The sequence below is a fragment of the Methanofollis tationis genome, from assembly GCF_013377755.1.
Classification (GTDB): Archaea; Halobacteriota; Methanomicrobia; order Methanomicrobiales; family Methanofollaceae; genus Methanofollis; species Methanofollis tationis.
This window is the reverse complement of the sequence record NZ_JABXWR010000001.1, coordinates 1,611,976-1,724,120: the sequence shown is the minus strand read 5'-3', so window position 1 is coordinate 1,724,120 and position 112,145 is coordinate 1,611,976. Positions and strand designations below refer to the sequence as shown.

The following is a 112,145-nucleotide window of genomic DNA, read 5'->3' as shown; positions in this document are numbered from 1 at the left end:
CGTGTGGGCCGTATAGACGCCGGGGAGAGAGATCCCTTCCACCGCCGGCACTGCCGGCACCGAACCGGTCGCGATCACGACGGCCTCTGCCTCGACCTCTTCACCGTCGATGAAGACCTGCCGGCCGTCGAGCCGCGCCGTACTCCCGTAGAGGATCTCGACGCCGGCGTTTTTCGTCTCCTGATCGAGCACGACCCTGATCTTCTCCTGGACGCGGTCCATGCCCACCAGGAGGGCCGGGAAATGGACCTCAGGGGCGCCGTCCAGGATGCCGGCGGCGGCGAACTCGCGGTTCCGCTGCAGGTGCCGGGCGGCATCGTTGAGGGCGCAGACCGCCATGCACCCATAGTTCAGGCATTGACCGCCAATCGCCCCTTTTTCGACGAGCAGGACCTCACGTCCGGCATTGCCGAGCCTGACGGCCGCGAACCTTCCTGCGGGGCCTCCGCCGATGACGAGGATCATGGACAATCTAGAAGACCTCGACGCCTTCGTCCATCGGCATGGTGAGGATCTCGCCGGTGTAGGCATTCACCTCGACGATCTTGTCCCGCGCCTCGATCTCCCAGACCGGGACATAGATGAGGGTCAGTTCGGCCGTGATGTTCTTTCTGTCAGGCTTGAGCGTTTCCTCCTGGTAATAGATCGTGTCGCCCTCCTCGCGCTTGATACGCACGCGCTGGGTGAGGTTCTCGACCATTGCGGCGACCACCTGCGCTTCTGCGTCCTCTTTTCGAATCTTCGGCGTGAGCACCTCGCAGTTCTCGGGCATGCCGGTGTCGACGGCCTCGGAGACCTTCATGTCCATCGTGGTGCCGTTGATGGCGTTCAGCCCACCCCACCGGTCGGCTTCGAAGGAAACCCGATGGTTCACCACCGTCTGGGATCCGGTGCTGGTGCAGTGGTAACACCAGTACGGAACGAACCTGCACCGCACCGACCCTCGCTTCCCTGAGATGATCGAGGCATTCTTCTCGCTGATCTGCACCGGGAGATGGAGGATGGCGATCCCTTTTCCCACTCCAGGCCGGGGAACCGCCCCGGCCGGTTGCGCCACCGGTCCGCTGTCGAGTGCGATCCTGCGCCCGAAGATACCGGCAACCGCCGCTTCACCGGCATATCTGGCGATCTCCTCCTCGCCCCAGACGGTGCAGTTCGGTGCCCTCGCACCGGTGAAGGTCACCAGCACCTTTCTGCACTCCTGGACTCCATCCTCTCGTTTAAGACGGAATTTTCTCGTGTCAAAGCGGTCGATCACATCGGGATTGTCCGATATGAGCACCACAATACCGTCATCGTCGCTGACACCCGAGAGATCAAATGGCTCGTCGGCGCATTCGACCTCGTATCCCGCGGCTTTCAGGATCGTCTTCACAAGATCCTGCGCCCGCTCCCTCAGAACGCCTTCCATCTCTTTTTATATCGGCGTGAGGTATAGAACAATTTTGCTATCTGCACCAGCAGACCGGCCCGGAGGCTGCAGAGGGCGGTGCGGGCGAGGTGACGGAAAACCATGCGTAGCCTTCAGGTTGACGTCTGCACACCGCGCCGACCAGCATGGAATGATTTTTCTCTTTCTGTAGCAAGAGTATGGTGTGAATCACCCCCTGAAATTTCTCAACCACCTGATCGAAGAGGAGGCGATGCAGGTGACCTATGACCCTTCAGAGAACGAGGGAAAGGTCATTTACAATCTCTCTCTTGTGGATGCAGACGATCTGGATGCTGTTGTTGCAATCATGAAGGAGACCTACAGGGCAGGCATCAGCCCGAGCGGTCTGGTCCAGATCTTTCAAACCGGAGAAAAGGCCGGGGGTTACGCCGTTCCGAAGGGAAAGGCAGGGATATGCACCATCTGCTCGATCACCCTTGACGGCGTGATGATCAGAAGAGGCGCCCCCCTCCATCCGATCGGCGGGGGCGTTGTGCAGATCGAGAACGGAACTCCAAGGCGCTTCACCGATATGGTGCTCTATGATGCTACGACCATCGACCCTCTCGAACTGCTGGTGTCCCAGGAGATCACCAACGTCTCAGGGGTTATTGCGACAGGACAGGGAAACGTCCTCGCCAACCTCAGGGAGTGCCACATGGAGGCCGAGTCCACCGTTGCGGCCGTCATTGAAGACCTGGAGCGGAGCATGATCGCCGGCGTCCTTGAGATTGGACCGCCGAACGCCCCCATCCTCGGCTTCACCTGTTCACCCCAATATTTCGGCATCGCAATACTCGGCGGGACCAACGTGATGGCAGCGGTAAAAGAAGGCGGGTACCATGTCGAGATCAACTCGCTCAAGGGCCTGATCGACGTCTCCAGCCTCGAACCGATCCATCACTTCTGATCCCGGGCCCCGCCATAGCCCCGGATCAGGGACCAGTACCGGGAAAAAAAACGGTAAAACCCTTCAGACTCTGAGTACAGGGCGATTGGTATCTCCCCCTCCGAGCCCATCACCACCATTACCTTTGAGCCGTCTACAAAAACTATTCCTGCCCGCTCATTGCTCCCCATCTCCTTAGACCAGATCGAAGGGACGATGGTGCTGATCTGGATGCCGGGAAGAACCGTTTCCCCCGGTTTATTGGTGATCACATCCACCCTGACCCTGCCCGCTGCCAGGGACAGGGGTTCGCTGAGGTCCCCGATGAGATTCCAGCTCCCCAGCACCTCGACCCGATCAGTCGCCTGAGCGATGAGGTCCCTGATCCTGCTGATGATGTTTGCATCGCCGGTGATGGTCCAGACCAGCTCCTGGCCGCCCCCTTCGGGTGTCTTTCTCCGGTCGTAGAGTTCCTGGAGCGACTCTTTTGCATACGACGCCTTCTCGCTGATCCCTCGCATGAGGGAGTTGACTGCCTCCTCCGGCGGAATGGCAGAGAAGCGTTTCGGGGTGGTATGGGAGACGGTAACCAGATTCCTCTGGATGAGTCGGTCGAGGACAGGGTATGCCGATGCGCGGGGCACGCCTGAAAGCTCGTGGATTTCGGTCGCCGTCGCTCGGGTGACCTGGAGGAGGGCGACATAGACGAGCGCCTCATATTTTGTAAGTCCAAGCATTTTAAGGGCTTCTGCAATCGTGCCCGAGGATTCCGGAGAGGGGTGCATCACATAACTATTAATAGGATCTGCAGATAAATGTTGTTACAACAATAACAACACGGTGAACCCACATGGATATCAGGAAATTACTCTTTCTCAGTCTTTTTATGGCTGTGCTCACCGTCCCTGCTCTGGCCGGGGTGGAGTCTCTCTACGGCAGCCCGGATCTGTCTGCAACGGTCTCAGGCACCAATGAGTTCGCTCCTGGCGACGAGGTCACGCTCCAGGTGATCGTCTCGAACACCGGCCTGAACACGGTCATCCAGGTAACATCGTCCACAATATCCCCGCCAGACGCCCCGAACCTGGCTAAACTCGTCCAGGCAGGGCTTTCTGCAGGAAGCGCCCCCATCACGATCAAATCCGAGCCCCAGCAGATCGGCGATATCGCCGGCGGGGCGAGCAAGACGGTGAATTTTGTTGTGAAGATCGACAGGAATGCACCGGCAGGCTCCTATGACCTCCCGCTCAGCCTCACCTACACCTATGCGGACTGGACCGACTCCGAGAGTGGCACCCTCATCAGGACCGGTTATCTCAAAAAGACCGAGACGATCAACATCCCGGTGAAGGTGACCTCCGATGTGAACCTCGAGGTCGTATCCACCTCTACGGAGTACCTCAACGTCGGCACCGAGGGCTACCTCCACCTCACGCTCAGCAACACCGGCCACGAACAGGCGACGAAGGCCGTCGCAACGCTTGTGCGGGACAGTTCCAGCCCCCTGATCCCGACCGACGGGAGCGTCTATATCGGCGACTTCAACCCCGGAGATGTCGCCACGGTCACCTTCAAGGTCTCGGCCTCAAGCAATGCCGGAGCCCAGACCTATCCCATCGGCGTCTATGTGGAGTATAAAAAGAGCAACGGCGAGACCTCAAAATCAGATACTGAAACCGTAGGCGTACCGGTCGGCGGCAAGATCGAATTCGCCGTCGTCTCGGAGGCGCCGGTCGTCCGTCCGGGTGAGAAAGCCACCCTGGAGGTCACCTACAAGAACACCGGCGCCGCAATGGCGTATAATGCTCAGTCCAGGATCAGCTCAGTCGATCCCTTCACCTCCAGCGACGACACGGCGTACCTCGGCGACCTCGCTCCTGGCGAGACGGCGGTCGCCCGCTACTATGTGACCGTCGACGCAGGGGCGACGATCAAGCAGTATGGCCTCGACACCGAGATCAGGTACCGCGACGCCCTTGACAACAGCCAGATCTCCGACACGATGAAATTACCTGTCTCGGTGGAAAAAACCGGTTCAGCCACAGATATCTTCTCGAACCCGATCGTAATCCTCCTCATCGCCGCCGTCCTGATCGGGGCAGGGTATTATATCTTCAAAAAGCGCAAAGCCGAGTAATGTTTCACTGGAACGGACCACTGCCAGAGCCCCACATCCGCACTCTTGCCGATATGAACGGTGTTCTGGCAGCACCCCATAACGGGCCCGACGATCCCGACCGCCCCCTCTATTTTATGTATCGGGACCTTGCCCTGAATGAAGAAGACCGTTTGTGGCTTTCTGCCCGGTCACTGCGGTATGATATGACCGTGATCCCGCCGGGCGTCATCGGCCCCGAGTTCGTCAAGACAAAAGGCCACTATCACCCTGAAAACCCCGCCGGCGTCAGATATCCCGAGGTCTATGAGGTCATAGAAGGAGAAGCGCATTTTCTGCTCCAGAGGCCCGACGCCTCTGATGTCGTGCTGGTGAAGGCCGGGGCCGGAGATGTCGTCGTGATCCCGCCGGGGTTCGGCCATGTGACGATCAACCCGGGAAAAGTCGACCTGGTGATGGCAAATCTGGTCTCGACCGCCTTTTCAAGTGACTACGCCCCCTATGCGGCGATGGGCGGGGCCGCATGTTATGAGATGGCCGACGGCACGTTTGTCAAAAACCCGCGGTATCCAGGCACCGCCGCGGTGCGGCTGGCGGCGCCCCTGCCGGTGCCGGCCTTCTGCACGGCGCCGGGCACGCCTATCTACAGCCTTGTCGGAAGAGAGCGATGTCTCCGCTTCCTCAACCGTCCTGAAGAGTATATCGAGGCGTTTAGTGAGTGCCTCAGAGATGTGGGGGAGAACTGCGTTTGTGCTCCGAGGCCCTGACCCTTCGGAGCACCCGCTCTTCTATCTCGTTCCCTGCCTTCCAGCCTGAACGCTCCAGCGACTGCAGGGCAGCATCTATCTCGGGGTAGGTGAGGCCCAGTTCACCCTCGTCGGTCTGCCCTGCCCAGAGCCCGGCCGAAGGTGGTTTTTCGAGGATACGTTGCACGATCCCCATCGCCCGCCCCACCGCAAAGATCTCGGTCTTGTAGAGGTGAAGGATCGGCTGGATGTCTGCAGCGCTGTCGCCGTGTTTCGTGCAGTACCCAAGCATGTACTCGGTCCGGTTCGACGTGCCGCAGACGAGCCGCCCTTCCCGGTTTGCGATCGCATACAGGATCGCCATACGCGTTCTGGCCATCAGGTTGCCGGCGAGGTACGGCGTATCGGTGAGCCCGGAATAGCCTCGGTAGGCCTGGAGCACCGGCTCGATCGAGAGTTCCCGGTACTCGATCCCGATCGAACGGCAGAGTGCCTGTGCGTCTTCGAGATCCTCCAATACGGTCACCGCACTCGGGAGGCAGACGCCGACGACCCGTTCGGGTCCGACGGCCCGCGCCGCAAATGCGGCGGCGACGGCGGAGTCTATCCCGCCGCTGACCCCGACGACGATGCCGCTCGCCCCTGCACTCCAGACTGCATGGCGGATCATCTGATCCACCGCTTCCATCTCACATCCGATTGCTCTCTCCATTGCAACGGGCTCCTTCGTCTGCCACCTCTGGTGTACAGGCGTTAAGATTTTTTCCTATGTATGTGCTCTGGATCCCCGGCACCTCAGTTTTGAGGGCGGAGAAGACCGGCTCATTCGCCCCGCGCCTCCCTGACCAGACTGCAGGAGCGGCAGGTCTCGCCGCAGGGCTCCCCGCACTCCGGGCAGACGCTCAGCCGCGAAGGGGTGTCCCCGCAGATAGCGGGCAGGTGCTCGCCGAGATTTTTGAGGGCGTATTTTGTGGCCGGGTGGCGGTACGCGTAGTCGTTGAGCAGGTTCCGCACGTCGGCTCTGAGGGCGTTATGGGCGTACGGGCACCCCCTCTCAGTAAACCCGCCGAAACGAAGGATGGCATAGAGCGCCACCTCCCGCTCGGGGACGGCGGCGAAGGGTTTGATCCGCGGCACGACGCCCGGCACCGGCGCCGACGTCCTGACCATGCGTTCGGCGTCCCCCCGCAGGGCGTTCATCAGCACCGACTGGGCCTCGTCGTCGAGGTTCATGCCCATGGCGAGTCTGGTGGCGCCGAGGCTGCGCGCCGCCGTGTTGAGGCAGTGGCGCCGGATCACCCCGCAGTAGGTGCAGGATAGGGCGTCGCCCCGCCTCTGCACGATCCGGTCGGTGGTGGTGCCGACGATCTCCTCGAAGGAGACGCAGTGCCAGGCTACACCGCACTCCTCCGCAATCCGGCGAGCCGCAGCGGTATCCCGGTATCCCGCGATCCCTTCGTCCACGGTGAGAGCGATGATTGAGAGGTCACGGCGCTTCCCGAAGGTCTTTGTGAGGAAGTGAAGGAGGGCGCTCGAATCCTTCCCTCCCGAGAGGGCAACGGCGATCACGTCGCCCGATGCGATCATCCGCCTCTGTCTGATCTCCCGTTTCGCTTTCGCCTCAATGTCGGCGATGAAATGCTCGCGGCAGAGATGGAGCCCGGAATAGCGCTGCCAGATGATCGCCTCACGTCTACACTTTGAGCACTGCATCGCATCAACCCGGTCATACATTTATCCGTTTGCCTGATATAACCTGTAGTATTTATGCCACTTTCACCGGACTATATCAGGTTACTCCACAAATACGACCTCCGCATCCTTCAGACCCTTGAGCGGATGATGCAGCGTTACGAATGGGTGCCGCTCGACGTCCTGAAAGGGGCGACGAGGCTCTCAGACTCAGAACTCGAGTACCGGTTGCAGCGGTTGATCGAGTGGGACATGGTCAGATACGATGCCGTGCCGTACCAGGGCTATGCCCTGATCTTTCCGGGCTACGATGCGATCGCCCTCCATACGCTCAGCCAGCGGGGGACGGTTTCTGCCCTTGGTTCACTTATCGGGGTAGGTAAAGAGTCCGAAGTCTATGCCGGCCTCGGTCTGGGGCCCGTGGTGCTGAAGTTTCACCATATCGGCCAGCAATCGTTCCAGGCGGCCAGAAAAGACCGCGGCTATATGCCCGAAGCCGGGCACTGCCCCTGGATCTTCGCCTCGGCCCGCTCTGCCGAGCAGGAGTATCTGGCCCTGCAGCGCCTCTCTCCCGATGTCTCGGTCCCGGTGCCGATCGATCGGTCCCGCCATGTGCTCGTGATGTCCGAGGTGCCGGGCGCAAACCTCAACCGCTGCGTGCTCGAGGACCCGGCCGGGGTGCTCGACGAGGTCCTCCAGAACGTGCGGCTGGCGTACCGGAAGGATATCATCCACGGCGATCTCTCTGAGTTCAATATCATGGTGGGCGAGGAGGGCGTATGGATCATCGACTGGCCGCAGTGGATCTGGCGTTCGCACCCGAACGCCGATGCGATCCTCCAGCGCGATATTGAGAATGTGCTCAGGTATTTTAAGAGGAAATACCGGATAGACTATCCCACCGTGGAGGCGGTGGGTGTGGTGGTCGGTTGAAGGTCTTCGGAATCGATATCATCAGAGGGTCGGTGCGGTCGCGGACCCGCCGTCCGGTCTATGCGCTGGTCGTCATCGAGGACGGCGAGGTCATCTCCACCGCGCAGGTGACGGCGTACAGGCTCTCCCGGATGATCGCCGCTGAAGAGCCCGAACTCCTTGCCACCGATTCGGTGCAGGAACTCGCTCCTGACCAGCACGACCTCATCTCGTTCATGCAGACCCTGCCGACCGGGACCGTGCTGGTCCAGGTGACCGGCGGGGAACGGAAAGAAACCCTCCAGAAGGTGGCAGCGCGCTACAACATCCAGGTGGAGCGGACCGACCCCTTTGCCGAGGCCGGGGCAGCGGCCAGGATCGCCTACCTCGGGGGCGGGGCGGCGGTGATCGCCTTCGAGAAGACGACTGAGATCACGGTTTCACGCCACCGTTCGCCTGGCAAAGGGGGGTGGAGCCAGAACCGCTATGTCAGGAAGATGCACGGAGCGGTGCGGGAGCGGGCCCGCGAGGTGGAGGGGCACCTGGTGGCGGCCGGTCTCCGCTACGAAAAGAGCGAGCGCCTTGCCTTCGGCGGGTTCTCCCGCGTACACTTCAGGGTCTATGCCTCCCGCGATGCGATCCCGGTGCGCGCCTCGGCCGCGGCGGACGTGCAGGTGCGCATCGAGGGACGGAGACTCGACCGGATCAGGTACGAGCCCCTGACGAAAAGGCCCAGGTACCTGATCGTGGGCATCGACCCCGGGACGACGACCGGGATCGGGGCGGTGGACCTGGACGGCGAGGTGGTAGAACTCTTTTCTTCCAGACAGATGGGGACGGCCGAGGTGATCGAGCATATCACCGGCATCGGAAAACCCCTGATCATCGCATCCGACGTGCAGCCGATGCCTGACGCGGTGGAGAAGGTGCGGCGGGCCTTCAATGCGATCGCCTATGTACCCCCACAGGACCGGTCGGTGGAGGGGAAACTGGAACTGACGGCCGGGACCGGGTATGCGAACCCCCATGAACGAGACGCCGTCTCCGCCGCTCTCGACGCCTACCGCTCTCTGAAAAACAAGTTCCAGAACATTGCAAAACGGGTGCCGCCGGGCATCGACCTCGACGAGGTGCGGGCCGGGGTGCTGCGGGGACGGTCGATCGAGGCGGTGCTGGCCGATCTCTCGGGCAGGCAGAAGCCCGCGCCCGCACCCCACGAGTCGCCGCAACCCCAGCCGACGCCGCCTGCACAGGCCGACGACCGCCTTGTCCAGCTCGAACGGCAGGTCCGCCGCCTGCAGGCGTTCGTGCAGGAGCTTGAAGAGGGGATCGCCGGGAAGGACCGGGAGATCGCGAGCCTGAAACGGCAGATCAGGTACGAACGTTCCGAACGGGGAAAAACACTCCAGCGGGACACCGATATTGCCACGCGGGAGGCGATCATCGCGAACCTCAGGACGCTCCTGCGGAAAGAGGAGAAAAGAAACAAGAGCCTCAGGAAACGGATCGAGCGGATGCGGCGGGTTGAGGAATTACAGATCGGCGAGGGGCAGGTCGCTGTGAAGGCGATTGCGTCCCTCACCCACGACGCCGTCCGCAGCCTGGCCGCCGACCTCGGTCTTGTCGAGGGTGACGTGATCGCGGTTGCGACGACCGGCGGCTGGGGGCGCAGCGTGGTGCGGGAGATCGCCGATGCGAAGGCGGCGGCGGTGGTCGTTCCGGGCAAGAGCCTGGAGGGACAGGACCCGCACCTGATCGCCGCGGCGCTTGCGGCCTCCCTGCCCCTGGTTCCGGCCGGGGCGATCGGGCTGCGGCTCTCGGGAAAGATCGGGACCGCCGACGAGGAGGGGTTCGCCGCTGCCCTCGCCGCATGGGGGGAGCGGGTCGAGGAGCATGAGCGGGAGAAGAGGGCGGCGATGTTAAACCAGGTCTTCAAGGAGTACAGGAGCGAGCGGGAGAAGGAGGTGCGGCGGCATGGATGAACGGGCGCTGATCCGCTCGCTCGTGCCGGTCCTCGGTGCGGCGGCGACGGCCGACGACTGTGCGACAATCCAGCACGGCGGGGAGTGGCTTGTCCTCTCCACCGATATGCTCCACGAGACGACCGATTTTCCGGCCGGGATGACAGATCGGGAGATCGGCTGGATGGCGGCGGCGGTGACGATCTCGGATATTGCGGCGATGGGGGCGCGGCCCGTCGCCCTGCTCCTTGCGACCGGCCTCGACCGCCCCGAACGCCTGGCCGGGATCACGGCAGGGGCACTCGAATGCTGCCGGTTCTATGGCTGCGACCTTGCCGGGGGCGACACCGACGCCCACACCGAACTGACAATCGTCTCCACCGGCCTCGGGACCGCGGTGCGGCCGGTCAGGCGGAGCGGGGCCCGACCCGGGGATCTGATCTGCGTCACCGGCTACCTGGGCGGGGCGCAGGCGGCCCTATCCGGCTACGATCGGTTCTGGGAGCGACTGATCGCACCGCGGCCGCGGGTCGCCGCGGGCCTCGCCCTCAATGAGGCAGGGGCGACGGCGATGATGGACATCTCTGACGGCCTGGCCCTGACGCTCCACGATATGCTGGCGGTGAACGGGTGCGGGTTTGCCGTGGAGACAGCCCGTCTCCCCCTGCCCGAGGGCGTCCCTGAGGGTGAGGGCAGGGAGTTCGCGCTCTATGGCGGCGGCGACTTCGAGCTCCTCTTTACGGTCCCGCCCGAGCATTTCCCGGTGACCGGGGTGGATGCGACGGCGATCGGCCTGGTCGTGGATGAGCAGGACGTCACGGCGGACGGCGCCCCGCTGCCGGCTCGCGGGTATATGCACCTGTGGAAGGAGTAAGAGCACTCCTGCCTGTGCACACTCTTTTTTCTCTGCGGGCGCACCACCGATCAGCATGGTCCCCCTTCCCAGGAACGAGATCCTTGTCCTCTTCGTCGCTGTCATGGCCGGTATCGCCGCCGGAAATTATGTCGGGAGCCTGTACAGGAGCAGCGTGCTTGCCGTCATCACCTCGGCGGCGGTGATCGTCGCCGTCGGGGCCGCAGGGGAGTACCTGCTCAGGCAGTTCTGCAGGCCCACAGGAGAGGAGGAGTGACCGGCGCACCTGCCAGGGAGAGAAAAAGAGGGTGAGCAGCCCCTGCTCCTGGACCTGCCGCCTCACTTCCCGGAAGAGTTCTGGGGGAGGAACGGGATCAGGGAAGTGGCGAGTTTTGCGATGTCCATCGACTGGAGGACCACCCTGCCCGGACCGGTGAGGGTGGTCAGGAAGAGCCCTTCGCCGCCGAAAAAGACCGTCTTCACGCCTCCTGCAAGCTGGATGGAGTAGTCCACCGTGGCCTCGAAGCCGACGACGAGCCCGGTCTCCACCTTCACGACCTCCCCCGCGGCCAGGTCCATCTCGATGGTGTCACCGCAGCAGTGGAGGAAGGCAGTCCCCAAACCCGAAAGGCGCTGGAGGATGAAACCCTCGCCGCCGAAAAAGCCCGAGCGGATCTTTTTGGTTACGGCGATGTCGAGGTGCACGCCCTCTTCTGCGCAGAGGAAGGCGTCTTTCTGGGCGATGAACTCCCTGCCGGTGACGTCGACCGGGAAGATCCGGCCCGGGACGTTCCCGGCGAAGGAGACGAAACCGCTCCCCCCCTGCGGCGTGAACTCGGTCAGAAACAGGCTCTCATTTGTGAGCGCCCGTTTCAGGCCGCCAAGCAGTCCGCCCTTGAGGTGGGAGTCCATCTGCATGTTCCCGCTCATGTTCACCATGGCGCCGGCCTCGGCATTGACCCGCTCGCCCTGCACAAGGGTGAGTTTCACCATCTGCAGGTTGTCACCGATGATCTCGTATTTCATGGTCAGTTCCCGGGGAATATTCGATGCCAGGAGGATATCACCCTTCCCCTTTTGATCGGGTGGGAGGAGGCCAGGGAAAAAAGCCAGATAAACCATATTATTGCACTTTTTGAATCCAGCATGCATGTAAAAAATACAAATCAGATATATTTGTAAACTAATAGATACGATTTGTTGATATATCATATCTCAGAGAATTTCGAACAACCCCACCTCACCCAAAGTACTTTATAGTCCCGGATCGACCTTTTTCCCATGAGCACGTTTACCAATTTCGCGATCCACCACGAATATGCCAGCCTTGCAGCTCTGGGTGATCGGCTGGGTGAGGTCAGCGGTCTGATCGACTGGGATGCCTTCCGCCCTCTCCTTGCTGACCTCTACACCAACGCCGAGGGGCGAGGCGGCCGTCCGAACTATGACGTCGTTCTGATGATCCGGCTGCTGGTGCTTCAGCAGTGGTATGGCCTGTCTGACCCCGAACTGGAGCGTCAGGCGACCGACCGGATCTCGTTCCGTCACTTCCTGGGATATCCGGAAACCATTCCGGATCGGTCGACGGTCTGGCTGTTCCGGGAACGCTTGGCGCAAACCGGGAAGGATACCGCGATCTGGGATGAGTTCCAGCGGCAACTCGAAGTACAAGGGCTCGCCATCAAACGCGGTGTCATGCAGGACGCGACGTTCATCACCGCCGATCCCGGGCATGCTCCTGCCGGCACGCCCCGGGGAGATCAGGCAGAGACGCGGCGCAGCCGCGACGGCACCTGGGCCAAGAAGGGCTCGAAGTCACAGTTCGGGTACAAACTTCACATCCTGCTCGACAAGGACAGTCAGCTGATCCGCCGGATTGAGACCACCACGGCGTCACTCCATGACAGCAGGATCGATCTCTCCCGGGAAGGTGAGACGGTCTATCGCGATAAAGGCTATTTTGGGGTGAAACCGCAGGCATCTATGGACAAGACCATGCACCGGGCCGTTCGCAACCATCCCCTCTCCATCAAGGAGAACCGGCGGAACAAGGCCATCAGCAGAACACGATCGCTGGTGGAACGACCGTTTGCCGTGATCAAGCGGGTGTTCCATGCAGGCCACCTCATGGTCACGACGGTTGCCAGAGTGCACGTCAAGAACATCTTCTCCTGCATGAATTTCAACTTCAGGCAACTTCTTACCCTCAAAGCGCAAGCTGCCGAGCGATAGCTCTCGAGAAAATCCAAAAAACCCTCTAAATGCAGGGGTTCAGGAAGGAAACGGCTGAACAGCGAGGGGAAGAGGGCAGTCGGGAGCGAGTATCTGATGGCAGGGAGGAGTTAATCGCAATTCTCCTCAATCATAATTTTCTGAACGTACTCCCATCAGGTGTTCTCCATGAAAACAAACACACGGTTTTATTCTCTGGTGCTCTGCACCCTGATCGCCCTCCTTGCCGTCCCGGGTATATCAGGAGCGACGATTGAGGCCGCACCGCTCAACCCTGCCTTCCTGGAATACCTCGAAGGGCAGGAGGCGGCGGCAGAAGGCGCCATGCAGACCTGCAGTATTGCCCCGTCCCCTGAAGAATTCCGCTATCCCCTGACCGGTCTTTGCCCGGCACCTGCAACACCGGTCTGGTCGGTTCAGTCCATCGATTCTGTCGGGTCGAGCGCCCTCCCCGCATCCTTCGACTTAAGGGACGAGGGGAGGGTCACGCCGGTGCAGGACCAGGGGAAGAGCGGGAGCTGCTGGGCGTTCGCCACCTATGCCTCCCTTGAATCGGCGCTGCTCACCAGCACCGGCACTGCATGGGACTTCTCCGAGAGCAACATGAAGAACCTCTGCTCAAACCTCTACGGCGGCTTCGATCGTGGTCCAGGAGACGGCGGTCAGGCCTTCATGTCCACCGCCTACCTCACACGCTGGTCCGGGCCGGTGAACGAGACCGACGACCCCTATCTCCTGCCTGTGCCATCAAACGACTCGCCGACCGATCTTTCGCCGGGGGTCCACGTCCAGAATATCACGTTCCTCCCGCCGCGGGATGGGCCGCTCGACAACGGCCCGATGAAGGAGACGATCCGCGAGGAGGGGGCCCTCTGGGTGGGGTTCATTATCAACTGGTCCTGTTTTGCCGACAACTACCTGACCTACTACCGCCCCGGCGACGGCGCGTATCAGAGCGACGGCGGCCATGCCGTCGCCCTCGTCGGCTGGGACGACAACTACCCGGCGGAGAATTTCAGCGTCACGCCGCCCGGCGACGGTGCCTTCATCGCCAAAAACTCCTGGGGCGAGGGGGTCGGCGACGGCGGCTACTTCTATATCTCATATTACCAGCCAGAACCCGGCAGGTTCTGGGACAGGAACTCCACCTTTGTCGGGGACCGGCGCGACTTCTGTTCAGTTCTCTTCACCGGGGAGGCCGCGGATTCCCTGGAACACATCTACCAGTACGACCCCCTGGGCTGGACAGAGAATGTCGGCGCAACCGGCTCCACCACCATCTATGGTGCGAATGTCTTCACGGCCGGAGACTACGAGGACCTGCGGGCAGCAGGTTTCTACACCCGTGAACCCGGCACCGACTACACCGTTTCCGTCTTGCGCTCCATCAACACCCCGACGGGCACCACACCTGTCACCGTTGCGCAGGTCTCCGGCACCGCCACCCTCCCGGGCTACCACACCGTCCCGCTCCCCGACCCGGTCTTCCTCTCGCCGGGCCAGACCTTCTCGGTGGTCCTGGAGATCACTGCCCTGACCGACACCTACCCCCTCGTCGTGGAGATGCCAATCGCGGGGTATTCCTCCAATGCCACCGCATCGCCCGGAGAGAGTTATGTGAGTGTCGACGGCGAGATATGGACTGACCTGACCACGATCTTCCCTGACACCAACGCCTGCATCAAGGCGTTCACCACCGACGCCATCGTGGTGCCGCGGGACTACCCCACCATCCAGGCGGCGATCAACGCCGCCGATGGCGGCGAGACGATTGTCGTGGAGAACGGCACCTATGATGAGCACCTGAACATCACATCATCGGTCACGATCGTCGGCATTGGCATGCCGGTCGTGAATGCCGCCGGGAGCGGGTCGGCGATCACGGTCACCGCCGACGGCGTCCACCTTTCCGGCATCGCTGTAACGGGCGCGAGTCAGGTCTTCCAACCGGACGCCTACAACGCAGGCATCCTGGTCCTGGGGGACGGCGCCCTCATCGAGAACTGCTCATCATACCAGAATGGTGCATGCGGCGTCTTTGTATCTGGTGCCGGGGGTGCGGTCATCCAGGGCAACGAGATCTCTGAGAACCTCTATGGCATGATCCTCTGGAACTCGTCCAGGACCGTCGTTGCTGGCAACAGAGTCCATAACAACAGCCGCCTTGGCATCGAGCTCGACGAGACCGACAGCGCCATACTGGAGGGCAACACTGTCCAGGAGAGCGACGGACAGGGGATCAGTCTCTATTATACCGCCAATACTACGATGCAGGGCAACATAATGGGAGAGAACGCCTGGAACTTCGTTTATTATGGCGACGACCCGGCGCCCAAAAACAGCATCGATACCTCCAACATCGTCGAGGGGCGCCCGATCGTCTACCTTGAGGGAATCTCAGGGATGACGATCAATCCCTCCAGCAATGCGGGTGCGGTCTGCTGCGTCGGTTGTGACTCGATGAAGATTGAGGGCCTCGCCCTTCAGGAGACCGGGTGCGGCATCAGTCTCCTCTCGACGCAGGAGAGTAGCATCGAGGGGTGCACCATCTCCGGCGCCTATGACGGGATACACCTCTCCAACGCCAGCGGGATCGCCATCGAGGGCTGTTCAATCACCGCATCGAGGACAGACGAGTGGCTGATCAATATCGAGAGGGCAGAGAACTGCAGCCTCGTCGGCACCACGCTGACCGGCCTCGGCGGGTCCAGCATGGGGCTGTACAACGTCTCAGGAGCTGAAATCACCGGAAACACCATCAATTTCACCTCTTCCGGCGGCCCTCTGAGGACGGGGGAGATCAGTTCGCTCACCAACAGCACGGTCAGAGAAAACCTGCTGGATCTCTCCGGGATGGATTTCTCTGTGGATGGCCTCAGAGGCAATCTGATCTACCGCAATACCATCGTCCTTCCGGCACCGGGCCCGGCATCTCTCTCCTCTGCCCTGCCCCTCCCGGAGAGAGAGCACAGTTATGCCCTCACCAGGCCATTCTCCGGTCTCTCTGACGGGGTTGTTCAGGTTTCAAGCGTCTCTTGTGCGTCCGCAGCAGCCTTCCAGACCGGGAACACCTGGCACTCACCCGATCCGATCGCCTACTGGTACCGCGGGACCGGACAGACAAACTTCACCGGAAACCACTGGAGCGCGTATGGAGGCATCGATGCGGACGGCGACGGTATCGGCGATACGCCGTTTGTAATCGCGGCGAATGAAACCGATCGCTACCCGCTGATGGAGCGCTTCGAGGCCTACCCGGCCACACCGCCCTCAGATGGCGGCGACTCCTCTTCAGACGGTGGCCTCGCCGCCTCAGGCAACCTGAACCCCGGTGAGACCACATCCCTGCACTTTACCGGATCGGCGGTGACCGGGGTCAGCGTCACGGCAGGGCAGCGGATCGACGGGATCATGGTGACCATTGCCCCGGCATCCTCCGGGCCTGCCGGACTGGAGGCGCCAGTCTACCAGTATCTCGTCGCAAACCTCACCTACACCACCGACGATGCAATCGCAGGGGCAGCATTCACCTTCGAGGTATCGACGGCCTGGCTGGAGGAGCAGGGGCTTTCACCCGGCGATATCAGCCTCTGGCGCTACCGCGACGGGGCATGGGCAGCGCTTCCGACCGAGGTGCTCAGGGAGGAGAACGGCCGGGTGTACTTCCGTGCGACCTCGCCCGGGTTCTCGTACTTCGCGGTGGCCGGCGGCCGGACCATGACGGTGGAGCCGGTCGGGACGGTTGCGTCAGAGGAGCCCGGCGATGCAGGAACGTTCAGGAATGTAACGGCACCAGGGAGCGCGATCTCAGGCACACCGGTTTCGACGACCGCCGAACCAGGAACACCGACCGAAACGACGCCGCAAAAGAGCCCGGTCTGGTGGGGAGCGGCGCTTGCGGCGGTCGGAGTGATGGCGCTCGGCCTGAAGGGGAGGCGCTGAGCCCCTTCATCTCATTTTTCAGGCTTCACGCTCTCGATTTTTATACTGCAAAAAGCGAGTGGACCCGGCGGGAATTGAACCCGCGGCCTCATCGTTGCGAACGATGCGATCTTCCCCTGATCTACGAGCCCGCGACCGGCACAATGCCTGATCCTGCCTGATAATGTTGCCCCCGTTCCTTTATATCCCTTCCTGATGGCGACATCAGGGCGGTGCAGGTTGATGGGGAGCGCGGTGTACACGCGCGCACGGACGATAAAAAAAGAGATCAGAGAATGATCTCGATATCGAGTTTCTCTGCGAGTTCCTTGTACCGGTTCCTGATGGTGACCTCGGTCACCCCGGCGACCTCTGCGACCTCGCGCTGGGTCCGCCGCTCCCCCGAGAGGATCGAGGAGATGTAGATAGCGGCGGCCGCAACACCGGTCGGCCCCCTGCCGCTCGTCAGCTCGCGCTCGCCGGCCTGACGCAGGATCTCTACGGCGCGGCTCTGCACCTCACCTTTCAGGGTGAGGCCCGAGCAGAACCGCGGCACGTAGTCGATCGGAGAGGTCGGCAGGAGTTTCAAGCCAAGTTCACGCGAGATAAACCGGTAGGTACGCCCGATCTCTTTTCTGGAAACCCTGGACACCTCGGCGATCTCGTCGAGGGTGCGGGGCACCGAGCACTGCCGGCATGCGGCGTAGAGGGCGGCGGCGGCGACCCCTTCAATGGACCTGCCCCTGATGAGGTTCTTGTCCACGGCGTCGCGGTAGATCACCGCGGCGGTCTCCCGCACGTTCCTTGGAAGACCGAGGGCCGAGGCCATCCGGTCCAGTTCGGAGAGGGCGAAGGCGAGGTTCCGCTCGGTGGCGTTCGAGACGCGGATCCGTCTCTGCCACTTGCGCAGACGGTAGAGTTGCGCCCGGTTCTTCGACGAGATGGCGCGGCCGTAACTGTCCCGGTTGCGCCAGTCGATCATCGTCGAGAGACCCTTGTCATGGATCGTAAAGGTCATCGGAGCCCCGACACGGGAGCGCTTCACCCGCTGGTCGTGGTCGAAGGCACGCCACTCAGGGCCGCGGTCGATGAACTCCTCGTCGATGACCAACCCGCAGCTCTTGCACACGAGTTCGGCCCGTTCATAATCATGGACGAGCTGGCGGCTGCCGCACTCGGGGCATACATTTTCCGTCGCCTCCTCGCGCTTCTTTACCTGCTCCGTGACCGCGGTACGCGACCTTTTTTTGAGGGCCTCGCGCTCGCTCTGAAGCATTTTCAGTTTTTCGATTTCTGCCATTTCCCGTCACCTTTTGTATAGAGTTTCTCTCCCAGGCGCCCGCTGCAGCCCCCTCTGCAGGAGACTGCAGCATATGGCGAGGATACATTCCCGAAGATATCCACAACCTTTCCAACTGGCTTGAGGCGCCTATCGAGCACGTCACCATAGAGGCGGGGCAACTGCGCAGCGTCGCATCTGAGGATCAGCGTATGAGAACCGCAAATTTTAATAATGGGCCCCACCAGTTTCAATAGAATACCCCATAAGAACTCCCCCTCAGGTGGAGTGATATTTATAAATGGGATTTATCAATATTTAAAGATATCGATAAACTATAAATACAGATTATCTCGCGAGTAAATCCGAAACAATTTTCAGGGATAGCGATCTCGTAACTTCTTCCTCTGTTAGCCCTGCCCCGCGTGCTACTGCCACTTTTGCCTCACGACCGAGAAGGTCCGAGGGCGCATGGGCATCCGAGTCCACCACAATCATGCAGCCCGCCTCCCGCGCCGCCACCGCTACATAGCCGTTCGTCCGGTTATGCCCATTTCGCGAGGTGATCTCAAGAGCGACCCGGTTCTTCGCGGCGAGGCGTGCATCCTCAGGGGTGATGAAACCCGGATGAGCGAGGATGTCCACATCGGCACACGAGCAGGCGGCATGGTTTGTACCCGGGGCGACCGGCTCCACCGGCGACTCGCCATGCACGACGACAATGTCTGCCCCCTCATCGCGTGCATAGGCTGCGAGTTCGGCGATCTCCTCCGGGGGGACATGGGTGATCTCCACCCCGCTGAGGAGACGGACGCCATAACGCGCGGCGCTCTTCTTCAGGCATGCGGTGGCGGCGATTACCTGCGCGATATTCGTGCAGTCGACGTGATCGGCGATGGCAACGATCTCGTAGCCGAGCACGCTGAGGCGGCGGACCAGCTCGATGGGGAGGAGTTCGCCGTCGCTCATCGTGGTATGGGTGTGCAGGTCGTAGAGCCCGCTCATCGCTTCACCTCAATGGCCTGCGCCACCTTCCGTATGACATCGCCCTTCGGTTCAGTGCAGGTCACCGCCACCCGCCCCTCACGTTTGTGCCAGTGTGCCGGGTGGTGTTTCTCCTCGACCCGGTAGGGATAGCCGCATTTTTTCAGCGCTGCTTCGAGTTCCATGAGGGTGAGGCTCTTTACGGCTCGGCCCCGGGGGACGCGCCGCCCCTCAGCCCGCTTCAGCCCGGCCTGAAAATAGCAGGGATAGAGGATGCACAGACGTTCCATTGTTCATTAGGTAGATGGTGAATCTATATAGCCGTCTCCCTCATACCCATCTGTATGCACCACATCGACGTCAGGATCGAGAAGGATGTGTACGCGGCGAACGACCGTCTCGCCGCTGCCAACGCTGCCCACTTGAAGGAACACGGGGTCAGGGCGTTCGACCTCCTCGGTGCGATCGGATCGGGGAAGACGGCCCTGATCGAGCAACTTGTGCCTCTCCTCGCCGCCCGCGGCCTTGCAGCCGGGGCGATCGCCGGCGACGTCTATGGCGACGACGATTTCAAGCGGATAGTGGCCCTGGGCATCCCGGCCGTCAACGCCAATACCGGGACCGAGTGCCACCTCGACGCCCACCTCGTCGAGCACGCAATCGACCACCTGCCTCTCGACAAAATCGACGTGCTCTTCATTGAGAATGTCGGCAACATGGTCTGCCCGACCGACTTTGCCCTCGGGGCCGAGAAACGGATCGTCATCGTCTCCTCGACTGAGGGCGACGACGTGGTGAACAAGCACCCGATGATGTTCCGCGGCGGTTCGATCGGCGTCATCAACAAGACCGACCTCGCCCCGCTGGTTGGCTGCAATATGGACCGAATGGAGGCGGACATGCGGCGGTACAATCCAGAGATGAAGATCTTCAGGACAAATATGAAGACAGGCGAGGGCGTTGCCGCCCTTCTCGACGCCATTCTTGAGTGATCGGATTTAAATCCGATGAGCAAGAATATATATAGCACTCTGGTAGGGATTATCGGTCTCACAGAAAGAACACCTGAGGTGATACTATACAGTGGCAAGGTAGATCAGTCCGGCGCCTGACCGGCGGAAGGAACCACCTGGCGTGCGGCAAGAAGCGCTTTGAGCGCGGCCGCGCACCGGCGGAGACGCATGTAGGCGAGAACAGGAACCGGCTTATGCGGGTTCACGGCGGAAACGTGAAGGTACGGGCGCTGCGTGCGAATGTCGCCGCAGTCTCGAGCCCCGCGACCGGCGAAACAAAGAAGGTCACCATCCAGACCGTAGAGGCAAACCCGGCAAACATCAACTATGTGCGCCGGAACCTCCTCACCCGCGGTGCGATCATCAGGACCGAGATCGGGCGCGCACGGATCACAAGCCGCCCCGGACAGGACGGCGTCGTCAACGCCGTCCTGATCGAATAACCCTTTTTTTGTTCCGCTGCTTTTATGGCCGGATATAGGCGTAGCCCTCGGCCTGCCGCCGCACGATCTCCCCGACACCAGAGGGCACCACCCGGACCGCCCGCGGAAAATCATCCCGCGTAAATCCAAGCGCCCGCAGACTGTTGGCACAGACCGCAAACTGCACCCCCTGCTCCGCATATTCACGAAACCGGGCGGTGTACTGTCCGGTGAGAAGAAAGACCTTCACCCCCTCGCTGTTCGCCACCACTTCGACGACAACGGACCCGCCGAGGTCATCGAGAAGGTTCCCGAGATTCGCAAAGACAAGAGGAGCCTTTGCAGGCTCGTCAAGGTGAAAAATTGCCCGGTAACTCTCCATCTGTTGATCCTCCCCCATTGACCGGATCAGGCCGCCACGAGGGCCCGCAGGCCAACAGTCCCCCTCTCTTCTCCAGACCCATATGGAACTTTCGCCCGGCGCCGCCTGGCAAGACGATCCCTGCATGGACGATCAGCAGAGATTATCTGATCCTGTTGCCCATACCTGTATGATGCGCAGAGTATACTACCGGTTTCCCAGCCGTTTCGATCTGAACTTCACCATCGGTGAGCCGTTCGCACGGGCAATCGGGCGGATCGCCGCCCTTCACCGCACTCATACCAACCAGCGACGCGACGCCAACCTTTACAAGCACGATATTCTTCTCGAGATCGCCGACGATCGGACACGCTTTCTCCCGGTGGACCTCCTGCCGCGCCTTGCCGACGAGGTGACCGAGTCTGCGGATTTCAGGATCTCGATCCACGAGACGCTCCTGCAGGCCGAGGGGCGTCGCCCAATCTCAGAGATCGTCTTTCTGGTCAGGATCGTCGATCGGGGGGCGCAGTCGGAAGTCTTTGTCGTCAAGGAAGGAACAGCCGGTTCGATGGACGCACTCGGCCTGAAAGATCTCCTGAAGGGTGCCTGCGAGTGAGCCTGAAGGTCACGGTCGCCGCCCCCTTCAAACAGATGCACCGGGGCGATCTCGACAAAAACCAGTTCGTTTTTTTCCTTGCTCTGGACAGAAAATGGATGAATGTCGATCAGGCGCATACGGTCTTACGTCTTGCCGCGTCTGCGGGGCTTGTAAGGATTGACGGGGGGAAAATATCGCCGCTCTTCGATGTCTCCTCGGTCTCGATCCCCCTCGGTTTCAGGCCGGGAGAAGAGATTTTCGCCGCCCCAAACCCCTGTAGCGATCTCGTGGCGCGGATCGCCAGGGAAACCGGGCAGAAGGAACAGGAGGTGGTTGCCGCGATGAACCGGGCGATCGAGGAGTTTGATGGGAACCTGAGAGTGGAAGCTGCTGCTGTGCTGCTGGCGCGGACATACGGGGTCGGGTGGTCCGACCTCCTGCCTGCACTCCGCGAGAATCTTCTCAGGGAAAAATAGGATATTTTTTAGTTTTGTGCTGCTTCGGCCTTGCCGAGGAGTTCGTCCATGGACTTTTCGCCATAGGCTGCGACGACCGCGTTGATCTGGACGAAGTCTTGCGTGATCTCGTTACCGCGAATAGTCTTTCTCCTCCGCTCACCCTCATGCTCAGGGTGGAAGCCGAACCCCTTCGAGAGAAGGATTCTCCTGCGGCCTGCACCCGGCAGGTCTTTGCGTGCGGCAATCCCGGTCCGGTCAGATCCCCCGGTAATCTGAAGGCTGTATCCGGCAAGGCCGAGAGGCGCGCCCTCGACCTTGTCCCCGATCTTCTTTCCGACGAATGCTGATGCTGCCGCCCCGCTTGCCTCAATATTGTAGGCGCGGCCAGCTTTTCTGTCAGATACGACAACTTTGAAATCGACCATTATCTCTGGCTCCTTCTCGACCTGATGCTATCAGACGTGTCTATAAAATTGGGTACTCGTATATTAAATACTACTTGCCCCAGAAGGGCTCGTCCTTCCTCCGCATCGCGGTGTACTCCTCAAGCACCTCGCGCATGCCGGGCTTCAGACTCCCGAGCATCTCCTTTTCCAGCACTTTTACGTGGTGTTCCGGGATATCTGCAAAGAGTTCGTCATTCTCACTGATCTGCCGCCCGATCGTCGGGCCATCGATGGAAACTGCAACTTCCGCTCCGGCCTCCGCTTCAGAGACGTTTTCTCCCCGGACCTGAATATTCTTCAGCTGCCCGATCCGTTTGCCGTCGCGGCGCACCAGATAAACGCCGTTCCTCAACTTGCCGCCGAGCACCCTGACACCGACGACCGCCGGATTGCTCTGGCGAAAGACACATCCCTCGAGGATGGATATTTTCGCCGGCAACACGATGTGCTCGAAGCGCTGGGCCTCGATCCGGCGCTGCTGCTCCTTGACCCATTCGGTGTAGTCTTCGATGAGCCGATAGATGATGTCGCCCGAGAAGAGCGTGACCTTGTTCGAGGGGTCTTTGAGGATCTCGACGGCGTCAGGAAGAATCGGCGTATTGAATGCGAGAAGAACAGCGTGGAATGGATCCTTCACGGTCCCGACCTCGATCAGGTCGTGGCGCGAGACCGGACCAACCTCGGCTTTCCTGATCCCGATCTCATGATCTTCGAGTTCCTTTGCAAGGGCTTCAAGGGCACCGATGGTGTCGGCTTTAATGAAGATTCCCTCATCGGCAAGATTGACATGGATCTCCTCGACCTCGCGGCGCACCTCCTCGTTGATGGCGTCGCGCCCTGCCGGGTCAGGAATGACCCTGAGGGGAGAGCCTGCGATCACGCCCTCGAGGTGGGGAGCAGAGACTTTGATCCCGGCAGCGGCCGTGACGGACTTCACCCGTTCGAACTTCTCTTCGACAAGGATCTCAGACATCGGCCTCGGTTTGAGGAGTGAGCGCACCTTCGGGTTGAGCACCCCTTCAGCAGTAGCGACGGCGATCTCGTCGCCGACCCCGATCACGCCGTCGTACAGGATCACGTCGAGGGTCATGCCAAGCCCACGCTCCTCCTTCACCTCGAGCACCGTGCCCACGCCGGGACCGTCGACCGATACCGCAAGGGCATCGGTCATATAGCGCTGGGCGAGACCGATGAGCATCATCAGGAGGTCGGGCACCCCTTCGCCGGTGATCCCCGAGACCGGGACGATGGCGATGTTTCGGGCGAAGTCGCTCACCCGGTCGAAGCGTTCGCAGTTGAATCCCATCTCAGAGAGTTTGCCGATCAACTCGTAGGTTCTGGTCTCGAAGACCTGCTTCACCCGGTCGCCCTGGGTCGCAAATGTGGTCTTGAAGGGTGCGTTCTGGTTTACCCGCCAGCCGTGGATACGGTCAATCTTGGTGGCGGCGACAACGAAGGGCGTGCGGTAGGTGCGGAGGATCTCAAGCGCCTCGATGGTCTGGGGCTGGAAGCCCTCGTTGATGTCGACAACCAGGATTGCCATGTCCGCAAGGGCGCCGCCGCGTGCCCTGAGTGTCGTGAAGGCCTGGTGGCCCGGGGTGTCGATGAAGAGAAGGCCGGGAACATTGATCTGGAGATTCTTGAGGGCTCCGCTCATCCGTGCAATGGCATCGAGCGGGACGAGCGTCGCCCCGATGTGCTGGGTGATCGCCCCGGCCTCGCCGGAAACGACCGAGGAGCCCCTGATCCAGTCGAGGAGGGAGGTCTTCCCGTGGTCGACATGGCCGAGCACACAGACGATCGGCGTCCTGATCTTCGAACCTTCACTCTCTTTCTCTGCCTTTTTCTTCTTTGCCATCTCCCGCGCCCCCTTATCTCCGGGCCCCGATTCCGGGAAATCCCGTGTATGTGCTGATCTATTAGGGTATCCACCCCTATTAATGCTCTCCCGTGCCCGCGCGGGGCTGTCAGAGGGGGCATCAGGGGCCTGATTTCGCCTGCGTGTCCCCGGTTCATCCGATAGGTTAATCTGTGGAATCATACAACATTTTAAGAGTATTTTGCCGGGGTGGGGTAGTTGGTCATCCTAGGGGACTGTGGATCCCCCGACCCGGGTTCGAGTCTCGGCCCCGGCCCTCTTTCTTTTTGAACATTCTGTTGAATCCGATCGCTCTGTTCTTTGCCCTGGTATCACCAGATTGTCTGGTCTGGCGTGAGTATTCAGTGCCTCAACGCTTCCATCATCCGTTTCGCCTGGAAAAAAATGGGCAGGGCCAGGATCTGCGCCCCTGCAGCGAAGCCAATAACAAGCGGAATTGAGATCTCGTAGGCCCATCCGAGAACGACACTGCCCAGAAACCATCCTGCACCATAGATCGTGTTGAAGATCCCATAGGCCAGAGCGCGCTTTGAGATATGGGTGTAATCGGCGATCGCCGCACGCATTACGGTCTCCTGGATGCCCATTGAGGCCCCCCAGAGGGTGGCACCGGCGAGCGTCCATAAAGGAGAGAGACTGAAGGCGAGAAAGGGAACGGCGATGCCGAGCACCGGGACGGCGGCGAGCACAGAGAGACCGACGCGGTCGTAGGCCCGCCCTGCGGCGAGGGCGACCACGGCGTCGACACCCATCGCAACAGCATAGTACAGGGGGATCTGTGCCTCAGAGACGATGCCGGTCGTCGCGAAGTGGTAGGCAACGAGCGGAAAGGCGACAAAGCCAGCCATAGTGAGGGCGGTGAAGATCCCGTAAGGGACGAGCGCCCGGGTGGGCGGGGCCTGCGGCGCCGGTCTGGTTGCAGTCTCGATCGCCGCCGGTGCCGGTGCCCTGCTCCTGGTGAGGGTAAGGGCGATCATCATCATGGCGAAGGGAATGAGCAGGAGGGCAAATCCGACCCTGTAATCACCACGCAGAAAAAATGCGGCCGAGATGATGACAGGACCGATGACCGCACCGATCTGATCGAGGGCTTCGTGGATGCCAAAACCCCAGCCCCGTCCGACGCCTGCCGTCACATTTGAGAGGATCGCATCCTTCGCCGGTGCCCGGATCCCCTTTCCCATCCGTTCAATCATAAACAGGAGGGCGGCCACCTCCCATGAACCGGCAAGGGCAAGGAGGGGGACGGCGATCAGCATGCCATAGCCAAGGAACGTGAACGTCCAGTAGCGGCGCGTGGCGTCGGCAAGGCGACCTGAAACAAGGCGGAGAGCGTATCCGATAAATTCCCCCAGCCCGGCCACAGTCCCGACAACGAGCGCCGATCCCCCGAGGGCAAATAGATAGGGACCACTGACGCTCCTCGCTCCTTCATAGATGATATCGCCGCAGAGACTCACGGCGCCAAAGAGCAGGATGATCAGATATGCCGCCCTCCGATCGAAGGGCGCGGGCGGAGTGGTCTGTACCATGGTCGTTAGAGGGGAATTCTGCCGGTCTTGCATAATAAATACGTCTGCTGATCGCGACCGCGGCCCCTGCCACCGATAAAAAAAGGAGTTATGCCGCCGGGATCTCGGCGGCGTTCACTGCGTGCGGGTGGGAGTAGCGGTACATTACGGCGAGCACGGCCGGCATCACCAGGATCGCGCCCACAAGCGAGAACCCGACGGTGATCACCGTCACGATCCCGAAGTTCGAGATGATGTTGAAGGCAGAGAGGGTCAGCGCCGAGAACCCGAAGACCGTCGTCATGCCGGATACGGTAATAGCCATCCCGATCTTCTGGACAGCCGTCTGGATCGCCTCATAGATGCCAAGACCGCGCGCAAGTTCCTCCTCGCACCGCTCCATGATCAGGATCGTGTACTCCGAGGCGACGCCGACGGTCATCGACCCGAGGGTGGCGGTCATGGGAGTGTAATCCAGACCGAGCAGGTACATAATCGCCCCGTTCCACCCGACGATCATGACAATCGGGATTAAGGGGGTGACGGCGTTGAACTTCCGGTAGACGAGCAGGAGGAACCCGAGGATCAGGACGAAGCCGGCGATCACCATCGTCGTCTTCGAGTTGGTGATGTCGTCTATGAGGGCGGCGAACATCTCGGTGCTCCCGGTCACCCGCACCGTCGTCCCGGGTGGGGCCGGATACCAGGCCGCCTCTTTTACCAGGTTTTCGATCATGGAGCGTGCGGTGTCCATCTCCATGTCCACCGTAGAGAACAGGATCACCGCCTCCATATTTCCGTTGAGGTATCTGGACTTTGTCTCATCCGGGATCGTAGAGAGGACATCCCTCACGCCTGCTTCAGTATCGGGGATCACGCCGTAGTTGTACTGTTTGATCAGGGTTACGATGCTGCTCGCCCCGGTGATCTTGTCGTTTCGTTCCAGTTCGTAGGTGGCGAATCCGTCGATCCACTGGAGGGTGTCGGCGCTGAGGACATCATCTCCGGTCACCATGACCGGGATCGAGGTGGTGGAACCCATCGTCCGGGTAACCTTCTGCATATCAAGAAGGGCCGGCATGTCAGAGGGGACAAAGGTGTCCTGGTCGGCGTTGACCGGAACATAGGCGTCCATCTGGAAACCGACCAGGGCGACGAGGCCGAAGACCAGGAGAACCGGAACCGGGTTTTTCGCGATCGTGAGGGCAACGCTGCCCAGGGCGCGGTTGTAATGTTCGGTCAGGGAGCCGCGGGAACCTTTTTTGTGGAAATATTCAGTTTCGCACCCTTTCCAGTAGAGTTCGCAGGCTTCCACGTCGTCGAGTATTTCGGTCTTCTCCTTCACGCGGTATTTCGTGATGATCCCGAAGACCGGGACGATGATCAGGGCCGAAAGATAACAGCAGACCACCCCGATGACGCAGGTGACCCCGAAGTCGGCGATCATCGGGATTGGGGCGAAAAACATGGCGATAAACCCGAGCGAGGTCGCAAGCATGGCGATCAGAACGGACGGCCCGGAATTGGCGACGGTCGCCCGCACGGCGTCGGGAATGGTGCCGTGCTGCATCTCCTCGTCAAACCGGGTATGGAACTGGATCGCATAGTCGATCCCGATCCCGATGAGCACCGGGAAGGCCCCGATGACGGTCATGGAGATCGGGATCCCGAAGAGCCCCATCAGCCCGAAGGTCAGGATCACCCCGACGGCAACGATCACGACAGGGAGGAGGCGGTACCTGACATGGGAGAAGAGGGTGGAGACGGCAAGGAGCATCAGGAGCATCGCTGCCATGATGAGGATGCCCATTGAAGACCCCATCTCCTGCCTCATCTCCTGTGAGAATGCAGGCGTGCCCGACACGGTGACGGTGAGGCCGGGCGGGGGGCTGGAGATGCGGATGATCGTCCTGATGTTGTCCAGCACCTGCTGCTGGACGCTGCTCTGGATGCCCGGTTCCAGGGTGACGCCCGTAATGGTCATCATCGAGGACGGAAGATACCGTTCAAGCGTCGCCGCAGGGATCGCGCTCTTGATCGCACTCACCTCGGCGATGGAGGCGGGCAGGACGCCGCCGTTGATCTGCTTCATCATATCGGTGATGCCCGAGGCCGAGTCGATATACCGCTCCCGCCTGATCGTCTCTTCAAGCCGGTCGATATAGTTCAGGACAGCAGGATCGGTGACGTCGTCGCATTCGAAGATGAGCATGATGGCGTCTGAGCCGTAGGTGTCTTTGTAGTGGGAGAGCAGTGCGCCTCTTGGTGTGTCTTTGTTGATATAGGTGTCGTCCCCGGTCTCCATCGTCACCATAGAGAGGCCAAAGAGGGCGATGAGAAATACAGCCATAGCTACGCCGAACACGACGGCGGTATGTGCGTTGATAGCGTCTGCAAGGCGTTCGTAGGGTGTTTTCATGGAAATCTCCTGACGATATGAAGCATTTGTGTGATCCCCGTGATCACGGGGACCTCTGATCGGGAAGATAATCGGCGATGATCACCCCGGTGATCGCCCGCGCCACATCTTCCGGCCTCCTGCCGGCGACAGGAACGCCATAGGCGATCGCTGTCCTGATCATCTCTTCCTGATCGGTAATGACACATTCCTCTCGCGACGTGCAGGTCCCCTGCAGCCTGGCAAGCATCTCAGACGCAAGGGCTCTGAGGGTGTCGCCACCGGTGTCCTCGGCCATGCTGAGACGATGGAGCAGTTCGATGCCCAGAGCCAGAGATCCTGGCGGCCAGAATCCGGATTCGTCCCAGATAGCGCATGTCTCAAGAGGTATGGCCGATAGCGGATACATTGCCGCACGCGGCTGGCAGACACCTGTCCCGGCGGATTGCTCTGTGCAGAGTATTAATCCTTCTATCTCTGTTCCCGAATAGGTCATTCGCCTCAGCCTGTGAAGATCAGATCTGAGGGCCTTTCATATATGGTTGGTGCAACTCACAGGAGGATTAATCGTTGGTTTCATGGGATAAGGCCGCGAGAATCCCGAGATGACGGATCATTCTGCCAGATGGCATACCAGACCCGCCTGCTTCTGTACAGAGAAGAGGTGGCGCCCTGCCAGCAGCGAGGACGACAGAATCATGACAGAAAGGATCCCCCTGCACCTTCTGCAGCGTCAGGTGATTGCGCAGAAAACGGTTGACGCGGTTCTCCAGAGCGACATTCCGGGGATCCTCTGTGCCGATCTCATCTCGGCGCCGCCGCCAGATAAATGTGGTGCAACCATATAGAGTTGCGGCCGGTAGAATTATCGACGCCGTCTTCCCATGATGAACGATGACAGAAGATATCGTCCCCCTGCTCAAGAACCTCGGGCTCAATGAGTACGAGGCGAAGGTGTATTCCACTCTTGTCGGCCTGAGAAAGGCCACCGCCCGGGACATCCACGAGATCAGCGGGGTGCCGAGAGGGAGGATTTACGAGATCCTGCACGACCTGGCACAGCGGGGTTTTATCGGCGTTGAAGAAGGGTCACCGACCTGCTATTACCTGCTCGACCCCGATGAGGTGATCGATCACCTGAAAGAGGGGTATCTCTGCACCCTTGAGAAGACGCGACGGGCGATCAGGGAGATTTCGTTCGCGCTTCCAAGGCCGCCTCCCTCGGTATATATGCTGAGGAGTGACTGGGCGATCGATAACCATGTGAGATCCCTGTTAAAGAGAGCGAAAAAACAGGTGCTTCTTGTCTGTCGCGACAGACAGTTCCTGAAACGCTATTTAAAAGAGTTGAAAGCAGCCGAGAAGAGAGTGGACCTCTGCATCCTCGTTCGCAATCCCGATGACTTTGAAGGGCTGGATATCCCGTTTGTTCAGGCAAAGGGATTTGTTGCCGAACTGCTGGACGATGCTGCGAATAGCCACCCTCAATTTGACGGAACGGTCGTATTCGTCGATTACGGCGAGTTTTTTATCACCTCTCTCGGCGGTCCAGAAACCCTGGCGATGACCGGATCAGATGCCCCCATGATGCGATACCTGCAGCATTCGCTGATGGCGAGCCTGGACCGCTGAAGCGTGTTCGGATACTTTTATCTTCAACACCTTCCAAAGGCAGCACCATCACATAAGGGGGGAAACAGCAGTATGGAAGACGGACCAAGAGGCGCTATTCTCCAGCGCGACCGGGAGACCTATGCGATTGTGCCGAGGACGCCGGCCGGCATCGTCGCACCCGAAGACCTGGAGAACATCGCCAGGGTGGCGCGACGCTACGAGATCCCGGTGATCAAGATCACCTCAGGGCAGCGGATGGCCCTTGTCGGGATCAAGGCAGAAGATGTCGAGAAGATCTGGAACGAGATCGGGATGACGGTCGGTGAGGCGACCGCACCATGCGTCCATTATGTGCAGGCGTGCCCGGGCACGGCGGTCTGCAAGTACGGCGTGCAGGATTCGCTCGGTCTCGGGCTCGAGCTTGAAAAGGTGTATCAGGATCTGAACCTCCCGGCGAAACTGAAGATGGGGGTCTCGGGCTGCCCGAGGTGCTGCGGCGAGAGTTATGTGCGGGACATCGGGGTGCTCGGGACGGCAAAGGGCTGGACCGTGACCTTCGGCGGGAACTCGGGGGGGCGGCCCCGCATCGGCGACGTGATCGCAAAAGACCTCGCAAAAGAAGACGTGATCGCTCTTGTTAAACTTCTTCTCGATTATTATATTGAGAACGGAAAGCCCGGGGAGCGGACGGCGAGGCTGGTCGATCGGGTCGGGATCGACGCGGTAAAGACTGCTGTCCGTAGTTAGTCGGTGAGAGTAACGGGCGGTTCCAGCCCTCACCTCTCTCGTTACGCGGAGCCTTATTTATATGCCGCGTCTAATAGTTCCCTGATGAGGGACGGTGACGACGACAGCACCCTCGCCCCGGGACAGGACCTGGACTTTGTCGATGAACTCTCCGAGTATCTCGACGTTCTCAGCAGCCCGACCCGTCTGCGCATCCTGAAGATCATCGAGCGCCGACCCAGGGACGCGAAGGAGATCTCCCGCGCCGTAGGAACGAGTTACGAGAACACGAAAAAACACCTCAACAGACTTCTTCTTGCCGGTCTTATCAGGAAAGAGGCAGGCAGTTCGGCCGAGACGGTGACCGGCGTTCACCCGGTCTGGAAATACTCCCTTGTTCAGGGAGGCCTTGAGATGGTGATCCAGAACCTCGGGATCTTCGGGAACCTCGGGATCGCCGCGGACGGGTCAGGCGTTTCCCTCAGGCTGCGCGAGATGAAAGACCGTCTTTCCTCAGCTTTTTTCGGAGGGACGCCCATCATCCTCGTGGTGGGCGGCGAGGAGGACGGCCGCGCCGTTCCCCTCAGGTATGAGCAGTACGCCGTCGGCAGGGCCGATGCCGCCGGCAGCCCTGCGGAAGACGAAACGATCGCGCTCGCCCCCTCATATGCGGCGGTAAGCCGCGTCTCACGCCCTCACTGTCTGCTGAAGCGCCTCGGCGGCGTCTGGCATGTCAGGGACGCCGGGAGCACCGGCGGCACGATGGTGAACACGGTGCCGCTGAGAAAGAACGAGATGCGCCCTCTCCAGGACGGCGACCTGATCGATCTTGCCCGCGGGCCGCAGGGGGCGCGCCTCCTCTTCTCTGTGCCGCCGCCCGAGTCCGGGGAGGATGGATTGAATGAGACGTAGCGCGCTCTTCGGGTCGTTCGCCGCGGTCATCCTCGCGGTCGCCCTCATAGCCGTGCCGGCGGCAGCGGCGCAGGGTCAGGAGATGAAGGACGCTCACGGCATGACGAATAAGAGCGTCCCTGCATATGGGAACGACCGGGCGGCATGGCAGACCCCGATCACGCTCCCGGAGACGGTGGCCGTCGATGATCCCCCTGTGACAACGACGATCGCCGCTGCATCAGAGACCACGGCGATCCCGGAGGCGGCGAGCACACCGTCGGTCACGGAGCAGGCCCGCTTCATGGGACCGAATGGCACCGGGATGCAGGGGGGCAGCGGCGACCGGACCGATCTGATCGTGCTCGCTTTCATCGCCGTCGCCGTGGTCGTCGCCGCCCTGTACGGCTATTTCCACCTTTCCGCCAGGCGTGCGTCCATCGATCTCGACCATACCGTCATCTTCGGAGGAGAAGAACCGCGTTCCGGCGACGGCGGATTCCCTCCGGCCCTTTCAGCACGCTACACCGGAATCGTCCCCGTCGGGAGCGGCGGGACCGCCCGTGTGTTTCTGGCGACGAGGGTAAGAGACGGGCAGACCGTCGCCGTCAAGGTGCCGCTCAGGACGGATGAGGCGACCGGGCGATCGTTTCTGAAAGAGATCGGCATCTGGCGGGGGCTCGCCCACCAGAACATCGTCAGGGTATGTGCGGTGAACATCCTTCCTTCCCCGTACGTGGAGATGGAGTACTTCGACCGCTCGCTCAAAGACCTCGAAAAACCGCTTTCGCCTGAGAGGGCCTGCAGTATCGTCGCCGGGATCGCCGAAGGGCTCGCCTACGCCCATGAAAAGGGTGTGATACACCGCGATCTCAAGCCGGGAAACATCCTGCTCGCCCCGGACGGCACCCCGAAGATCGTCGACTGGGGGCTCGGCCGGGTGCTTGCTGACGGCGACGAGACGACCGCTCCCGGGTTCTCTCTCCATTATGCCGCCCCGGAACAACTTGCTCCGGCCCGCTACGGCCCTGCCGGCGCAGGGACCGATCTCTTCCAGCTCGGCGTGGTGCTGTACGAACTCCTGACCGGGGCGTTCCCGTATAATGGGGTCGGCCCGGGGGAGTATGCGGCGGCCGTCCTCAGCGACGATCCGATCCCGCCCTCGGCCGTCGAACCTGCCCTTGCACCCTTTGATCAGATCGTCCTCCGCTGCCTGGAGAAGGATCCCGCAACGCGCTATGCTTCGGCAGAGGCGTTTCTCGCCGACCTCCGGACGATCGAATGCTGAACCTCCGGGTTATCCTCTGGAACCCGGATCATGACCGTTTCTTATCTTCTCCCATGCGGACGTTCTGATCAGACCGCCCGGCAGGACGCCGGGGCGGCAGTGAGGAAAGAACAATATGAAAAAGAATTATGTCTCTATCGGGGCCGCCTGTCTTCTCTGCCTGGCCCTTGTGGCGGCGGTCCCGGCCGCCGCCCTTGGAGGATGGGAGAATGCAGGCGGGCAGCAGGCGACCTCTCGGTCAGGGTGCACCGAAAACCCGCAGGGAGAACTCTGCCGCGGGCCGGCGGCCTGGGCCTGCCAGCACGGCGCCGCCGCAGGGGCCTGCGCATGCAACCGGACCTGCGATCAGATCCATAACCGAACCTGCCAGGCATAACCTGCCCACAGGCCCAAAACACCATTTTTCATCTCAGGCGCGTCCGGGGAAAGTTCAATATCTCCGACCTGCCATTCTCCACCATGACCGAACCCAGACCATTCCTGGTCGGCGGGGAGTGGCGGCGGAGCGACACGGTAGAAGAGGTCCGTTTTCCCTACGACCACTCGCCTGTCGACACCTTCTGCCTCGCCGGGGCGACCGACCTCGAGGACGCTGTCCGCTCTGCGCAGGAGGGCTTCGGACGGACACGGCGGCTTCCTGCCCACGAACGCATCAGGATTCTCAAAAGATTCGCCTGGTTGATCGAGGAGCGAAAAGAGGACCTTTCACGGCTCATCACCCTTGAGGCCGGAAAGACGTCGGCCCTCGCCCGCGCCGAGGTGGACCGGGCGAAAGAGACGATCCTCCTTTCAGCCGAAGAGGCAGGGCGGATCTACGGCGAGATCCTCCCCCTCGACCTGACTCCCGCGGCCGGGGGCCGGACCGGCTACCTCCGCCGGTTCCCGATCGGCACGGTGCTGGCGATCACCCCGTTCAACTTTCCTTTCAACCTTGCCTGCCACAAGATCGGCCCGGCCGTGGCGGCGGGAAACGCCGTCATTCTGAAGCCGGCCACAAAGACCCCACTCTCAAGCCTCCTCCTCGGATCGCTTCTGATTGAGGCCGGGTATCCTGCAGAGGCGGTATCGGTTCTCCCCTGCACCCCGGACCTTGCCGAATGGCTGGTGCGGGACGAGCGGATCGCCTACCTCTCGTTCACCGGGAGTCCTGGCGTCGGCTGGCGGCTCAAAGAGATCGCCGGGCGAAAACGGGTCGGGCTGGAGCTCGGCGGCAATGCGGCGGCGATCGTCCATGCCGATGCCGACCTCCCCTATGCGGCCGAACGGATCGTCCAGGGCGGCTTCTCCAACGCCGGGCAGGTCTGCATCTCGGTCCAGCGGGTCTTCATCCACCGGGATGTCTATGACGACTGCCTTGCGATGATCCTCGAGCGCACCGGCGCCCTTGCGGTGGGCGACCCCCGCGATTCCCGGACCGATATCGGGCCGATGATCTCCGAGGCGGCGGCTGCAGAGGCAGAGGAAAAGGTGCGGGAGGCGGTCTTCGAGGGGGCAAGCGTCCTTGCCGGCGGAAAGCGCGAAGGGACGCTCTTTTTGCCGACGGTGCTTGCCGACACCGTCCCGACGATGCGGGTGAACGCCACCGAAGTCTTCGCCCCGGTGATCACGGTGACACCGTACGACACCTTCGAGGAGGCACTCGCCATGGCAAACGATTCGGTCTTCGGTCTTCAGACCGGCATCTTCACCGATGGCTTCGACCGGGTCTTCACCGCCTTTGAGGAATGCGAGGCCGGGGCGCTGATGGTGAACGACGTCCCGACGTTCAGGGCTGACGCCATGCCCTACGGCGGGGCAAAAGCCTCCGGCCTCGGGAGGGAGGGGCCACGGTATGCGATCGAGGAGATGACGACGATGCGGCTGATGGTCCTGAACCGCCGGCGGCCAGATCCTTCAGGGCGCTGAACGGCCATGGACAGACCGGGCATGATCCTCTGCCGCGCTTCTGGCGTCGGCAGAGCACCGGTACCTGCCCCGGGGAATATGGATCTCGAAGCGTGCGCCTTTCCCGAACTCTCCGTTTTCCCTGATGCCAAGGCCGGTGATCGCCAGGATCTCTTTTGAGAGGAACATCCCGAGGCCGCTGTTCCTCCCGAACCCACGCGTGAAGATCCGCTCCTTGTCCTCAGGCCTCACCCCGACGCCGTTGTCCTCCCAGAGGATCATCGCCCCGTCGTCGCTCTGACGCCATTCGACCCTGATCTCGGTCGCCTTCTCACCATGACGCTCGGTATTGTCGAAAAGGTTATAGAAGACCTTCTCAAAGAGGGGATCGGCGTAGACCTCAAGACCGCCGACCCCGGAGGTGATCCTGACACCGCACAGGCCAAGGTGGCCGATCGCCCGCTGCACATCGCACCACTGCGGCTCGCGCACCCCGAGGTCCTGATAGTCGCGGGTGAACTCGATCAAATCTTTGATATTCAGGGCAGAGCGCTTCACCTGGTGGAGGTAGGTGAGCACCGGCAGCCCTTCGGCCTCCTCCCCGGCGATCTCGAGGTAGCCGAGGAGGACGGTGAGCTGGTTGAGGATGTCGTGGCGGGTGACCGAACTCATGATCTGGAGTTTTTCATTGATCAGGTTGAGCGACTCGGAAAAGTGCTTGAGTTCTGCGGCATGGTATTCGAGTTCTTTCTCCAGGACCGTCCGCTCGGTGATATCGGTGAGCACCAGGAGGACGGCGTCTTCGTTCTGGTAGGTGAGGGGAGCCGCCCGGAGTATGACCGGCATTTCAGGGCCCTGACCGGCGATCATGATCTCAACGGGGGCGGCCTTTCTTCCTCCAATGGCGTCCCGGACATGCTCCCTGAAAGTCGCACGTGATTCCGGCATCACAATCGAGGAGATCGCCTCCCCGACAAGGCCCCCCGTTTCGCACCCGAGCGCCTCTTCAGCCGCAGGGTTTGCAAAAACGATCCTGCCGTCCCTCGTATGGACAAGGATGTACTCGGGCATGCCGGCGATCAGCTCCCGGTTCAGTCTCTCCTGCTCCCGCGCCCCGGCGCTGGCGCGTTTCTGGTCGGTGACGTCCCGCAGCGAGAGGGCGATGGCTTTTTTCCCGTGGAACTCGATGATCCTGCCGTGGGACTCGACCGTCCGCACCTCACCGGTGGCGGTCATTGCGGCGTATTCTGCCGGAAAACGGTCGGTGCCTTCGCGAACGGTCTGCAGGTCCCTGAGGACGTCCTCGACCGAGTCCTGATGAATGAAATCCAGCACGTTCCTCCCAATGGCATCAGCGCGACTCCTGAAGCTGGCCATCTCGCAGGCGACGCCATTCAGGTACAGCACCGTCCCCTCCATGTCGATGATGACGACGCTGTCCCTGAGGGCGTCGAGGAGAGTGGAGAAAGAGCGTTCCTGTTCCCTGAGGATCTGCTCGGTCCGGTGCCTCTCGGTGATGTCGACGGCGGTCACGATGATGGTGGGGCTGCCGGCAATCAGGGTAATATCTGCGCAGATGTCGAGGATACGTTCGCTGCCGTCTTTCCTCAGGACGCGCATGAGAGAGCGCTCAGGCTGGATCTCGCCCAGGAGTCTTTTCCCGGCGCGGGCCCGCACTGCGGCCCGCTCTTCAGGGTGGACGAAACCCCACACATCCATGGAGGTCAGCTCCTCCAGTGAATACCCGGATATCTCTTCGGCAGCCGGATTTGCATAGATGATCCGGTCTCCCCTGTGCATCCAGATGCCGACCGCAGTCTTATCGGTGATCGCCCTGAATATCCCCTCGCGCTCTTCAAGGGCGCAGGTGAAGCGGTGCCGCTCGACCGCCACTTCGATCTTGTGGGCGAGGTCGGCAAACTGGGCGCGGGGATCGCCGCCTTTCTGGACATAGAAGTCGGCACCGCCGTTCATCGCCGCAACGGCGACCTCTTCCCGCCCTCTGCCGGTAAAGAGAATGAAGGGGGTGGTGTTGCCCTGCCCCCTGAGTCTGCCGAGGAACTCGATCCCGTCCTGACCTTCCATCTCGTAGTCCGAAACGATGGCGTCGAAGGAACGAACCCTGAACATATCGAGCGCTTCGGCTGCGGATGAGGCCGTCGTAACGGCAAACTCGCCGTAGCGTTCGAGATAGAGTTTGATGAGATCAAGCATTGCAGGCTCGTCATCAACACAGAGCAGAGAGATCATGCTGGCCAGGGGTGAGACGCGTGTATTTACTTTTTTTATGATCTGAGCGTGGATTAATATTGCCTTTTCTTTTAGCAATTGTAAAAAAACAGATAATTTCATCCAGATGCCTCTGCAGAGGTGGCACACCGCCTCATATCTCCAGATACGCTCTCGCCGGTCGATCCCTCCCGTCACATGGAGATCCGTCATCGCAGGGTATTTTCTCTGCAGGCGTCTGAAGATGGATCGTATGGTCTGTCCGTTCTGCAATCCCCACCCCGACTGCATCGTCACAAAAAACGCTCTGGCATACGCACGCTTTGACGCCTTCCCGGTCACGCAGGGACATATCCTGATCATCCCGTTCCGCCACGTCTCCTCATTTTTCGATGCCACCGATGAGGAGAGGGCAGCGCTCTTCGATCTCGTCGCCCGCTGCCGCACCATCATTGAGGAGCGCTACCGTCCAGACGGCTGGAACATCGGGGTGAACGTCGGCGTTGCCGCCGGGCAGACGGTGATGCACCTGCACCTGCACCTCATCCCACGCTATGACGGGGACGTCCCTGACCCCAGGGGAGGGGTGCGCGGGGTGATCCCTGAGAGAAGAGTGTACTGATGGGGATCAGGAGATCTGTGAGATCTGCGAAGCGATCTGGCCCTCCGGAAACAGGGTGATGGACATCATGGATGAAGTCACCGCCATCTGCTGGCACGAGAGAAGAATCATATCAAGGCAGTACACCACCCTTCGCACACAGGAGACCTGAGATGAGAGTCGTCGCATTCAACGGGAGCCCGAGGAAGGACGGGAACACCGCCCGCCTCCTTGCAGAAGTGCTCGCGGAACTTGAGAAGGAAGGCATCGAGACCGAATTCGTCCAGATCGGCGGGAAAAAGGTTCACGGCTGCACCGCCTGCGCCAAATGCTTCGAGAACCGGGATGGAAAATGCGTCATCGACAACGACTTTGTCAATGACTGCATTGCGAAGATGGTCGCGGCAGATGGGATTATCATCGGATCACCGACCTACTTCGCGGACGTCAGCACCGAGACGAAGGCCCTCATCGACCGGGCAGGTTTTGTCTCGATTGCCAACGGCGGCATGTTCGCCCGCAAGGCCGGTGCGGCCGTCGTCGCCGTTCGTCGCGCCGGTGCGGTCCACGCCTTCGACACCATCAACCACCTCTTCGGGATCTCGCAGATGTTCACGGTCGGATCCTCGTACTGGAACCTCGGCGTCGGACTTGAAGCCGGCGATGTGGAGAAGGACGAGGAGGGGCTTTTGACGATGCGGAACCTCGGGGGGAACATGGCCTGGCTCCTGAAGCGGATCCGCCCCTGAAAGACATCCCCTGAACCGGCAAACAGAACGGGCGGCACTTCTAAGGACGGGGCCCATCTTCCGGCAATGTTCATCCTCCCCTTATTTCTGCTGGAACGGCCCTGAGCGCCGGCTCCACCGGATGCCGGATCGTGACGATACCCTGATAGCCATCAACACAGACCTGCTCGCCGTCCCTGATCACCCCGGTTGCACGGGGTATGCCGGTGACACAGGGGATGCCATACTCCCGTGCGATGATCGCACCGTGGATGAGCATCCCACCGCGGCGTTCGACCACGGCCGCACACAGCGGGATCACAAACGTCATCCCAGGCTCGATCGCGTCGCAGACCAGAACGTCGCCGCTTTTTACCCTGAAAAGGTCGGCGCTCGCTCTGATAACGCATGCCGGGCCGCATGCCGCCCCACGCGAGGCAGGCTGACCGGTGATCTGACGGGCCTGCACACCAGATTCTGCGGCGTCCGCCGTTCTCACTGCCGGGCGGCCAGGCACATATCCTCGCTCCCGGAGGGCACGGGCAACCTCTTCGGCTGGGGTATCGTCGTCTGTTTCGATTCCTCGGCTATGAAGCCTTTTTCTTCCCTCAGCAACAGCGCGCCGCACCTCACCGACAATCCGATCCAGGGCATGGTTATCGTTGTCCCGCAATTCATAGCTCCGCCGGGCAAGGGCGAGCAGTTCCTCTGCATCAGCCCGCCCTTCCACCGAAACATGGGAGAGAAAACGCTCACGCAGGTCAACGCTCCGCTCATCACCATGACGCTCGCTGCGGTGCCCGGACGCCATCTCCCGGATCACCCCAATGATCCCCCTCCGCACCTCCTCGTCGTCACCCAGCGCACCCCCATAACGGGTGAGAAATCGACTGAACCGTGTATTCAGGGGATCTTCAGGCGTGTTTAGGACGATGCCATTCAGGGCTGCAGGGTTCAGACGCACCTCAGCCGCCATCTCAGTCAGATCCCGGTTTCGTTCCAGACTGATGAGGCGGCCCCCGACCAGGAGATCAACGAACTCATAGGGATCGGCGGGGTGGACGGTGTCGTTGTAGAAGGTTCCAAAAAGGCGGACGCCGTGTGCAAAGGGGATGAAATAGGTAAGATAGATCTTTTCCCACTCCCTCTGCCTCTCCTGCCGGCCCTGGATCGCCGCCGCAAGCGCTTGATCGTCCATGGCCAGGAGAACGGTTTCGGCAAGGCGCTGCCCCTCCTCGATCATCCCGGGGAGCCATCTGCCCTCGATCTCCTGCTGCAATGCACGCAGTCGCAAGCGACTCCGTTTGAGGCCGAGATAATACTGCCTCCTGTCGGTCCGCTCCCTCGCCGTCACGGGACGGGCCTGCAGAACCACGATGCCGTTTTCCGTCTTCGTCCACTCGATATCCTGCGGGGCTCCGAAGATCTCCTCGGCGGTGTGTCCGATCTCCAGGAGCGATCTGATATCTCTGTCAGTGAGGGGAGGACGCCCCGCACGATCCGGGGTCGTCTGCCTCACCGCAACCCCGGCGAGCACCGGGACGACCATCTCACCCCTCTCTGAGGGGGGCTGATGGGAGACCGCCTGTCCGGTGCGGCGATCGATCACCCAGCGGTCCGGCTCCACCGCCCCATCGACAAGACCCTGGTTCAGGCCCCATACTGCCTCTATGATCGTTTCATCCTCATCGAGCGGGTTTACCGTAAAGAGGATCCCGGATGATTCTCCCACGACGATCTCCTGCAGGACAACTGCCATTGCGCTCGATGCCGGCTCCAGACCTATCTCCTGCCGGTAGAGGAGGGCCGCATCGGACCAGAGCGAGGTCCATACGAGCCTGATGTGGTCGATGATCACCTCCACTCCCCCTATGTTCACAAAAGATTCGTGAATGCCTGCAAACGAAGCAGCCACCGAGTCCTCGGCAACCGAGGACGATCGGACGACGATCGGTCTCTCCCCGAAACGCGATCCGATGGCAGCGGCAAGGTGGTCATGGAGTCCGGGCGGCAGCGGGGTTCTGGAAAACAGGGTGCGAATCCTGAGCGCAGCGTCCCACACCTCCTCCCACCGCATATCACGGAAATCCTTGCGTGCAAGTTCAAGTATGATCCGACCCCTGATTCCAGTTTCGTCAATATAGGAACTGTAGGCGTCAGTGGTGACGCAGATGCCTGGAGGCACCCGGATGCCGGAGCGCATGAGACGGCCGAGATTCAACGCCTTCCCCCCGCAGAGGGAAAGGGCATCGGAAGGCAGATCCTCAAGCGGGGCCAGATATTCATTCATCCATCGCCACCTCACTGACATTCTGGAACCGCCGGACCAGGACGTATCTCCTGATCCTCACTTCATAGAGGACGGTCGTTGGCGAATGGACGAAATCGACGAGATATGGGTGAATTTGCAGAAATTCCCTCTCTGATTCTTTCCGGCCTCCCTCTTCCACCGCCCGTGCAACACCGAGGACGGTGACAGCAGTGGCTTCTCCAAAGTCACGCGGATTACCACGCCTGTTGTCAATGAGCAGGGCCACATGCCGATTTTTCTGGAGATTCTCATGTTTCCTGGTGAACTGTGAGGTGCAGAACAGGAGCCGCTTCAGGTCAACCGACGGGGCGATCGCAATCAGGTTTGTATAGGGCTCTTCTCCGTCCAATGTGGCCAGTACTGCAAGGGACTGTGTCGACAGCAGTCTGCCGATCGCGCTGAGTGCTCTATCAGGGTCCATCTCATCCCTCCATGCACCTGCCCATGTCGGCCGAGGATAAAAGGGTGTTCTGCCTCACCTCTATCTGATCCCGGATATTTCTGCAAAAACCCCAGAGGCGGATTCAGATTCGTTTTCGAGGTTCCGGGGGAGATGTGAGTGCTGGCCAAGGAGGATTGGATGGCGGGGGGTCTGATCAGATGAACCGAAATCTGCTCCGACGGCAAGGTTAATTGCCAGGAAAAAGCTGCAGGGGTCATTCTCAGTCCTCAATCGGGTACTGGATCTCGGTCATAGGGTTTCCTGCCGCGATCTCCGTCGGGTCGTTGAGGTAGGTCTCTCGTTCAGGGCAGGTCTGGCGGAGGCCATGGGCATCGAGATACTCCATGACCTGCCGGTGGGCGAGGGGGAGAATCTCGTACGGCCACCGATACAGCACCGAGAGGATCCTCCAACCGGGCAGCACGCGCACTCCGACGACCGGATCCCTGACCGTCACCGCCACCCGTACAAAGCACTTAGAAGATCCCAAACCAGACCGTGTACGAGACGATGAATCACGATGAACAGGTCGATCAGACCTTTGTGGACCTATACGGAACAGATACCAAGGCCGCTGCCCGTGCACTCCGGACAGAAGTCGCTGTGACAGATCCTGCAGGTTCCGGACGTATTTTATGTAACAAGGCGGCGGCATTTAGCCATATAAAGATTTTTCAGCGGCCTTTGATAAACATTCATCTTTGTGAGTCCTGCCACAGGCATAATCCCTAATGCCAGACATAACTAACCCATCAGTGTGACACCGGCCTTCTCCCCACACTTCACCACAGAGCGCCTTGACTTCCATCCAGCGGATACGCCCCTGCACCCCCCTATCTTCGTCCTCGTCAGGGGCGGGGACGTCCTCTGCAGACCGGACGATTCGCCCCTGCTCTCCCACATCCCGGACAGTTCGCCCTCTGAGTTCACACTCTTCATCGGCAGCCTCGAAGGCCGCCCGATCTGTGCCGCCAGCGTTAAGACTGTCCCGGCGGGCCTCAGGCCGGTCCCGCTCCGCGACCTCTTCGGGACTGTCGGAGATGAGGAACTTGGCATTGTCGGGCGGGCCGTCCAGTATGTGGACTTCGACCGCACCCACCGCTACTGCGGGCAGTGCGGGGCGGCGACCCTGAGGAAAAAGGACGAGATCGCCCGGGTCTGCCCGTCCTGCGGCCTCGTCGCCTACCCGCGCCTCTCCCCGGCCGTGATCGTCAGGGTCACCGACAAAGAGCGTATCCTCCTCGCCCGCTCCCCACACTTTCCGGCCGGCCGCTATTCCGTCGTCGCCGGTTTCGTCGAACCGGGCGAGAATGTCGAGCACGCCGCACGGAGAGAGGTGATGGAGGAGACCGGGATCGCCATTGCCAATCTCAGGTATTTCGGGAGCCAGCCCTGGCCCTTCCCCCACTCCCTGATGATCGGGTTTACCGCAGATTACGGCGGCGGCGAGGCCGTCCCGGACAGACAGGAGATCGAGGACGCCGGATGGTTCAACGCCGACGCCCTCCCCGACCTCCCGGGACCGGCATCGATCGCGCGGGCGCTGATCGAGGACTGGCTTGCAGGGCAGTGAAAATAGTATAACCGATGAGACCAATTTGATCGTGGAGATCACCCCTCAACTCATATTTTATGGTGCACCAGAATGAGCGATTCAGTAGTTGATAGCATCCTTGCGGCGCGGTACCTCCGCAAGGGCGAGAAAACATTTGACGATATCTGCCGGCGCGTTGCTGCGGCGCTTGCGCAGAACGAGAGCGAGCGCGAGGAATATTATGAGGCGATGCACTCCCTCCGCTTCCTCCCCAACTCCCCCACCCTGATGAATGCCGGGACCGAGATCGGCCAGCTCTCGGCCTGTTTCACCCTGTACGTCGGCGACTCGATCCCTGAGATCTTCCACGCCCTCGAATGGGGCGCCCTGATCCACAAGAGCGGCGGCGGCACCGGCTACAACTTCTCGCGGATCCGCCCGGAGGGGGCACCGGTCCAGTCCACTGACGGCGTCGCATCCGGCCCCATCTCGTTCATGAAGGTCTTCAACGCCGCCACCGACGTGATCAAACAGGGCGGACGGCGGCGCGGGGCGAACATGGGGATCCTGAACGTCTGGCACCCTGACATCCTGCGGTTCATCCACGCCAAGAACGTCGAGGGCGAACTCTCGAACTTCAACATCTCGGTGATGGTCAACGACCGCTTCATGGAGTTCGTCGAGGCCGGGCAGCTCCAGAAGGTCTGGACCACCCACCCCCATACGGGCGAGGAGATCACCGTCGGCGCCATCTGGAACGGCATCGTCGACGGCATCTGGAAGAATGGTGAGCCCGGCGTTCTCTTTTACGACGAGATCAACCGGAAGAACCCGACCCCGCAGCTGGGGGAGATCGATACGACGAATCCGTGCGTCACCGCGGACACATGGGTGATGACCGGCGCAGGCCCCCGCCAGGTCGCCGACCTCGTTGGAACGGCATTCGATGCGGCGGCGAACGGCATGACCTTCAGGTCAGGTCCGGGGGGATTCTTCTCCACAGGGAGAAAGGAGGTGGTGAAGATGACCACGAAAGAGGGTCACTGCCTGAGGGTAACCAGGAACCACCCGGTCTGCCGCGTAAAATCCATGACCCGCTATCGCACGGAGACCGAATGGACGTGTGCGGGCGACCTCTCTTCAGGCGATCAGATCCTTCTTCACGATCACCGCAGCCTTCCGGCCTGGCACGGCCCCCTCGGCAGGGAAGAAGGATATCTCCTCGGCCTTCTTGTCGGTGACGGCACGCTGAAATCAGATGCCGCCGTTCTCTCGGTCTGGGAGAACGACCGCGGTACGGCGTCGGTGATGGGGCACGCGGAGGCGTGCGCGTATACGCTCGCCCAACGCTCTGATTTTTCAGGCTGGTCTGCCGTCGAAGGGCGGGGCGAACACACGCTGAAGCTTGCTGCCATCCGCGATCTTGCGGTCTCATATGGGATGGCTCCCGGCAGGAAGACTATCACGCCTGCTCTTGAAAAGGCATCGTCTGCCGGTTATTGCGGGTTCCTCTCTGGCCTCTTCGACTGCGACGCCTCGGTGCAGGGAACGACGAAGAAAGGGATCAGCGTCAGGCTGGCGCAGAGTTCGCTCCCACTCCTCCGCAGCGTCCAGCGGATGCTTCTCCGCCTCGGAATCGCCTCGCGGATCTATCGGCGCAGGGAGGCCGGACTCTCGGTGCTGCCAGACGGGGACGGTGGGTCAAAGCACTACCGCGTGCGTACCCAGTATGAACTGGTGATCGCAGGTGAAAACCTCCTCTTCTTCCGGGAAAGGGTTGGCTTCATCCACGCACGGAAAAAAGAAGCGCTTGAACAGGCACTGTCATCATATTCGCGCTCCCTGAATCGGGAGCGTTTCGTTGCGACGGTGTCTGCGCTCGAAGATGACGGCGAGGAGGAGGTCTACGATGTGCAGGTGCCGGGCGTCAATGCCTTCGATGCGAACGGTCTGGTCGTGCACAACTGCGGCGAACAGCCCCTTCTCCCCTTCGAGTCCTGCGTGCTCGGTTCGATTAACCTGGCGAAGTTTGTGAGGGACGGCGCCGTCGATGAAGAGGGGCTCAAACAGATCACTCGCATGGCGGTCCACTTCCTGGACGCCGTCATCGACCGAAACGTCTTCCCGATCCCGCAGATCGAGGAGGCGACGCGCAAGACGCGGAAGGTCGGCCTCGGGCTGATGGGAGTCCACGATGCCCTCCTGATGCTCGGCCTCCCGTACGACTCCGAGGAGGGGCGTGCAGCCTGCGAGCGGATCATGGCCCTTGTCAACGACACTGCCGTGGATGAATCCCACGCCCTTGCCGCGGAGAAGGGAACCTTCCCCTCCTTTGAAGGGAGCGTCTGGGGCGATTATCCGATGCGGAACGCCGCCCTCACCACCATCGCCCCGACCGGGACGATCTCTCTCCTCGCCGGGTGTTCGAGCGGGATTGAACCGGTCTTCTCCTATGCCTACACCCGGAAGAACACCGTCGGCAAGACCTTCGTGATACTCCACCCGATCTTCGATGCCGAACTCCGCAGGGTCGTCGGGGCGCTCGGCCTCACCCCGGACGAGGCCGAACGGCGGGTGCAGGAAGTGATCGACCACGTCCACGAGACCGGTACGGTCAGGGACGTCGGGTGGCTCCCGATCTCCTTCAGGAAACTCTTCCAGACCGCTCTCGACATCGACTGGCGGGACCACGTGCGCATGCAGGCGATCTTCCAGCGGCACATCCACGCCTCCATCTCGAAGACGATCAACATGCCGAACGCCGCCACCCGCGAGGAGATCGCCGAAGCAGTCCTGATGGCGTGGCGGAGCGGCCTGAAGGGAATGACCATCTACCGGACGGGCAGCCGAGAAGACGTAGTGCTCGCCCTGAAGGAGAAAAAACCGGAAGAAAAGCCCGCGGAGAGGCTGCCCACCCGCCCAAAGGAACTCGCCGGCCGAACCTATCTCTGTCAGTCAGGGTGCTGCCGCCTCTATATCACCGTCAACCTCCTCGACGGCCGGCCGTGGGAGGTCTTCATCAGGACCGTCGGGAGCGGGGGATGCGAGGCGAACTCCAACGCCCTGGGGCGGGCGATCTCCACCGGCCTCCAGAACGGCGTGCCCCACCAGAAGTTCGTCAAGCAGTTTGCGAAGGTGAACTGCATCTCGGCCATCAGGAACCCGGCCTCGGAGGGCCTCTCCTGCGCCGACGTCGTGGGCAGGTGCATCGACCTTGCGGCCTCGAAGCAGACGATCACCACCCTGGACACCTGGGAGATCACCGAAGTCTCAGGGAAGAAAAAGAAGAACCTCTGCCCTGAATGCGGCGCCGAACTCGACTTCGGCGAGGGGTGCAACCAGGGGATCTGCAAGAACTGCGGCTGGAGCGGCTGCAGCTAACCCTTTTTTTCGGCGGGCGTCCTTACCGGGAAAAAAGAGAGGGTTTTAGACTATCTCAAACCACACGTCCCGGAGCCCGACATTGAACTGCGCGATGAAGAGGGCGTCGCCCACTTCGATCGCACCGTTTCTGTGGACGTCGGTCTTCTGGAACCGGTCGATGCCTGCCGGGGGCATATCAACAATGCCAACCACCTCACGGAGCACCCGGAGGGTGTCGGCCTGGTTCACGGTGCCGTCGTTGTTGGCGTCGCCGTAGAGCAGGGGGAGGGCGTTGATGTAACCGCTCTTCGTCACCGACCCGCAGTCTCCATTCACCGTGAGGGAGACCGTGTAGGCGCCGGCTACGGTGTAGGTGTGGACCGGGTGCTGCTCGATCGAGGTGTTTCCATCGCCGAAGGACCAGAGCCACGCCGATGCGTTCGCGGCCGTGAGATCGGTGAAGCAGACCGCGAGGGGGACGACGCCGGCGGTAAGGTTCACCGAAAAGGCCGGGTGCAGGAGCAGTTTTGCCCGTATGATCGTTTCATTGCCGCTCACCGCCCCGTAGGCATCGGTGACGGTGAGGTTCACGGTATAAATGCCCGGCATTGTATAGGCATGGATTGGGTGCCGCTCGATCGAGGTTCCATTATCCCCGAATGACCAGTTCCATGCGACCGGCGCCCCTGCGGTAGTATCGTTGAACCCGACGGCGAAGGGAACGAAACCCGAGGTGACATTCGTCGTGAAGGCGGCGACCAGGGGCGGGGCTTCCGCGGTGACGTACCCCTCCGCGGCCGCCGTGTCCATGCTCCCGTAGGCGTCGGCGACGGCGAGAGAGACAGTGTAGTTCCCCGGCATCAGATAGGTGTGGAGCGGGTGCTGCTCCGTGGAGGTGACGCCGTCGCCAAAGGACCAGTTCCATGCGAGGGGGGCCCCCGCGGTAGTGTCGTTGAACTGCACGGCAAAGGGGACCGTCCCTGCCGTCCTGTTCGCGGAGAAGTTCGCCGCCAGTGCCGGCGCTGTCACCGTAACATACCCTGCTTTTTCGGCCGTCGTACTGCCAAAGAGGCTGGACGCCGTGAGCGAGACGGTATAGGTTCCGGGCATCGCGTAGGTGTGGACCGGGTGCTGCTCCGTCGAGGCCCCACCATCGCCGAAAGACCACTGCCAGGCCGTCGCCCCAACCGACAGATCGGTGAAGGTCACCGTCAGCGGCGCCGGTCCACTCAGCGGTGCGGCGTTGAACGACGCCGTCGGGGCCTCCCCGGTGGCGAGGAACAGATCGAAGGCGTCGACCCTCCCGTAGCCGTAGATGGTGTCGAAGCCGCCTGTGCCGAGATCTTCTGCGGTCGAAAGCATTTTTTCCCGCACCTCGGCAGCGCTCAGGTCAGGAGCGAGCCCCCAGACAAGCCCAGAGATCGCCGCCACATGCGGGGCGGCAGCGCTCGTCCCGTAGAAGGTGGAGGGAAAACCGCCGGAGCCGGTGACCGAGACGCCGTCCGTCGCCGAGATCTCAGGTTTCTCCCGCTGCACCGCAACAGGATAGGAGATCGTCGAAGGGCCGCGGGAAGAGTAGTACCGGATCACATCGGCATAGTCGATCGACCCGACGGCGATGACACCCTCTGCAGCCTGGTGGCCGAAGACCGAGTCTGCGGTCGTGCTGTACGAGGCGTCGACGGATGCCCCGAAGGTGAATATTTCGAGGGCCCGGGCGGAACCGGAGTATTTTTTCACCCCAATATACGCCTTTGCGGCCGAGGCGCCCGTGTTTCTCACCGATGCGTATTCGATCGGGTTGTCGTCCCCGTCCTGCGGACCGGTGCTGGATGCGATCTTCGTCCCCAAGGAATCGTAGACATAGAGATCGTAATCGTTCGACGACGAGCCCCAGGGGTCGTTCCATTCGAGGACGACGAAGATTGATGCACCTGCGGGGACCGTGAAGGGGAGCTCGATGTCCCCGCCGAAGTCGTGCCAGCCGTTGCCGCCGTCCACATAACCCCCCTGGTAATGGGCTTTAGCGTAATTCCCGGCCGAAGAGACATAGATAATCTCACCCTCATCGACCAGAGACTGGATATGCGAGGCGATGATCCCGTCCTGGAAATAGGGCACGGTTGTCCATGCGATGTCGTCGCAGATCACCGTGCACCCGGCGGCAGCGAGGGCATCGATGGCGGCGTTGAATTCGATCCAGCTGCTACCGTGGTCATGGAAGTAAAGATCGGCGTCAGGGGCGATATCGTGAACGATCTCAAGCATCGCCGTCCCCTCGTTCCCTCCCTGCTCATTGGAGAGCACATGGACGTCCTCAGGCAGGTCGCCGGAGGCGACGGCCGTCTCGATATGATCGACACCGTCGGAGATGATCCCGATCCGCACCCCGGCCCCGCCATAGCCGGTTGCGTTCCTGAAGGCTTTTGCACGGAGGAGGGTGTCGCCCTCCGTATCCACAGAACCGGCGTTGACCATGGGAGGCAGCACGCGCATCACCGAGACGACCTCTGGCAGGGCCGCAAGATCGGCGAGGGCCGCCACCGGCACCACCGCGGCGGCAAGATGGTAGCCCTCGTCCCGCCCGGTGACCGCGGAGGCATAGGCGTCGATCACGGCGGTGGAGGCGGCGGGATCGACGGTGACATAGACGTAGACGGTATCCTCGGGGCTCTCTTCAGCCGACGCCCCGAAGATCTGCCCCCCGGCGACGTCAGTCTCCATCACCGCCCCGTTTTCTTCAGATGCCCTCACCAGGTCGAGCAGTTCGGAGGAGAGTTTCTTCTCGCCATCGGTGAGGTTGGTTTTGTCCGGCAGCGAATCGGTGAAGGTGACGGCGGCGCCCGCCGACATGAGAAGGGCGACGCCGAGCATGAATGCAAGGGCGGCACGTGTTTTTGGTCTCACGATAGTTCCTTCTCAGATAGATATCGCGGAAAAATTACGATTCAGCCTTCGTCTCCCGCCCTCTCATAGCGCTCGATCAGCGCCGTCGCCCGCCTGACATCCTCGCCCTGCTTTCTCGCCTCGGCAAGGTACATGTTGAAGACCTCGTCGGTCACCACGTGGAGGAGGGGTTTGTACATATCGGCGTGCTGGGAGAGATCGAACCAGCGCGCCTCGGCCTCGGTGAGACGGAGGGAGCGGTATTCCCCTTCATGAGGCGCGTAGACCGGGTTCTTCTCGTGCGGCGTCCTCAGCACCAGGTCGGCAAGCGGGGTCTTCGGGATCGGTTCAGCCACCGAGACGAAGACGTCGTCGAGCATCTCCTCGGCGACGAACTCTTTTGTCGCCTCGTAGTCCTCCGCGGTCTCGGTCGGGTAGCCGACGATAAAGCACCCGGCGACCTTCAGGCCATGCTGGCGCGACCGCTCCACTGCCTCGTGCATCTGGGAGACGGTGACACCCTTGCCCATCTGCCTGAGCACGGCGTCGCTTCCCGACTCGAAACCGTAGAAGAGCCAGCCAATCGTGAATTTCCGGATCGCCTCCAGGATCTCGTCGGTGATCGCGTCCACCCTGATGTCCGGGGCCGAGACATTTTTCGGGCCGAGCTCCTCGGCGAGCATCTGGAGGAGAGCAATGACGGCGTCGTCGTCGATCTTCCCATGATACCCGAAAAGCGAACCGGTCCCGCCCGAGACCGAGAGGCGCACGGCGCCCTTATCCCTGAACGCCCGGACTTCCTCCCTGATCTCGTCGAGGTCGCGGCTCCTGATCTCTCTCCCGAAGAACCGCGGCACCTGACAGAAGGTGCAGGCGCCGGTACAGCCCCGGTGCGTCTCGATATAGGCGTTCGCCCCCCTGATGCTCTGCCGCCCGATATCGTCAGGGATCAGGGGGAGCGGGCGGTGCGCCACCTGGGCCGGCGGCGCCGGCGGTGTGATCACGGTCCGCCCACCGTGAGAGAAGGCGATCCCGGGGAGATCGGGCAAGACGCCGCGGTCGAGGAGGCGCGGCACCGTCTCTTCCCCCTCGCCAACGACCACAGCGTCCGGGGCGAGTTCACCGAGCACGTACTCCGGGTATGCGGAGACCGGGCCGCCGATATAGACCGGGCGCTCCGAAGCCCGCACCCCGGCGACGAAATCCCTGATCACGGGATCCATCAGGTGCTGTGTCGAAAACAGGCTGAGGAGCACTACGTCGGCGTCCCCGGCGGCCAGAGCGGTCGAGAGCCGCACCTCGTGCCCTGCATCCCTGACGGCGCCGCCGATGAGCATCGCCCCATAGGTGGCAATGCCCGGCGAGATGACCACGGTCTTCATCCTGTGATCTATGGGCATCCGCCCTTTTGAAAGATGCGATCGAAAAAAAGTGGGGGGGTGTTCTCAGCGCCTGCGCAGGACGAGCACCGCACCGAGCAGGGCGATGGCGCCGAACACCGTCAGCGGCATCGCCGCTGCCTCAGGGGTCGGCGTCGTTGCCGGCACGAGCTGCGCCGAAACCGGGGTCGTGGCGCCAGCGTTCACGGTGGCGGTGGTGGTCCACTCGGTATAGCCCTGGAGCTGGACCGAGACGGTGTATGAGCCCACGGCGAGATCGCTGAGGGTGAGGGGTGTGATACCCTTATACGCGTTGTTCAGGTAGACCTCGGCACCTGCGGGGGTGGAGGTGATCGTCATCGAACCGGTGTTTGCACCGGGGGTCTGCAGGGTGAGGGAGACCGAAGACTGCTGCCCTGCGTTCACGTTAACCGAGGTGGCGGCGTCCTGGTAGCCGTCGAGTTTCAGGGTCACGGTGCGGGTGCCCGGCGAGACGCCGATGATCACAAAGCCCTGCGCAGTTGTTCTGCCCTGGTAACTCCCGTCCAGATAGATGTAGGCACCGACCGGGGTGGAGGAGACGACGATCGTCCCTGAGGTCGGCTGTGAGTTGGGGTCAAGGGTGGCCGAGATGTAGGACTGCTGGCCTGAGACGACCTTTACCGAGCTGCTCCATTCATGGTACCCGGCCTTCTCGATCTCGAGGAAATGAGACCCCTGCGAGACGCCGCTGATGGTCATCGGGGTCGTGCCCTTATACGTGCCATCAAGATAGACATTGGCGTTCGACGGGCTCGAAGAGACGTAGATCGAGCCGTAGGTCGGCTCATGCGCCAGGGTGGCATAGACACTCGTGACCCCACCGGCACTGACGCCGGCGGTCTGGGTCCAGGTCTGGTAACCGTCGTACTCGACCCTGACCGTGTGCGACCCCACAGAGAGGCCGCTGATCACCTGCGGCGTCCTGCCATAGTAGGAACCGTCCAGATAGGTCTTTGCGCCGCTCGGGCTGGAGGTCACCGAGATGGAGCCAGTGGAGGGGGGAACCGGGGTCGGAACCGGGTTTAAGGTGATGTAGATGGTCTTAGACTCTCCAATTGAGGGGTACGAGCCGATCGAGGTCGATGCGGTGTAATAACCGTCCATCGTCGCCTTTGCCGTGTAATACGGCGCACCGGTCGTATAGACAGGCACGCTCAGCACGCCGCTTGTGATCTGGCCTTTGTAGTCGTTGTCGAAGTAGATCGATGCACCGTTCACATTGCACCTGACCTCTATCCAGGCCTCGTCGCCGCCGAGGGCGGCGGCCGGGGCCACGAGAAGGAAAAGAGCGAGAACCGCTCCTGCCATGAAGGATACTGTTCGGATCATGATGGATCACGCTACATGTGCGGAGGGCTATTGTATATTTTTTCTGATTTTCTCCGCCCGATTAGCAGAAATGTGGTGATATCTACAGTTATTTTCGGCCCATACGGAAAAATAAGCAGCCATCGGACCTTTTACCCTTCCTGACAATCCTATTGCGCCGCCCGTGCCGCCAGCCGCCGCGCATAGCGATCGGTGATGATCGCAAGGAAGGCCGTCCCGGTAAGGACACCGACGAGCGCCGCCCCATGCAGGGGCGCTGGCGAACCGGCTGCGAGCAGGACGATCAGGTTCGCCGGGTTGCCGGGGATGGCGAGGACGGCGAGGAGGACGGCGACGAGAGCGGTCGAGTAGACGAACTGGGCACTCGTCCGCTCACGATAGTGAAGGGCGGCGATCGCCCCGATGAGGATCAGCACCAGGGACGCCGCCGATACGTGGAGGAGGATCGCAAGGGTGCTGCGGATCGCGATCCCGTTCGCTGCCAGGAGGACGATCCACGCCCCGGCCTGGAGCGGGACGAGCACCCATGCAGCGAGCACTTTTCCCCAGAGGATCTCGGTGAAGGTGAGGGGCGTCGAGAGGAGCGTGTCGAGGGTTTTTGTGCTGTACTCCTCGGTGATGAAGTCGATGATCAGGCTCGCCGAGATGATCGCCGGCATGAAGAGGAGGAGGGGCACGAGGAGGCCGTAAACGAAGATGAAGAAACTCTGGCCGCGTACATCTGCAGGAACGGCGATCTCGACGGGCTCTGCAGTGAGGCGGTCGTCTCTCGCCTCCCTGAGCATCACCTCATAGGCCTCCATCGCCTCCCTGATCTTCACGCCGGTCACCGAGGCGGAGATGTCGTTTTTCAGGGTGTAGAGCGTGATCTTCACCGGGTCGGTACCGTCCGGAGGGGTATCAGGGACATAGACCACTGCCGCAAGCCTCCGCTCCTGCAGGGCGGCGACCGCTTCGGAGAGGTCCATCCGGTAGACCTCGAAGTCGCCTTTCTCTTCGAGCAGGTCTGCAAGCGGCGAATCGGTGCCGGCATACCCGACCGCATACCCCCCCGACATCCCGCCGAGGGACGAGGGGTCGTAGAGCGAGGTGAGGCCGACGACCAGGAACGAGGAGAACATGGCGATGAATACCTGCAGCAGGATCGCAAGCACGATCGTCCGCTCGTTTCCGATCCCCCGGAGTTCTTTTTTTGCGATGGTCCAGACATGACGCGGCTTCACAGTGCACCCCCGATCAGGATGAGGTTATACGAGGCATGGACCGCCGTCGCGAGGAGGAGGCCCGGGAGATAGGCCCGACGCCCGCCGACCTTCAGCACCGCCCCCACGATCAGGGCGCCTGCCGTATGGAGAAGGAAGGGCATCCAGAGGAGGCCGAAACCCGAGAAGAGGACAGAGCCGAAGAGCGACCCGGTGACCTGCGCCATCATCACGAAGAGGAGAAGTTTCTCACCGAGGAGGAAACCGAACCCGGTCGCCACGGCGGCGAGGAGCACGTTTCGCCAGGTGAAAAAGCCCGGGATCCCGCGGAAGAGGGCGACGATCCCGATCGACTTGGCGACCTCCTCGGTGAAGGCGGCGAGGAGGATCAGGGCGATGAGCGACCACGGCAGCGGGAGGTTGAAGAGGAGCACCAGGTACATCAGTTGCACCATGAAGATGAGCGGGATGGCGAGGAGGTTTACGGCGACGAGGGAGGCGAAGGGGTGGTCCCGGGCCATCGCCGCAAAGATAAAGGAGCGGAGGCGGGAGGTGAGGCGTTCCTGCGAGAAGAGCTGCTCCTCGGTGAAGTTGCGGGCGCAGAGCCAGAGGACGACGGCGGTTGAGAGCCAGAAGAGGGCGGTCGCATAGAGGTAGTCGGCCGCAGAAAAGCCCGTGCCCTGGAAGTTGAGGACCACCAGGGTCAGGGGCGAGATCAGGCTGATCACGTGGACATTTGCGAAGATCGAGGGGAAGAAGAGGTACGAGGTCATCACCGTCGAGAAGAAGATGGAGAGGAAGGAGAGTTCTCGAAAGCTCCGCGCCGTCATGCCGATGAGCAGTGCCGCCGCAAGGAAGAAGAGGATCACCGGGATGAGGGGGAAGATGACAACGAACGATCCGCCGGTGATGAGGACAATCGCCGAGCAGACGGCGATCATCAGGAGGAAGTAGGGGAGCATCTTGCCGGCGATGATGGTGAGCGGTCCGGCCGGGGTGGAAAGAAGGATCTCGCCCCGCCGCTCGATCCGCTCGTTTGCAATCGACATCATCGCGAACTGGGAGGTGAAGTAGAGCGGAAAGATGAAGACGAAGATGTAAATGAGCGAGTCGAAGGGGAGGGGCGGGGAGAGCTGCGAGGGGGTCTTGAACTCCCCGAGGTCAGGGCCGCCTGAGAACATGCCAAGGTAGCGCGCGATCCCCTCGTTCCCTGCCGGGGCGGCGGCGAGGTCCTGGCGGAGTTCTTCCGCGGAGACGGCGAGGGTGGACGAAGGTGTCGGCACCTCTTCGACCTGGCCTGAGGGCCGAACGTCGCTCCCTTCCTGCGGTTTTGGGGCGATGATCTGTCCGCTTTCGGTGGCGGTGAAGTCGAGGCTGCTCGTCACCTCTACCGTCTCGATCCAGAGGGGGTATGCGGCAAAGAGGTCCTCTTCGCCTGTGTAGATACCGGTACGGTAGTTCCGGTATGCGATGGAGAATGCAGAGAGCGCCGCCGCACCCTTCTCGGTCCGGGCCGCCCTGGCCCTGCCACCCGAGATGACGAGGTCGTATGCGCCCGGTCTCTGGGCGAGCGTGGCGCCGTCTGTGAGACTCACCGAGAATGCCGGGTCGCCTGAGAGGATCGCCGCTACGGCGGGATCGTCGATCCCCACCGTGTAGATACCGTCCTGGAGACGGATGCCGCTCTCTGCGGTGATACCCGAGGCGAGGAGGAGAGCGACGAGAAGGACGGCAGTCATGGGGAGGACGTCTCTGCTCATCGTGGTGAGGGAACGTTTCGTCTCCCAGCGCGCAATGGTCAGGGCGGTTCGCAGGCTGATCGGGATCGACTCCTTGCAGGAACGGTTGGGCAGTATGCGATATGATATATCCGGTGGCGTACGACTCCGATATGATGATCGCGGCACGCAACTTGGTGAAGGACTACGGGGCGTTCAGGGCCCTCGACGGCGTGAGTTTTGATCTCGGAGAAGGAGAGATCCTCGGGGTTGTGGGGCACAACGGGGCCGGGAAGACGACGCTCCTGAAAATCCTCTCCGGGCTCTCGTCCCCGACCACGGGAAGCCTTGCGATCGCCGGCGTCGATGTGGTCAGAAACCCGCACGCCCTGAAGCAGACCCTCGGCTACCTCCCTGAGGAGTCGCGCCTGTACGAGACAATGAGGGTCGCCGACTACCTCGCCTTCTTCGGCGAGATCTATGGGCTTTCAGGCGGGGAGATCCGTGAACGCAGCGGGCGCCTCCTCTCCTCCCTCTCTCTCGACGCCGGCGAGAAGAAGATCGGCGAGCTCTCGAAAGGAATGCGGCGCAAGGTGGCGATCGCACGCTCCCTGCTACACGATCCCCGGTTCCTCGTCTATGACGAGCCTTCGTCCGGGCTCGACCCGATGACCGGGCGGTTTATCGGAGAGTATCTCAGGGAGCTGCGCGCCGAAGGGAGGACGATCGTGCTCTCGGCGCACAACCTCTACCAGATCGAGGAGATCTGCGACCGGGTGATGATCCTGAGGCGGGGCCGGATCGAGGCCTTCGGCACGATGCGGGACCTGAGGGAGCGGTTCGGCTCCCTCACCTACGAGGTCTATTTCACCATCCCAAACGCGAGCGCCCTTGAACCCTCCCTGGCCTATACACGATCCGACGGCATCTACATGGCTGCAGCCGGCGATGTCGCCGGAATGAACCGGGTATCCGCGGCCGTGGCGGCGGCCGGTGGGACGGTGGAGCGGATCGAGTCGCGCTACCCGAGCCTTGAGGAGATGCTGGTGGCGGTCGGGAAATAATGCTCTTCGCTCCCTTGTGTGGGAGGTCAGGACACCTTCACCCGACCCTGCTCAGGCGACCCGGGATGGAGTACATGAGAGAAGGGACGAGAAGCGTTTCAGGACAGTCACATGATTTTCCGGGAAAGGTTCACGCGATTAGGCGCGAAAAGACGCATATTTCCGCGAAGATCTCAGGGATTAGAACAGGGCCCGGTTTCATCGCGGCCTCTCGCGTGAGTGGACAGCATATTTTTCAGAACCACCCGTCTTCCCCGAACCACCTTCTCCAGCGAGGCCCAACGCTGCCCGGCGGTGTATGCCGCACCGCAGTCGGTCTTGAAAAATACACGAACGGATCAGAGATGCAGGCAAAAGAGCGGACAGAAATGCGATCAGATCGAACTCAGGCACAAAGAATTTTTCAGAACAGAAAGAACGGGCCTGAAGGGATTTGAACCCCTGGCCTGCGGATTAAGAGTCCGCCGCTATGCCAAACTAAGCTACAGGCCCCTGTGCTTTGACCATACTATGTTAGCCTAATTTCGATATAAAGGTTGCGGCGATGGTTAATTATCCCGAAAGATCACACAAGACTGCGATGGCCGATGCAGCTCAGACCGGGTCGTCCGGGAAGATCAAATACCTCATATGCGGCTGCGGGAGCACAGGATACAACGTCGTTGAGGAACTCCTCAAAGAGACCGATTCAATCCTCATTCTTGATAAAGATGAGAAAAGAGTGCAGGATCTGCTCGATCAGAAATATCAGGCGATCGTCCGGGAACTCAAGGATCCGGCAGCGCTTGACGAATTGCCTGTGCCCGAAGTCATTTTCGTTCTTTCAAACGACAAGGACGCAAACCTCGCCGTCGTCAGGACCGCCAAGGCGAAATATCCATCCGCCCACCTGATCGCACGCGCAACCGATCCGGTGAGCAAGAACCAGCTCGAGGCCGCCGGCGCCGATGTGGTGTTATACCCGCAGGAGGTGATCGCCAAGACCGCCGTGCTGCGGATCAGGAGGCTATCATCGTCGCGCATCGCACGGCGCCTCTATACTCTGCTCGGATCCTGGGAGGGGACCCTTGGGATCATCGCTCATACCAACCCTGATCCCGATTCAGTATCAAGCGCCATGGCGCTGGCGGTGATCGCGCACGACGCCAGCGGCGGCAAACTCGTCTCGCGTATCCTGTACGACGGCACCATCGGCCACCAGGAGAACCGCGCCTTTGTCAACCTCCTCGACATCAAGATGGAGCAGATCACGCCGGAACTCCTTTCGGCCTGCGACCACCTTGCCCTTGTAGACTCCTCGGGGCCAGGCGTGAACAACGCCCTCGGTAAGGACGCCCGCGTGAACATCATCATCGACCACCATAAAAACGGCACCCACGACACCTCCAAGGTCGATTTCGTCGATATCAGGCCGGGCATGGGGGCGACCGCCTCGGTGATGACACAGTATCTTCAGGAACTCGACATCCCGGTCGATACGAAGGTGGCGACCGCCCTCCTGTACGGCATCAGGGCGGACACACGGGACTTCCGGCGTAACATCACGCCTCAGGACTTCAATTATGCCGCATTCCTTCTCCCGCTCACCGACCGCGACATCCTCGACAAGATCATGTCCCCGGCCGTATCGCAGGAGACCCTCGAGGTAATTGGCAGTGCCATCCAGGACCGCGAGGTCGTTTCGGGTTATCTCTTCGCCAACGTAGGCTACCTGCGCAACCGGGACGCCATCCCTCAGGCCGCCGATCTCCTCATCAATCTTGAGGGCGTGAACACCGCCATCATCTACGGGATCACCGACACCAGCATCATCTTCTCAGCGCGGAACCGGGACATCAGGATTCACATCGGCAAGGTGCTCGAAGAGGCGTTCAAGGGCATAGGCGAGGCAGGAGGGCATGCGACCATGGCCGCGGCCGTGATCCCGCTCACCTATTTCTCGATGGTCAAGGACAAGGAGGAACTCCTCGGCCTGATCATCGAGCCCATCCTGAAGCGGATCCGCAGGATCGTCGGGCTGGAGGACGAGGCGAAACATGAGGTTTGAGGACTGGGAACCGCTGTACGAAGAGATCCTGGACTACTTCTCCTTTGACCGGACCGGCGACGAGGAGGCCGCCCGCATTCTTGCCGACCTCCTCGACCGCGACGATCTCCCTGCCCTCGACGCCCTCTGCCGCGGCCGCACGGTCACGGTCTGCGGCAACGCCCCATGCCTGCCGCGCCAGGTCGACCGGATCAAAGGGGCGGTCATCGCAGCGGACGCCGCCGCCGAGGTGCTGTACACCCGCGGCATCCGCCCGGACGCCGTCTTCACCGATCTTGACGGGGCGACCGACGCACTGGCGGAGATGAACCGGCAGGGAACAGTTGTCGTCGCTCATGCGCACGGGGACAACATCGCGCTCCTGCGCGCCTGGGTGCCCAGGTTCTCCGGCCCCATCGTCGGGACGACACAGGCCGAACCCTTCGGGCGTATCCACAACTTCGGTGGGTTTTCCGATGGCGACCGCGCCGTCTTCGCCGCCCATGCCCTCGGGGCGGCGGACGTTCGTCTTGTCGGATTCGACCTCGACGACCCCTCGGTCGACCCGGTGAAGCGGGGCAAACTTATCTGGGCCCGCCGCCTCCTCGCCCTCCTCGGCCATGACCTCTGACGCAGTCATCCTCGACGGCTACGTCGACGAACCGGCGTGCCTCGGCGTCCCGCCCTATATCTCGCCCTACATCAGGTACTGCGCCGGCGTGCTCGCCGAGCGCGGTTATACCGTCAGGTACACCACCATCGACGCCGTGCGCAAAGACCCCCTGGCCCTGCGGACGTTCTCCGACGCCGCCCTCCTGCTCGTCATCGCCGGTGTCACCGTGCCGGGGAAGTATCTTGCCGGCACCCCGGCGACGCTCACCGAACTCTCGCAGATCGGGGTGCAGATCCGCGGCCCCAAAAAGGTGCTGGGCGGGCCGATCGGCTTCGGCTACGCTGCCGAAGGCGGGAGGAAAGCGGTGCGGGCGGCGGCGGCAGGGTTCGATCACCTCCTCCAGGGCTCACCCTCCGCGGCGCTCGACTCCCTCCTGGGAGGTGGCGAGCCCACGGGACAGGCCGACTACACGGCTATCGACCGCTGGAGCGTGCTGGGCGCCCCGGTCGTGCGACAGCACCCGCTCTTCCCTCGCGTCATGATCGAGCTGGAGACAGCGCAGGGCTGCTCCCGCTCGGTCACCGGCGGCTGCTCGTTCTGTACCGAACCCTTCTACGGCCCGCCCCACTACCGCGCTGCGGCCGGGGTCAGTGCCGAGGTCGGGGCGCTCCACGCCGCAGGGGCCCGCCACTTCCGTCTCGGCCGCCAGCCCGACCTCCTCGCCTACGGCAGCGCGGGCGGCGCCGAGTTTGCCCGGCCACGGCCCGAACTCATCGAGGCCCTCTTCTCAGGGATCCGTGCGGCGGCACCAGACCTGCTGACCCTCCACATCGACAACGTGAACCCCGGCACCATCGTCCATTATGAGGAGGAGAGCCGCGCCGCCCTTGCAGCGATCGTCGCCGGGCACACCCCGGGCGACGTCGCCGCTTTCGGGATGGAGACCGCCGACCCTGCGGTGATCCGGGCGAACAACCTCAAAGCACTCCCGGACGATGTATTCAGGGCGATCGAGATCGTCAACGAGATCGGCGGCGGCCGCCGGGACGGCGTCCCCGACCTCCTGCCCGGCCTGAACTTCGTCTGCGGCCTCGCCGGGGAGACCGCCCTGACCTACGACAAAAACCGGACCTTTCTGGAGCAGGTGCTCGCCTCCGGCCTGATGGTGCGGCGGGTGAACATCAGGCAGCTGATGCCCTTCGCCGGCACACGCGCCTACGACGAGAACACCCTCGGGCAACAGGACGCCGCCTTCAGGGCCTTTAAAGAGTGGACGAGGACGAAGTTCGACCTCCCGATGCTCGGCCGCGTCTTTCCCGCGGGCACCGTGCTGCGCGATGTCGGGATCGAAGTGAGCGGCAGGACGAGTTTTGGGCGGCAGATGGGGTCTTACCCCATCCTGGTCGGCTTCCCCCTCGCTCTTCCCGCGGGTGCCGTCACCGACGCCGTCGTCGTCGGGTGGGGGATGCGCTCTATCACCGCCCTGCCGAAACCGATCGAGATCAACACGCTGCCGCACACGGCGATCGGCCACATCCCCGGCATCGGAAAGAAGATCCTGCCGAAGGTGCTCGCGAAGCGCCCCTTCGCCGACCTCGCCGCCTTCAGGCGGGTGGCCGGGGAGACGCCGCTGGACGACCAGTTCGCTTTTTAAAAAAAAGATGGGGGGTGGGCCGGAGAGTATCCTGCGGGAGGTCAAAACGCACTGCGTCAGGTTCTGACGTTTTTCACCATCTCCCTCATCTCAATACATTTTTCCCGGACGGCGGACATCTGTCACCACGGAGGCGGATGAGTGTCGGCAATTGAGGTTTATCCCGTCAGGCTGGGAATTGCATATGCCTATCTGGTCAGGCAGGACGGAACAATTCTTATCGATACCAGATATCCCGGGAGCGAAGAGGCTATCCTTGATGCGGCGAAGGAACGGGGAATCGAACCCGGAGATATCCGTTTAATCCTTCTCACCCACGGGCATGGTGATCATGCTGGTTCGGCGCAGAGACTCAGGGAGATGACCGGGGCAAAGGTTGCCATTCACCGGGATGATGCAGAAAAACTCAGAAACGGATACCAGGGGCTGTTGCACCCGACCGGTCTCTCCGGCAGGTTCATGCGAGCACTCCTCGGGGGTGAGAAGAAGGCCAGGTTCCCGCCGGTTGAGCCGGACATTCTCATTTCGGAACGGTTCGATCTTCGGGAATTCGGGATCGACGGGGCCGTCATACCGACGCCGGGCCATACCCCCGGTTCGGTTTCGGTATGCCTCGCCAGCGGGGATGCGATTGTGGGCGATGCCATCATGCCATCAATACCGTTCGAAAAACCGGGCCTGCCCTTCTTTGCAGACGATATCAACGAGACGAAAAGGAGCATCGGGATCATCCTGGCGTGGCGTCCCGCACGGATCCATACCGGACATGGCGGGCCGTTCCTGCCGGATGACCTCAAAAAATACCGGTGAATGTACTTTTGGTGGGTGCGGTTGTTCTGGCCGCCGTGAACCAGAAAAATAAATTATAGAGGCTGGCTGAGGGCCGAGATCTGGGGGGGCTAAGATTGATCAATTATTCTGAACGGTACGTCGGGTGCGCCCCTACCAGCGGGGCTTCTGCTCCCCAACGCTATGACCGGTGCGAGGATGAGCATACACTCGGGCCGGCCCGTCCCCGCAGATCCACGGCAATCGCATGCAGAGGCCCGGGGGTGCAACCCCCGGCGCGGTGGCATCTCCACCCGGAGAGAGTATTACCCCCGGGCAGGGGCGGACTTCGAGTTCTCGTTAGATCAGATCTTCGAGTGGAACAGATCCCCCCACCGCGCCCTCACGCCTCCTTGATCTCCAGCGTCGTCATGATATCGGTCCTGGTGACGATCCCGACCAGATCGTTCCCCTGCTTCACCGGTATCCGGCCAATCCCGGTCCTGGACATGATCTGCATCGCCTCGGCGAGGGCGGCCGAGGGCGAGAGGGTGAGAACGTCCTTCGACATCAGGTCGCGCACCTGCATCGCCTCGCGGTCGATCTCGGGCGCCGCGTGGACGTCGCCGAGGGTGACCATGCCAACAAGGACACCCCGGTCCACCACCGGAAAGCCCAGGTGCTTGGTCTCGTACATCATCCGCATCACCTCGGAGACCGAGATTTCAGGCGGCACGGTCTGGACCGGCGAGGTCATCACGTCGCCGACCGTGACGTCCTGGAGCAGGAAATTATAACGGACCATTGTGGCCTCCTGGTTCGCCCCGATGTAGATGAAAAAAGCGATGATGATCAGGATCGGGTTGAAGACGAGAAACCCAAATATCCCGAAGAATACGGCGAACCCGCGGCCGACATCGGCGGCGATCCGGGTCGCCTGATGAAGGGGCATCTTTTTAGCAAGCCAGGCCCGCAGCACCCGCCCGCCATCCATCGGAAAGGCCGGGAGCAGGTTGAAGAGGAAGAGTATGATGTTTAACAGGGCGAGGTAGCCGAAGAAAAAGATCAGGACACCGCCGATCGCGGGGCTGATCTGCCCTCCGACGACCAGGGCGGCGGCGGCATAGGTGACGGCCCAGCACACAAGGCCGATCGCCCCGCTCGTCAGGGGTCCGGCAAGCGCCATCGGGAGCTCGATCTTCGGGTCGGGCAGCCCCTCTTCCATCGAGGCGACGCCGCCGAAGATCAGGAGAGTGATCGAGTTTATCTTGATACCTTTCGACCGGGCCACCAGCGAGTGAGCGAGCTCGTGGACGAGCACCCCGGCAAAAAGGCCGAGCGCTATTGCTGTCCCAAGGATATAGGGTGCGGCCCCGCCGGCAAAGAGGGTCATGGTGATCTCGGTGCCAAAGAGGCCTGCGATCAGTTCGGTCGTGAGGAGTATCTGCGAACCGATGATCCATGCGAACAGGGGGATCACCAGCAGGAAAGTCCAGTGAAGATAGATAGGAATGCCGAATAAGTGCCCGATCTTAAGGGATCCGTTCATGTGAAATGATAGACTTTTTATCGTTTATAGTCTATACCATGAACCGATAGTGATGAAGACACAGGTCACCGAGCTCTTTGGGATGAACGTATACACCGATAAGGCGATTCTCGTCGGGGAAGTCGACGACGTTCTGCTTGACATCGACGGAAAAAAGATCGACGCCCTTGCAGTGGGGAAACTGAACCCCGAACTTGCCGATTCCAAGGGTCACCGCGGCCTTCTCATCCCCTTCAGGATCATAAAAAATGTCGGGGACATCATCATCGTCCGTCACATTTCGACGGCATTTCGGAGCACAAAAGACGAGAGCTTCTCCTGAAGCGTTCATGAACCCATGGAGAGCCACGAGATCTTCTCGGCCCTTGCTATCTACCCCCCGGTCTTTCTGCGCCTCGACGGCCGCTCCTTCCACGGGCTAACCCGGACCTGTGAGAAGCCCTTCGACGCCCGGTTCCATGCGGCGATGACCGGCACCTGCAGGCGACTGCTTGCCGGGAGCGGCCTCAACCCCCTCTTCGCCTATACGTTCTCCGACGAGATCAATCTCTACTGCACCGCCCTCCCCTTCGGCGGGCGGGTGGAGAAACTCGACTCGGTCGCCGCCTCCTATGCGGCGAGCGCTTTCACCCTGGAGTACGGCTGCGACGAACCCATCGCCTTCGACTCCCGCGTCGTCCCCGCAACGCCCGAATACGCCCTCGAATACCTTGCCATGCGCCAGGCCGAGGCATGGCGGAACCACATCAATGCCTACTGCCAGGCGGCCCTGGTGGAGGATGGGCACACACCCCGAGAAGCGGCTGCAATGCTGCGGGGGATGAAAGCCGCCGGGATGCACGATCTGATGTTTGCGCGGGGGGTCAACCTCACCGAAACGCCGGCATGGCAGCGGCGCGGCACCCTGGTCAGATATGGCACCTATACAAAAGAGGGGGTGAACCCGCAGACCGGGGAGCGGGTCACCGTCCAGCGGCGCGGCGTCGTCATCGACGAAGACCTGCCGCTCTTCCCGGCCCCTGAGGGCCGGGCCTATCTCTTCTCAGTCCTGGGCCCGTGAGAGGCCCATCAGCATCGGCACGCCTTCGACCTCCCATTCAGCAGTGAGTTCCCAGGCGCCCGAGAGGGCAGCGCCATCGTGGACAGCAAGCGAGGCGGCCCGCACCTCGCCGCTGACGAGATTGGTCATACCCCGCACAAGGTCGGCAACGCCTGCATCGGCGATCGCAATCTCGACGGCGATGTTCTCGTCCACCTTCAGGTCACGCTGCCGGCGCATCTCCTGAAGACGGCGGACCACCTCGCGGGCATACCCCTCGGCCTCGATCTCCGGCGTAAGGGTGACATCGACATAGACGGTGGCGTCGGGCATCGCGGCGGCAAACACGCCTTCAGGGACCTCTTCGATGAACGTCACCATCTCAGGCGTCACCTCAAAATCCCCGACGCTCGCCTTACCGTCGGCTTCGAGTGCGGCCTTCAGGGCGTTGCCGTCTGCCCCCTCGATCGCCCCTTTCACCTTCGGGGCCTCTTTTCCAAATTTCGGGCCCAGCACCCGCATCACGGCCTCGGCCTTCCAGCCGATCCGATCCCACCACCCGGTGACGACGGTGACCACTTTCGCGTTGGCGCGGGAGGCGCAGAGTCCCGAAAGCCTGGCGACAGCGTCCCGCACCGCCGGGGCGTCGGTCACGACCACGACCTCGCCGACCGGCCAGCGAAGTTTCCGCTTTCCGTCCTGCCGGGCCGTGGCCACGGCATCGTCAAAGGACTGGACGACACCCATCGCAGTTTCAAGGGGCGCGTCGATGAGGGCGCTGTCGGCCGCGGGCCAGTCGAGCATATGGACGCTCGCCGGATCGCCCTCGCACCGCAGGTTCCCGTAGATCTCCTCGGTGAGGTGCGGGGTGAAAGGAGCAAGGAGGCAGACGAGCCTGCGGAGGACGTAATACACCGTCTCGTAGGCGTAGCGCTTCTCCGGGGCGTCCTCTTCGAGCCACATTCTGGGCCTGACGATCTGGAGGTACCACCGCGAGAGGTCTTCGAGCACGAAGGTGATGAGCGAACGGGTGACCCGGTGGAGGTTCAACCCGGCGAAGTCGGCCTCCACACTGGCGACAAGGCTGTTGACCCGCGAGAGGATCCAGCGGTCCTCGTCCGGCATCTGATCAAGCATCCGCAGAACAGCCGTCTCATCCCAGAGTCCGCCTGCGGTCTGTGCGGGTGCGAAGTTGTCCAGGACCATATAGGGCAGGGGGAAACGGTAGACGTTCCAGAGGATGTTGAGGGCCCGGTTGACCGTCTTCACGCCTTCCCAGTTGAACTTCATATCGTCCCAGGGTGCGTTTGCGGAAAGAACGTAGAGGCGGAGGACGTCCACGCCGAAGGTCTTTATCACTTCCTCCGGGGCCACGACGTTGCCCAGGCTCTTGGACATCTTCCGCCCCTCTGCGTCAAGGGCGAAGCCGTGCATCAGCACCGATTTATAGGGAGCCCTGCCGAAGGCAACCGTCGAGGCGCCGAGCTGCGAGTAGAACCAGCCGCGGGTCTGGTCCTGCCCCTCGGTGATGAAGTCTGCGGGCCAGTATTTCTCGAACGCCTCTTTTTCGCCGGGGTAGCCGAGGGTCGCCCACGAGGCCACGGCCGAGTCGAACCAGACGTCGAAGATGTCGGAGACCCGGCGCATCGTCCCGCCGCAGGTGCAGGGGATGGTGACCGCATCGACGTACGGGCGGTGCGGATCGGCGACCGCCTGCCCGCTCGCCTCTTCGAGTTCGGCGACGGTCGCGATCACCCGCCGTGCATCGCAGGTGTCGCACTGCCAGACCGGGATCGGGATGCCCCAGTAGCGCTGGCGCGAGATGCACCAGTCGCGGGCCTCCTTCACCCAGTCGTAGAACCGGGCGCTGCCCGCCCAGTCCGGGTACCAGGTGACCTTCCCGACCTCGTCGAGAAGTTTGTCCCGCATCTCCGAGGCCTTGATGAACCACTGCTCGGTGGCCCGGAAGATGATCGGGGTCTTGCACCGCCAGCAGTGGCCGTAACGGTGGGTGGTCTTCCCCTCGTGGAGGAGGCAGGGGCCAAGGGCGTCCATGACCTGCCGGTTCGTCGCCGGGTCTTTGACGTAAAGCCCGTCAAACACCCCGGCCCTTTTTGTGAACCGGCCGGTGCCGTCGACCGGGCAGAGTACGGGAAGATCGTATTTGATCCCGGTGAGGTAGTCGTCCCAGCCATGGCCCGGTGCGGTGTGCACGAGCCCGGTATTTTCGAGGGCCACGTAATCGGCGAGGACGACGCGGTGGGCGATCTCCTTCTGCGCCGGCACTGAAGCGGCGAGCGGGGACTCGTACTCCATCCCGGCGAGGTCGGCGCCGGTGACGGTTTTGAGAACATCAAAGTGCTGGTACCGCCCTTTCCTGAGCACCTCCTCGACGAGCGCCTCGGCGATCCAGAGTTTCTCCTCGACGCCCTCTTTCCGGGCGGCGACCAGGGCGTAGACGATCCCGGGGTGGGCGGCCACAGCGACGTTTGCCGGGAGCGTCCATGGCGTCGTGGTCCAGATCACCAGGTACTCGTCATCGGTGCCTTTCACCGGGAACTTCACATAGATGGAGGGGTCGGTGGCGTCGTCGTACTCCACTTCAGAGTCGGCAATGGCGGTTTCGCACCTCGGGCACCAGTTCACCACGCGGTGGCCCCGTTCGAGCATCCTGTTCTTCTCGGCCTGCGCAAGCGTCCACCACGCCGCCTCAATATACTCCTTTTTAACGGTCTGGTAGGGGTTGTCGAAGTCGAGCCAGATACCAAGGGCTCTGAACTGATCAGACATCACCGCCATGTTGGTAAGGGCAAATTCCCGGCAGCGCTCGATGAACCGGTCGATACCGTAGGCCTCGATATCCTTTTTCGAGGTGAAGCCAAGCTGGTGCTCGACCTGAACCTCGATCGGCAACCCGTGCATATCATAGCCGGCCCGCTCGATGACGTTCTTCCCGCACATCCGGTGCCGGCGGAGAACGGCGTCCTTGATGATCTTGTTCCACGCTGTTCCCAGGTGGATGTGGCCGGTGGTGTACGGGGGGCCATCTACAAAGAAGAACTGCTTGCCTGAACGCCGCAGATCTTTTACCTGAGCATAGGTGTCGGCGGCCCGCCAGAACTCCTGGACGCGCCCCTCGATCGCCTGTGCATCATAACTGCTGGTGACTTCCTTCACCTCTATCCCTCTGCACGCCCCCGCATGGGGCGGTAATCATGCGTAGTGTGGTGGGGTGTAACAGACAAAGTAGTTTTTCAATCGGGCGCGCAGAAGGGGCGGGCGCCACGGTTTTTACCTTCAGGTACCGATCCCTCACCCATGCAGATCGCAATCGTCGGGGCAGGGGACTGTTCCCCTGAGGAATACGAAGCGGCAGAGATCGCCGGCTACCTGATCGCCGGCAACCACGAAACCCTCGTATGCGGCGGGCTCGGCGGGGTGATGGAGGCCGCATGCAAGGGGGCGAAGGAGGCGGGCGGGACGACGGTCGGGATCCTGCCGGGCACCGGCGGGGAAAACCCGTACCTCGACGTCGTCATCAGGACTGGACTCGGCCATGCGCGAAACGCCCTCGTCGTCGGGTCGGCCGACGCCGTGATTGCTATAGGAGGGAAATTCGGCACCCTCTCTGAGATCGCCCTCGCCCTGAAGATGAAAAAAGCGGTGTTCGGGGTTGGCACCTGGAAGATCGACGGCGTCTTCCCCTGCGCCACACCCGAAGAGGCGGTGCTTATGGCAGTACGCGCCTCGCGCCTGTCTCGCTGACCCGGTATCCACCCATCTGCAGGAGCACCTGCTTGAAGGCGTCCGAGTCGATCGCATCGACGCAGGCGCGCACCCGCGGGTCGTCAAGGGTGTCGGTGTGCATCGCCAGCTCATAGCGCTCGGTCGCCACCGGGGTGAACTTCAGGCCAAGCGCCTGCGCGGCCGAGTACACGCCCATGCCGCAATCGGCCTCGCCCGAACGGACGGCCAGGGCAACGCCGAGGTGTGTGGTGAACTCGCGCTCGTAGCCCCGGATCAGGGCCGGATCGACCCCTCGCTCTTTCAGGAGATAATCGAGGAGCAGCCGCGTCCCCGAACCCTTCTGCCGGTTCGCATACCGCAGGGCCGCCAGGTCGTCGAGCGTGACGCCTTCCCGCGAGATCAGCCCCTGCTCGCGTTCGGCGACGCAGACCAGAACTATCTCCTCGCCGGGGAGGTACTTCTGGAGGAAGGAAATGTTGTACTCACCGTCGGGAGCGAGCAGGTGCATCGGAGCGGCGTGGCACTGCCGCTTTTTCAGGGTGAGAAGTCCGCCCATGCTCCCGGTATGGGTGGAGTGGACCTCCACCCCGCCGGGCCGGACCATATCGGCGAGACGGTCCAGGCAGGGGTCGTGGCTCCCGGTGATCAGCACCGCTTCCTCGGCCTGCCGGCGCGGGACCATCAGGCGCGCCCGTATCGTCTCACCGGCCTCGACGCCCTCCTTTGCAGCCGGTATGGTCATCACGGCGTTCGCCCGGACAGCACTCATCTGGACGCCGGCGCCGCGCGACTGGGGCACGGCAACCCAGCGGCCGCCGATCCGCCCGGTCGAGAGAAGGACGAACTCGTCGGTGCCGATATCCGAGTGCAGGGTGGTGGTGAGGGCGGCCTCGACGGTCCCGGCCTCAGGCACGGGAAACCCGTAGCGGGCAACGAGCGGGGTGACAATCTCACGGAGCACGGTGAGGGCTGCGAGCGGGTAGCCGGGCAGCCCGATCACCGGTTTGCCCTCGATTTTCCCGACGATCACCGGTTTTGCCGGTTTGATCGCCACGCCGTGGACGAGCACCTCCCCGAGTTCGGCGATGATCGAGGCGGTGTAGTCGCGCGTCCCCGCCGACGATCCGGCCGAGACGATGAGGAGGTCGTTCTCGCGCACCCCCTCCAGGATCGCCGACCGTATAAGGTCGGGCTCGTCCGGGACGATGGCGTAGCGGCGGGCCTCCACCCCGAGGGTGCGGAGGTGCGCCGCCGCCATCAGGGTGTTGCTCTCCACCGCCTGGCCCGGGCCCGGAAGGGTGCCGGCCGGCACCAGTTCAGACCCGGTGGGAACAAGCCCGGCCGAGAAGGCGAGCGCCTCCACCTCGGTCACCCCATAGGATGCGAGCGCCCCGAGTTCATGAGGGCGGATCAGGTGCAGGGAGGGGAGGATCATCTCGGACTCGCCGATGTCCTCGCCAACCGGGCGGACGTGCTGCCAGGGGGCGACGGCCTTCCTGACCGTATAGGTACCCTCGCCGATCCAGACGTCCTCGATCATCACGACGGCGTCGTATTCGGGCGGGACGATGTTTCCCGTGTTCACCCGCGCGGCGTTAGCGAGGACGACCGGGCGGCTCTCGCTGGCCCCCCGGGTGTCGGCGCTCCGCACGGCGATCCCGTCCATCGCCGATATGTGGATGGTCGGGACCGAGAACCGGGCGAAGATCGGGGCGGCTGTCACCCGGCCAGACGCCCCTGCAAGGGGCACCCGCGCCGTGCGGGGGCGGCACTCAAACGCCTCTCCGATGATTGCCAGCGCCCGCTCCAGGGAGACAAGGTCGAGGTAACGCTTCACCACAGGACCACCTCCACCTCTTCGCCCGTCTCGAAGCCTTCGCACCCCGCAGGGACGACGACGATGCCGTCGCTCTGCACCAGGGTGTTAAGGAGGCCGGACTTCCCGAATACCGGGGTTGCGGCGCCGTCCTCAAGGCGGACGCGGACATAGTCCTCCCGCCCTTTCGCCGAAGGGATGTTGGCGGCGAGGCGCGCCCGCACCCGGCATGGGCTGACCGGGGTGCCGCTCATCGCCGCAAGCAGGTGGCGGACGACGGCGACAAGCACGATAAAGGCCGAGCCCGGGTGGCCGGGGAGCCCGATCACCGGCGTCGTGCCGACGCGCCCGATGATCGTGGGCTTTCCCGGGGCGATGGCGATGCCGTGAATGAGCACCTCCCCAAGGTCGCCGATCACACCGGCCGACATATCACGTACGTCCTTCGAGCTCCCGCCCGAGATGAGGACACAGTCGCAGGAGGCGGCCGCCTCCTCCAGCACCGGCCGCAGGAGGGCGGGGCTGTCCTGCACGATCCCATAGAGGCGCGGCTCGCATCCCTGCTCCTGCACGAACCCGGCGCAGAGATACGAGTTTGCATCCCGCACGCGGCCCGGTGTGAGGGCAGCCTCAACCGGCACGACCTCGTTGCCGGTCGAGATGATCCCGATTTTCGGCACCCGACGCACCGCCACCTCTGCGACGCCGGCGGCGGCGAGCACCCCGAGGTCCTGCGGGGAGAGACGCCTGCCGGCCGGGAGGACGACGCTGCCTGCGGCGAAGTCCTCATCGCGCCCGAGGACATTCTCGCCGGGTGCGACCGCCCGGTGGACGAGCACCTCGTCTCCGGCCCTCTCTGCGTACTCCACCATGGCGACGGCGTCCGCACCCGGCGGCATCACCCCACCGGTCGGGATGTACCAGCAGCGATCGGGCCCGACGCTCCCGGGCGGCGCCTGCCCCATCTCGATCCGCCCCTGGAGGGCGAGCATCGCCGGCATTGACTCGGACGAACCGGTCGTGTCCGATGCCCGCACCGCATACCCGTCCACCACCGAACGGTCGAAGCCTGGGAGGTCGCCGCCGGCCCGGACGTCCCCGGCGAGCACGCGGTGGAGCGCATCGCCGATCGGCACTATCTCATCGCCGATCGCCGGGGCGATAGACCTGACGGTCTCCACCGCCAGGGCGACCGGGACTACCTCGAGAAAGAGACTCATTTAAAGCAGCCCAGCTGACAGCCGCGGATCTTGATCTTCGGGTCGTGCCGGTTGCAGTAGCGGGCGATGTCCATCTTCGGGATGCCATACTTCTCGCTGATAGCGAACGCTTCCTCGCACCGGATCTCGGTCGTGATCCCGCTCTCGGCAAACGCTTTTGCGATCAGATTTTCGTCCATGATGATGTGGTTGCCCTGCAAAAAGATAGCGTTTCCTGTGGCGGGCAACCCTTTTGCTCCTGTGAGGATAGATCAGGATCATGCATATCGCCCTCCTCCACTCCCGCCTTGACCCTGCGGGCACGAACCTGGCCCGCCGGATCCGCTCTCTCCTCGAGGAGCGGGAAGACTGGCCCCTCCCTCGTGCCGCCTCCCTGTCCTTCCACGAGACCGGCGAACGGATCATCCATGCCGAAGGGGTTGATGCCGATCTCATTGTATTTCTCTCCAGGCATACCAGTTCCCACCCGGTGCCGGCCCTGACCGTCCACGTCACCGGCAACTTCGGCGAACCATGCTTCGGCGGCGAGGCCCGGAGCCTCGCTCCCGCCGCGCCCGAGATGATGCACGCCGTCCTCCGCGGCCTCGCCTCCCACGCTCCCGCCGGTTACCGGGTCAGCTACGAGGCCACCCACCACGGCCCGACAGCACTCCAGGCCCCTTCCCTCTTCGTCGAGATCGGGAGTACTGAGACGGAGTGGAACGACCCGGCGGCGGCAGAGGCGGCCGCTCTCGCCGTGCTGGAGGCCTCCCCCGGGCCGGTGATCCCCCTCGTCGGTTTCGGCGGGACACATTATGCGGTCAGGCAGACTGAAATCGCCCTCTCCTCCCGGGGCGCCTTCGGCCACATCGCCCCCTCCCGGGAGGTCCCTCTCCTCGACGATGCGATGGTGCGAGCGATGGCGGAGAATACGGGGGCCGTCGCCGCCTATATCGACAAAAAAGCCCTCCCTCCAAAAGAGGTGGACCGCCTCCTTGCACTCCTGGACGATGCCGGCCTCCCCATCCTCTCAGAGGGCGAGATCACCGGAATCGGCGACCTCGCATGGGAGACCTATGCGGCGATCCGAACGATCGGCGATAGGATCGCCCCGGGGGGCAGGGTGCACACCGGCACCCTTTCCGGGCGGGGTGACCCCGGAGTCGTGGACGTCCCGGCCCATCTCCTCTCCGAGGCGGAGAAGGCAGATGGGAAGGCCCTGCGCGAAGGGCTCGCACAGATGCCCGTTGCCGTCGTGGTCGGCAGGGACGGAGGGCTGACACCCTCAGTCATTACCTTCAAGAATCAAAGCGAAGAAATAATACATGATTTAATATCCCTGTGTATTAAACTCATACATGACCGGTGGAGCACTGCAACCGACGGGGATCACCTCGTCGTGAGAAAGATGCGGTTCGATCCCGCACAGGCCCGGGCGCTCGGTGTGCCGGGCGGCCCGTCCTTCGGAAGGCTCTCTCGCGGCCAGAACATCGAAGTGGAGGGCCGGACCATCACTCCTGCTATGGTGCAGTCCTGCAGTGAGACACGCATCCACATCCCGGGGTTGGAGAGGTATATTACATGAAGTCCATTGTTGAAGAGGCATTATCACGGGCACGAGAGGAATTCGAGGATATCGTCCAGCCCGACGACGAGCTTGAGGATCTCCTGCGAGATCTCAGAACAGAGATCGTCGTTGTCGGGTGTGGCGGCAGCGGCTCAAACACAATGTCGCGCATCGCCGATGAGGGCATCACAGGAGCGCGGCTGATCGCCATCAACACCGACGCCCAGCACCTGATCAGGACGAAGGCCGACAAGCGGATCCTTATCGGACGGCAGCGCACCAGAGGTCTGGGCGCCGGCTCGATCCCCCAGATCGGCGAGGAAGCGGCCCTTGAGAACGAGGAGCAGATCGTCGGCGCCCTCGAGGGGGCCGACATGGTCTTCATCACCTCAGGCCTCGGCGGAGGGACCGGCACCGGATCGGCCCCGGTCGTCGCCAAGGCCGCCCGCGAGGAGGGGGCGCTCACCATCGCCGTCGTCACCCTGCCCTTCACCTCCGAGGGCTCGATCAGGATGGAAAATGCAGAGGCCGGGCTCGAACGCCTGCGCGACGTCGCCGACACCGTCATCGTCGTCCCGAACGACCGTCTGCTCGAAGTGGTGCCCCGTCTGCCCCTGTACGCCGCCTTCAAGGTGGCCGACGAGGTGCTGATGCGGGCCGTGAAGGGGATCACCGAGTTGATCACCGTCCCCGGCCTGGTGAACCTCGACTTTGCCGATGTGCGGACCGTGATGGAGCGCGGCGGGGTTGCCATGATCGGGATGGGCGAGTCCGACTCCGAGGACAAGGCCGCCGACTCGGTGAAGAAAGCCCTGCGATCGCCTCTTCTCGACGTGGACATCTCGGGCGCCACGGCGGCGCTTGTCAACGTCGTCGGCGGGCCCGACATGACGATGGCCGAGGCCGAAGGGGTCGTGCAGGAGGTCTATGACCGGATCGACCCCTCAGCCCGGATCATCTGGGGCGCACAGGTCGATCCCGAAATGCAGGGACGGATGCGGACGATGCTCGTCGTCACCGGGGTGAACTCCCCGCAGATCTACGGCAGAAGCGAGAGGGCTTCCAGGCCCAAGGTTGCAAAAGAGTTTGATATCGACTTTCTGAGGTGAAAACAATGGAAATCAATGCTGAATCCATCAAGATGACCAATATCCATGAGGAATTTTTCAAGAAATATCTCCGCGTCCTGAAACTGGCCAGGACGCCGAGCCGCGAGGAGTTCCAGAAGATCGCCCTCGTGGCAGCAGTGGGCGTCCTCCTTATCGGGTTCATCGGGTTTATCATCTATGAGATCATGCTTGTGCTGCCGCACTGATGCACATGACCGAGGAAACTGAAACCCATATATTTGCCGTCAAGACGACGGCAAAACAGGAGCGTGCCGTTGTCGACGGGATCTATCATGCGATCACCGTCGACCCGTCGTTCAAGGTGACGGCCGTGCTCTCCCCTGACGAGTTGAAGGGGTATGTGCTGGTCGAGACGCTCGAACCGGTCGCCAGGATCGAGGAGTTGATCGAGTCGGTGCCAAGCGCCCGCACCGTGGTGCCGGGCGAGACCTCCCTTGCCGAGGTGAGCCATTACCTGGTGCCGAAGCCCGCGGTCGCAGGGATCGATGAGGGGACGATCGTCGAACTGATTGCAGGACCGTTTAAGGGTGAAAAAGCCATCGTAAAACGGATAGATACCTCCAAGGAGGAGATCACCGTCGAGCTCTATGAGTCCATGGTCCCGATCCCGATCACCGTGCGCGGCGACAACGTCCGGGTGATCGACCGGGGCGAAACCTGATCCTCTCCTTTTTTTTTCCCTGCCCCGGTGATAGTTTTATCTGGCCGCCAGCGAAACCCTAGTCACCCAAGCACAGTACCCTTTCGGGGAAAGCATGGTGATTGTACTATGGCAGAAACGGTCGAGGTATTGGTACCCGGTGGCAAAGCAACTGCAGGCCCGCCTATTGGTCCTGCCCTGGGTCCCCTCGGTATCAACGTAAAAGCGGTCATCGATGAGATCAACAAGAAGACCGCAGAGTTCAACGGCATGCAGGTGCCGGTGACGATCGACGTTGACGATAAGAAGAACTTCACCGTCACGGTGGGGATTCCTCCGACAACGGCGCTCATCATGAAGGAAGTTGGTATCGAAAAGGGGTCCAGCGAGCCAGCCACCCAGTTTGTGGGTGATCTGCCGCTCGATGCCGCTGTCAGAATTGCACGCATGAAGTTTGACGATATGCTCTCCTACCGTCTGAAGACGGCAGTGAAAGAGGTTGTCGGCACCTGTGTCTCCGTCGGCGTAACCGTCGAGGGCAAGAAGCCCAAGGAGATGCTCGCTGCAATCGATGCGGGCGAGTTCGACAGCGTACTCGAGGCCTGAACGGTAAACATCCATAGGAGATCGAAAAGGTCGCAGACTATGGAGGTACGCAATGGTTGAGAAAGAACAGATACTGAAGGCTGTGAAAACAGCCCTGGACACTGCGCCTGAACGGAAGTTTCAGGAGAGCGTTGATATTACCATCAACCTCAAGAATATCGATCTGGCGCAGCCCAAAAACCGTATTGACGAGACCATCCTCCTCCCCCACGGTGTAGGCACGGCAGTGAAGGTCGCCGTTCTCGGCAAGGGCGAGATCACCACGCAGGCGAAAGCCGCCGGCGCGGATCTGATCATTTCCCCCGAGGAGATCGAGCGGCTGGGCGGCGAGCCCCGTGAGGCACGGAAGATCGCATCAGAGTACCGCTTTTTCCTTGCGGAAACAAGCGTGATGGGACAGGTTGGCCGCTGGCTCGGTCCGCGCCTTGGTCCCCGCGGCAGGATGCCGACGCCGATCCCGACGGGGACGGATGTCAGGCCGATCATCGAGCGGCTGCGCTCCTCCGTGAAGATCCGGTCGAAGGACAAGAAGGTCTTCCACGCGCGTGTCGGTTCCACCGGCATGGCCCCGGAGCAGATCGCGGAGAACGTCGACGCCGTCATGAAGAGGGTCGAGACAGTTCTCGAGCAGGGTTCGCAGAACATCCGCTCGGTCTACGTGAAGACCACCATGGGCCCCGCAGTGAGGCTGATCTAAATGGCGCTCTACACCCACCACCTGCCCGCATGGAAGCGGACGGAGGTCGAGGAGATCAAGCGGCACTTTGAGGAGTACCCCGTGGTCGGGCTTGTCGACATGTACGGCATCCCGGCAACGCAGCTCCAGCAGATCAGGGAGAACCTCCGCGGCGTCGCCTACATCAAGATGGCCCGCAAGACTCTGACGCGCCGTGCGCTTGACGAGATCGGCGGCGAAGTCGCAGGGATGAGCGCACACATCTCCGGTCAGAGCGCACTCATCTTCACGAGCGAGAACCCGTTCAAGCTCTACAAGCTCCTTGAGCAGACGAAGACGAAGATGGCCGCAAAGCCGGGCGAAACTGCGCCCGAGGACATCATCGTCGCCAAGGGGCCGACGAGCTTCAAGCCGGGCCCGATCGTCGGCGAGCTCCAGCAGGCCGGGATTCCCGCAATGATCGAGGCCGGGAAGGTCAAGATCAAGGACACGAAGACGGTCGTGAAGAGGGGCGAGGTCATCAATGCAAAGATGGCCGACGTGCTCGCAAAACTCAGCATCAAGCCGATGGACGTCGGCCTGATCCTGAAGGCGGCATATCAGAACGGCACTGTGTTCGCACCTGAGACCCTCGCAATCGACGAGACCGTCTTCCTTGGCCAGATCACGCTCGCGGCCCAGCAGGCATTCAACCTGTCGGTGAACGCGGCGTACCCGACCGCACAGACGACGGGTGCCATCCTCGCAAAGGCCGTCCGCGAAGCCCGCAGCCTCGGTATCGAGGCCGGTGTCTACGAGAAGGACATCATCGATGCGATCATTGGAAAGGCGTACAGATCATCGCTTGCCCTGAAAGAACTGGTAGAATAACGAAATCTGAAATTTGAGGTGAATGAAATGGAATATATCTACGCTGCACTGCTCCTGCACAACGCAGGCAAGGACATCAACGAAGAGAATGTGAAGGCTGTTCTCTCCGCTGCCGGTACCGCCGCTGACGACGCCCGTGTGAAGGCCCTGGTGGCCGCACTCGACGGTGTGGACATCGAAGACGCGATCAGCAAGGCCGCCGCCGCACCGGTCGCCGTCGCTGCCGCCCCCGCCGCTGCACCCGCCGCAGCCGTCGAAGAGGAAGCGGAAGAGGAAGAAGAGAAGGAAGACGAGGAAGGCGGCATGGCCGGCCTCGGCGCTCTCTTCGGCTAAATTTTTCTTTTTTTTGGCTCTTGAATTACACCTTCATCCCTGGAGCGGAGCGGGTGAGGCAAACTGCCTGCAGAATAGGGGTAGTGGAGGGGTCAGTCGTCACCGGTATTCCGGGGCGAGGGGCGCCCTCAAACCCCGGGGTGATCTCATTTCAAAAGGAGAGCGGATCAGGTCTTTTCATAGGCGACGAGGATCTTGCCGATCTTCTCTTCTTCCTCCTTGATCTCCAGGAGTTCAGACTCGGAGAGGTGAGCGACCTGCGGGACCGGTTCGTATGCGACGAGTATTGTCCCGAACTCCTTCTCCATTGCCTGCAGATCTTTCAACTTCTCTCCATTGAGGTGCGCGTATGCGGTGCACTGCATCTGTCTTCGCCTCCAGAGGGTGATAGAGCGGTCCAATATTTATTACTGTGTGCGTCTCTGCTCCGGGCGCCGCAGCCGGGCATATCTATATATCGGGGGCCGGACCATTCATGTTCATGCCCGTATGCAGCATGATGGACCTCAATGCCCATTCGTGTACTTTCGGGTCTGTCTTTTCCGCACTTTTCCCCATATTTAGGTAGGGAACCGGCCTTTCGCTGCGTTCCCGTGTAATTGATCCGGTTATCAGACCGGATGGCAGGTTTTCACCATGTTCGGCATATCCGACCCCATGATCTGGATTGGCTATCTGCTTGCACTGGGCTTCACCCTTGCATGCATAGTGTACGGGCTCATCAACTGGAACAACGGCTGTGAGGGGGATCAGAATGGCGGTTAACACCGCAACCTTCGCCGCCGTGACCCTGATCTATCTGGCGGCGATCATCGGCCTGGGCTACCTGGGCTACCGACAGACAAAAGAGCGCGATGATTACATGGTGGCGGGCAGACGGATCCATCCGGTGGTCCTCGCCCTCTCCTACGGTGCCACTTTCATCTCCACCTCGGCAATCATCGGCTTCGGCGGCGTCGCCGCCCAACTCGGCATGGGGCTGATCTGGCTGACCGTGCTGAACATCGGGGTGGGGATCCTGCTCGCATTCATTGTCTTCGGGAAAAAGACGCGCGAACTCGGGCAGCGCCTCAATGCCGTCACCTTTCCCGACCTGATGGGGCGGTGCTACGACTCACCTCTCCTGCAGTATGTCACCGGCATCGTCATCGTCGTGGGCATGCCCCTCTATACGGCAGCAATCCTCATCGGCGGCGCCCAGTTCATCACCAGCACGCTGCTCGTCCCCTACGACACAGCGCTCCTTGCGTTTGCCGCCATCGTCGCCGCCTACGTGATCCTGGGCGGGCTGATCGCCGTGATGTACACCGACGCCCTGCAGGGCGGGATCATGCTCGTAGGGATGAGCATCCTGATCGTCCTCACCTACGTCTCCCTCGGAGGAGTATCAGCGGCGAACCGGGCGCTGGAGGCGATGAACCCCCTGGTCCCGGGGAGCCTTGCGGCCACGGGGATGACCGGCTGGACCTCCATGCCTTCCCTTGGATCGCCGATCTGGTACACCCTGGTCACCACCCTGGTGCTGGGCGTGGGGATCGGCGTCCTGGCCCAGCCCCAGCTCGCCGTGCGGTTCATGACCGTCAGGGACAACCGGGCGCTGAACAGGGCCGTCCTGATCGGCGGGCCGTTCATCCTGATGATGACCGGCGTCGCTTTCACCGTCGGGGCCCTCACCAACGTCTGGTTCTACCAGACCTCCGGGCAGATCGCCCTTGAGGCGGCGACCGCCGGCAATATCGACACGATCATCCCGAATTTCATCAACGCCAGCATGCCAGACCTCTTCGTCACCATCTTCATGCTCTCCCTTCTCGCCGCCGCCATGTCCACCCTGAGTTCCCTCTTCCACACGATGGGCACCTCCCTGGGCTTCGACATCTGGCGGACCTGGCGCGGGCGGAAGGCCTCTATGGTGGGAGTGCAGGCCGGAACGATGGTGATGATCGTCTTCTCCGTCCTGCTCGCGTACGTAATGCCCGGCAGCATCATCGCACGGGCGACGGCGATGTTCATGGGCCTCTGCGCCTCCGCATTCCTGCCGGCGTACGCCCATGCCCTCTATGCGAAACGGCCCTCGAAGACGGCGGCGACGTGGAGCATCCTCGCCGGGACGCTGGTCTGGTTCTTCTGGACGGTGTTCGTCCACGTAAAGGAGTCAGGGGCGATCGGGCTCTCGAACGCCATCTTCGGCGTGCCCACCATCCTCCCGATGCCGTGGCCGGTGGTGGACCCCCTGATGATCGCCCTCCCGGTGTCGGCGCTTGCCCTGTGCGCCGGGATCGTCTGGTCGAGACGGGCGGCGGCCTGACCACCCCCTCTCCCTTCAAAAAAAGTCAGTAGACCGGCATCAGCCCGGGATGGTCGCCGGTGATGCACCGGCCCCCTGCAGGCGTCACCACAAACGTGTTCTCGATCCCGACCATGCCGACGCCCGCAATCCCCTTCTTGGGTTCGAGGGCAAGGACCATGCGCTCCTGCAGGGGTTCGTCGAACCCCCGGGCGATCACCGGGATCTCGTCGATCTGGAGGCCGATGCCATGGCCCAGGAATTTCACCCGCCGGGTTCCAAAGCCCATAAAGTTCTCAAGAAATGCCGGTTCCAGGTCCGCCATCACCGCGTCGTAGATCGCTGAAGGCACCGCCCCGGGCCGGAGCTCCCTCGCGATCCGGTGCTGGATCTCCACGCACCTGCGGTGTGCCTCGATGGCGTCATCAGGGAGCGGGGCACCGAACATATAGGTCATGGTCTTGTCGGTGTGATAGCCCGCAACACCGCATCCGGCATCCACAAAGACGAGGTCGCCTTTCTTCAGCCGTCTCGTGCGGCTCCCGAGGAGAGGAATAGCCGGAGACATGCCGCGATTGCCGCCCGGGCCATCGAAACAGGTGGGGTAGAGAGAACTCTCGCCAAAGCCGATCTGCCCGATCCCGATCTCGGTGCCGAAGGAGCCGAACCGCACGACGCCCTGGTGTCCCTCCTCGATCATGACCGAATAGAGGGCGCTGATGAATGCCATCTCGCTCATCCCCTCCTGCAGGATACCGGGCACCCGCTCTTCAAGGACGCGGCGGTGAATCTCGCCGGCCTGCTCCATGCACACGAGTTCATAGGCGCTTTTGATCGCCCTGACCTTCGCCGCCTGCAGGTCGAGGGATCGCGCCTGGTCAAAGGAGAAATATCTCCTGAACCTCTCCAGCAGGGCGAGCGGCACCACTTCCGTCTCCAGGTGTACGCTCCTGACCGGGTGTTCAAGGTCGCCCGCGGCATCGCGGAAGCTGCCCATCGGCCTGATATCGGGGAAGAAAGACTCGTCGCAGGCCCGCTCGTAACTCCGGCGCACCCGGAAGACAGGCTCGCCGTCTCGGGGGATAAGCAGGACGCCGTCCTGCATGGTGCCGGTGAAATAGTAGAGGTTGATCCTGCCGAAAAAGACGGCGAGTTCCCATTCGGGATGATCCGCATCCATCCTGGCCCTGAACCGGGCCATCCGTTCCCGGAGTTCACCTGCCGGGACAGTGCCGTCGGTCATGTGCATGCAGTAGTAGTGTTGGTGACAGGGTTATGTTACTTCTCATGATGCCGGGGAGAGGCGGGCTCGTATCCGGCGCCCTGCTCCACCGTCAGACAGGCACCACCCCGATCTAGTTCCAGGTTGAAGAGATGTATCCACCCGCTGAAACAGCAGACGTTGAGCCGCCACTGATCCTGAAGATATTCATTCTAAGGCCAGAGGTCATGTGAGTGGTCATAACCCTGGTGGAATATTCAAAAAGTCTGCCGGGAGAGTATTTCAGGTTACAAAGAACATGATTCAGGCTCAAATTATATTTAAACGTATTTTTAAGAAGATTGATGAAGAGTTTCTGGTTCTGTTGCACCGGCGAGAAATATACGCTGAAAAAATCAACCGCGTCCATACCGACGATCATGGAATGCGGGATGCCGATGATCTCACCCATCGCCTCGTTGGCCCATAGGAACCTCCCATTTATTTCCTGTATCACGATACCGTCGTTCATCTCATTGAAAAGTTCAAAAATGGAAACATCAGTCTCTGTTTTTTCAGACAGTTCCAGACAACTCATGGTATCGCCCCAACAAACAGCAGATATAATATTAATATAATATATATCCTTTTTGGTAATTGCAAAGGATTAATTTCACATTTTAGCACCTATGCCATCCCATTATAAAATTAGGTGTGAATTTGAGCCGAATTAGAAAAAGTCCCATGGGGTCGTGGGAGACGGACCATATTTATGGAGATTCCTGCCATACTCAGAGATCACACCTCCCTGAAGCGGTCGAGCCTCAGCCCTGCGAACGGCCCCCTCCCCATCACATGGCTCGAATACTCGATCTGACACCCCCTTGCCCCTTCAAGGGAGCACCGCAATCCCCTGATCTGCAGACCGTTGAGAAAGGCGGTCCTGAGCAACCCCTCAAAGATCTCTTGTTTCTGACGCTCCGGGAGGAAATGCGATGAAATAAAGAGGGCGGCATCCAGACCGGCGAGCGAGCCCGCGGGGCATCCGGCAAGGTCTTCAAGGCGTCTGTTCGACCAGAGGATCGCCCCCTCCCCATCGTGGATGCAAATCCCCTCGCCAAGTTCATCAAACAGGTCATAAAAAGGCGAAAGACCGATGCCGATATATTCCGGATATACCTGAGCCATGGTGATTCACGTCAGTCTTGACCAGCGAGGACAAGAAGGTTATCGACGAACATTATAGCCAAACCCGACATCTCTATAGTTATGAACAGGAACTGCAGAGATCGTGCACGCCTGAAATCTTTCCGGCTTTCACTGAAATTCTGTCCATGGTCCTGGTGCCGATCTCCAACCCGACCAAAACATATTATAATAATACAAGAATATGGCGGCACTGACGGTACGGTCGATCTCGATCGGCACGGGAAAGCCGTCCGGTGATCTGCCATGTCTTTTACCGAATCAGAATATACCAGACTCCTGTATCGGCGTCAGTTTATCCTGGGGCCCCGCTTTGTGGAGAGATACGATACCTGGAAGAGGCATGCCGTCGCCGACGGCCTCTGCGTAACGGCCCACCCCGACCTGCCGGTCACGGTGGCAGAGAATGGGGACCGGAAACTTCTCCTCCTCGGCTACCTGCTCGATCCCTATCACCCGGATCTGGACAACGCCGCCATTCTGCAGGGTATCCTGGAAGAGATTGTCCGGCCGACCGATCTATTTCGGCTCACCGAGGCGCTCGGCGGGAGATGGGCCCTCATCTATGCCGATCCTGACGAGACCTGGCTGATGAACGATCCGATGGGGCTCAGGCAGGTCGTCCATACGACCGAAGCCCTCCCGGACCTCTGGTGCGCCTCCCAGCCCGGCATGATCGCCGAGGAGCTGGGCCTGGACCCTGACCCTGAGGTGATGGAGCGACTTGTCGGGGCACCTGAATACCGCGAGGCCCTCGAATACTGGTGGCCGGGCGATCTCTCGCCCTACAGCGGCATAAAACACCTGCTGCCGAACCGCTACCTGGACCTGAAGAGGCGCAGCGTCCACCGGTTCTGGCCTGACCGCCGGCCGGACAGGATCGGTGCAGAAGAATGCACCCGGAAATATGCGAGCGTTCTTGTGGGCATGATCGAGAGCGCCTCAAAACGGTTCGATCTCGCACACACCGTCACCGCGGGCTGGGACTCGAGGACCATCCTGAGCGCCTGCAGGGGCATCAGCCCGAAGATCTTCTATTTCACGATGATCTATTACAATAAAACCGTAAAAACGCCTGACATATACGTTTCCAGGAACCTTATCACCGGGCTCGGGCTGGAGCACCACCTGATCACCTGCCCTGAGTCCATGGGCGCCGATTTTGCTGAGATCTACAGGAGAAACGCCCCGGAGGCGCACGAGGGCTGGGGGGCGATCGCCCGCGGGATGTACGATCACTACCCCCAGGATAGGGTCTGCATCAAGGGTAACGGCAGCGGGATTCTCAAATGCCTGTATCGGCGCGCCTGGGACCAGGAGTGCACCGGCGAACTTCTGGCAGAGATCGGGGATCTTGGCCCGATGAAGAGCAATCGGATGACGATCGAGCACCTCGATCGCTGGCTATCAGAGGCGCGGGAGGCATCAGCCCGTTCAGGGGTCCACATCCTCGACCTCTTCTTTCAGGAGCAGCGGATGGCGCGGTGGCAGGGGGCCGGGCAGCTGGAGTGGGACATCGTCCAGGAGGTGCTCGTCCCCTGGAACTCCAGGGAGTTGATCGCCGCCGGGTTCTCGGTGGAGGGGCGGTGCCGGGGATCGCGGCACCCCCTGATCGAGCATGGGATCATCAAGGCGCTCTGGCCCGAACTCCTTGCCGTGCCAATAAATCCCCCGCCCGGAATCAGAGGGGCAATTGCGGCCCCCCTCTGGCGGGCCGGGCTCTGGCCTTTCGACCGGGACTTCTGACCCCCAGGGCAGGAAGCCTGCGGCGGCACAGGATCTGGCGCGGCCACGCCTGACAGAGCGATCCACACGCACATTGCGATACTATTAGGTGCCTGGACGGAGACCTATCAGCCAGAGGAAGGCGATTGAAGATAAACGACGTCGGCGAGGCTCTGGAGCCGGTGTGTCTCCCCCTGATGGTGCTGGGCCGGGAAGGACGCCTCGTCCAGACGAACGCCCGTTTCAGGGCTGCATTTTGCAGGGGTTCCGATCCCGGCGCCTGCCGACTCGGGGAGATCGGAGGCGGAATTCTTTCAGATCAGGCGATCGCAGAATTTATCAACGAGATTCGCGCTCGCGGCTCAGCCCTGAGCCGCATCACCACCGGAAACCATACCTTCGAGGCATGGGGAAGCCTGCTGAGCGGGGGAGAGGAGGAAAGGCTGCTGATCGCCCTTTCGAGCGTCAGCGGACGCCTGTCTGAAGAGGATCGCGCCGAGCGGCTCAACCGTCAGCTCGGGATCGTCCTCGACATCCTCAGGTCGACCACATCCTCCTCCTCCCTCCAAGACACCCTGACGGCGGTCGTACAAAAGACGGTGGAACTGCTGGACTTCGACGCAGGGGCCATCTATCTCTCAGACAAAAAAAGAGGTTCCGCCAACCTCAGGGCATGGTATGGCCTTTATACCCTGTACTTCCCGGAATCCGTCGATCTGGCGATAGCGGCCCCGGAGATGCTGGCGGTCTTTCATCAGGGACGCCCCGACTACAGCGAGGCCTATCTCGAGGTCGCCCACGAAGAGGGAGAACTCGGCGTCTATTCCCGCGCCATCGTTCCGGTCAGCGTTCCCGACGGCACGGTCCTCGGCGCCCTCGCCATCGCAAGTTCTGACTTCCACCCCTTCACCCCGATCGAGCAGGAGAGCCTCGAGGCGATCGGCCGCGAGGTCGGCGGCGTCATCCACAAGGCCGCCCTTGCCGAGGAACTCGCCGCTGCAAAGGCCGAAGCCGAGTTCTACCTCGACGTGATGATCCACGACATCAACAACGCAAACAGCGTGGCGATGGGATATCTCGACCTCCTCAGGGAAGAGATCTCAGGAGAACAGCGCACCTTCGCCGACCGGTGCCTGCAGGGGATCAGGCAGAGCAGCGGGATCATCGAGGAGGTGCGGATCCTCAGGACATGCAGGGGCGGGGAGGCCGCCCTGATCCCGGTCTCGCTGGGCCGGGTGATCGCGACGGCGATCGCACATATGCCCGGCGTTGCGATCGCCTACGACGGGACCGAAGCCACTGTGCTCGCCGACGATCTCCTCGGCCAGGTCTTCGTCAACCTCATCGGAAACAGCGTCAAGTTCGGCGGCCCCGATGTCTCGATCACGCTCTCGATCAGAGACGAGGACGAGGCGGTCGGCATCTGCATCGCCGACAACGGCCCGGGGATCCCGGATCACCAGAAAGAAAAAGTATTCGAGCGCTTTTTCCGGAGCGATCCTTCGAAGCCCGGGCGGGGCATGGGCCTCTTCATCGCCGCCATGCTGGTGAAGCGCTACGGCGGGGCGATCCGGGCGGGAGACCGGGTGCCGGGTCGGTCGGAAGAGGGCGCCGCATTTTGTTTCACCCTGAAAAAGGTCGTCCCCTGAATCATGCTTTTTCTGCTGCGGCAAGCGCTTCGTCGACGCTCTCGTAGATGGGAATGATCCGGTCGAAGCCGGCGATCGTAAAGACCTCCATCACGTGCGGGTTCGGGCGGGCGATCAGCACCTCCCCTCCGGCCTTGCGCATCTGCTTGAGCGCCGCAAGAAACACCCGCAGACCGGAGGAACTGGTATAGGCGAGATCCGAGAGGTCAAGGATGATCGCATGTTTTCCCTGCGAGATGCTCTGCTCAAGAGCGAGAGACGCCGACGACGACGAGGTGGCATCGAGTCTCCCCACGATGGAGATGACGGAGGTATCCCCTGCAGGGCGTTCTGTGATCGCCACACGTTGATCTTCCATAAATGATAGAATTTCATCCCGCCCGGGAAAATAGTTTATGGGAACAGTTCCTCTTCCTGGCCCGCACTGCGAAACGCCGATGGCAGGGGCGAAAATTACGGCCTGAACCTCCCTACCTCAATATACGCCGCCCTGCCGGGCAGCGAGGGCGGGGCCAGAAGGCAGATCTCCCCGTCCGCATCCCCGAGGATCACCCCGGCGGTGAGCATCCAGCCGTCGCCGTCGCAGAGGCCGGCAAAATATCCTTCAGGCCGGTCCGGGAAGACCCCGGCCCTGAGGACACCGGGCAGGGTGAGGGGACGGGCGTCGGCCATCCAGTCCGCAAACCGTTCCTCGCGGTACCGGCGCCGCGCCGCCTGCGAGCGCCGCCGCGCATGGGGCGAGACCGGGAGCCGGTGAATCGAGAGGCCGGTGCGGCAGGAAAAGAGGGAGAGCACCAGATCGATCTCCGCATCCCGCCCGACAGCGACGATGTGGTCTGGACTGAGCACCTCGATCGAGCGGCGCTGGAACTCCCGGCCCCCTTCGCCCCTGATATACCCGCACGGGTCCACGATCACGGTGGCAGCACCCGCCGCATATGCGGCGTCGAGGAGGAGGCGAAGACCAGAGAGCGTGGCGAGCGGCGCCATCGACGGCGTGAGAGCGCCAACGAACCGGCGACGCCTGCCGCCACAGGGCAGGGCAAGCCCGAGGGTGCCGGGCGGCCCCAGCGTCGGCTGGCCGGCGTCGCCGTCGAGCAGGGCGGCGTCACCGCATCTCTCAGAGAGCCATCGTGCAAGGGTTGATTTCCCGCAGTTCCCAGCCCCGATCAGATAGACGGTGCCTGAGAGGAGGGGAAGAAGCGCATCCCATAAAGGGTGGGGGACGATCATCTGAACGAGGTAGGCGTGCGGTATCTTCAAATATCCTCTTTCCCACACATGGTCCATCGGAGGGGAGAAGCATGACATTGATAGAATGCTGCCAGGCGCCGGTGGTGAGCGTCCCGCCGGAGACGCCGGTCTATGACGTTGCAGGCATCATGGCAGAGCAGAATGTGGGAAGCGTCGTCGTGGTCGAGGGCAAAAAGCCGGTGGGTATCGTCACAGACCGCGATATCACCGTCCGGGTCACCGCCGCAGGACGTGACCCGAAAGGGATCCCGGTGCGTGCGGTGATGACCGCCGACCTGCTCGCGCTCCCGGACTCGACCGGGCTGTACGAGGCGCTCGAAGCGATCCGGAAGAAAGGGGTGCGAAGGGTGCCGGTGACCGATGAGGGGGGTTCCCTGGTCGGGATCATCACGGTCGACGACGTCATCCGCCTGCTGGCGGTGGAGATGGAGCGGATCGCCGCCGTGATCAAGAGCGGGAGCCCTAATATCTAAACCAGAACTCTTTTTTGCGGTTCGGCGACGAAGGTTACGGCCGCCTGTACATCGCGAAGGTCTCGCCATATGCCGTGGCATGCCCCTGCATCGCCGCCACAAGATCGTGCTGCCCCGAGCCCGGCGGGAGCGCCAGGAAAGAGTCCAGGGCGTAAATTCTGAAATAGTAGCGGTGCGTCTCGCCCGGCGGCGGGCAGGGTCCACGGTAACCGATGCTCCCGTAGCCGTTCGTCCCCTGTACCATCCTGACCGGGGCGTCGGTCTCGGACTCGGGTGGGAGACAGTGTAACGAATCTTCTGTAAAAATAATTTGGCCCTGAATCCAACCTAGATTTGCAGAAAGGAGAAACAGGGCCATGGATCCCTTAGCGTTAATCGAAGATTATCTTTCCGATAATGAGAATGGCATGAAGACCCTCATCACCTGGTTCCTCAACCAGGTGATGCTGCTCGAAGCCCTCCACCAGGCGGGAGCCGAGCAGTATGAACGAACCGATGCGCGGAAGGCTCACCGAAACGGCTACAAGAAGCGATCTCTGAAAACCCGATATGGAGAAACGATCCTCCAGAAACCGCAGTTCCGAGAATTTCCCTTCGAAACACAGGTATTTGGACGCTATTCCCGGGTTGAGAAGGCTCTTGAGAATGCTATCTTTGAATCCTACCTTCAGGGAGTCTCAACCCGCCGGATCCAGGAGATTGTTGCTCATTTTGGCATCGAACAACTCTCTCCTGCTTCAGTATCCAGGATAGCAAAGGACCTCGATGAACAGGTCCATGCATTCCTTCAGAGGCCGATTGAACAGGAGATTCCCTATCTCTTTGTGGATGCTTCGTACTACAAAGTCAGAGAGGGACCACGCTACATCACCAAAGCTCTTCTGGTGATCGCCGGTGTTCGAATGGATGGCTACCGCGAAATCCTGGGAGCCAGAATCACTGATTGTGAAAATGAGATGTTCTGGTCGGGATTGTTCGAAGACCTCAAAGAACGAGGATTGGTGGGTGTCAAGATGGTTGTCTCAGATGGTCATGCCGGGATCCAGAAGGCGGCGGAAGCCGCCTTCCTCGGCGCATCGTGGCAGATGTGCTCGGTCCATTGCACCCGGGCGGTTTTAAAGAATATTCCACGGAAACATCAGAAAGAAGTTGCTGAGTCCTTGAAGGAGGCATATGGGGACGAGGAAAGACTTCAGCAGCTTGCAGATGATCTGAACGAACGAGGATATCGGAAAGCGGCCAATACGATCGAGAGATTCATCCCGGGACTTATGAGTTACACGGCGTTCCCGAAAGAGCACGCAAAGCGGATCCGAACGACGAACATGATGGAAAGAGTCAACAAGGAACTGAAACGGAGAACCAAAGTTGTAGGGGCCTTTCCCAATGAAGAGTCACTCCTCAGGCTGGCAGGATCCATCCTGATGGACATCAATGAGGAGTGGGTGACCGGCAGAAGATATTTGACGATGGAGGGGGAATGATCAAACAAGGAGACAGGGCTCAGACGAATTACAGAAGATCTGAAACACTACCGGTGGGACGCCCTCGGGGATCAGGGCGCGGCCGTCCGAATGCCTGAGAGGGTCGATATTCCACGCGAGCCATGGGGAGAACGAGCACCCCTCCTCATAGGGGTTGTGCACGATCAGGGCGACGCAGGGTGCCCTGAGATCCTCGATGATCAGGCGGGGCGAAAGGTTCTCGCCGTCGCAGGTGTGCCGCGTGGGGAACTCGATGAAGTCGAGTCTGACACCGATCTTTTGAATCCGCCGCTCCGTGTCCATATGCCCCGGTTCAGCCTTCCCGACATATAGAGGTATGGTTAACCCAACGCATATCTGCCCTGCCTTCCTGTAATGTACAGGAATCATCATGCCGGAGACCCAGGATCTTGAGATCTACACCGACGGGGCGTCCCGCGGCAATCCCGGCCATGCCGCCTATGCCTTTCTCTTTGTAAAGGGCGGGCGAGCGGTTCTCGAACGTTCAGAGTATCTGGGGATCGCCACGAACAACACGGCGGAGTACCGGGCGATCATTGCCGCCCTGACCGAGGCGTCCCGGCAGACGGACGGGCCGGTGCGGGTGTACTCGGACAGCGAACTCGTCGTCCGCCAGATCACCGGGGCCTACCGCGTGAACAAGGAGCACCTGCGCGAACTGAAGGACGAGGTGCTCCGTATCGCCGGGCAGTTCACGTCGGTGACCTTTGTGTCGGTCCGCCGGACCGACCCCTGGATCGGGCGCGCCGACGAACTCTGCAACCGGGAACTCGACGCCCGGAGGGGCCGCTGATGGCCGCCGGCGAGGGGACGCCGGTGATCTCGGCGTCTGAGATCGCCGAATACTCCTACTGCGCCGCTTCCTGGCACTTCGAACGGAACGGTCGGTCCACCATGTCTCCATCGATCGAGCGCGGCAACCTGAAGCATGCCGAGGTGGGTCGCACCCTGACAAGGGTCGAGCGCGAGCGGCAGATCTTCTGGCTGCTGACGATTCTCGGCTACGGTCTCCTCGCCCTTGCCCTGATCATCCTTCTCTGGGGGCTGATGTGATCGACTATTTACAAGGCGTCCTGATTCTCCTGATCATGGCCGCCGTCGTGCTCGTCTTTGCGATCCGGCGGCACTACGCCGCACAGCAGGTGCGGGATCAGTACGGCATCCCTGAGGGCGAGCTGCTCTACGCCGACCTCGGGGAGCCAGGCGATGCGTTGTTCTCGGAAAAATACCGTATCTCGGGAAAGCCCGACTACGTCCTGCGGGACGAGATGACCGGGGCCCATATCCCGGTCGAGGTGAAGAGCGGGCGGGCGAAAAAGCCTTACTGGAACCACATCCTCCAGCTCGGCGCCTACTGCCTCCTTGTCGAGGAGCGCTACGGCACCCGCGTCCCGTACGGGATCCTGGTCTATGGCGACGGACAGCAGCACCGGATCGAGTTCACCGACGCCATCCGCTCGCAGGTGCTCTCGACGGTGGACGAGATGCGCCGCTGCCTCGAAAGCGGGGCAGTCAGGCGCAACCACAATGCGCCGGTCAGATGCGCGAACTGCGCCTACCGTTCAGAATGTCTTTTTTCCCTTGAAGGAGACTGAACTGATATGATGGAACTTGTGCAGATCGGGGTGATCAGGTCCCCGTATAAACGTCAGGGCGACGCACCCAGGCAGGGACGCCTTGCCGACATAGAGAGCGAGATCGAGGTCTTCCCTGAATACCTCGATGGCCTTGCAGACGTCGAGCGGTGCTCCCACCTCATCCTCCTCTACTGGCTCGACCGGGCCGACCGGACGATGCTGAAGGCAATACCCCCTGGCCAACCCGCAGAACGCGGCGTCTTCTCGACGAGATCGCCAAACCGCCCCAACCCGATCGGTTTCGGGGTGGTCGACCTCGTCGCCGTCGAGGGGGGAACCCTGCGGGTGCGGGGGCTTGACGCCTTCGACGGCACGCCGCTCCTGGACATCAAACCGTACTCCTCAGAGGTCGACGCGATCCCGGGCATCAGCGTCGGCTGGATGGAGAATATGAAGAGGAACCCGGGCACCTGAACCGGTGGAAGCCTGCCCGAATATAAACATTTTAGCAGACCTGCAAACAGATACTTATAGACGTGTAAAGAGCACACGAAATTCAGGAGATAATTATGGCACAATCCACAGACGCACAGGAAAAATGCGACGGCAACTGCTCAACCTGCCCGAGCGCCCAGAAAGAAGGATGCGACTCGCCGCAGAAGGGACTTCCACCGAAGGTGAAGATCGACGTCAAGCACGTGATTCTGGTCCTCTCAGGCAAGGGCGGCGTCGGCAAGACGACTGTCTCGGTGAACCTCGCCTCCGCCCTCGCTAACCACGGCAAGAACGTCGGCATCCTTGACCTCGACATCCACGGCCCGAACATTCCGAAGATGGTCGGCGCCGAGGGGCAGAAACTGATGGTGATGGGGAACAAGATCGAGCCCATCCATATCACCGGCAACCTCTCAGTCGTCTCGATGGAATTCCTCCTCCCGGACGCCGACACCCCGGTGATCTGGCGCGGGCCGATGAAGATGTCTGCGATCAAGCAGTTCCTTGAGGACGTGAACTGGGGCTCACTCGATTATCTGGTCGTCGACCTCCCACCCGGAACCGGCGACGAGGCCCTCACCATCGTGCAGCTCGCACCCAACATCAAGGGGGCGGTGATCGTCACCACGCCGCAGGAAGTCTCGACGATGGACTCGAAAAAAGCGGCGAAATTCATCGAGAAACTCGATATCCCGGTCATCGGCGTCATCGAGAACATGAGCGGCTTCATCTGCCCGGACTGCGGGAAAGAGATCGATATTTTCGGCAAGGGTGGCGGCAAGAAGGCGGCCGAGGAACTCGGCGTCCCATACCTCGGGGCGATCCCGATTGACCCCACCATGAGGGAGGCCGGCGACGAGGGAAGACCGTTCATCAACCTGCATGCAAATTCCCCGGCCTGGAAGGCGATCGACGCCGTTATGGAGAACCTGGTCAAAATCGTCGAGGGATAAATGGATATTCTCCGGGTGCTCAGGGGGACCGGGGACCCCCTCGGTATCTATACGCCGATCGCTGGAGCGATCGCCGACATATCCACCTTTCCCGACCTGATCGAATCGATCTATAACGAGGCAAACACGCTCTCCGAAGAAGAGGCCGACCGCCTCCATTTCGCTCTGATCCGCCTCCAGATCTATGCAGACGTCCATCGCTACGAGAATATGGAGACCTCGCAGCGGATGAAGTATGTCGCCCAGGTGCTGGAAAAACTCATTTTCGGTTCCCTGATGCTGGAAGGCGGGGAACCGGGCGCAGTCAGCGCGGAATAACCCATTCTTTTTTGTTTGCCTCTCTTTCTGCCATTGGCCGGCCCAAGACCATGGAAAAGATATATATGAGAGACATTTGGAAGGAACTAAATAGTGGGCCATTATAAACTTATCTACTTTGGCGATAGCGCCAAGGCGTCAATGGATCGTTCGCACGAACCACCCTTTTACACTGGGGGAAAACATGAATCTTAGACAACCGAATGCAAACGAAGCAGTCGGGACCTCCAACCGTTCCCGGAACGTCGTCCCGATGTCTGGCCTCTGCACGCGCTGTGTCGATGGCTGTAAGGGCAACTGTGATATCTGGCTCTCCTCGTTCCGCGGCCGCGAGGTCCTCTACCCCGGCCCCTTCGGCGAGATCACCGCCGGTGCCGATAAGAACTACCCGATCGACTTCTCCCACCTGAATATCCAGGGCTATGCAGTGGGCGCCCGCGGCCTCCCCGAGGGCACCGAGATCGGACCGGACACGGCCGTCTTCTCCGCCGTCAACACCGAGACGGAGTACGGCTGGGACATCAAGGTCCCGATGCGCGTGCCGATCTTCACCGGTGCGCTCGGCTCGACCGAGATCGCCCGCGTGAACTGGGAGCACTTCGCCGTCGGCGCCGCGCTCTCCGGCATTACCCTGGTCTGCGGCGAGAATGTCTGCGGCATCGACCCGCAGCTCGAGCGCGACCACAATGGCAAGGTTTCGAAGTCCCCTGAGATGGACCGCCGTATCGAGACCTACAAGAAGTTCCACGAGGGCTACGGCGAACTTCTGGTCCAGATGAACGTCGAGGATACCCGTCTTGGCACGGCCGAGTACGTCGCCTCCAAGCACAACCTGGAAACCATCGAGCTGAAGTGGGGTCAGGGCGCGAAGTGCATCGGCGGCGAGATCAAGGTGAAGTCCCTCGACCGCGCCCTTGAACTCAAGAAGAGAGGCTACATCGTCCTCCCGGACCCGACGAACCCGGCGATCCAGGAGGCCTACAAGGCCGGCGCGATCAAGGAGTTCGAGCGCCACTCCCGTCTCGGCTTCGTGACCGAGGACGGTTTCCTCGCAGAGGTCGACCGTCTCCGGGACATCGGCTTCAAGCGTGTCACCCTCAAGACCGGCGCCTACTCCATGAAGGAGCTCGCCATGGCGATCAAGTACTCCTCCGAGGCGAAGATCGACCTGCTGACCATCGACGGCGCACCGGGCGGCACCGGCATGAGCCCCTGGCCGATGATGGAAGAGTGGGGCATTCCGACCTTCTACATCGAGGCGCTCACCTACGAGTTCTGCGGGCGGTTAAAGGCGCGTGGCATCCGCACGCCCGACATCGCCATCGCCGGCGGCATCGCCGACGAGGCGAACGCCTTCAAGGTGCTCGCCATGGGCAGCCCGTACGTCAAGGCCGTCTGCATGGGCCGCGCCCTGATGATCCCGGGCATGGTCGGGAAGAACATCCAGAAGTGGCTCGATGCCGGCGAACTCCCCAAGACCGTCTCGAAGTACGGCTCCACGGTCCAGGAGATCTTCGTCTGCTACGAAGAGCTCAAGGAGAAGTACGGCGAGCGCATGTCCGAGATCCCGCTCGGGGCCATTGCGCTGTACACCTACTCGCAGCGGTTCAAGACCGGCATGCAGCAGATCATGGCCGGGAGCAGGAACTTCAGCCTCGCCTCGGTCTCTAGGAACGACCTGATGGCCCTCACCCCCGAGGCCGCCGAGGTTTCCGGCATCCCGTACGTCATGGACGCATTCCGCGAGGCCGCCGAGGATATCCTCGACGCCTGAACGGGCAAATAGTCACCAGCAACCGCGTCAGGCGTGCCTTTCCGGCACGCCGCTTTTTTATGCCCGCGCTCCCACCTCTATGTGGTGATGATGCGATGCGCCGCCTGACATGGGAGATGCGTCTTGGAATTTTTCTTGTCGCCGCTTCGGCGGTGATTTACACAGCGAAGTTCCTGGTCCTCGGGGACCCGGAGAATACCTATTACTACGTCTTCAACGCCCTCGGTTTGGTAGTGTTTCAGATCTTCTGTAATTCGTCTGAGCCCTGTCTCCTTGTTTGATCATTCCCCCTCCATCGTCAAATATCTTCTGCCGGTCACCCACTCCTCATTGATGTCCATCAGGATGGATCCTGCCAGCCTGAGGAGTGACTCTTCATTGGGAAAGGCCCCTACAACTTTGGTTCTCCGTTTCAGTTCCTTGTTGACTCTTTCCATCATGTTCGTCGTTCGGATCCGCTTTGCGTGCTCTTTCGGGAACGCCGTGTAACTCATAAGTCCCGGGATGAATCTCTCGATCGTATTGGCCGCTTTCCGATATCCTCGTTCGTTCAGATCATCTGCAAGCTGCTGAAGTCTTTCCTCGTCCCCATATGCCTCCTTCAAGGACTCAGCAACTTCTTTCTGATGTTTCCGTGGAATATTCTTTAAAACCGCCCGGGTGCAATGGACCGAGCACATCTGCCACGATGCGCCGAGGAAGGCGGCTTCCGCCGCCTTCTGGATCCCGGCATGACCATCTGAGACAACCATCTTGACACCCACCAATCCTCGTTCTTTGAGGTCTTCGAACAATCCCGACCAGAACATCTCATTTTCACAATCAGTGATTCTAGCTCCCAGGATTTCCCGGTAGCCATCCATTCGAACACCGGCGATCACCAGAAGAGCTTTGGTGATGTAGCGTGGTCCCTCTCTGACTTTGTAGTACGAAGCATCCACAAAGAGATAGGGAATCTCCTGTTCAATAGGCCTCTGAAGGAATGCATGGACCTGTTCATCGAGGTCCTTTGCTATCCTGGATACTGAAGCAGGAGAGAGTTGTTCGATGCCAAAATGAGCAACAATCTCCTGGATCCGGCGGGTTGAGACTCCCTGAAGGTAGGATTCAAAGATAGCATTCTCAAGAGCCTTCTCAACCCGGGAATAGCGTCCAAATACCTGTGTTTCGAAGGGGAACTCTCGGAATTGTGGTTTCTGGAGGATCGTTTCTCCATATCGGGTTTTTAGAGAGCGCTTCTTGTAGCCGTTTCGGTGAGCCTTCCGCGCATCGGTTCGTTCATACTGCTCGGCTCCCGCCTGGTGGAGGGCTTCGAGCAGCATCACCTGGTTGAGGAACCAGGTGATGAGGGTCTTCATGCCATTCTCATTATCGGAAAGATAATCTTCGATTAACGCTAAGGGATCCATGGCCCTGTTTCTCCTTTGTCCAAATCTAGATTGGATTCAGGGCCAAATTATTTTTACAGAAGATTCGTTACACTATCCTCGGTTTCCTGCCGATCAACGTCCTGCTCGTCACGGTCATCTTGAATCAGCTCCTCTCGGTGCGGGCAAAGCGCGAGCGGCTTGAGAAGATGAACATGGTGATCGGGACGTTCTTCTCCGAGGTCGGGACGAACCTGCTGGTCAGGCTCTCTGACCGGGACCCGAACCTCTCGTCGATCAAGGAGGATCTCGTGGTCGGAAACGACTGGTCAGACGCCGATTTCGCCAGGGTCAGAAAGCATCTGGAGGCATATTCCTCGGCGGTTACAATCGATCCCGCAGAACTGGTCGTGCTGAAGGAGTACCTGATAAAAAAACGCAACTTCCTTCTTCGCCTCCTCGAAAACCCGATGCTGCTGGAGCACGGGCCGTTCACCGAGGTGTTGAGGGCGGTCTTCCACCTCACCGACGAACTGGAGCGGCGGGAAGACCTTGCGGGCACCCCGGAGAGCGACCAGAAGCACCTTGCCGGCGACATCAACCGCGCCTATCGCCTGCTGGCGCTCGCATGGCTGGACTACATGAAGTACCTCAAGAACAATTACCCGTACCTCTTCTCCCTTGCGATGCGGACCAACCCCTTCGACGAGACGGCCTCGCCGGTAGTGAAGGCGTAAGGTCCCCTTTTTTTCGATTTTATGGTTCTTTCGAAGTCCTCACGTTTACGGATGCGAGCGTGATTCATTCGCCTTCCCCGATCTTCGCGCCGGGGGTTCTTACCCCCGGACTCCCGCGTGCGATTGCCCTGGACATGCGAGGAGGGGCCGGGCGGCGCATCCGTCGATGTAAAATGATGGGTGGGCGTGCCGGCGTGGTTGCCCGTCCCTGCCCCTATCGTAATCGGCAGGGGGTCAGGGGGGCAGCATGCCCCCCGGTATCGAGGCGAAGATCCTCTTTTTCGATCACAGCGCACCGACCGACTGCCTTCCCGCATCCCCGCGCCGGGGGCTTTTGCCCCCGGACCCCCGCACACGATTGGGCCGGGAAGGCCAGGGCAAAGTCCAGGGGAGGATCTCTGCCATCTACCCCCCTATCGCAATCGGCGGGGGGGGACCGGGGGGCGGATTGCCCCTGACATGCAGGGAGGGGGAGGCCCGAGCATCTTTCGATGGGAAAATGCCGGATGGGGGTGCCGGCGCGGTTTGCCCGCCATCGTCCCCGAATATCCCCTTCATGTGCGGCGATGCAAGGGTACAAGGCAGGGGTACCGTGTCCGGAGCATTCTTCTCCGATGCAGGAGGAGATGATCTGCCTGCAGGCGATTTTGAGCGGCGGGAGACAAAAAAAGATGCAGGCCGGGCGTCAGGATCGGCCTGCGAATCTGTACACCGGGGTGCGGGTTTCCTCTTCTAGATGCTCACCTCCTCGGTCCGGACCTTTGCGGCCATGTCCAGCGGCAGAACAAAGACCTTGCCGTCGCCTATCCTGCCTGTCCGGGCCGCGTCCCTGATGATCTGGACGACGGTCTCGGCAAAGGTCGCCGAAACCGCCATCTCGATCCTGATCTTCGGGATCAGGTCGACGGTCACCGGGCCGCCGCGGGACCGGAGGGCGATGCCCTTCTGCTCGCCCCGCCCCCGCACCTCGGAGACGGTCATTGCCGGAAAGCCCTTCTCCGCAAGGGCTTTTTCCACCTGTTCGAATTTTTCCGGGCGTATCACCGCGATGATCATCTTCATCATCATGCCACCTCACGCGTGGGCCGACTCCCCGTGCTGGGAGATGTCAAGGCCCACATATTCTTCGTCTTCGCTGACGCGGAGGCCGAGCGTCCGGTCGACAATCCACGCGAGGGCGTAGGTCATGCCGAAGGCGTAGACGAGCGCAGCACCAGCGTCGACGACCTGGATGACGAACTGGTCGACGTTCCCGTAGAGGAGACCGTCAACACCGCCGACCGCCGCCACCGCAAAGATACCTGTTGCAATCGCTCCCCAGAGCCCGCCCATGCCGTGGACGGCCCAGGCGTCCAGGCTCTCGTCGAGGCCGCGGCTGAGGCGGAAGAGCATGGCGCCGTAGCAGAGCAGACCGGCAATCCCACCGATGGCGATCGCCGAGACCGGGTCGACGAAGCCCGCCGCCGGAGTGATGGCGACGAGACCGGCGATCGCACCCGAGATCATGCCAAGCGAACTCGGTTTGCCGCGGTACCAGGAGGCGACAAGCCAGGCGATCGCACCCGCTGCCGCCGAGGTGTTGGTGACCACGAAGGCGCTCGCCGCAAGACCGTTTGCCGCAAGGGCGCTGCCCGCGTTGAAACCGAACCAGCCAAACCAGAGCAGGGCGCCGCCGATGAGGGTCAGGGGGATGTTGTGCGGCTCCATCGTATAGGTGCCGAACCCGACCCGCCGCCCGATCACCAGCGCCAGGGCCAGGGCCCCGAAGCCCGAGGAGATGTGGACAACCGTGCCGCCCGCGAAGTCGAGGGCGCCGAGGGACGCCGCCCACCCGCCGCCCCATGCCCAGTGGGCGAGGGGGTCGTAGACCAGGGTCGTCCAGAGCAGCCCGAAGACAATGAAGGAGCTGACCTTCACCCGCTCGGCCGCACCCGAGGTGACGATCGCAAGGGTCAGGCCGGCAAAGACGAGCTGGAAGACCATGAAGAGCAGGTCGGGGATCCCCTCGCCGTCCATGCCAACCCCTGCAAGGCCGAGGTAGTCAAGCCCGCCGATGAACCCGCCGATATCGGTGCCGAAGGCGAGGGAGTAGCCGAAGAGGATCCACTGGAGGGAGACCACCGAGAAGGCGATGAATGCGAGGGTGATCATGGCGATGATGTTCTTCCGCCGCACAAGGCCCCCGTAGAAGAGGCCCACGCCCGGCGTCATCAGCATGACCATCGCCGTGCAGATGAGGATGAAAGCGGTATCACCGGCATCGATCGCCATCTCAGATCACCCCGTGGCAGACGGCGCCATCGGTCGCCGCGTCCTCGACCATCGAGCCCTGCCAGAACCCCTCAGCCACCGCGGCCAGGGCGCGGCTCTCCGGGGTGCTGCCCTCAACCGCCTCGAGCCCTGCCGATATCGCCGCTGCACGGCTGGCATCCTGCCAGAACCGTTTGGCGACGGCGATTGTGGTGAGGCCGACGTATTCGGCGTCGTCACCCCGGGGCGCAGCGGAGAGGCTGCCGGGATCTCCGGCAGACCGGTTACCCGCACCCCGGTAGAACACATACCCTTCCGGGTGCATCGTTGTCACCATCGTTATCAGGAAGGAAGTGGACTTCCACCGCATTTAATTATTTCTCAATCACATCTGGAGCGACTCCCCGTGCTGGGCAATGTCCAGCCCCACGTACTCCTCCTCCTCGCTCACCCGCAGCCCCATCACCCGGTCCACCCCCTTTGCAAGGAGATAGGTCATGCCGAAGGCATAGGCCATGGCGGCAAGGGCGCAGACGACCTGAACGAGGAACTGCCCGGAGTTCCCGGCGAGGAGACCCGCCGTCCCGCCGTCCCGCCGACCGCCGCCACCGCGAAGACGCCCGTGGCCACCGTCCCCCAGAGCCCACCGACACCGTGGACGGCCCAGGCGTCAAGGCTCTCGTCGAGGCCACATTTGATGCGCAGGAGCATCGCCCCATAGCAGAGGAGACCGGCGCCGGCTCCGATGGCGAGGGCCCCCATCGGGTCGACGAAGCTTGCGGCCGGCGTGATAGCGACGAGGCCGCCGATCGCACCCGAGATCATCCCGAGCGAGCTCGGCCTGCCCCGATACCAGGAGGCAAAGAGCCAGGCGAGCGCCCCGGCGGCGGCCGCCGCATTGGTGGTGACCAGGGCGTTCGCCGCCGCACCGTTCGCGGAGAGCACGCTCCCTGCGTTGAAACCGAACCAGCCGAACCAGAGCAGGGCGCCGCCGATAAGGCTCATCGGGATGTTGTGCGGCTCCATCGTATAGGTGCCGAACCCGACCCGCCGCCCGATCACCAGGCAGAGGGCGAGCGCCGCAAACCCCGAGCAGATCTCGACGGCCATCCCGCCGGCGAGATCGAGCACGCCCATCGTCTGCGCCCATCCGCCGCCCCGGGCCCAGTGGGCGATCGGGTCGTAGACCAGGGTCGTCCAGAGCAGCCCGAAAACGATGAAGGAGCTGATCTTCACCCGCTCGGCCGCGCCCGAGGTGACGATCGCAAGGGTCACCCCGGCGAAGGTGAGCTGGAACGCCATGAAGAGCAGGTGCGGGATCCCCTCACCGCCCATGCCGACCCCGGCGAGGCCGAGGTGGTCGAGGCCGCCGATCACCCCGCCGATATCGGTGCCGAAGACGAGGGAGAAGGCAATGAAGGAGAGGGCGATCATCGAGATGATATTCTTACGCCTGACAAGGCCGCCGTAGAAGAGCCCGACGGCCGGCGTCATCAGCATCACCAGGGCGGTGCTGATGAACACGAATGCCGTGTCGCCCGCCTCGATCGCTATGGTCCGCACCCCCCGTGCGGCAGATCGGTGACGGGCATGAAGTGTTTACCATATGCATCAGTCCAAAAAAGGGAAGGAAAGATCCTTCACCGGGTTTTAAAGGCGCGGTTAGAAAAAAATTTAGTACTTGGAAAGGTACTGGTCAAGTTCCCAGGGGTGGACCATCGTCCTGAAGGCGTCCCACTCCATCTCGGCGATCGTGTTGAGGTTCTCGATGATGTGAGGGCCGAGGGCGTTGCAGATGAGCTCGTCCTCCATGAGAGCGGCGTTCGATTCGTAGAGGCTGCCCGGCAGGGTGTCGATTCCAGCCGCCTTGCGCTCCGCGGCGTTGAGTTTGAAGATGTTCCGGTCGGCGCTCGGGGGCGGAGTGATCCGGTTCTTCACGCCGTCCAGACCGGCCGCAAGGACGGCGGCGAAGGTGAGGTACGGGTTGCAGGTCGGGTCAGGGCTGCGGATCTCGACACGGGTGCTGTTGCCGCGGGGCGCCGGCACACGGCAGAGGGCCGTCCTGTTCGAAGCGCTCCAGGATATGTAGACCGGGGCCTCATAGCCGGGGACGAGACGCTTGTACGAGTTGATCGTCGGGTTTGCGACCCGGGTGATCGCACGGATGTGCTTCAAGACGCCGCCGATGAAGAACAGGGCGGTCTCCGAGAGCTGGAGGGGCGCGTCCGGGTCGTAGAAGGCGTTCTTTCCGTCCTTGAAGAGGGAGCAGTTCGTGTGCATGCCGCTGCCGTTGATCCCGTAGACCGGTTTCGCCATGAACGAGGCGTGGAGCCCGTTGAGGAGGGCGATCGTCTTCGTGGCGAACTTGAAGGTGACGACATTGTCGGCGGTCTGGAGGGCCGAGCCGTACTTGAAGTCGATCTCGTGCTGACTCTCGGCCACCTCGTGGTGGGAGGCCTCGATCTCAAAGCCCATCTCGATCAGGGCGAGGACGATGTCCCGGCGGACGTCCTCGGCAAGGTCGGTCGGAGCAAGGTCGAAGTAACCGCCGACGTCCTGGTACTGGGTGGTCGGCTTTCCGTCGCACATCTTGAAGAGGAAGAACTCGAGTTCAGGGCCAGTGTTGAAGGTGTAGCCCATCGATGCGGCCTCGGCAACGACCTTCTTCAGGGCGAAGCGGGGGTCGCCCTCTAAGGGCTTGCCGTTGGGCAGGTAGACATCACAGATGAACCGTGCGACCTTGGCGTCCCCCTTCCTCCAGGGCAGGAGCGTGTAGGTGGAGATGTCGGGCTTGAGGACCATGTCCGATTCTTCGATCCTGGCGAATCCCTCGATGGACGAGCCGTCGAATCCGATCCCGTCGGTCAGGGCCTTCTCGGCCTGGATGTGCGGGATGGCGACGTTCTTCGGGTGACCGGTCAGGTCTGAGAACTGCAGGCGAATGAACTTTACGTTGTCCGCCTTGATTCTTTCCAGCATTGCTGCAACCGCGTCGGCTGACATAACGGAAACATGTTTCCACCCAATAGTATATATCATTACTGGTTACATCTTATTGGGTAAGACCGTATCCTATTCCTGAGATCAGGGAGCGGTGGAAATACTATGTGTGGAATTATCAGTGTCGTCGATCGGGCCGGCAACCTGATGGACGGCTCAAAGATCAAACGTGCGTTATCCTTGATGGACGAACGCGGCAGCGGCGAAGGGGCCGGCTACGCGGCCTACGGCATCTACCCCGAGTATGCGGACTGCTATGCACTCCACATATTTTTTGACAATATTGTCGAGACCAAGAGCGTAGTCGAGGCGCTCCTCCGGACCTGGGGGACGGTCGTGCATGACGAGGAGATCCCGACCTATGAGCAGCCGAACCTGAAGAAGATCCACACACCGTGGCGGTATTTCTTCAAACCCGATGCTGCACTGATGAGCGGGACCTCCTCCCCTGAAGAGGACATCGTCACCTACCTGGTGATGAAGGTGAACACCACCGTGCCGGGTGCGCTGATCTACTCGTCCGGCAAGAACATCGGTGTCTTCAAGGCGGCAGGATGGCCAGAGGACGTCGCCGATTTCTACCGGATCCAGGACTACGAGGGCTATATCTGGCTCGCCCACAACCGCTACCCGACGAACACGAAGGGCTGGTGGGGCGGCGCTCACCCCTTCAACCTCCTGGACTGGAGCGTGATCCACAACGGCGAGATCACCAGTTACGGCACAAACCGGCGATACATCGAGAGCTTCGGCTACAAGTGCACGATGTTCACCGACACCGAGGTCGTCGCCTACCTGGTGGACCTGCTCGCCCGGAGGCACGGTCTCGACAAGGAAATGACCGTCCGGGCGCTTGCGCCGCCGTTCTGGGACGAGATCGACGTGATGCCGGAGAAGGAGGCGACGCTGAACCGGGCGATCAGGCTCACCTACGGCTCAGCGATGATGAACGGGCCGTTCGCCATCGTGGTCGCCAACCACGACGGGATCGTCGGGTTCACCGACCGGATCAAACTCCGGCCCCTCATCGCCGCCGAGAAGGGCGACCGCCTCTACATCTCCTCTGAAGAGGCGGCGATCAGGCGCATGGAGCCCGAACTCGACCGCGTCTGGATGCCTCGCGCCGGCGAACCGGTCATCGGGAGGGTATACTGATGGCGATCGGGAGCGTGCCTCTTCGGTACCGGATCTCGATCGACCGCGACCGCTGCATGGAGTGCGGCCGGTGCGTCGAGAACTGCCCGTACGGAACGTTCAGATGGGAAGGAGACCGGATCGTCGTCGACTCGCGCACCTGCACGGCCTGTCACCGCTGCATTGCGATGTGCCCGCGCGATGCGATCACCCTCACCGAGCACCCCTGCGACTACCGCACTCACCCTGTCTGGACGCGGGACGCCAGGGAGTCGATCTACAACCAGGCAAAGACCGGCAAGATCATCCTGGCCGGCATGGGCAATGCCAGCCCCCTGCCGCCGATCTTCGACCGCCTCCTCCTGGACGCCTGCCAGGTCACCAACCCCTCCATCGATCCCCTGCGCGAGCCGATGGAGCTGCGGACCTATATCGGGAAGAAACCGTCCAGGCTGTCATTCAAACGGGGAGAAGGCGGAGAGGTCGAACTCCAGACCGAACTCTCCCCGAACCTCAAACTCGACACCCCGATCATGATCGGGCACATGAGTTACGGGGCGATCTCCCTCAACGCCCAGCTCGCCCTCGCAAAGGGCGCCCACGAGGCCGGCACCTTCCTGGGGACCGGCGAGGGCGGGATGCACCCGGCGATCTTCCCGTACCAGGACAACATGATCGTCCAGGTCGCCTCGGGCCGTTTCGGCGTGGACGTGGACTACTTAAACCGCGGCGCCGCCATCGAGATCAAGATCGGTCAGGGGGCAAAGCCCGGCATCGGCGGCCACCTCCCGGGCGAGAAGGTCTGCGCCGACGTATCCTGCACGCGGATGATCCCGCTCGGGAGCGATGCGATCAGCCCGGCGCCGCACCACGACATCTACTCGATCGAGGACCTCGCCCAGCTCGTCCGCTCCCTCAAGGAGGCGACCGAGTGGAAAAAACCGGTCTTCGTGAAGATCGCCGCCGTCCATAACGTCGCCGCCATCGCCGCAGGCATCGCCCGGTCGAGCGCCGACGCCGTCGTCGTCGACGGTTTCCGCGGCGGCACCGGCGCCGCCCCGAAGGTCTTCCGCGACCACGTGGGCATCCCGATCGAGGCGGCGGTCTCGGCCGTCGACCAGAAACTCCGCAGCCAGGGCGTCAGGAACGAGATCTCGGTGATTGCGAGCGGCGGGATCACGAACGCCGCCGACGTGACGAAGGCGATCGCCCTGGGTGCCGACGCCGTCTATATCGGGACGGCGGCGCTCGTCGCCATGGGCTGCCGGGTCTGCGGCAACTGCTACCGCGGCCTCTGCCCGTGGGGGATCGCCACCCAGCGCCCTGACCTCGTCGCCCGCCTCAACCCCGAAGTCCAGGCCGAGCACGTCGCAAACCTGATCCATGCCTGGACGATGGAGGTCTCAGAACTGATGGGGGCCGCGGGGATCAATGCGATCGAGAGCCTGCGGGGCAACCGCGACCGTCTGCGGGGCTACATGCTCGACGAGGGGCTGCTGAAGGTGCTCGACGTCAAACCGGTGGGGGCGTGAAGATGGTCGTGCATATCGATGCAGCAGACCTGCACTACACGCCGCTGAACAAACAGATCAGGGCGGCGGTCAGGGACGGCGAGAAGGAGATCGTCATCGACCACGTCCTGGGCCAGCGCTTCATCGCCGACGGACTGGTCGGCGAGGTCACGATCACGGTCAACGGCGTTCCCGGCGGCGACCTCGGGATGCTCATGCGCGGCCCGACGCTCGTCGTCCACGGCAACGCCGACCATGCGCCGGGCAACACGATGGACGGCGGGACGATCATCGTCCACGGGAGCGCGGGAGATGCCGTCGCCCACTCGATGCGCGGCGGGAAGGTCTTTGTCAGGGACGACATCGGCTACCGCGGCGGGATCCACATGAAGGAGTATGAGGAGAAGCGCCCGTGCCTCGTCGTCGGGGGGAGCGCCCGTTCGTACCTCGGCGAGTACATGGCCGGCGGGATCGTGCTCGTCCTCCGCCAGGGCGAGACGGGGCCGTTCGTCGAACGCGGGATCGCAAGCGGGATCCACGGCGGCGAGATCTACATCAGGGGCGAGATCGATGAAGATTGCCTCGCGATCGGGGCGAAGGTGCTCCCCTTCGACGAGGAGCACCGGGCGCAGATCCGGCCCCTGATCGAGGAGTTCTGCCGGCACTTCGGGGTCGAGGCCGCCCCGCTGCTCGGGGCGGACTACACCCGGATCGGCCCGGCGAGCGCCAGGCCATTTGCCGGAAAATACACCTGGGAGTGAGTGGAGATGGCAGAAAAAAGTTACAGGGATCTGAAATCCGAGGTCTGGGACACCGGGCTCTGCGCCCGCTGCGGAGCGTGCGTTGCAGTCTGCCCGGCTGACGCTCTCTCCTTTTCGCCGGGGTCGCCGGACCACCCGACGTCCTCGGGCTACTGCAAGATGGAGAACGACGGCGTCAGGTGCGGCGCCTGCTACCGCGCCTGCCCACGCGTTGAGGGCGGCGAGGTATCATCCCCCCTCCTGTGCGAGTACCTGGAGGCGATCACCGCACGGGCGACCTTCGCCGTTCCGGGCAAACAGAGCGGGGGGGCCGTGACGGCGATCCTGGCCCACGCCCTCGATGCCGGGCTCATCGACGCCGTGGTCACGGTTTCTGAGGACCACTGGACGAAGAAACCCGCTTCGACGGTGATCACACGACGCGAGGCGCTCATCGCCCAGGCCGGAAGCCGGTACAACTGGTGGGTGCCGATGCTCGCCGCCCTGAAGGAGGCCGTCGTGGTCAGAAAGTACCGGCGGGTCGCCGTCGTCGCCGTGCCCTGCGCCGCAGAGGCGGTCGCACGGATGCGGGCGAGCGACTTCGACCTCCTCGCCCCGTACGGGCGGGCGGTGCGCCTCCTGGTCGGGCTCTTCTGCACGGAGTCCTTCGACTACGGCAAACTGATGGAGGGGAAGATCAGGGGCGAACTGGGGATCGAGCCCTGGGAGGTCTCCCGCCTGGACGTGAAGGGCAAACTCGAAGTGACGACGACGGACGGCCGCGCCGTCGATATCCCGCTCAAGGACCTCGAAGCCTGCATCCCGTCCGGGTGCCACCACTGCACCGACTTCGCAGCGGTCGCAGCCGACATCTCGGCCGGGGCGGTCGGGAGCCCGCAGGGCTATACGACGCTGCTCGTCCGGACGCCGACCGGGAGAGGGTTTGTCGAGGGCGCCCTTGCGGCGGGCCTCCTCCAGGCGGGCGGCGAGGCCGACCTCTCGAAGGTCGAGTTCCTCGCGAAGAAGAAGAGGGCACGGGGCCGGCAGGACTGAGGTCTGCCCCCCCACACTTTTTTCCAGCGGGAGATCCTGCTGTGCATGCATTGGACCACTTCTCCGGGCCGATCGCTGCGGAGAGGAAAAATCTGGTGCGCCTCTGCCGGGGGAGGGGTTTGCGACGTTCAGTTTTTCGCGCCCTTCGCGGCTTCGCGTGAGGGGATAGGAAATCAGGCAGCCTCTGCCGGCGGGCCTGCTGCCCGCACGTCCCCGTATGTCCGGGGCAATCATATGCAGGATCCAGGGGTGCAGCCCCAGGGCAGCAGAGTCTCTGCACCTAAAGTTTTTCGCGTTCTTCGTGCCCTTCGCGTCTAGAGCGTGAGATTCATCCCCCGCCTCGATCCCCCGGGATCTTTTATATAGTTTGCATCCGCCCTACCTCATGTCTGAGGCAAAGGAGAATGAACATATTTATAAATGTAAGAAGGAAACATCTTTCCAACTCCTCGCAGACAGGAGCAGGTGAAGACTGATGAAACGGCAGCATATTATCTGGGCGCTTGCGGCGCTCTGCGTGATGCTTCTTATCGCCGCCCCGGTGGCGGCGGCTGACCCCTCGGGGAAGAGACGATCGCAGAGAACCCCGGAGCGGCCCTTGACTTTATCTGGGTACTGATCTGTGGCTTCCTCGTCATGTTCATGCAGGCCGGGTTCTCGATGGTCGAGACCGGCTTTACGAGGGCCAAGAACGCTGCCAACATCATGATGAAGAACATGATGGACTTCTCCATCGGCGCCCTCTCCTACTGGGTGGTCGGTTTCGCCATCATGTACGGCACGATGCAGGGCATGGACTGGCTGATGGGATGGTCGGGCTTCTTCCTGATCGGCGACGCCTACGACGTGACCACCATCGAGTCATGGTTCTTCCAGATGGTCTTCGCCGCCACGGCCGCCACGATCGTCTCGGGTGCGGTCGCGGAGCGGTGCAAGTTCTCGACCTACATCCTGGCAAGCGTGGCGATCACGGCACTCATCTACCCGCTCTACGGCCACTGGATCTGGGGCGGCGGCTGGCTCTCTGGCCTCGGCGCCCTCGACTTCGCGGGCTCGGGCGTCGTCCACGCCCTCGGCGGCTGGGTCGCCCTCGCAGGTGCACTCCTGCTCGGCCCCCGCATCGGGAAGTACGCAAAGGACGGCACACCCCGTGCAATCCCCGGTCACTCGGTCACCCTGGGCATCCTGGGTGTCTTCATCCTCTGGTTCGGGTGGTACGGGTTCAACTGCGGCTCGACCCTGGTGGGCAACGACCTGCGGATCTCGGTCATCGCTGCGAACACCACCCTTGCGGCGGCGGCGGCGATGGTCACGGCGATGGCCTTCACCTGGGCATGGCACGGCAAACCCGACGTCTCGATGGCGGGCAACGCCGCGATCGCGGGCCTGGTCGCCATCACGGCCGGGTGCGCCTGGGTGAACCCCCCCTCGGCGGTGCTGATCGGTATCGTCGGCGGCATCCTGGTCGTCCTGGGGGTCTGGTTCCTCGACTGGAAACTGCACATCGACGACCCGGTGGGTGCGATCTCGGTCCACGGCATCAACGGCGCATGGGGCCTGATCGCCCTCGGGATCTTCGCGGACGGCACCTACGGCGGTGTTGCCGGCCTGCTCTTCGGCGGGGCAGACTTCTTCACCGCACAGGTGATATCCACCGTGGTGAACTTCGCGTGGGCGTTCGGCATGGGCCTGCTCGTCTTCGGCATCCTGAAGATGACCCTCGGGATCAGGGTCTCCGCGGCCGAAGAGCAGCAGGGCCTCGACCTCGGCGAGCACGGCATGTCCGCATACCCGAACTTTGTGGCCACCGAGCCCGCAATGGAGGCTGAGTAAATGAAGAAGATCGAAGCGATCATCAGGACGACAAAGTTTGAGAATGTAAAGGTGGCCCTTGAAGGCATCGGGATGGTCTCCATGACCGTCACCGAGGTCAAGGGCCGGGGCCAGCAGAAGGGGATCAAACAGCAGTGGAGGGGCGCCGAGTATATCGTCGACCTCATCCCCAAGACCAAGATCGAACTGGTGGTGGAGGACAGCAAGGTCGACATCGTGATCGTGACCCTGGCCGAGGCCGCACGGACCGGGCAGATCGGCGACGGCAAGATCTTCGTCATCCCGGTGGAACGGGCGATCAGGGTACGGACCGGGGAGGAGGGCGACAGCGCCCTCTAAACCTCCTCCCCCGGCATTACACCTCGCACGCCCCACCTCTCCCCGGGAGCACCCATCTCCATCAATTCCATGGTCCTCCCTCATCCCGGGGATCTTTTTTGCCTTCAGGCAGGATCGTTCCAGGACAACACACGAAAACACGGTGAACCATGCACGCAGCACTGATCCAGCACATCGCCTGCGAGGGTCCGGGCCCCCTCCTCGAGGAGATCCTCGAAGAGCGGGGGATCTCCGCAACGGTCGCACGGATGGACCGCGGCGATCCCGTCCCGGAAGACGCGGACCTCATGATCGTCCTCGGCGGGCCGATGAACGTCTATCAAGAAGAGCGCTACCCCCACCTCGCCGACCTCGATGCGGCGATCCGCACCTTCGTCCAGGGCGGCGGGCACTACCTCGGCTTCTGCCTGGGCGGGCAACTCCTGGCGAAGGCGCTCGGCGGCCTGGTTATGCGAAACCCGGCCCCTGAGATCGGGCTCTTCCCCCTCACCCTGACGCGCGAGGGGACGAAGGACGCCCTCTTCGACGGCGTGCCGCGGACCTTCCCGACGATCGAATGGCACTTCGACACCTTCGCCGTCCCGAAGGGCGCCGACCTCCTGGCGACCTCGCGCTCCTGCAAAAACCAGGCCTTCAGGTTCAAGAACGCCTGGGCCCTCCAGTTCCACCCCGAGGTCACCGTCGGGATGCTCGAAGAATGGGTGGCGGTCTACGAGACCGACCTGCGACGGGTCGGCCTGCCGCCGCAGGCGGTGACCGGGTATGCCGGCGGGTGGCGCGACGAACTGGAGCGCCTCTCCCGCCGGATCATCGGGAACTTCCTGGACAGCGCCGGTCGGGGATGACGGCGCCCCCCTCACCCCCCGCCCGCCGGCGGGAAGAGAGCGACGAGATCGCCCTCGTGGAGCGGGGTTGAGAGGCCCTGCAGGAAATAGACATTTCTCCCGTTGAGCAGGATATTGACATACTCCTTCAGCACGCCCGGCGCCGAGAAGATATCCCCGGCAAACCCGGGATGCCGTCCGGTGAGCACCGTCAGCAGGTCGGCGACGGTGGCGCCTTCCTCGATCACGACCGTTGCCTGCGGCTCCATCCATCGCCGAAAGGTTGCAAACGCCTTTACCGTCACCTGCATCAGATCATCTCCCCGCCCGGGCCCGGGACGTATCGCTACACCTCACGTGAGCCCGAGTTCCTTTACCTTCTCCGGCGTCGGCACGCCCTCCGCGTCCCAGCCGCGCAGCGCATAGTACTCATCGAGCAGGCGACCGGGCTCCCAGACCCGGCCTTTCGGAGAGAGGTCCTGCAGGGGCTCGGTGAGCAGACGCTCCGGGAGCGTATCGTCCGCCCTCGTATAGCCCGCCCCGATGTTGAAGAGTTTCTGGAGGTTCCAGATCCGCTCGCCTGTCCTGAGCAGGGCGTCGGCGTCCATCGCCATCCCGGTCGTCGCCGCCACCAGGTCGGCATAATCCTTTGCATCGAGTGCGAACGAGGTGAAGAGGCACATCCCGGAGGCGTCGATCGCCGCCGTGAGGTCCTGGAAAATCTTCACCCATCCGGCCTTCCCCTCGCTGACATAGGGGTCGAGCTTCTCGGGAGAGCCGAGCACTTCGGGCGCGATCATATAGCCATAGACATGGTCGCCCCCCCTGACCGAGGTGGCGTATGACAGGCCGTGTCCCTGCAGCCCCCGCGGGTCATAGGCCGGCAGGTCCTGCTTCTTGACGCTCATCGAGAGTTCGGGGTGGCCGTGCCGTTCAGCAAAACGGTAGGACCCGTCGGCGAGTTCGGCGCCGAATCCTTCGCGGTAGCCGATCTGCCGGACAAGATCGAGGAGACCATCCACCTCGCCAAACTGCGGCCCCTCGTCGATGAAACCCTTCTCGCGCATCTCCATCGCGCAGGCGATCGCCCCCGGCGTCCCGATCGCATCGAGCCCGAGGCGGTTGCACTCCCAGATAGTGTAACGAATCTTCTGTAAAAATAATTTGGCCCTGAATCCAACCTAGATTTGCAGAAAGGAGAAACAGGGCCATGGATCCCTTAGCGTTAATCGAAGATTATCTTTCCGATAATGAGAATGGCATGAAGACCCTCATCACCTGGTTCCTCAACCAGGTGATGCTGCTCGAAGCCCTCCACCAGGCGGGAGCCGAGCAGTATGAACGAACCGATGCGCGGAAGGCTCACCGAAACGGCTACAAGAAGCGATCTCTGAAAACCCGATATGGAGAAACGATCCTCCAGAAACCGCAGTTCCGAGAATTTCCCTTCGAAACACAGGTATTTGGACGCTATTCCCGGGTTGAGAAGGCTCTTGAGAATGCTATCTTTGAATCCTACCTTCAGGGAGTCTCAACCCGCCGGATCCAGGAGATTGTTGCTCATTTTGGCATCGAACAACTCTCTCCTGCTTCAGTATCCAGGATAGCAAAGGACCTCGATGAACAGGTCCATGCATTCCTTCAGAGGCCGATTGAACAGGAGATTCCCTATCTCTTTGTGGATGCTTCGTACTACAAAGTCAGAGAGGGACCACGCTACATCACCAAAGCTCTTCTGGTGATCGCCGGTGTTCGAATGGATGGCTACCGCGAAATCCTGGGAGCCAGAATCACTGATTGCGAGAATGAGATGTTCTGGTCGGGATTGTTCGAAGACCTCAAAGAACGAGGATTGGTGGGTGTCAAGATGGTTGTCTCAGATGGTCATGCCGGGATCCAGAAGGCGGCGGAAGCCACCTTCCTCGGCGCATCGTGGCAGATGTGCTCGGTCCATTGCACCCGGGCGGTTTTAAAGAATATTCCACGGAAACATCAGAAAGAAGTTGCTGAGTCCTTGAAGGAGGCATATGGGGACGAGGAGAGACTGCAGGAGCTTGCAGACGATCTGAACGAACGAGGATATCGGAAAGCGGCCAATACGATCGAGAGATTCATCCCGGGACTTATGAGTTACACGGCGTTCCCGAAAGAGCACGCAAAGCGGATCCGAACGACGAACATGATGGAAAGAGTCAACAAGGAACTGAAACGGAGAACCAAAGTTGTAGGGGCCTTTCCCAATGAAGAGTCACTCCTCAGGCTGGCAGGATCCATCCTGATGGACATCAATGAGGAGTGGGTGACCGGCAGAAGATATTTGACGATGGAGGGGGAATGATCAAACAAGGAGACAGGGCTCAGACGAATTACAGAAGATCTGAAACACTACCCTCCCATGCCGCCTTCGTCACCAGTTTGATATCTTCGTTGCCGATATCGGCGCCGAACGCCCAGACCGGCTCGTACTCCGGCCCCTCGTGCACCTCGCCGTCGACCTCGCAGACGCGGCTGCACCGGACGATGCAGGCATAGCACCCGGTGTTCTTCTTCAGGATCGTCTCCGCGATTTTCTCGCCCGAAATGTTCTCGGCACCTGCAAAATGGCCGCTCTGGAAGTTGCGCGTCGGGAGGATCCCGTTCTCGTTGACGATGTTGACGAGCACCGAGGTGCCGTACTTCGTCAATGCCTCGCAGATCCCGTTCTTCTGGATCTTCTCGCGGATCCGCTCTTTCACGGCGTTGAGGCGCTCCTGATCGGCCACCCCGATCGGGAGGTTGCCGGTAGCAACGATCGCCTTGAGGTTCTTGCTCCCCATCACCGCCCCGAACCCGTTCCGTCCGGCCGCCCGGTCGTCGTCGTTCATGATACAGGCAATAAGGCTCTGCTTCTCGCCGGCCGGGCCGATGCACGCCACCTTCGCCTTCGGGTCGCCGATATCGGCGATGAGGGCTTCGGTCGTCTCATAGACGTCCCTGCCCCAGTAGGGCGAGGCGTCGCGGAGTTCGGCCGACCCTTCATTGAGGAAGAGATAGACCGGCTTTTCTGACCGTCCAGAAATAACCGCCGCGTCGAACCCGGCCTTCTTGATCTTCCAGCCGAAGGTCCCGCCGCTGTTCGCGGAGGCGAGGGTGCCGTTCAGGGGCGACTTCGCGCTCACCTCGTAGCGGCTCCCGAGGGGGATGCCCGTCCCGGTGAGCGGACCCGAGGCGAGGACAAAGACGTTCGCGGGTGAGAGCGGATCGGTGGTGGGATCCACCCGATCCGCGACGATGCGGGCGCCAAACCCCCTTCCGCCGAGGTACTGGCGCTTCAGGTCGTCAGGGGTCGGGCGTATCTCGACTGTGCCCCTGCCGAGATCTGCATAAACTATCTTTCCGGCATATCCGTCCATGGGTATCACCAGAGGGAGTGATGGCGGGAGATGAGATAAAGATTGTTCAGAAAATCTTGAACTCTTTTCATCTCTACGAAGGTGCCCACACGGCACCCCGCAGCCTCACCACAACCACACGTTTCCGAGGGAGTAGAGGCCGATCGCGATGAACACCACGGCGACGCATCTCTTCACCCAGAGATCAACCTCCTGCGCCCGCTGCATCAGCCGCGCCGCCTGCCCCACCCCGCGGACGAGCAGCAGAGAGACCAGAATGACCGGCAGGGCCGTTGCAACGCCAAAGACCGCCGGCACGAGGATGGCGTCGCCGGTGTTCAGGGCGAGGGGAATGAGCATGCCGAAGAAGAGCACGGCGCTGAACGGGCAGAAACTGAGTGCGAACAGAACGCCGAGAACAAAACTCCCTGCAACTCCTTTCTCGGAAAACCACTCCATAAGGGAGGTGAGCCACCTCCCGCCTCCTGGAAGGTTGATCTCGACGAGATCGAGCATCAGGACGCCAAGGAGGAGGAGCAGCGGCCCGATGAGCATCTCCCCGTAGTCCTGGAGAAAGAAGGAGACGGCCTGCACATTCAGGCCCGCATAGACGATCGCCGCTGCGATGGCCACGTACGCGACCGTTCTCCCGGCACCGTAGAGCACCCCGACCAGAAGGGTGCGGCGACCGGTATCGATCCGGCGGGAGACATAGGCAATGGCGGTGATGTTGGTTGCGAGCGGGCACGGGCTCATCGCCATCATCAGCCCGATAAAAAAGGCGGCGATGATGGGGATGCCGCTCATCCCCATCGCCTGCATAAATCCCATAACGTCCATGACGATCCTTATTGCCCGAGTTGCTGGTCGATGACGGCCTTCAGATAGCCCATGAACCGGGTCTGCGACCCGATCAGGTACCAGGGTGCGATCAGTTCTTCGGCATGGAAACCATTCTCGTCATAGATCCCGATCCAGAGCGACGAGCCCGTCGGACCGTATCGCTCGACGATTTCACGGTTCTCCGGCACTCCAACATCGATGTGGCTGAAGACAAGCCGCCCTGATTCGAGTTCCTCTGCATAATAGGTGTTCACCGTCATCTCGGCGAGGTCGCCGAGGATGATGCAGGACGTACACCTGTTTGAGCCGTAGAAATGGAAGAGTTCGACGTGCTCGACATTCGATCCGGTATAGGCGATCTCGGTCGACTGACCATTCGCCGCCCCCTCTTCCTCTCCCAGACATCCAGCGGTGAGCACCGCCAGCGATACGATGACAAGGAGCAGGGGGACGGCTGTAATCCGATAATTCTTCATAAGGGTTCGTGGTTTCATCATCCCTTCTCCCTGAGTATGGGCGAGCGCACTGGCACGGCGGCGCCCTGTTCTTCGAGAAACAGATGGTCTTTCGCGTGGTTCATTTCCTGCACCCCCCCATCGCCGCCCGCACGGCGGCGGCAAGGCACTCGATCTCGGCGTACTGCGGATCGTCCATCCCCCGCTTTTTGATCCCGCAGGCGGTGGCGACGACGTGCAGGTCGGGCTCGACCGAAAGCGCCCGCACCTTCTTCATCCCGCAGCAGTCCTCGCACCCGTCCAGCACCAGGATGCGGTCGGCGTGCCTGACAGCGCCCTCCAGCGCCGCCGCCCGCGCACGGACGCAGGCCTCGATCTCGCCGCCGCAGCGGTGCACGAGCACCGCCCCGGCCTGCGCGGTCAGTTTTCCGGTGCTCGAGATCCCCGAGCAGGCGACGATGGTGAACGCCATCTACGCCACTCCAAAGGTTTCGTCGATCCAGGCGACGATCTCGTCCCGGATCCGGCGCACGCCGTCCATGATCTCCCCGTCGGTGCCGGTAAGACGTGAGGGGTCGGGGAAACTCCGGTGGACCGTTTCCTTCGCCCAGGGAAAGAGCGGGCAGGTGCCGCCCTCGCAGACAGCGACCAGCACGTCCATCTCCTCTCCTGCAAAGGTGGAGATATGCTTCGAGTGCTGCCCT

112 protein-coding genes, 3 tRNA genes and 1 pseudogene (2 of these 116 only partly in view) are annotated in these 112,145 nt (G+C 61.7%); 64 read left to right on the top strand and 52 right to left on the bottom strand.

Features of this window, described 5'->3' with window-relative positions:
* On the bottom strand, window positions 1-465 hold the 5' end (the start) of the coding sequence (locus tag HWN36_RS08995; RefSeq protein WP_176789028.1) for an FAD-dependent oxidoreductase. Its footprint begins 867 nt before the window's first position; the window shows 465 of its 1,332 coding nt (coding positions 1-465); the start codon lies at window positions 463-465; the stop codon falls past the left edge of the window.
* Window positions 466-472: 7 nt separating this feature from the next.
* The gene (locus tag HWN36_RS08990) at window positions 473-1,411 is read right to left on the bottom strand and encodes a hypothetical protein (protein ID WP_176789027.1); all 939 of its coding nucleotides are present in this window, start codon (window positions 1,409-1,411) and stop codon (window positions 473-475) included.
* Window positions 1,412-1,595: 184 nt separating this feature from the next.
* Between HWN36_RS08990 and HWN36_RS08985 the strand changes: the two genes are divergently transcribed.
* A complete protein-coding gene (locus HWN36_RS08985) occupies window positions 1,596-2,342 on the top strand; it encodes an NrpR regulatory domain-containing protein (RefSeq protein ID WP_176789026.1) in 747 nt (248 codons plus the stop codon).
* On the opposite strand, the gene HWN36_RS08980 is transcribed toward HWN36_RS08985, so the two are convergent.
* A complete protein-coding gene (locus HWN36_RS08980; protein WP_176789025.1) occupies window positions 2,333-3,106 on the bottom strand; it encodes a TrmB family transcriptional regulator in 774 nt (257 codons plus the stop codon). The two genes, HWN36_RS08985 and HWN36_RS08980, sit on opposite strands and share 10 nt — an antisense overlap.
* 101 nt (window positions 3,107-3,207) lie before the next feature.
* Here HWN36_RS08980 and HWN36_RS08975 point away from each other — a divergent pair, with 101 nt between their 5' ends.
* Together HWN36_RS08975 and HWN36_RS08970 are read left to right on the top strand one after the other, a co-directional pair.
* A complete protein-coding gene (locus HWN36_RS08975; protein ID WP_246269890.1) occupies window positions 3,208-4,458 on the top strand; it encodes a COG1361 S-layer family protein in 1,251 nt (416 codons plus the stop codon).
* The gene (locus tag HWN36_RS08970) at window positions 4,458-5,204 is read left to right on the top strand and encodes a glucose-6-phosphate isomerase family protein (RefSeq protein WP_176789023.1); all 747 of its coding nucleotides are present in this window, start codon (window positions 4,458-4,460) and stop codon (window positions 5,202-5,204) included. The genes HWN36_RS08975 and HWN36_RS08970 overlap by 1 nt, the downstream gene beginning before the upstream one ends.
* Here HWN36_RS08970 and HWN36_RS08965 read toward each other — a convergent pair.
* Both HWN36_RS08965 and HWN36_RS08960 read right to left on the bottom strand, forming a co-directional pair.
* Window positions 5,161-5,895, bottom strand: coding sequence for an NAD+ synthase (locus HWN36_RS08965; RefSeq protein WP_176789022.1), 735 nt, complete (start codon window positions 5,893-5,895; stop codon window positions 5,161-5,163). The two genes, HWN36_RS08970 and HWN36_RS08965, sit on opposite strands and share 44 nt — an antisense overlap.
* Window positions 5,896-6,005: 110 nt before the next feature.
* Complete coding sequence (locus HWN36_RS08960) at window positions 6,006-6,917, bottom strand: TIGR00269 family protein (RefSeq protein ID WP_176789021.1); 912 nt, start codon at window positions 6,915-6,917, stop codon at window positions 6,006-6,008.
* 33 nt (window positions 6,918-6,950) lie between these two features.
* Between HWN36_RS08960 and HWN36_RS08955 the strand changes: the two genes are divergently transcribed.
* From HWN36_RS08955 to HWN36_RS08940, 4 genes are read left to right on the top strand one after another with little or no spacing between them, the layout of a single operon-like run.
* Window positions 6,951-7,808, top strand: a complete 858-nt coding sequence (locus HWN36_RS08955; RefSeq protein ID WP_176789020.1) for a serine/threonine-protein kinase RIO2 — start codon at window positions 6,951-6,953, stop codon at window positions 7,806-7,808.
* Window positions 7,805-9,769, top strand: coding sequence for a DUF460 domain-containing protein (locus HWN36_RS08950; RefSeq protein WP_176789019.1), 1,965 nt, complete (start codon window positions 7,805-7,807; stop codon window positions 9,767-9,769). The genes HWN36_RS08955 and HWN36_RS08950 overlap by 4 nt, the downstream gene beginning before the upstream one ends.
* A complete protein-coding gene (gene thiL / locus HWN36_RS08945) occupies window positions 9,762-10,622 on the top strand; it encodes a thiamine-phosphate kinase (protein ID WP_176789018.1) in 861 nt (286 codons plus the stop codon). The genes HWN36_RS08950 and thiL overlap by 8 nt, the downstream gene beginning before the upstream one ends.
* Before the next feature lie 55 nt (window positions 10,623-10,677).
* Window positions 10,678-10,878, top strand: a complete 201-nt coding sequence (locus HWN36_RS08940; RefSeq protein ID WP_176789017.1) for a hypothetical protein — start codon at window positions 10,678-10,680, stop codon at window positions 10,876-10,878.
* 62 nt (window positions 10,879-10,940) lie between these two features.
* Here HWN36_RS08940 and HWN36_RS08935 read toward each other — a convergent pair whose 3' ends face one another.
* Window positions 10,941-11,627 (bottom strand): TIGR00266 family protein, encoded by a 687-nt coding sequence (locus tag HWN36_RS08935; RefSeq protein WP_176789016.1) that lies wholly within the window; start codon window positions 11,625-11,627, stop codon window positions 10,941-10,943.
* Between the two features lie 255 nt (window positions 11,628-11,882).
* Between HWN36_RS08935 and HWN36_RS08930 the strand changes: the two genes are divergently transcribed.
* Both HWN36_RS08930 and HWN36_RS08925 read left to right on the top strand, forming a co-directional pair.
* Window positions 11,883-12,833 carry an IS5 family transposase gene (locus HWN36_RS08930; RefSeq protein ID WP_176787388.1) on the top strand — a complete coding sequence of 317 codons (951 nt, stop codon included), beginning with the start codon at window positions 11,883-11,885 and terminating at the stop codon, window positions 12,831-12,833.
* Window positions 12,834-13,001: 168 nt separating this feature from the next.
* Window positions 13,002-16,775 carry a lectin like domain-containing protein gene (locus tag HWN36_RS08925; protein ID WP_176789015.1) on the top strand — a complete coding sequence of 1,258 codons (3,774 nt, stop codon included), beginning with the start codon at window positions 13,002-13,004 and terminating at the stop codon, window positions 16,773-16,775.
* A gap of 59 nt (window positions 16,776-16,834) precedes the next feature.
* Here HWN36_RS08925 and HWN36_RS08920 read toward each other — a convergent pair.
* The 4 genes from HWN36_RS08920 to HWN36_RS08905 form a co-directional block, all read right to left on the bottom strand.
* Window positions 16,835-16,906: transfer RNA gene (locus HWN36_RS08920), tRNA-Ala, on the bottom strand.
* A 137-nt stretch (window positions 16,907-17,043) separates the two neighbouring features.
* Window positions 17,044-18,054 carry a transcription initiation factor IIB gene (locus HWN36_RS08915; protein WP_004040199.1) on the bottom strand — a complete coding sequence of 337 codons (1,011 nt, stop codon included), beginning with the start codon at window positions 18,052-18,054 and terminating at the stop codon, window positions 17,044-17,046.
* Window positions 18,055-18,381: 327 nt separating this feature from the next.
* Window positions 18,382-19,038 carry a histidinol phosphate phosphatase domain-containing protein gene (locus tag HWN36_RS08910; RefSeq protein ID WP_176789014.1) on the bottom strand — a complete coding sequence of 219 codons (657 nt, stop codon included), beginning with the start codon at window positions 19,036-19,038 and terminating at the stop codon, window positions 18,382-18,384.
* Window positions 19,035-19,307, bottom strand: coding sequence for a signal recognition particle subunit SRP19/SEC65 family protein (locus tag HWN36_RS08905; RefSeq protein ID WP_176789013.1), 273 nt, complete (start codon window positions 19,305-19,307; stop codon window positions 19,035-19,037). Before HWN36_RS08905 ends, HWN36_RS08910 begins: the two co-directional genes overlap by 4 nt.
* 54 nt (window positions 19,308-19,361) lie before the next feature.
* Between HWN36_RS08905 and hypB the strand changes: the two genes are divergently transcribed.
* Both hypB and HWN36_RS08895 read left to right on the top strand, forming a co-directional pair.
* Window positions 19,362-20,009: a hydrogenase nickel incorporation protein HypB gene (hypB, locus tag HWN36_RS08900; protein ID WP_176789012.1), complete on the top strand. Its 648-nt coding sequence runs from the start codon at window positions 19,362-19,364 to the stop codon at window positions 20,007-20,009.
* 86 nt (window positions 20,010-20,095) lie between these two features.
* Window positions 20,096-20,473, top strand: coding sequence for a 30S ribosomal protein S8e (locus tag HWN36_RS08895; RefSeq protein WP_176789611.1), 378 nt, complete (start codon window positions 20,096-20,098; stop codon window positions 20,471-20,473).
* Window positions 20,474-20,495: 22 nt separating this feature from the next.
* Here the strand turns inward: HWN36_RS08895 and HWN36_RS08890 are convergent, their stop codons facing one another.
* The gene (locus tag HWN36_RS08890) at window positions 20,496-20,834 is read right to left on the bottom strand and encodes a DsrE family protein (protein WP_176789011.1); all 339 of its coding nucleotides are present in this window, start codon (window positions 20,832-20,834) and stop codon (window positions 20,496-20,498) included.
* Window positions 20,835-21,003: 169 nt separating this feature from the next.
* Between HWN36_RS08890 and HWN36_RS08885 the strand changes: the two genes are divergently transcribed.
* Complete coding sequence (locus tag HWN36_RS08885; RefSeq protein WP_176789010.1) at window positions 21,004-21,429, top strand: hypothetical protein; 426 nt, start codon at window positions 21,004-21,006, stop codon at window positions 21,427-21,429.
* Complete coding sequence (locus tag HWN36_RS08880; RefSeq protein WP_176789009.1) at window positions 21,426-21,887, top strand: DUF2240 family protein; 462 nt, start codon at window positions 21,426-21,428, stop codon at window positions 21,885-21,887. Before HWN36_RS08885 ends, HWN36_RS08880 begins: the two co-directional genes overlap by 4 nt.
* Window positions 21,888-21,895: 8 nt before the next feature.
* Here the strand turns inward: HWN36_RS08880 and HWN36_RS08875 are convergent, their stop codons facing one another.
* Complete coding sequence (locus tag HWN36_RS08875; protein ID WP_176789008.1) at window positions 21,896-22,294, bottom strand: 30S ribosomal protein S6e; 399 nt, start codon at window positions 22,292-22,294, stop codon at window positions 21,896-21,898.
* A 70-nt stretch (window positions 22,295-22,364) separates the two neighbouring features.
* Window positions 22,365-24,173, bottom strand: a complete 1,809-nt coding sequence (gene infB / locus HWN36_RS08870; protein ID WP_176789007.1) for a translation initiation factor IF-2 — start codon at window positions 24,171-24,173, stop codon at window positions 22,365-22,367.
* A gap of 204 nt (window positions 24,174-24,377) precedes the next feature.
* Here infB and HWN36_RS08865 point away from each other — a divergent pair.
* A tRNA-His gene (locus HWN36_RS08865) sits at window positions 24,378-24,450 on the top strand.
* Window positions 24,451-24,535: 85 nt separating this feature from the next.
* Here HWN36_RS08865 and HWN36_RS08860 read toward each other — a convergent pair.
* The 3 genes from HWN36_RS08860 to HWN36_RS08850 all read right to left on the bottom strand — a co-directional run bounded on the left by HWN36_RS08860 (window position 24,536) and on the right by HWN36_RS08850 (window position 28,401).
* Window positions 24,536-25,726, bottom strand: coding sequence for an MFS transporter (locus HWN36_RS08860; RefSeq protein ID WP_176789006.1), 1,191 nt, complete (start codon window positions 25,724-25,726; stop codon window positions 24,536-24,538).
* A gap of 88 nt (window positions 25,727-25,814) precedes the next feature.
* A complete protein-coding gene (locus HWN36_RS08855; protein ID WP_176789005.1) occupies window positions 25,815-28,124 on the bottom strand; it encodes an efflux RND transporter permease subunit in 2,310 nt (769 codons plus the stop codon).
* A gap of 43 nt (window positions 28,125-28,167) precedes the next feature.
* The gene (locus HWN36_RS08850; RefSeq protein ID WP_176789004.1) at window positions 28,168-28,401 is read right to left on the bottom strand and encodes a hypothetical protein; all 234 of its coding nucleotides are present in this window, start codon (window positions 28,399-28,401) and stop codon (window positions 28,168-28,170) included.
* Between the two features lie 596 nt (window positions 28,402-28,997).
* Between HWN36_RS08850 and HWN36_RS08845 the strand changes: the two genes are divergently transcribed.
* The 6 genes from HWN36_RS08845 (at window position 28,998) to HWN36_RS08820 (ending at window position 34,527) form a co-directional block, all read left to right on the top strand.
* A complete protein-coding gene (locus tag HWN36_RS08845) occupies window positions 28,998-29,735 on the top strand; it encodes a TrmB family transcriptional regulator (RefSeq protein WP_176789003.1) in 738 nt (245 codons plus the stop codon).
* Window positions 29,736-29,807: 72 nt separating this feature from the next.
* A complete protein-coding gene (locus HWN36_RS08840; protein WP_176789002.1) occupies window positions 29,808-30,464 on the top strand; it encodes an NAD(P)/FAD-dependent oxidoreductase in 657 nt (218 codons plus the stop codon).
* A gap of 84 nt (window positions 30,465-30,548) precedes the next feature.
* A complete protein-coding gene (locus tag HWN36_RS08835; protein WP_176789001.1) occupies window positions 30,549-31,355 on the top strand; it encodes an FHA domain-containing protein in 807 nt (268 codons plus the stop codon).
* Window positions 31,345-32,622 carry a serine/threonine-protein kinase gene (locus tag HWN36_RS08830; protein ID WP_176789000.1) on the top strand — a complete coding sequence of 426 codons (1,278 nt, stop codon included), beginning with the start codon at window positions 31,345-31,347 and terminating at the stop codon, window positions 32,620-32,622. The genes HWN36_RS08835 and HWN36_RS08830 overlap by 11 nt, the downstream gene beginning before the upstream one ends.
* A 115-nt stretch (window positions 32,623-32,737) precedes the next feature.
* Window positions 32,738-32,998, top strand: coding sequence for a hypothetical protein (locus HWN36_RS08825; protein ID WP_176788999.1), 261 nt, complete (start codon window positions 32,738-32,740; stop codon window positions 32,996-32,998).
* Window positions 32,999-33,081: 83 nt separating this feature from the next.
* Window positions 33,082-34,527, top strand: a complete 1,446-nt coding sequence (locus HWN36_RS08820) for an aldehyde dehydrogenase family protein (protein ID WP_176788998.1) — start codon at window positions 33,082-33,084, stop codon at window positions 34,525-34,527.
* On the opposite strand, the gene HWN36_RS08815 is transcribed toward HWN36_RS08820, so the two are convergent.
* On the bottom strand, window positions 34,516-36,756 hold the full coding sequence (locus HWN36_RS08815; protein WP_176788997.1) for a PAS domain S-box protein: 2,241 nt from the start codon (window positions 36,754-36,756) through the stop codon (window positions 34,516-34,518). The two genes, HWN36_RS08820 and HWN36_RS08815, sit on opposite strands and share 12 nt — an antisense overlap.
* A gap of 232 nt (window positions 36,757-36,988) precedes the next feature.
* Here HWN36_RS08815 and HWN36_RS08810 point away from each other — a divergent pair, with 232 nt between their 5' ends.
* Together HWN36_RS08810 and HWN36_RS08805 are read left to right on the top strand one after the other, a co-directional pair.
* On the top strand, window positions 36,989-37,357 hold the full coding sequence (locus HWN36_RS08810; RefSeq protein ID WP_176789610.1) for an HIT family protein: 369 nt from the start codon (window positions 36,989-36,991) through the stop codon (window positions 37,355-37,357).
* A gap of 152 nt (window positions 37,358-37,509) precedes the next feature.
* Entirely contained in the window at window positions 37,510-38,085 is a 576-nt protein-coding gene (locus tag HWN36_RS08805) for a flavodoxin family protein (RefSeq protein ID WP_176788996.1), read from the top strand.
* A 70-nt stretch (window positions 38,086-38,155) separates the two neighbouring features.
* On the opposite strand, the gene HWN36_RS08800 is transcribed toward HWN36_RS08805, so the two are convergent.
* From HWN36_RS08800 to HWN36_RS08790, 3 genes are all read right to left on the bottom strand, one after another.
* Window positions 38,156-40,354, bottom strand: coding sequence for a PEP/pyruvate-binding domain-containing protein (locus HWN36_RS08800; protein WP_176788995.1), 2,199 nt, complete (start codon window positions 40,352-40,354; stop codon window positions 38,156-38,158).
* Window positions 40,347-40,796, bottom strand: coding sequence for a pyridoxamine 5'-phosphate oxidase family protein (locus HWN36_RS08795; protein ID WP_176788994.1), 450 nt, complete (start codon window positions 40,794-40,796; stop codon window positions 40,347-40,349). The genes HWN36_RS08800 and HWN36_RS08795 overlap by 8 nt, the downstream gene beginning before the upstream one ends.
* Window positions 40,797-41,037: 241 nt before the next feature.
* Window positions 41,038-41,307, bottom strand: coding sequence for a GyrI-like domain-containing protein (locus HWN36_RS08790; RefSeq protein WP_176788993.1), 270 nt, complete (start codon window positions 41,305-41,307; stop codon window positions 41,038-41,040).
* 267 nt (window positions 41,308-41,574) lie between these two features.
* Between HWN36_RS08790 and nudC the strand changes: the two genes are divergently transcribed.
* Both nudC and HWN36_RS08780 read left to right on the top strand, forming a co-directional pair.
* Complete coding sequence (gene nudC / locus HWN36_RS08785; protein ID WP_176788992.1) at window positions 41,575-42,390, top strand: NAD(+) diphosphatase; 816 nt, start codon at window positions 41,575-41,577, stop codon at window positions 42,388-42,390.
* A gap of 72 nt (window positions 42,391-42,462) precedes the next feature.
* Window positions 42,463-45,732: an LAGLIDADG family homing endonuclease gene (locus tag HWN36_RS08780; RefSeq protein ID WP_176788991.1), complete on the top strand. Its 3,270-nt coding sequence runs from the start codon at window positions 42,463-42,465 to the stop codon at window positions 45,730-45,732.
* A gap of 45 nt (window positions 45,733-45,777) precedes the next feature.
* Here HWN36_RS08780 and HWN36_RS08775 read toward each other — a convergent pair whose 3' ends face one another.
* The 5 genes from HWN36_RS08775 to HWN36_RS08755 form a co-directional block, all read right to left on the bottom strand.
* On the bottom strand, window positions 45,778-48,621 hold the full coding sequence (locus HWN36_RS08775) for a PKD domain-containing protein (RefSeq protein ID WP_176788990.1): 2,844 nt from the start codon (window positions 48,619-48,621) through the stop codon (window positions 45,778-45,780).
* A gap of 41 nt (window positions 48,622-48,662) precedes the next feature.
* Window positions 48,663-49,982 (bottom strand): methyl-coenzyme M reductase glutamine C-methyltransferase, encoded by a 1,320-nt coding sequence (locus tag HWN36_RS08770; RefSeq protein ID WP_176788989.1) that lies wholly within the window; start codon window positions 49,980-49,982, stop codon window positions 48,663-48,665.
* Window positions 49,983-50,045: 63 nt separating this feature from the next.
* Window positions 50,046-51,350: a PEGA domain-containing protein gene (locus HWN36_RS08765; protein ID WP_176788988.1), complete on the bottom strand. Its 1,305-nt coding sequence runs from the start codon at window positions 51,348-51,350 to the stop codon at window positions 50,046-50,048.
* A 149-nt stretch (window positions 51,351-51,499) separates the two neighbouring features.
* Window positions 51,500-52,573: an ABC transporter permease gene (locus tag HWN36_RS08760; RefSeq protein ID WP_176788987.1), complete on the bottom strand. Its 1,074-nt coding sequence runs from the start codon at window positions 52,571-52,573 to the stop codon at window positions 51,500-51,502.
* Window positions 52,570-54,291 carry an ABC transporter permease gene (locus HWN36_RS08755; protein ID WP_246269889.1) on the bottom strand — a complete coding sequence of 574 codons (1,722 nt, stop codon included), beginning with the start codon at window positions 54,289-54,291 and terminating at the stop codon, window positions 52,570-52,572. The genes HWN36_RS08760 and HWN36_RS08755 overlap by 4 nt, the downstream gene beginning before the upstream one ends.
* A gap of 155 nt (window positions 54,292-54,446) precedes the next feature.
* Between HWN36_RS08755 and HWN36_RS08750 the strand changes: the two genes are divergently transcribed.
* Window positions 54,447-55,334 (top strand): ABC transporter ATP-binding protein, encoded by an 888-nt coding sequence (locus HWN36_RS08750; RefSeq protein ID WP_176788985.1) that lies wholly within the window; start codon window positions 54,447-54,449, stop codon window positions 55,332-55,334.
* A 418-nt stretch (window positions 55,335-55,752) separates the two neighbouring features.
* Here the strand turns inward: HWN36_RS08750 and HWN36_RS08745 are convergent.
* Window positions 55,753-55,826, bottom strand: a tRNA-Lys gene (locus HWN36_RS08745).
* An 88-nt stretch (window positions 55,827-55,914) separates the two neighbouring features.
* On the opposite strand from HWN36_RS08745, the gene HWN36_RS08740 reads away from it, so the two are divergent.
* The 4 genes from HWN36_RS08740 to HWN36_RS08725 all read left to right on the top strand — a co-directional run bounded on the left by HWN36_RS08740 (window position 55,915) and on the right by HWN36_RS08725 (window position 60,437).
* Complete coding sequence (locus tag HWN36_RS08740) at window positions 55,915-57,381, top strand: DHH family phosphoesterase (RefSeq protein ID WP_176788984.1); 1,467 nt, start codon at window positions 55,915-55,917, stop codon at window positions 57,379-57,381.
* Window positions 57,371-57,991, top strand: coding sequence for a 6-hydroxymethylpterin diphosphokinase MptE-like protein (locus tag HWN36_RS08735; RefSeq protein WP_176788983.1), 621 nt, complete (start codon window positions 57,371-57,373; stop codon window positions 57,989-57,991). Before HWN36_RS08740 ends, HWN36_RS08735 begins: the two co-directional genes overlap by 11 nt.
* A complete protein-coding gene (locus tag HWN36_RS08730; protein ID WP_176788982.1) occupies window positions 57,981-59,627 on the top strand; it encodes a radical SAM protein in 1,647 nt (548 codons plus the stop codon). Before HWN36_RS08735 ends, HWN36_RS08730 begins: the two co-directional genes overlap by 11 nt.
* Window positions 59,628-59,768: 141 nt before the next feature.
* A complete protein-coding gene (locus tag HWN36_RS08725) occupies window positions 59,769-60,437 on the top strand; it encodes an MBL fold metallo-hydrolase (RefSeq protein WP_176788981.1) in 669 nt (222 codons plus the stop codon).
* Window positions 60,438-60,798: 361 nt separating this feature from the next.
* On the opposite strand, the gene HWN36_RS08720 is transcribed toward HWN36_RS08725, so the two are convergent.
* Entirely contained in the window at window positions 60,799-61,944 is a 1,146-nt protein-coding gene (locus HWN36_RS08720; protein WP_176788980.1) for a CBS domain-containing protein, read from the bottom strand.
* Between the two features lie 52 nt (window positions 61,945-61,996).
* Between HWN36_RS08720 and HWN36_RS08715 the strand changes: the two genes are divergently transcribed.
* Window positions 61,997-62,266: a PRC-barrel domain-containing protein gene (locus tag HWN36_RS08715; protein WP_176788979.1), complete on the top strand. Its 270-nt coding sequence runs from the start codon at window positions 61,997-61,999 to the stop codon at window positions 62,264-62,266.
* Window positions 62,267-62,281: 15 nt separating this feature from the next.
* The gene (locus HWN36_RS08710) at window positions 62,282-63,004 is read left to right on the top strand and encodes a tRNA(His) guanylyltransferase Thg1 family protein (RefSeq protein ID WP_176788978.1); all 723 of its coding nucleotides are present in this window, start codon (window positions 62,282-62,284) and stop codon (window positions 63,002-63,004) included.
* Here HWN36_RS08710 and ileS read toward each other — a convergent pair.
* Window positions 62,987-66,160, bottom strand: coding sequence for an isoleucine--tRNA ligase (gene ileS, locus HWN36_RS08705; protein ID WP_176788977.1), 3,174 nt, complete (start codon window positions 66,158-66,160; stop codon window positions 62,987-62,989). The two genes, HWN36_RS08710 and ileS, sit on opposite strands and share 18 nt — an antisense overlap.
* A 141-nt stretch (window positions 66,161-66,301) precedes the next feature.
* Here ileS and HWN36_RS08700 point away from each other — a divergent pair, with 141 nt between their 5' ends.
* Window positions 66,302-66,748: a TIGR00725 family protein gene (locus HWN36_RS08700; RefSeq protein WP_176788976.1), complete on the top strand. Its 447-nt coding sequence runs from the start codon at window positions 66,302-66,304 to the stop codon at window positions 66,746-66,748.
* Here the strand turns inward: HWN36_RS08700 and HWN36_RS08695 are convergent.
* From HWN36_RS08695 to HWN36_RS08685, 3 genes are read right to left on the bottom strand one after another with little or no spacing between them, the layout of a single operon-like run.
* Entirely contained in the window at window positions 66,714-68,570 is a 1,857-nt protein-coding gene (locus HWN36_RS08695) for a molybdopterin biosynthesis protein (protein ID WP_176788975.1), read from the bottom strand. The genes HWN36_RS08700 and HWN36_RS08695 overlap by 35 nt on opposite strands.
* The gene (locus tag HWN36_RS08690) at window positions 68,564-69,766 is read right to left on the bottom strand and encodes a molybdopterin molybdotransferase MoeA (protein WP_176788974.1); all 1,203 of its coding nucleotides are present in this window, start codon (window positions 69,764-69,766) and stop codon (window positions 68,564-68,566) included. Before HWN36_RS08690 ends, HWN36_RS08695 begins: the two co-directional genes overlap by 7 nt.
* Window positions 69,763-69,945: a hypothetical protein gene (locus HWN36_RS08685; protein ID WP_048103823.1), complete on the bottom strand. Its 183-nt coding sequence runs from the start codon at window positions 69,943-69,945 to the stop codon at window positions 69,763-69,765. Before HWN36_RS08685 ends, HWN36_RS08690 begins: the two co-directional genes overlap by 4 nt.
* A gap of 80 nt (window positions 69,946-70,025) precedes the next feature.
* Here HWN36_RS08685 and HWN36_RS08680 point away from each other — a divergent pair, with 80 nt between their 5' ends.
* The 8 genes from HWN36_RS08680 (at window position 70,026) to rpl12p (ending at window position 75,567) form a co-directional block, all read left to right on the top strand.
* Complete coding sequence (locus HWN36_RS08680) at window positions 70,026-71,330, top strand: D-aminoacyl-tRNA deacylase (RefSeq protein ID WP_176788973.1); 1,305 nt, start codon at window positions 70,026-70,028, stop codon at window positions 71,328-71,330.
* Window positions 71,327-72,421: a cell division protein FtsZ gene (ftsZ, locus tag HWN36_RS08675; protein ID WP_176788972.1), complete on the top strand. Its 1,095-nt coding sequence runs from the start codon at window positions 71,327-71,329 to the stop codon at window positions 72,419-72,421. The genes HWN36_RS08680 and ftsZ overlap by 4 nt, the downstream gene beginning before the upstream one ends.
* 5 nt (window positions 72,422-72,426) lie before the next feature.
* Window positions 72,427-72,627 (top strand): protein translocase SEC61 complex subunit gamma, encoded by a 201-nt coding sequence (locus HWN36_RS08670; protein WP_176789609.1) that lies wholly within the window; start codon window positions 72,427-72,429, stop codon window positions 72,625-72,627.
* Entirely contained in the window at window positions 72,627-73,103 is a 477-nt protein-coding gene (locus HWN36_RS08665; protein WP_176788971.1) for a transcription elongation factor Spt5, read from the top strand. Before HWN36_RS08670 ends, HWN36_RS08665 begins: the two co-directional genes overlap by 1 nt.
* Before the next feature lie 108 nt (window positions 73,104-73,211).
* Window positions 73,212-73,688 (top strand): 50S ribosomal protein L11, encoded by a 477-nt coding sequence (locus HWN36_RS08660; protein ID WP_176788970.1) that lies wholly within the window; start codon window positions 73,212-73,214, stop codon window positions 73,686-73,688.
* Window positions 73,689-73,740: 52 nt separating this feature from the next.
* Window positions 73,741-74,385: a 50S ribosomal protein L1 gene (locus tag HWN36_RS08655; RefSeq protein ID WP_176788969.1), complete on the top strand. Its 645-nt coding sequence runs from the start codon at window positions 73,741-73,743 to the stop codon at window positions 74,383-74,385.
* Entirely contained in the window at window positions 74,386-75,234 is an 849-nt protein-coding gene (locus HWN36_RS08650; RefSeq protein ID WP_176788968.1) for a 50S ribosomal protein L10, read from the top strand. It abuts the gene before it with no gap.
* A 27-nt stretch (window positions 75,235-75,261) separates the two neighbouring features.
* Window positions 75,262-75,567, top strand: a complete 306-nt coding sequence (gene rpl12p / locus HWN36_RS08645) for a 50S ribosomal protein P1 (RefSeq protein WP_176788967.1) — start codon at window positions 75,262-75,264, stop codon at window positions 75,565-75,567.
* Window positions 75,568-75,734: 167 nt separating this feature from the next.
* Here rpl12p and HWN36_RS08640 read toward each other — a convergent pair whose 3' ends face one another.
* Entirely contained in the window at window positions 75,735-75,932 is a 198-nt protein-coding gene (locus HWN36_RS08640) for a hypothetical protein (protein ID WP_176788966.1), read from the bottom strand.
* 271 nt (window positions 75,933-76,203) lie between these two features.
* On the opposite strand from HWN36_RS08640, the gene HWN36_RS12280 reads away from it, so the two are divergent.
* The gene (locus HWN36_RS12280) at window positions 76,204-76,332 is read left to right on the top strand and encodes a symporter small accessory protein (RefSeq protein WP_343044962.1); all 129 of its coding nucleotides are present in this window, start codon (window positions 76,204-76,206) and stop codon (window positions 76,330-76,332) included.
* On the top strand, window positions 76,322-77,875 hold the full coding sequence (locus tag HWN36_RS08635; protein WP_176788965.1) for a sodium:solute symporter family protein: 1,554 nt from the start codon (window positions 76,322-76,324) through the stop codon (window positions 77,873-77,875). The genes HWN36_RS12280 and HWN36_RS08635 overlap by 11 nt, the downstream gene beginning before the upstream one ends.
* Window positions 77,876-77,900: 25 nt before the next feature.
* Here the strand turns inward: HWN36_RS08635 and HWN36_RS08630 are convergent, their stop codons facing one another.
* The 3 genes from HWN36_RS08630 to HWN36_RS08620 form a co-directional block, all read right to left on the bottom strand.
* Complete coding sequence (locus tag HWN36_RS08630; RefSeq protein ID WP_176788964.1) at window positions 77,901-79,103, bottom strand: M24 family metallopeptidase; 1,203 nt, start codon at window positions 79,101-79,103, stop codon at window positions 77,901-77,903.
* Between the two features lie 106 nt (window positions 79,104-79,209).
* Window positions 79,210-79,653, bottom strand: coding sequence for a PAS domain-containing protein (locus tag HWN36_RS08625; RefSeq protein WP_176788963.1), 444 nt, complete (start codon window positions 79,651-79,653; stop codon window positions 79,210-79,212).
* A 200-nt stretch (window positions 79,654-79,853) separates the two neighbouring features.
* Window positions 79,854-80,243, bottom strand: coding sequence for a nitrogen regulation protein NR(II) (locus HWN36_RS08620; protein WP_176788962.1), 390 nt, complete (start codon window positions 80,241-80,243; stop codon window positions 79,854-79,856).
* A gap of 333 nt (window positions 80,244-80,576) precedes the next feature.
* Between HWN36_RS08620 and HWN36_RS08615 the strand changes: the two genes are divergently transcribed.
* On the top strand, window positions 80,577-82,007 hold the full coding sequence (locus tag HWN36_RS08615) for a hypothetical protein (protein ID WP_343044961.1): 1,431 nt from the start codon (window positions 80,577-80,579) through the stop codon (window positions 82,005-82,007).
* A gap of 125 nt (window positions 82,008-82,132) precedes the next feature.
* Entirely contained in the window at window positions 82,133-83,635 is a 1,503-nt protein-coding gene (locus tag HWN36_RS08610; RefSeq protein WP_176788960.1) for a sensor histidine kinase, read from the top strand.
* Window position 83,636: 1 nt separating this feature from the next.
* Here the strand turns inward: HWN36_RS08610 and HWN36_RS08605 are convergent, their stop codons facing one another.
* Entirely contained in the window at window positions 83,637-83,993 is a 357-nt protein-coding gene (locus tag HWN36_RS08605; protein ID WP_176788959.1) for an STAS domain-containing protein, read from the bottom strand.
* A 95-nt stretch (window positions 83,994-84,088) separates the two neighbouring features.
* Entirely contained in the window at window positions 84,089-84,925 is an 837-nt protein-coding gene (locus HWN36_RS08600) for a Clp1/GlmU family protein (protein ID WP_176788958.1), read from the bottom strand.
* 14 nt (window positions 84,926-84,939) lie between these two features.
* Between HWN36_RS08600 and HWN36_RS08595 the strand changes: the two genes are divergently transcribed.
* Window positions 84,940-85,362, top strand: coding sequence for a CBS domain-containing protein (locus HWN36_RS08595; protein ID WP_176788957.1), 423 nt, complete (start codon window positions 84,940-84,942; stop codon window positions 85,360-85,362).
* A 34-nt stretch (window positions 85,363-85,396) separates the two neighbouring features.
* Here the strand turns inward: HWN36_RS08595 and HWN36_RS12165 are convergent, their stop codons facing one another.
* Complete coding sequence (locus HWN36_RS12165) at window positions 85,397-85,720, bottom strand: YbhB/YbcL family Raf kinase inhibitor-like protein (RefSeq protein ID WP_281361650.1); 324 nt, start codon at window positions 85,718-85,720, stop codon at window positions 85,397-85,399.
* Here HWN36_RS12165 and HWN36_RS08585 point away from each other — a divergent pair.
* Window positions 85,719-86,846, top strand: coding sequence for an IS256 family transposase (locus HWN36_RS08585; protein ID WP_176787304.1), 1,128 nt, complete (start codon window positions 85,719-85,721; stop codon window positions 86,844-86,846). The genes HWN36_RS12165 and HWN36_RS08585 overlap by 2 nt on opposite strands.
* Here the strand turns inward: HWN36_RS08585 and HWN36_RS08580 are convergent, their stop codons facing one another.
* Window positions 86,847-87,149 (bottom strand): hypothetical protein, encoded by a 303-nt coding sequence (locus HWN36_RS08580; RefSeq protein WP_176788956.1) that lies wholly within the window; start codon window positions 87,147-87,149, stop codon window positions 86,847-86,849.
* Between the two features lie 88 nt (window positions 87,150-87,237).
* Between HWN36_RS08580 and HWN36_RS08575 the strand changes: the two genes are divergently transcribed.
* From HWN36_RS08575 to HWN36_RS08540, 8 genes are all read left to right on the top strand, one after another.
* Window positions 87,238-87,660, top strand: a complete 423-nt coding sequence (locus HWN36_RS08575) for a ribonuclease HI family protein (RefSeq protein ID WP_176788955.1) — start codon at window positions 87,238-87,240, stop codon at window positions 87,658-87,660.
* Window positions 87,660-87,920 (top strand): hypothetical protein, encoded by a 261-nt coding sequence (locus HWN36_RS08570; RefSeq protein WP_176788954.1) that lies wholly within the window; start codon window positions 87,660-87,662, stop codon window positions 87,918-87,920. Before HWN36_RS08575 ends, HWN36_RS08570 begins: the two co-directional genes overlap by 1 nt.
* Window positions 87,917-88,462, top strand: a complete 546-nt coding sequence (gene cas4 / locus HWN36_RS08565) for a CRISPR-associated protein Cas4 (RefSeq protein WP_176788953.1) — start codon at window positions 87,917-87,919, stop codon at window positions 88,460-88,462. The genes HWN36_RS08570 and cas4 overlap by 4 nt, the downstream gene beginning before the upstream one ends.
* A 6-nt stretch (window positions 88,463-88,468) precedes the next feature.
* Window positions 88,469-88,918, top strand: coding sequence for a tRNA (N6-threonylcarbamoyladenosine(37)-N6)-methyltransferase TrmO (tsaA, locus tag HWN36_RS08560; protein ID WP_176788952.1), 450 nt, complete (start codon window positions 88,469-88,471; stop codon window positions 88,916-88,918).
* A 95-nt stretch (window positions 88,919-89,013) separates the two neighbouring features.
* Window positions 89,014-89,892 carry an Mrp/NBP35 family ATP-binding protein gene (locus HWN36_RS08555; protein WP_176788951.1) on the top strand — a complete coding sequence of 293 codons (879 nt, stop codon included), beginning with the start codon at window positions 89,014-89,016 and terminating at the stop codon, window positions 89,890-89,892.
* Window positions 89,893-90,210 (top strand): hypothetical protein, encoded by a 318-nt coding sequence (locus HWN36_RS08550; protein ID WP_176788950.1) that lies wholly within the window; start codon window positions 89,893-89,895, stop codon window positions 90,208-90,210.
* A 184-nt stretch (window positions 90,211-90,394) separates the two neighbouring features.
* Complete coding sequence (locus HWN36_RS08545) at window positions 90,395-91,984, top strand: FMN-binding glutamate synthase family protein (RefSeq protein WP_176788949.1); 1,590 nt, start codon at window positions 90,395-90,397, stop codon at window positions 91,982-91,984.
* Window positions 91,985-92,079: 95 nt separating this feature from the next.
* Entirely contained in the window at window positions 92,080-92,265 is a 186-nt protein-coding gene (locus tag HWN36_RS08540; protein ID WP_176788948.1) for a hypothetical protein, read from the top strand.
* Here HWN36_RS08540 and HWN36_RS08535 read toward each other — a convergent pair whose 3' ends face one another.
* A complete protein-coding gene (locus HWN36_RS08535) occupies window positions 92,266-93,393 on the bottom strand; it encodes an IS256 family transposase (RefSeq protein WP_176787304.1) in 1,128 nt (375 codons plus the stop codon).
* Between the two features lie 119 nt (window positions 93,394-93,512).
* On the opposite strand from HWN36_RS08535, the gene HWN36_RS08530 reads away from it, so the two are divergent.
* The gene (locus tag HWN36_RS08530; protein ID WP_176788947.1) at window positions 93,513-94,088 is read left to right on the top strand and encodes a hypothetical protein; all 576 of its coding nucleotides are present in this window, start codon (window positions 93,513-93,515) and stop codon (window positions 94,086-94,088) included.
* A 732-nt stretch (window positions 94,089-94,820) separates the two neighbouring features.
* Here the strand turns inward: HWN36_RS08530 and HWN36_RS08525 are convergent.
* From HWN36_RS08525 to glnA, 5 genes and pseudogenes are all read right to left on the bottom strand, one after another.
* Window positions 94,821-95,156 carry a P-II family nitrogen regulator gene (locus HWN36_RS08525; RefSeq protein WP_343044959.1) on the bottom strand — a complete coding sequence of 112 codons (336 nt, stop codon included), beginning with the start codon at window positions 95,154-95,156 and terminating at the stop codon, window positions 94,821-94,823.
* Window positions 95,157-95,162: 6 nt separating this feature from the next.
* Window positions 95,163-96,359: an ammonium transporter gene (locus HWN36_RS08520; protein ID WP_176788945.1), complete on the bottom strand. Its 1,197-nt coding sequence runs from the start codon at window positions 96,357-96,359 to the stop codon at window positions 95,163-95,165.
* Window position 96,360: 1 nt separating this feature from the next.
* A complete protein-coding gene (locus tag HWN36_RS08515; RefSeq protein ID WP_176788944.1) occupies window positions 96,361-96,708 on the bottom strand; it encodes a hypothetical protein in 348 nt (115 codons plus the stop codon).
* Between the two features lie 15 nt (window positions 96,709-96,723).
* Window positions 96,724-97,892 (bottom strand): annotated as a pseudogene (locus HWN36_RS08510) (ammonium transporter).
* 120 nt (window positions 97,893-98,012) lie between these two features.
* A complete protein-coding gene (glnA, locus tag HWN36_RS08505) occupies window positions 98,013-99,341 on the bottom strand; it encodes a type I glutamate--ammonia ligase (RefSeq protein ID WP_176788943.1) in 1,329 nt (442 codons plus the stop codon).
* 102 nt (window positions 99,342-99,443) lie between these two features.
* Between glnA and HWN36_RS08500 the strand changes: the two genes are divergently transcribed.
* The 8 genes from HWN36_RS08500 to HWN36_RS08470 all read left to right on the top strand — a co-directional run bounded on the left by HWN36_RS08500 (window position 99,444) and on the right by HWN36_RS08470 (window position 106,793).
* Entirely contained in the window at window positions 99,444-100,493 is a 1,050-nt protein-coding gene (locus HWN36_RS08500) for a class II glutamine amidotransferase (RefSeq protein WP_176788942.1), read from the top strand.
* Entirely contained in the window at window positions 100,493-102,004 is a 1,512-nt protein-coding gene (locus HWN36_RS08495) for a glutamate synthase-related protein (RefSeq protein WP_176788941.1), read from the top strand. Before HWN36_RS08500 ends, HWN36_RS08495 begins: the two co-directional genes overlap by 1 nt.
* Before the next feature lie 2 nt (window positions 102,005-102,006).
* Complete coding sequence (locus tag HWN36_RS08490; RefSeq protein WP_176789608.1) at window positions 102,007-102,744, top strand: GltB/FmdC/FwdC-like GXGXG domain-containing protein; 738 nt, start codon at window positions 102,007-102,009, stop codon at window positions 102,742-102,744.
* Window positions 102,745-102,750: 6 nt separating this feature from the next.
* Window positions 102,751-103,776 (top strand): Coenzyme F420 hydrogenase/dehydrogenase, beta subunit C-terminal domain, encoded by a 1,026-nt coding sequence (locus HWN36_RS08485; RefSeq protein WP_176788940.1) that lies wholly within the window; start codon window positions 102,751-102,753, stop codon window positions 103,774-103,776.
* 475 nt (window positions 103,777-104,251) lie between these two features.
* Complete coding sequence (locus HWN36_RS12050; RefSeq protein WP_246269887.1) at window positions 104,252-104,395, top strand: hypothetical protein; 144 nt, start codon at window positions 104,252-104,254, stop codon at window positions 104,393-104,395.
* 17 nt (window positions 104,396-104,412) lie between these two features.
* On the top strand, window positions 104,413-105,609 hold the full coding sequence (locus HWN36_RS08480) for an ammonium transporter (RefSeq protein WP_246269886.1): 1,197 nt from the start codon (window positions 104,413-104,415) through the stop codon (window positions 105,607-105,609).
* On the top strand, window positions 105,610-105,948 hold the full coding sequence (locus tag HWN36_RS08475) for a P-II family nitrogen regulator (RefSeq protein ID WP_176788939.1): 339 nt from the start codon (window positions 105,610-105,612) through the stop codon (window positions 105,946-105,948).
* Window positions 105,949-106,097: 149 nt separating this feature from the next.
* Complete coding sequence (locus tag HWN36_RS08470; RefSeq protein ID WP_176788938.1) at window positions 106,098-106,793, top strand: type 1 glutamine amidotransferase; 696 nt, start codon at window positions 106,098-106,100, stop codon at window positions 106,791-106,793.
* 11 nt (window positions 106,794-106,804) lie between these two features.
* On the opposite strand, the gene HWN36_RS08465 is transcribed toward HWN36_RS08470, so the two are convergent.
* Both HWN36_RS08465 and HWN36_RS08460 read right to left on the bottom strand, forming a co-directional pair.
* A complete protein-coding gene (locus tag HWN36_RS08465) occupies window positions 106,805-107,083 on the bottom strand; it encodes a ubiquitin-like small modifier protein 1 (protein WP_176788937.1) in 279 nt (92 codons plus the stop codon).
* A gap of 42 nt (window positions 107,084-107,125) precedes the next feature.
* Window positions 107,126-107,920 (bottom strand): aldehyde ferredoxin oxidoreductase C-terminal domain-containing protein, encoded by a 795-nt coding sequence (locus HWN36_RS08460; RefSeq protein WP_343044991.1) that lies wholly within the window; start codon window positions 107,918-107,920, stop codon window positions 107,126-107,128.
* Window positions 107,921-107,982: 62 nt separating this feature from the next.
* On the opposite strand from HWN36_RS08460, the gene HWN36_RS08455 reads away from it, so the two are divergent.
* Window positions 107,983-109,110: an IS256 family transposase gene (locus tag HWN36_RS08455; RefSeq protein ID WP_176787296.1), complete on the top strand. Its 1,128-nt coding sequence runs from the start codon at window positions 107,983-107,985 to the stop codon at window positions 109,108-109,110.
* A gap of 28 nt (window positions 109,111-109,138) precedes the next feature.
* Here HWN36_RS08455 and HWN36_RS08450 read toward each other — a convergent pair whose 3' ends face one another.
* From HWN36_RS08450 to HWN36_RS08430, 5 genes are all read right to left on the bottom strand, one after another.
* The gene (locus HWN36_RS08450; protein WP_246269986.1) at window positions 109,139-110,164 is read right to left on the bottom strand and encodes an aldehyde ferredoxin oxidoreductase family protein; all 1,026 of its coding nucleotides are present in this window, start codon (window positions 110,162-110,164) and stop codon (window positions 109,139-109,141) included.
* Between the two features lie 105 nt (window positions 110,165-110,269).
* A complete protein-coding gene (locus tag HWN36_RS08445) occupies window positions 110,270-110,983 on the bottom strand; it encodes an aromatic aminobenezylarsenical efflux permease ArsG family transporter (RefSeq protein ID WP_176788936.1) in 714 nt (237 codons plus the stop codon).
* An 8-nt stretch (window positions 110,984-110,991) separates the two neighbouring features.
* Entirely contained in the window at window positions 110,992-111,480 is a 489-nt protein-coding gene (locus HWN36_RS08440; RefSeq protein WP_176788935.1) for a nitrophenyl compound nitroreductase subunit ArsF family protein, read from the bottom strand.
* An 82-nt stretch (window positions 111,481-111,562) separates the two neighbouring features.
* Complete coding sequence (locus HWN36_RS08435) at window positions 111,563-111,913, bottom strand: putative zinc-binding protein (RefSeq protein ID WP_176788934.1); 351 nt, start codon at window positions 111,911-111,913, stop codon at window positions 111,563-111,565.
* Window positions 111,914-112,145, bottom strand: partial view of an arsenate reductase ArsC gene (locus tag HWN36_RS08430; RefSeq protein WP_176788933.1) — the 3' portion only. Its footprint extends 176 nt past the window's final position; 232 of the gene's 408 nt are visible here — the last part of the coding sequence; the start codon falls outside the window, past its right edge; its stop codon occupies window positions 111,914-111,916. It abuts the gene before it with no gap.

What these genes read in the sequence shown, in the direction of transcription:
- HWN36_RS08850 (WP_176789004.1), bottom strand. Translation starts at nt 28,401, where the DNA reads ATGGCCGAGGACACCGGTGGCGACACCCTCAGAGCCCTTGCGTCTGAG.
- HWN36_RS08485 (WP_176788940.1), top strand. Translation starts at nt 102,751, where the DNA reads ATGGCAGAAAAAAGTTACAGGGATCTGAAATCCGAGGTCTGGGACACC.
- HWN36_RS08550 (WP_176788950.1), top strand. Translation starts at nt 89,893, where the DNA reads ATGGATATTCTCCGGGTGCTCAGGGGGACCGGGGACCCCCTCGGTATC.
- HWN36_RS08830 (WP_176789000.1), top strand. Translation starts at nt 31,345, where the DNA reads ATGAGACGTAGCGCGCTCTTCGGGTCGTTCGCCGCGGTCATCCTCGCG.
- HWN36_RS08800 (WP_176788995.1), bottom strand. Translation starts at nt 40,354, where the DNA reads ATGAATGAATATCTGGCCCCGCTTGAGGATCTGCCTTCCGATGCCCTT.
- rpl12p (WP_176788967.1), top strand. Translation starts at nt 75,262, where the DNA reads ATGGAATATATCTACGCTGCACTGCTCCTGCACAACGCAGGCAAGGAC.
- HWN36_RS08835 (WP_176789001.1), top strand. Translation starts at nt 30,549, where the DNA reads ATGAGGGACGGTGACGACGACAGCACCCTCGCCCCGGGACAGGACCTG.
- HWN36_RS08570 (WP_176788954.1), top strand. Translation starts at nt 87,660, where the DNA reads ATGGCCGCCGGCGAGGGGACGCCGGTGATCTCGGCGTCTGAGATCGCC.
- HWN36_RS08925 (WP_176789015.1), top strand. Translation starts at nt 13,002, where the DNA reads ATGAAAACAAACACACGGTTTTATTCTCTGGTGCTCTGCACCCTGATC.
- HWN36_RS08680 (WP_176788973.1), top strand. Translation starts at nt 70,026, where the DNA reads ATGCATATCGCCCTCCTCCACTCCCGCCTTGACCCTGCGGGCACGAAC.
- HWN36_RS08600 (WP_176788958.1), bottom strand. Translation starts at nt 84,925, where the DNA reads ATGGACCATGTGTGGGAAAGAGGATATTTGAAGATACCGCACGCCTAC.
- HWN36_RS08685 (WP_048103823.1), bottom strand. Translation starts at nt 69,945, where the DNA reads ATGGACGAAAATCTGATCGCAAAAGCGTTTGCCGAGAGCGGGATCACG.
- HWN36_RS08875 (WP_176789008.1), bottom strand. Translation starts at nt 22,294, where the DNA reads ATGGTCGATTTCAAAGTTGTCGTATCTGACAGAAAAGCTGGCCGCGCC.
- HWN36_RS08535 (WP_176787304.1), bottom strand. Translation starts at nt 93,393, where the DNA reads ATGGATCCCTTAGCGTTAATCGAAGATTATCTTTCCGATAATGAGAAT.
- HWN36_RS08595 (WP_176788957.1), top strand. Translation starts at nt 84,940, where the DNA reads ATGACATTGATAGAATGCTGCCAGGCGCCGGTGGTGAGCGTCCCGCCG.
- HWN36_RS08480 (WP_246269886.1), top strand. Translation starts at nt 104,413, where the DNA reads ATGTTCATGCAGGCCGGGTTCTCGATGGTCGAGACCGGCTTTACGAGG.
- HWN36_RS08805 (WP_176788996.1), top strand. Translation starts at nt 37,510, where the DNA reads ATGAGAGTCGTCGCATTCAACGGGAGCCCGAGGAAGGACGGGAACACC.
- HWN36_RS08500 (WP_176788942.1), top strand. Translation starts at nt 99,444, where the DNA reads ATGTGTGGAATTATCAGTGTCGTCGATCGGGCCGGCAACCTGATGGAC.
- glnA (WP_176788943.1), bottom strand. Translation starts at nt 99,341, where the DNA reads ATGTCAGCCGACGCGGTTGCAGCAATGCTGGAAAGAATCAAGGCGGAC.
- HWN36_RS08765 (WP_176788988.1), bottom strand. Translation starts at nt 51,350, where the DNA reads ATGATCCGAACAGTATCCTTCATGGCAGGAGCGGTTCTCGCTCTTTTC.
- HWN36_RS08660 (WP_176788970.1), top strand. Translation starts at nt 73,212, where the DNA reads ATGGCAGAAACGGTCGAGGTATTGGTACCCGGTGGCAAAGCAACTGCA.
- HWN36_RS08935 (WP_176789016.1), bottom strand. Translation starts at nt 11,627, where the DNA reads ATGAAATACGAGATCATCGGTGACAACCTGCAGATGGTGAAACTCACC.
- HWN36_RS08810 (WP_176789610.1), top strand. Translation starts at nt 36,989, where the DNA reads ATGGTCTGTCCGTTCTGCAATCCCCACCCCGACTGCATCGTCACAAAA.
- hypB (WP_176789012.1), top strand. Translation starts at nt 19,362, where the DNA reads ATGCACCACATCGACGTCAGGATCGAGAAGGATGTGTACGCGGCGAAC.
- HWN36_RS08575 (WP_176788955.1), top strand. Translation starts at nt 87,238, where the DNA reads ATGCCGGAGACCCAGGATCTTGAGATCTACACCGACGGGGCGTCCCGC.
- thiL (WP_176789018.1), top strand. Translation starts at nt 9,762, where the DNA reads ATGGATGAACGGGCGCTGATCCGCTCGCTCGTGCCGGTCCTCGGTGCG.
- HWN36_RS08730 (WP_176788982.1), top strand. Translation starts at nt 57,981, where the DNA reads ATGACCTCTGACGCAGTCATCCTCGACGGCTACGTCGACGAACCGGCG.
- HWN36_RS08820 (WP_176788998.1), top strand. Translation starts at nt 33,082, where the DNA reads ATGACCGAACCCAGACCATTCCTGGTCGGCGGGGAGTGGCGGCGGAGC.
- HWN36_RS08455 (WP_176787296.1), top strand. Translation starts at nt 107,983, where the DNA reads ATGGATCCCTTAGCGTTAATCGAAGATTATCTTTCCGATAATGAGAAT.
- HWN36_RS08855 (WP_176789005.1), bottom strand. Translation starts at nt 28,124, where the DNA reads ATGAAAACACCCTACGAACGCCTTGCAGACGCTATCAACGCACATACC.
- HWN36_RS08520 (WP_176788945.1), bottom strand. Translation starts at nt 96,359, where the DNA reads ATGGCGATCGATGCCGGTGATACCGCTTTCATCCTCATCTGCACGGCG.
- HWN36_RS08815 (WP_176788997.1), bottom strand. Translation starts at nt 36,756, where the DNA reads ATGATCTCTCTGCTCTGTGTTGATGACGAGCCTGCAATGCTTGATCTC.
- HWN36_RS08710 (WP_176788978.1), top strand. Translation starts at nt 62,282, where the DNA reads ATGGAGAGCCACGAGATCTTCTCGGCCCTTGCTATCTACCCCCCGGTC.
- HWN36_RS08475 (WP_176788939.1), top strand. Translation starts at nt 105,610, where the DNA reads ATGAAGAAGATCGAAGCGATCATCAGGACGACAAAGTTTGAGAATGTA.
- HWN36_RS08795 (WP_176788994.1), bottom strand. Translation starts at nt 40,796, where the DNA reads ATGGACCCTGATAGAGCACTCAGCGCGATCGGCAGACTGCTGTCGACA.
- HWN36_RS08955 (WP_176789020.1), top strand. Translation starts at nt 6,951, where the DNA reads ATGCCACTTTCACCGGACTATATCAGGTTACTCCACAAATACGACCTC.
- HWN36_RS08470 (WP_176788938.1), top strand. Translation starts at nt 106,098, where the DNA reads ATGCACGCAGCACTGATCCAGCACATCGCCTGCGAGGGTCCGGGCCCC.
- HWN36_RS08740 (WP_176788984.1), top strand. Translation starts at nt 55,915, where the DNA reads ATGGCCGATGCAGCTCAGACCGGGTCGTCCGGGAAGATCAAATACCTC.
- tsaA (WP_176788952.1), top strand. Translation starts at nt 88,469, where the DNA reads ATGATGGAACTTGTGCAGATCGGGGTGATCAGGTCCCCGTATAAACGT.
- HWN36_RS08930 (WP_176787388.1), top strand. Translation starts at nt 11,883, where the DNA reads ATGAGCACGTTTACCAATTTCGCGATCCACCACGAATATGCCAGCCTT.
- HWN36_RS08545 (WP_176788949.1), top strand. Translation starts at nt 90,395, where the DNA reads ATGAATCTTAGACAACCGAATGCAAACGAAGCAGTCGGGACCTCCAAC.
- HWN36_RS08665 (WP_176788971.1), top strand. Translation starts at nt 72,627, where the DNA reads ATGCACATGACCGAGGAAACTGAAACCCATATATTTGCCGTCAAGACG.
- HWN36_RS08840 (WP_176789002.1), top strand. Translation starts at nt 29,808, where the DNA reads ATGGAAGACGGACCAAGAGGCGCTATTCTCCAGCGCGACCGGGAGACC.
- HWN36_RS08440 (WP_176788935.1), bottom strand. Translation starts at nt 111,480, where the DNA reads ATGAAACCACGAACCCTTATGAAGAATTATCGGATTACAGCCGTCCCC.
- HWN36_RS08450 (WP_246269986.1), bottom strand. Translation starts at nt 110,164, where the DNA reads ATGGACGGATATGCCGGAAAGATAGTTTATGCAGATCTCGGCAGGGGC.
- HWN36_RS12050 (WP_246269887.1), top strand. Translation starts at nt 104,252, where the DNA reads ATGAAACGGCAGCATATTATCTGGGCGCTTGCGGCGCTCTGCGTGATG.
- HWN36_RS08755 (WP_246269889.1), bottom strand. Translation starts at nt 54,291, where the DNA reads ATGACTGCCGTCCTTCTCGTCGCTCTCCTCCTCGCCTCGGGTATCACC.
- HWN36_RS12280 (WP_343044962.1), top strand. Translation starts at nt 76,204, where the DNA reads ATGTTCGGCATATCCGACCCCATGATCTGGATTGGCTATCTGCTTGCA.
- HWN36_RS08910 (WP_176789014.1), bottom strand. Translation starts at nt 19,038, where the DNA reads ATGAGCGGGCTCTACGACCTGCACACCCATACCACGATGAGCGACGGC.
- ftsZ (WP_176788972.1), top strand. Translation starts at nt 71,327, where the DNA reads ATGAAGTCCATTGTTGAAGAGGCATTATCACGGGCACGAGAGGAATTC.
- HWN36_RS08605 (WP_176788959.1), bottom strand. Translation starts at nt 83,993, where the DNA reads ATGGAAGATCAACGTGTGGCGATCACAGAACGCCCTGCAGGGGATACC.
- HWN36_RS08940 (WP_176789017.1), top strand. Translation starts at nt 10,678, where the DNA reads ATGGTCCCCCTTCCCAGGAACGAGATCCTTGTCCTCTTCGTCGCTGTC.
- HWN36_RS08670 (WP_176789609.1), top strand. Translation starts at nt 72,427, where the DNA reads ATGGAAATCAATGCTGAATCCATCAAGATGACCAATATCCATGAGGAA.
- HWN36_RS08845 (WP_176789003.1), top strand. Translation starts at nt 28,998, where the DNA reads ATGACAGAAGATATCGTCCCCCTGCTCAAGAACCTCGGGCTCAATGAG.
- HWN36_RS08620 (WP_176788962.1), bottom strand. Translation starts at nt 80,243, where the DNA reads ATGGCTCAGGTATATCCGGAATATATCGGCATCGGTCTTTCGCCTTTT.
- HWN36_RS08770 (WP_176788989.1), bottom strand. Translation starts at nt 49,982, where the DNA reads ATGAAGACCGTGGTCATCTCGCCGGGCATTGCCACCTATGGGGCGATG.
- HWN36_RS08970 (WP_176789023.1), top strand. Translation starts at nt 4,458, where the DNA reads ATGTTTCACTGGAACGGACCACTGCCAGAGCCCCACATCCGCACTCTT.
- HWN36_RS08635 (WP_176788965.1), top strand. Translation starts at nt 76,322, where the DNA reads ATGGCGGTTAACACCGCAACCTTCGCCGCCGTGACCCTGATCTATCTG.
- HWN36_RS08655 (WP_176788969.1), top strand. Translation starts at nt 73,741, where the DNA reads ATGGTTGAGAAAGAACAGATACTGAAGGCTGTGAAAACAGCCCTGGAC.
- HWN36_RS08640 (WP_176788966.1), bottom strand. Translation starts at nt 75,932, where the DNA reads ATGCAGTGCACCGCATACGCGCACCTCAATGGAGAGAAGTTGAAAGAT.
- HWN36_RS08825 (WP_176788999.1), top strand. Translation starts at nt 32,738, where the DNA reads ATGAAAAAGAATTATGTCTCTATCGGGGCCGCCTGTCTTCTCTGCCTG.
- HWN36_RS08445 (WP_176788936.1), bottom strand. Translation starts at nt 110,983, where the DNA reads ATGGACGTTATGGGATTTATGCAGGCGATGGGGATGAGCGGCATCCCC.
- infB (WP_176789007.1), bottom strand. Translation starts at nt 24,173, where the DNA reads ATGGCAAAGAAGAAAAAGGCAGAGAAAGAGAGTGAAGGTTCGAAGATC.
- HWN36_RS08780 (WP_176788991.1), top strand. Translation starts at nt 42,463, where the DNA reads ATGAGCGATTCAGTAGTTGATAGCATCCTTGCGGCGCGGTACCTCCGC.
- HWN36_RS08860 (WP_176789006.1), bottom strand. Translation starts at nt 25,726, where the DNA reads ATGGTACAGACCACTCCGCCCGCGCCCTTCGATCGGAGGGCGGCATAT.
- HWN36_RS08980 (WP_176789025.1), bottom strand. Translation starts at nt 3,106, where the DNA reads ATGCACCCCTCTCCGGAATCCTCGGGCACGATTGCAGAAGCCCTTAAA.
- HWN36_RS12165 (WP_281361650.1), bottom strand. Translation starts at nt 85,720, where the DNA reads ATGGCCCTGTTTCTCCTTTCTGCAAATCTAGGTTGGATTCAGGGCCAA.
- HWN36_RS08555 (WP_176788951.1), top strand. Translation starts at nt 89,014, where the DNA reads ATGGCACAATCCACAGACGCACAGGAAAAATGCGACGGCAACTGCTCA.
- HWN36_RS08915 (WP_004040199.1), bottom strand. Translation starts at nt 18,054, where the DNA reads ATGGCAGAAATCGAAAAACTGAAAATGCTTCAGAGCGAGCGCGAGGCC.
- HWN36_RS08965 (WP_176789022.1), bottom strand. Translation starts at nt 5,895, where the DNA reads ATGGAGAGAGCAATCGGATGTGAGATGGAAGCGGTGGATCAGATGATC.
- HWN36_RS08585 (WP_176787304.1), top strand. Translation starts at nt 85,719, where the DNA reads ATGGATCCCTTAGCGTTAATCGAAGATTATCTTTCCGATAATGAGAAT.
- HWN36_RS08715 (WP_176788979.1), top strand. Translation starts at nt 61,997, where the DNA reads ATGAAGACACAGGTCACCGAGCTCTTTGGGATGAACGTATACACCGAT.
- HWN36_RS08435 (WP_176788934.1), bottom strand. Translation starts at nt 111,913, where the DNA reads ATGGCGTTCACCATCGTCGCCTGCTCGGGGATCTCGAGCACCGGAAAA.
- HWN36_RS08540 (WP_176788948.1), top strand. Translation starts at nt 92,080, where the DNA reads ATGCGCCGCCTGACATGGGAGATGCGTCTTGGAATTTTTCTTGTCGCC.
- HWN36_RS08625 (WP_176788963.1), bottom strand. Translation starts at nt 79,653, where the DNA reads ATGAGTTGTCTGGAACTGTCTGAAAAAACAGAGACTGATGTTTCCATT.
- HWN36_RS08960 (WP_176789021.1), bottom strand. Translation starts at nt 6,917, where the DNA reads ATGTATGACCGGGTTGATGCGATGCAGTGCTCAAAGTGTAGACGTGAG.
- HWN36_RS08975 (WP_246269890.1), top strand. Translation starts at nt 3,208, where the DNA reads ATGGCTGTGCTCACCGTCCCTGCTCTGGCCGGGGTGGAGTCTCTCTAC.
- HWN36_RS08525 (WP_343044959.1), bottom strand. Translation starts at nt 95,156, where the DNA reads ATGATGATGAAGATGATCATCGCGGTGATACGCCCGGAAAAATTCGAA.
- HWN36_RS08495 (WP_176788941.1), top strand. Translation starts at nt 100,493, where the DNA reads ATGGCGATCGGGAGCGTGCCTCTTCGGTACCGGATCTCGATCGACCGC.
- HWN36_RS08905 (WP_176789013.1), bottom strand. Translation starts at nt 19,307, where the DNA reads ATGGAACGTCTGTGCATCCTCTATCCCTGCTATTTTCAGGCCGGGCTG.
- HWN36_RS08490 (WP_176789608.1), top strand. Translation starts at nt 102,007, where the DNA reads ATGGTCGTGCATATCGATGCAGCAGACCTGCACTACACGCCGCTGAAC.
- HWN36_RS08885 (WP_176789010.1), top strand. Translation starts at nt 21,004, where the DNA reads ATGATGCGCAGAGTATACTACCGGTTTCCCAGCCGTTTCGATCTGAAC.
- HWN36_RS08720 (WP_176788980.1), bottom strand. Translation starts at nt 61,944, where the DNA reads ATGAACGGATCCCTTAAGATCGGGCACTTATTCGGCATTCCTATCTAT.
- HWN36_RS08700 (WP_176788976.1), top strand. Translation starts at nt 66,302, where the DNA reads ATGCAGATCGCAATCGTCGGGGCAGGGGACTGTTCCCCTGAGGAATAC.
- HWN36_RS08750 (WP_176788985.1), top strand. Translation starts at nt 54,447, where the DNA reads ATGATCGCGGCACGCAACTTGGTGAAGGACTACGGGGCGTTCAGGGCC.
- HWN36_RS08735 (WP_176788983.1), top strand. Translation starts at nt 57,371, where the DNA reads ATGAGGTTTGAGGACTGGGAACCGCTGTACGAAGAGATCCTGGACTAC.
- HWN36_RS08465 (WP_176788937.1), bottom strand. Translation starts at nt 107,083, where the DNA reads ATGCAGGTGACGGTAAAGGCGTTTGCAACCTTTCGGCGATGGATGGAG.
- HWN36_RS08630 (WP_176788964.1), bottom strand. Translation starts at nt 79,103, where the DNA reads ATGCACATGACCGACGGCACTGTCCCGGCAGGTGAACTCCGGGAACGG.
- HWN36_RS08515 (WP_176788944.1), bottom strand. Translation starts at nt 96,708, where the DNA reads ATGCGGTGGAAGTCCACTTCCTTCCTGATAACGATGGTGACAACGATG.
- HWN36_RS08690 (WP_176788974.1), bottom strand. Translation starts at nt 69,766, where the DNA reads ATGAGTCTCTTTCTCGAGGTAGTCCCGGTCGCCCTGGCGGTGGAGACC.
- HWN36_RS08990 (WP_176789027.1), bottom strand. Translation starts at nt 1,411, where the DNA reads ATGGAAGGCGTTCTGAGGGAGCGGGCGCAGGATCTTGTGAAGACGATC.
- HWN36_RS08580 (WP_176788956.1), bottom strand. Translation starts at nt 87,149, where the DNA reads ATGGACACGGAGCGGCGGATTCAAAAGATCGGTGTCAGACTCGACTTC.
- HWN36_RS08650 (WP_176788968.1), top strand. Translation starts at nt 74,386, where the DNA reads ATGGCGCTCTACACCCACCACCTGCCCGCATGGAAGCGGACGGAGGTC.
- HWN36_RS08890 (WP_176789011.1), bottom strand. Translation starts at nt 20,834, where the DNA reads ATGGAGAGTTACCGGGCAATTTTTCACCTTGACGAGCCTGCAAAGGCT.